The organism is Streptomyces sp. MJM8645, assembly GCF_001625365.1.
In the GTDB taxonomy this organism is placed as follows: Bacteria; Actinomycetota; Actinomycetes; order Streptomycetales; family Streptomycetaceae; genus Kitasatospora.
In genome coordinates, this window is the sequence record NZ_LJJF01000001.1 from 2,900,858 (window position 1) to 3,016,200 (window position 115,343).

Annotated in this window: 98 protein-coding genes, 1 tRNA gene, 1 pseudogene and 2 riboswitches (2 of these 102 running past the window's edge); of the genes and pseudogenes, 47 read left to right on the forward strand and 53 right to left on the reverse strand. The window is 72.5% G+C overall.

The genetic code is table 11. The features are described 5' to 3' along the window. Both A6F73_RS12275 and A6F73_RS12280 read left to right on the forward strand, forming a co-directional pair. Positions 1-149, forward strand: the final stretch of a protein-coding gene (locus A6F73_RS12275) for an inorganic phosphate transporter (RefSeq protein ID WP_063347834.1). The gene continues 1,036 nt to the left of window position 1, outside the view; the window shows 149 of its 1,185 coding nt (coding positions 1,037-1,185); its start codon lies off the left edge, out of view; its stop codon occupies positions 147-149. 26 nt (positions 150-175) lie between these two features. After that, a complete protein-coding gene (locus A6F73_RS12280) occupies positions 176-424 on the forward strand; it encodes a hypothetical protein (protein WP_063347835.1) in 249 nt (82 codons plus the stop codon). Between the two features lie 128 nt (positions 425-552). Here A6F73_RS12280 and A6F73_RS12285 read toward each other — a convergent pair whose 3' ends face one another. Together A6F73_RS12285 and A6F73_RS12290 are read right to left on the reverse strand one after the other, a co-directional pair. Next, positions 553-2,100 carry an MDR family MFS transporter gene (locus A6F73_RS12285; RefSeq protein ID WP_063347836.1) on the reverse strand — a complete coding sequence of 516 codons (1,548 nt, stop codon included), beginning with the start codon at positions 2,098-2,100 and terminating at the stop codon, positions 553-555. Between the two features lie 188 nt (positions 2,101-2,288). Then, a complete protein-coding gene (locus A6F73_RS12290; RefSeq protein ID WP_244293367.1) occupies positions 2,289-2,738 on the reverse strand; it encodes a MarR family transcriptional regulator in 450 nt (149 codons plus the stop codon). A gap of 112 nt (positions 2,739-2,850) precedes the next feature. Here A6F73_RS12290 and A6F73_RS12295 point away from each other — a divergent pair, with 112 nt between their 5' ends. Then, positions 2,851-3,903 carry an ABC transporter permease gene (locus A6F73_RS12295; protein WP_063347837.1) on the forward strand — a complete coding sequence of 351 codons (1,053 nt, stop codon included), beginning with the start codon at positions 2,851-2,853 and terminating at the stop codon, positions 3,901-3,903. Between the two features lie 70 nt (positions 3,904-3,973). Here the strand turns inward: A6F73_RS12295 and A6F73_RS12300 are convergent, their stop codons facing one another. From A6F73_RS12300 to A6F73_RS12315, 4 genes are all read right to left on the reverse strand, one after another. Then, entirely contained in the window at positions 3,974-5,194 is a 1,221-nt protein-coding gene (locus tag A6F73_RS12300; RefSeq protein ID WP_063347838.1) for an ROK family transcriptional regulator, read from the reverse strand. Positions 5,195-5,212: 18 nt separating this feature from the next. Continuing rightward, positions 5,213-5,755, reverse strand: coding sequence for a GtrA family protein (locus A6F73_RS12305; RefSeq protein ID WP_063347839.1), 543 nt, complete (start codon positions 5,753-5,755; stop codon positions 5,213-5,215). A 67-nt stretch (positions 5,756-5,822) separates the two neighbouring features. Next, the gene (lon, locus tag A6F73_RS12310) at positions 5,823-8,219 is read right to left on the reverse strand and encodes an endopeptidase La (RefSeq protein WP_063347840.1); all 2,397 of its coding nucleotides are present in this window, start codon (positions 8,217-8,219) and stop codon (positions 5,823-5,825) included. A gap of 168 nt (positions 8,220-8,387) precedes the next feature. Next, positions 8,388-9,185, reverse strand: coding sequence for a rhomboid-like protein (locus A6F73_RS12315; RefSeq protein WP_063347841.1), 798 nt, complete (start codon positions 9,183-9,185; stop codon positions 8,388-8,390). A gap of 562 nt (positions 9,186-9,747) precedes the next feature. Between A6F73_RS12315 and A6F73_RS12320 the strand changes: the two genes are divergently transcribed. The 6 genes from A6F73_RS12320 to A6F73_RS12345 all read left to right on the forward strand — a co-directional run bounded on the left by A6F73_RS12320 (position 9,748) and on the right by A6F73_RS12345 (position 18,240). Continuing rightward, positions 9,748-10,485 carry a response regulator transcription factor gene (locus A6F73_RS12320; RefSeq protein WP_063351140.1) on the forward strand — a complete coding sequence of 246 codons (738 nt, stop codon included), beginning with the start codon at positions 9,748-9,750 and terminating at the stop codon, positions 10,483-10,485. A gap of 92 nt (positions 10,486-10,577) precedes the next feature. Then, positions 10,578-11,708 carry a HAMP domain-containing sensor histidine kinase gene (locus A6F73_RS12325; protein WP_063347842.1) on the forward strand — a complete coding sequence of 377 codons (1,131 nt, stop codon included), beginning with the start codon at positions 10,578-10,580 and terminating at the stop codon, positions 11,706-11,708. Positions 11,709-11,989: 281 nt separating this feature from the next. After that, complete coding sequence (locus A6F73_RS12330) at positions 11,990-15,766, forward strand: multifunctional oxoglutarate decarboxylase/oxoglutarate dehydrogenase thiamine pyrophosphate-binding subunit/dihydrolipoyllysine-residue succinyltransferase subunit (protein ID WP_063347843.1); 3,777 nt, start codon at positions 11,990-11,992, stop codon at positions 15,764-15,766. A gap of 127 nt (positions 15,767-15,893) precedes the next feature. Beyond that, positions 15,894-16,073 (forward strand): DUF6104 family protein, encoded by a 180-nt coding sequence (locus A6F73_RS12335; protein ID WP_063347844.1) that lies wholly within the window; start codon positions 15,894-15,896, stop codon positions 16,071-16,073. 225 nt (positions 16,074-16,298) lie between these two features. Then, positions 16,299-17,207, forward strand: a complete 909-nt coding sequence (locus A6F73_RS12340; RefSeq protein ID WP_063347845.1) for a DUF4097 family beta strand repeat-containing protein — start codon at positions 16,299-16,301, stop codon at positions 17,205-17,207. A gap of 1 nt (position 17,208) precedes the next feature. Beyond that, positions 17,209-18,240, forward strand: coding sequence for a PadR family transcriptional regulator (locus tag A6F73_RS12345; protein ID WP_063347846.1), 1,032 nt, complete (start codon positions 17,209-17,211; stop codon positions 18,238-18,240). A gap of 240 nt (positions 18,241-18,480) precedes the next feature. Here A6F73_RS12345 and A6F73_RS12350 read toward each other — a convergent pair whose 3' ends face one another. Continuing rightward, complete coding sequence (locus A6F73_RS12350; RefSeq protein WP_063347847.1) at positions 18,481-19,443, reverse strand: zinc-binding dehydrogenase; 963 nt, start codon at positions 19,441-19,443, stop codon at positions 18,481-18,483. Positions 19,444-19,567: 124 nt separating this feature from the next. Further along, positions 19,568-20,761 carry an NADP-dependent malic enzyme gene (locus tag A6F73_RS12355; protein ID WP_063347848.1) on the reverse strand — a complete coding sequence of 398 codons (1,194 nt, stop codon included), beginning with the start codon at positions 20,759-20,761 and terminating at the stop codon, positions 19,568-19,570. A gap of 1,008 nt (positions 20,762-21,769) precedes the next feature. Between A6F73_RS12355 and A6F73_RS12360 the strand changes: the two genes are divergently transcribed. From A6F73_RS12360 to A6F73_RS12375, 4 genes are all read left to right on the forward strand, one after another. After that, on the forward strand, positions 21,770-22,699 hold the full coding sequence (locus A6F73_RS12360; protein WP_063347849.1) for an ABC transporter substrate-binding protein: 930 nt from the start codon (positions 21,770-21,772) through the stop codon (positions 22,697-22,699). Between the two features lie 37 nt (positions 22,700-22,736). Further along, entirely contained in the window at positions 22,737-23,711 is a 975-nt protein-coding gene (locus tag A6F73_RS12365; protein ID WP_063347850.1) for an amino acid ABC transporter permease, read from the forward strand. Continuing rightward, the gene (locus tag A6F73_RS12370; protein ID WP_063347851.1) at positions 23,708-24,505 is read left to right on the forward strand and encodes an amino acid ABC transporter ATP-binding protein; all 798 of its coding nucleotides are present in this window, start codon (positions 23,708-23,710) and stop codon (positions 24,503-24,505) included. The genes A6F73_RS12365 and A6F73_RS12370 overlap by 4 nt, the downstream gene beginning before the upstream one ends. 113 nt (positions 24,506-24,618) lie before the next feature. Then, positions 24,619-25,209, forward strand: a complete 591-nt coding sequence (locus tag A6F73_RS12375) for a CGNR zinc finger domain-containing protein (RefSeq protein ID WP_063347852.1) — start codon at positions 24,619-24,621, stop codon at positions 25,207-25,209. 32 nt (positions 25,210-25,241) lie between these two features. On the opposite strand, the gene sodX is transcribed toward A6F73_RS12375, so the two are convergent. Beyond that, positions 25,242-25,604, reverse strand: a complete 363-nt coding sequence (sodX, locus tag A6F73_RS12380) for a nickel-type superoxide dismutase maturation protease (RefSeq protein ID WP_079136256.1) — start codon at positions 25,602-25,604, stop codon at positions 25,242-25,244. A gap of 310 nt (positions 25,605-25,914) precedes the next feature. Between sodX and sodN the strand changes: the two genes are divergently transcribed. The 7 genes from sodN (at position 25,915) to A6F73_RS12420 (ending at position 32,038) form a co-directional block, all read left to right on the forward strand. Next, the gene (gene sodN, locus A6F73_RS12385; protein ID WP_063347853.1) at positions 25,915-26,310 is read left to right on the forward strand and encodes a superoxide dismutase, Ni; all 396 of its coding nucleotides are present in this window, start codon (positions 25,915-25,917) and stop codon (positions 26,308-26,310) included. A gap of 88 nt (positions 26,311-26,398) precedes the next feature. After that, a riboswitch (cobalamin riboswitch) is annotated at positions 26,399-26,538 on the forward strand. An 89-nt stretch (positions 26,539-26,627) separates the two neighbouring features. After that, on the forward strand, positions 26,628-27,710 hold the full coding sequence (locus A6F73_RS12390) for an iron ABC transporter permease (protein ID WP_063347854.1): 1,083 nt from the start codon (positions 26,628-26,630) through the stop codon (positions 27,708-27,710). Next, positions 27,710-28,639, forward strand: coding sequence for an ABC transporter ATP-binding protein (locus A6F73_RS39285; RefSeq protein ID WP_079135628.1), 930 nt, complete (start codon positions 27,710-27,712; stop codon positions 28,637-28,639). Before A6F73_RS12390 ends, A6F73_RS39285 begins: the two co-directional genes overlap by 1 nt. Before the next feature lie 22 nt (positions 28,640-28,661). After that, the gene (locus tag A6F73_RS12405) at positions 28,662-29,657 is read left to right on the forward strand and encodes an ABC transporter substrate-binding protein (protein ID WP_063347855.1); all 996 of its coding nucleotides are present in this window, start codon (positions 28,662-28,664) and stop codon (positions 29,655-29,657) included. A gap of 71 nt (positions 29,658-29,728) precedes the next feature. Next, positions 29,729-30,208 carry a GNAT family N-acetyltransferase gene (locus tag A6F73_RS12410; RefSeq protein ID WP_063347856.1) on the forward strand — a complete coding sequence of 160 codons (480 nt, stop codon included), beginning with the start codon at positions 29,729-29,731 and terminating at the stop codon, positions 30,206-30,208. 249 nt (positions 30,209-30,457) lie between these two features. Then, on the forward strand, positions 30,458-30,868 hold the full coding sequence (locus tag A6F73_RS12415; protein WP_063347857.1) for a hypothetical protein: 411 nt from the start codon (positions 30,458-30,460) through the stop codon (positions 30,866-30,868). A 159-nt stretch (positions 30,869-31,027) separates the two neighbouring features. Beyond that, positions 31,028-32,038 (forward strand): RNA polymerase sigma factor SigF, encoded by a 1,011-nt coding sequence (locus A6F73_RS12420; protein ID WP_244293368.1) that lies wholly within the window; start codon positions 31,028-31,030, stop codon positions 32,036-32,038. Between the two features lie 48 nt (positions 32,039-32,086). Here A6F73_RS12420 and A6F73_RS12425 read toward each other — a convergent pair whose 3' ends face one another. Beyond that, positions 32,087-32,515 carry a hypothetical protein gene (locus tag A6F73_RS12425; RefSeq protein WP_159398434.1) on the reverse strand — a complete coding sequence of 143 codons (429 nt, stop codon included), beginning with the start codon at positions 32,513-32,515 and terminating at the stop codon, positions 32,087-32,089. Positions 32,516-32,565: 50 nt separating this feature from the next. Here A6F73_RS12425 and A6F73_RS12430 point away from each other — a divergent pair, with 50 nt between their 5' ends. Both A6F73_RS12430 and A6F73_RS12435 read left to right on the forward strand, forming a co-directional pair. Continuing rightward, entirely contained in the window at positions 32,566-33,537 is a 972-nt protein-coding gene (locus A6F73_RS12430) for a diacylglycerol kinase family protein (protein ID WP_063347858.1), read from the forward strand. Between the two features lie 383 nt (positions 33,538-33,920). Then, the gene (locus tag A6F73_RS12435) at positions 33,921-34,172 is read left to right on the forward strand and encodes a WhiB family transcriptional regulator (RefSeq protein WP_014138019.1); all 252 of its coding nucleotides are present in this window, start codon (positions 33,921-33,923) and stop codon (positions 34,170-34,172) included. 519 nt (positions 34,173-34,691) lie between these two features. Here A6F73_RS12435 and A6F73_RS12440 read toward each other — a convergent pair. The 7 genes from A6F73_RS12440 to A6F73_RS12470 all read right to left on the reverse strand — a co-directional run bounded on the left by A6F73_RS12440 (position 34,692) and on the right by A6F73_RS12470 (position 44,470). Further along, positions 34,692-36,212: a PAS domain-containing sensor histidine kinase gene (locus A6F73_RS12440; protein WP_244293369.1), complete on the reverse strand. Its 1,521-nt coding sequence runs from the start codon at positions 36,210-36,212 to the stop codon at positions 34,692-34,694. A gap of 482 nt (positions 36,213-36,694) precedes the next feature. Beyond that, positions 36,695-37,753: an SIS domain-containing protein gene (locus A6F73_RS12445; RefSeq protein ID WP_063347859.1), complete on the reverse strand. Its 1,059-nt coding sequence runs from the start codon at positions 37,751-37,753 to the stop codon at positions 36,695-36,697. Between the two features lie 194 nt (positions 37,754-37,947). Further along, positions 37,948-39,243 carry an extracellular solute-binding protein gene (locus A6F73_RS12450; RefSeq protein ID WP_063347860.1) on the reverse strand — a complete coding sequence of 432 codons (1,296 nt, stop codon included), beginning with the start codon at positions 39,241-39,243 and terminating at the stop codon, positions 37,948-37,950. Positions 39,244-39,675: 432 nt separating this feature from the next. Continuing rightward, positions 39,676-41,229 (reverse strand): glycoside hydrolase family 3 protein, encoded by a 1,554-nt coding sequence (locus A6F73_RS12455; RefSeq protein WP_063347861.1) that lies wholly within the window; start codon positions 41,227-41,229, stop codon positions 39,676-39,678. 5 nt (positions 41,230-41,234) lie between these two features. Continuing rightward, on the reverse strand, positions 41,235-42,062 hold the full coding sequence (locus tag A6F73_RS12460) for a carbohydrate ABC transporter permease (protein WP_063347862.1): 828 nt from the start codon (positions 42,060-42,062) through the stop codon (positions 41,235-41,237). After that, the gene (locus A6F73_RS12465; RefSeq protein WP_063347863.1) at positions 42,059-43,087 is read right to left on the reverse strand and encodes a sugar ABC transporter permease; all 1,029 of its coding nucleotides are present in this window, start codon (positions 43,085-43,087) and stop codon (positions 42,059-42,061) included. The genes A6F73_RS12460 and A6F73_RS12465 overlap by 4 nt, the downstream gene beginning before the upstream one ends. 90 nt (positions 43,088-43,177) lie before the next feature. Then, entirely contained in the window at positions 43,178-44,470 is a 1,293-nt protein-coding gene (locus tag A6F73_RS12470) for an extracellular solute-binding protein (protein ID WP_063347864.1), read from the reverse strand. Between the two features lie 337 nt (positions 44,471-44,807). On the opposite strand from A6F73_RS12470, the gene A6F73_RS12475 reads away from it, so the two are divergent. The 4 genes from A6F73_RS12475 to A6F73_RS12490 all read left to right on the forward strand — a co-directional run bounded on the left by A6F73_RS12475 (position 44,808) and on the right by A6F73_RS12490 (position 48,787). After that, positions 44,808-45,599 (forward strand): GntR family transcriptional regulator, encoded by a 792-nt coding sequence (locus tag A6F73_RS12475; protein WP_244293370.1) that lies wholly within the window; start codon positions 44,808-44,810, stop codon positions 45,597-45,599. A gap of 367 nt (positions 45,600-45,966) precedes the next feature. Continuing rightward, the gene (locus A6F73_RS12480; protein WP_063347865.1) at positions 45,967-46,233 is read left to right on the forward strand and encodes a DUF3311 domain-containing protein; all 267 of its coding nucleotides are present in this window, start codon (positions 45,967-45,969) and stop codon (positions 46,231-46,233) included. Then, positions 46,230-47,843, forward strand: a complete 1,614-nt coding sequence (locus A6F73_RS12485) for a sodium:solute symporter family protein (RefSeq protein WP_063347866.1) — start codon at positions 46,230-46,232, stop codon at positions 47,841-47,843. Before A6F73_RS12480 ends, A6F73_RS12485 begins: the two co-directional genes overlap by 4 nt. 155 nt (positions 47,844-47,998) lie before the next feature. Further along, positions 47,999-48,787 (forward strand): histidine phosphatase family protein, encoded by a 789-nt coding sequence (locus tag A6F73_RS12490; RefSeq protein WP_079135631.1) that lies wholly within the window; start codon positions 47,999-48,001, stop codon positions 48,785-48,787. A 43-nt stretch (positions 48,788-48,830) separates the two neighbouring features. Here the strand turns inward: A6F73_RS12490 and A6F73_RS12495 are convergent, their stop codons facing one another. Next, a complete protein-coding gene (locus A6F73_RS12495; RefSeq protein ID WP_063347867.1) occupies positions 48,831-49,790 on the reverse strand; it encodes a helix-turn-helix domain-containing protein in 960 nt (319 codons plus the stop codon). Between the two features lie 408 nt (positions 49,791-50,198). Here A6F73_RS12495 and A6F73_RS12500 point away from each other — a divergent pair, with 408 nt between their 5' ends. Then, positions 50,199-50,693 carry a GNAT family N-acetyltransferase gene (locus A6F73_RS12500; RefSeq protein WP_063347868.1) on the forward strand — a complete coding sequence of 165 codons (495 nt, stop codon included), beginning with the start codon at positions 50,199-50,201 and terminating at the stop codon, positions 50,691-50,693. Positions 50,694-50,828: 135 nt separating this feature from the next. Then, the gene (locus A6F73_RS12505; RefSeq protein WP_063347869.1) at positions 50,829-53,027 is read left to right on the forward strand and encodes an acyltransferase family protein; all 2,199 of its coding nucleotides are present in this window, start codon (positions 50,829-50,831) and stop codon (positions 53,025-53,027) included. A 7-nt stretch (positions 53,028-53,034) separates the two neighbouring features. Here A6F73_RS12505 and A6F73_RS12510 read toward each other — a convergent pair whose 3' ends face one another. The 5 genes from A6F73_RS12510 to A6F73_RS12530 all read right to left on the reverse strand — a co-directional run bounded on the left by A6F73_RS12510 (position 53,035) and on the right by A6F73_RS12530 (position 59,509). Next, positions 53,035-54,231, reverse strand: a complete 1,197-nt coding sequence (locus tag A6F73_RS12510) for a hypothetical protein (RefSeq protein WP_063347870.1) — start codon at positions 54,229-54,231, stop codon at positions 53,035-53,037. A gap of 15 nt (positions 54,232-54,246) precedes the next feature. Next, positions 54,247-55,698, reverse strand: a complete 1,452-nt coding sequence (locus A6F73_RS12515) for a glycosyltransferase family 2 protein (RefSeq protein ID WP_063347871.1) — start codon at positions 55,696-55,698, stop codon at positions 54,247-54,249. Between the two features lie 147 nt (positions 55,699-55,845). Then, positions 55,846-56,739, reverse strand: a complete 894-nt coding sequence (locus tag A6F73_RS12520; RefSeq protein ID WP_159398435.1) for a hypothetical protein — start codon at positions 56,737-56,739, stop codon at positions 55,846-55,848. Positions 56,740-56,900: 161 nt separating this feature from the next. Next, complete coding sequence (locus A6F73_RS12525; RefSeq protein WP_159398436.1) at positions 56,901-58,355, reverse strand: glycosyl hydrolase; 1,455 nt, start codon at positions 58,353-58,355, stop codon at positions 56,901-56,903. 140 nt (positions 58,356-58,495) lie between these two features. Then, positions 58,496-59,509: a hypothetical protein gene (locus A6F73_RS12530; protein WP_063347874.1), complete on the reverse strand. Its 1,014-nt coding sequence runs from the start codon at positions 59,507-59,509 to the stop codon at positions 58,496-58,498. Between the two features lie 421 nt (positions 59,510-59,930). Beyond that, positions 59,931-60,073: riboswitch (cobalamin riboswitch) on the forward strand. Positions 60,074-60,264: 191 nt separating this feature from the next. Here A6F73_RS12530 and A6F73_RS12535 point away from each other — a divergent pair. The 6 genes and pseudogenes from A6F73_RS12535 (at position 60,265) to A6F73_RS12550 (ending at position 65,672) form a co-directional block, all read left to right on the forward strand. Then, positions 60,265-62,688 (forward strand): ribonucleoside-diphosphate reductase subunit alpha, encoded by a 2,424-nt coding sequence (locus A6F73_RS12535; protein WP_063351146.1) that lies wholly within the window; start codon positions 60,265-60,267, stop codon positions 62,686-62,688. Positions 62,689-62,708: 20 nt separating this feature from the next. Continuing rightward, positions 62,709-63,704 (forward strand): ribonucleotide-diphosphate reductase subunit beta, encoded by a 996-nt coding sequence (locus tag A6F73_RS12540; protein ID WP_079136257.1) that lies wholly within the window; start codon positions 62,709-62,711, stop codon positions 63,702-63,704. 522 nt (positions 63,705-64,226) lie between these two features. Next, positions 64,227-64,403, forward strand: a pseudogene (locus A6F73_RS43065) (XRE family transcriptional regulator); the annotation flags it as partial. A gap of 230 nt (positions 64,404-64,633) precedes the next feature. Further along, positions 64,634-64,864: a hypothetical protein gene (locus tag A6F73_RS41410; protein ID WP_159398437.1), complete on the forward strand. Its 231-nt coding sequence runs from the start codon at positions 64,634-64,636 to the stop codon at positions 64,862-64,864. A gap of 99 nt (positions 64,865-64,963) precedes the next feature. Next, positions 64,964-65,200 carry a DUF397 domain-containing protein gene (locus A6F73_RS12545; protein ID WP_063347876.1) on the forward strand — a complete coding sequence of 79 codons (237 nt, stop codon included), beginning with the start codon at positions 64,964-64,966 and terminating at the stop codon, positions 65,198-65,200. 76 nt (positions 65,201-65,276) lie between these two features. After that, positions 65,277-65,672, forward strand: a complete 396-nt coding sequence (locus A6F73_RS12550) for a hypothetical protein (RefSeq protein WP_063347877.1) — start codon at positions 65,277-65,279, stop codon at positions 65,670-65,672. A gap of 53 nt (positions 65,673-65,725) precedes the next feature. On the opposite strand, the gene A6F73_RS12555 is transcribed toward A6F73_RS12550, so the two are convergent. From A6F73_RS12555 to A6F73_RS12610, 12 genes are all read right to left on the reverse strand, one after another. Then, the gene (locus A6F73_RS12555) at positions 65,726-68,293 is read right to left on the reverse strand and encodes an ABC transporter permease (protein ID WP_063347878.1); all 2,568 of its coding nucleotides are present in this window, start codon (positions 68,291-68,293) and stop codon (positions 65,726-65,728) included. Positions 68,294-68,323: 30 nt separating this feature from the next. After that, entirely contained in the window at positions 68,324-69,079 is a 756-nt protein-coding gene (locus A6F73_RS12560) for an ABC transporter ATP-binding protein (protein ID WP_063351147.1), read from the reverse strand. Between the two features lie 157 nt (positions 69,080-69,236). Then, on the reverse strand, positions 69,237-70,475 hold the full coding sequence (locus tag A6F73_RS12565) for a HAMP domain-containing sensor histidine kinase (protein WP_063347879.1): 1,239 nt from the start codon (positions 70,473-70,475) through the stop codon (positions 69,237-69,239). Between the two features lie 5 nt (positions 70,476-70,480). Beyond that, positions 70,481-71,185 (reverse strand): two-component system response regulator CseB, encoded by a 705-nt coding sequence (gene cseB, locus A6F73_RS12570; protein WP_063347880.1) that lies wholly within the window; start codon positions 71,183-71,185, stop codon positions 70,481-70,483. Between the two features lie 329 nt (positions 71,186-71,514). Then, complete coding sequence (def, locus tag A6F73_RS12575) at positions 71,515-72,159, reverse strand: peptide deformylase (RefSeq protein WP_079135633.1); 645 nt, start codon at positions 72,157-72,159, stop codon at positions 71,515-71,517. An 83-nt stretch (positions 72,160-72,242) separates the two neighbouring features. After that, positions 72,243-73,235 carry a hypothetical protein gene (locus A6F73_RS12580; RefSeq protein ID WP_063347881.1) on the reverse strand — a complete coding sequence of 331 codons (993 nt, stop codon included), beginning with the start codon at positions 73,233-73,235 and terminating at the stop codon, positions 72,243-72,245. 304 nt (positions 73,236-73,539) lie between these two features. Then, the gene (locus tag A6F73_RS12585; RefSeq protein ID WP_244293371.1) at positions 73,540-74,871 is read right to left on the reverse strand and encodes an HD domain-containing protein; all 1,332 of its coding nucleotides are present in this window, start codon (positions 74,869-74,871) and stop codon (positions 73,540-73,542) included. A gap of 23 nt (positions 74,872-74,894) precedes the next feature. After that, complete coding sequence (locus A6F73_RS12590) at positions 74,895-76,343, reverse strand: HD-GYP domain-containing protein (protein ID WP_063347883.1); 1,449 nt, start codon at positions 76,341-76,343, stop codon at positions 74,895-74,897. Positions 76,344-76,737: 394 nt separating this feature from the next. Continuing rightward, entirely contained in the window at positions 76,738-77,145 is a 408-nt protein-coding gene (gene rsrA / locus A6F73_RS12595; protein ID WP_079135634.1) for a mycothiol system anti-sigma-R factor, read from the reverse strand. Further along, positions 77,142-77,885 (reverse strand): sigma-70 family RNA polymerase sigma factor, encoded by a 744-nt coding sequence (locus tag A6F73_RS12600; RefSeq protein WP_063351149.1) that lies wholly within the window; start codon positions 77,883-77,885, stop codon positions 77,142-77,144. Before A6F73_RS12600 ends, rsrA begins: the two co-directional genes overlap by 4 nt. 310 nt (positions 77,886-78,195) lie before the next feature. After that, positions 78,196-78,831: an alpha/beta family hydrolase gene (locus A6F73_RS12605; protein WP_063347884.1), complete on the reverse strand. Its 636-nt coding sequence runs from the start codon at positions 78,829-78,831 to the stop codon at positions 78,196-78,198. A 73-nt stretch (positions 78,832-78,904) separates the two neighbouring features. Next, positions 78,905-79,657 (reverse strand): SOS response-associated peptidase, encoded by a 753-nt coding sequence (locus tag A6F73_RS12610; RefSeq protein WP_063347885.1) that lies wholly within the window; start codon positions 79,655-79,657, stop codon positions 78,905-78,907. 138 nt (positions 79,658-79,795) lie between these two features. On the opposite strand from A6F73_RS12610, the gene A6F73_RS12615 reads away from it, so the two are divergent. From A6F73_RS12615 to hisN, 5 genes are all read left to right on the forward strand, one after another. Next, complete coding sequence (locus tag A6F73_RS12615; protein ID WP_063347886.1) at positions 79,796-80,527, forward strand: M50 family metallopeptidase; 732 nt, start codon at positions 79,796-79,798, stop codon at positions 80,525-80,527. Positions 80,528-80,681: 154 nt separating this feature from the next. After that, on the forward strand, positions 80,682-82,013 hold the full coding sequence (gene aroA / locus A6F73_RS12620) for a 3-phosphoshikimate 1-carboxyvinyltransferase (RefSeq protein WP_063347887.1): 1,332 nt from the start codon (positions 80,682-80,684) through the stop codon (positions 82,011-82,013). 15 nt (positions 82,014-82,028) lie between these two features. After that, entirely contained in the window at positions 82,029-83,084 is a 1,056-nt protein-coding gene (gene rsgA / locus A6F73_RS12625; protein WP_063347888.1) for a ribosome small subunit-dependent GTPase A, read from the forward strand. A 130-nt stretch (positions 83,085-83,214) separates the two neighbouring features. Next, positions 83,215-83,538 carry a multidrug efflux SMR transporter gene (locus A6F73_RS12630; protein ID WP_063347889.1) on the forward strand — a complete coding sequence of 108 codons (324 nt, stop codon included), beginning with the start codon at positions 83,215-83,217 and terminating at the stop codon, positions 83,536-83,538. A gap of 122 nt (positions 83,539-83,660) precedes the next feature. Next, positions 83,661-84,458, forward strand: coding sequence for a histidinol-phosphatase (gene hisN / locus A6F73_RS12635; protein WP_063347890.1), 798 nt, complete (start codon positions 83,661-83,663; stop codon positions 84,456-84,458). An 89-nt stretch (positions 84,459-84,547) separates the two neighbouring features. Here the strand turns inward: hisN and A6F73_RS12640 are convergent, their stop codons facing one another. After that, the gene (locus A6F73_RS12640) at positions 84,548-86,023 is read right to left on the reverse strand and encodes a catalase (RefSeq protein ID WP_063347891.1); all 1,476 of its coding nucleotides are present in this window, start codon (positions 86,021-86,023) and stop codon (positions 84,548-84,550) included. 103 nt (positions 86,024-86,126) lie between these two features. Here A6F73_RS12640 and A6F73_RS12645 point away from each other — a divergent pair, with 103 nt between their 5' ends. Then, the gene (locus A6F73_RS12645; RefSeq protein ID WP_063347892.1) at positions 86,127-86,546 is read left to right on the forward strand and encodes a Fur family transcriptional regulator; all 420 of its coding nucleotides are present in this window, start codon (positions 86,127-86,129) and stop codon (positions 86,544-86,546) included. A gap of 39 nt (positions 86,547-86,585) precedes the next feature. Here A6F73_RS12645 and A6F73_RS43995 read toward each other — a convergent pair whose 3' ends face one another. The 3 genes from A6F73_RS43995 to A6F73_RS12660 form a co-directional block, all read right to left on the reverse strand. Next, entirely contained in the window at positions 86,586-88,562 is a 1,977-nt protein-coding gene (locus A6F73_RS43995; RefSeq protein WP_159398438.1) for a tetratricopeptide repeat protein, read from the reverse strand. 356 nt (positions 88,563-88,918) lie between these two features. Next, positions 88,919-88,992: transfer RNA gene (locus A6F73_RS12655), tRNA-Met, on the reverse strand. A 76-nt stretch (positions 88,993-89,068) separates the two neighbouring features. Beyond that, on the reverse strand, positions 89,069-92,020 hold the full coding sequence (locus A6F73_RS12660) for a UPF0182 family protein (RefSeq protein WP_079135637.1): 2,952 nt from the start codon (positions 92,018-92,020) through the stop codon (positions 89,069-89,071). Positions 92,021-92,219: 199 nt separating this feature from the next. Here A6F73_RS12660 and A6F73_RS12665 point away from each other — a divergent pair, with 199 nt between their 5' ends. Next, on the forward strand, positions 92,220-92,801 hold the full coding sequence (locus A6F73_RS12665) for a PPA1309 family protein (protein ID WP_063347893.1): 582 nt from the start codon (positions 92,220-92,222) through the stop codon (positions 92,799-92,801). Positions 92,802-92,880: 79 nt separating this feature from the next. Here A6F73_RS12665 and A6F73_RS12670 read toward each other — a convergent pair whose 3' ends face one another. The 4 genes from A6F73_RS12670 to A6F73_RS12685 form a co-directional block, all read right to left on the reverse strand. After that, positions 92,881-93,996, reverse strand: a complete 1,116-nt coding sequence (locus A6F73_RS12670; protein WP_063347894.1) for a PDZ domain-containing protein — start codon at positions 93,994-93,996, stop codon at positions 92,881-92,883. A 42-nt stretch (positions 93,997-94,038) separates the two neighbouring features. Next, positions 94,039-94,230 carry a hypothetical protein gene (locus A6F73_RS12675; protein ID WP_063347895.1) on the reverse strand — a complete coding sequence of 64 codons (192 nt, stop codon included), beginning with the start codon at positions 94,228-94,230 and terminating at the stop codon, positions 94,039-94,041. A gap of 264 nt (positions 94,231-94,494) precedes the next feature. Beyond that, entirely contained in the window at positions 94,495-94,935 is a 441-nt protein-coding gene (locus tag A6F73_RS12680) for a molybdenum cofactor biosynthesis protein MoaE (RefSeq protein ID WP_244293372.1), read from the reverse strand. Positions 94,936-95,044: 109 nt separating this feature from the next. Next, positions 95,045-96,133, reverse strand: a complete 1,089-nt coding sequence (locus A6F73_RS12685; protein ID WP_063351152.1) for an NAD-dependent epimerase/dehydratase family protein — start codon at positions 96,131-96,133, stop codon at positions 95,045-95,047. Positions 96,134-96,393: 260 nt separating this feature from the next. On the opposite strand from A6F73_RS12685, the gene A6F73_RS12690 reads away from it, so the two are divergent. Continuing rightward, on the forward strand, positions 96,394-97,959 hold the full coding sequence (locus A6F73_RS12690) for a zinc-dependent metalloprotease (protein WP_063351153.1): 1,566 nt from the start codon (positions 96,394-96,396) through the stop codon (positions 97,957-97,959). Beyond that, positions 97,956-98,543 carry an NUDIX domain-containing protein gene (locus tag A6F73_RS12695; RefSeq protein WP_063347897.1) on the forward strand — a complete coding sequence of 196 codons (588 nt, stop codon included), beginning with the start codon at positions 97,956-97,958 and terminating at the stop codon, positions 98,541-98,543. The genes A6F73_RS12690 and A6F73_RS12695 overlap by 4 nt, the downstream gene beginning before the upstream one ends. Before the next feature lie 128 nt (positions 98,544-98,671). On the opposite strand, the gene A6F73_RS12700 is transcribed toward A6F73_RS12695, so the two are convergent. Then, positions 98,672-99,217, reverse strand: a complete 546-nt coding sequence (locus tag A6F73_RS12700) for a M48 family metallopeptidase (protein ID WP_244293373.1) — start codon at positions 99,215-99,217, stop codon at positions 98,672-98,674. A gap of 435 nt (positions 99,218-99,652) precedes the next feature. On the opposite strand from A6F73_RS12700, the gene A6F73_RS12705 reads away from it, so the two are divergent. Continuing rightward, on the forward strand, positions 99,653-100,741 hold the full coding sequence (locus A6F73_RS12705; protein WP_063347899.1) for a ThiF family adenylyltransferase: 1,089 nt from the start codon (positions 99,653-99,655) through the stop codon (positions 100,739-100,741). Positions 100,742-101,185: 444 nt separating this feature from the next. Here the strand turns inward: A6F73_RS12705 and A6F73_RS12710 are convergent, their stop codons facing one another. Then, the gene (locus tag A6F73_RS12710; RefSeq protein ID WP_063351154.1) at positions 101,186-102,721 is read right to left on the reverse strand and encodes an MFS transporter; all 1,536 of its coding nucleotides are present in this window, start codon (positions 102,719-102,721) and stop codon (positions 101,186-101,188) included. Positions 102,722-102,886: 165 nt separating this feature from the next. Here A6F73_RS12710 and A6F73_RS12715 point away from each other — a divergent pair, with 165 nt between their 5' ends. Together A6F73_RS12715 and A6F73_RS12720 are read left to right on the forward strand one after the other, a co-directional pair. Then, complete coding sequence (locus tag A6F73_RS12715; protein ID WP_063347900.1) at positions 102,887-103,609, forward strand: TetR/AcrR family transcriptional regulator C-terminal domain-containing protein; 723 nt, start codon at positions 102,887-102,889, stop codon at positions 103,607-103,609. A 240-nt stretch (positions 103,610-103,849) separates the two neighbouring features. After that, positions 103,850-105,301 (forward strand): AarF/ABC1/UbiB kinase family protein, encoded by a 1,452-nt coding sequence (locus A6F73_RS12720; RefSeq protein WP_079135639.1) that lies wholly within the window; start codon positions 103,850-103,852, stop codon positions 105,299-105,301. 118 nt (positions 105,302-105,419) lie between these two features. Here the strand turns inward: A6F73_RS12720 and A6F73_RS40405 are convergent, their stop codons facing one another. From A6F73_RS40405 to A6F73_RS12740, 4 genes are all read right to left on the reverse strand, one after another. Beyond that, on the reverse strand, positions 105,420-105,818 hold the full coding sequence (locus A6F73_RS40405; protein ID WP_063347901.1) for a hypothetical protein: 399 nt from the start codon (positions 105,816-105,818) through the stop codon (positions 105,420-105,422). Further along, positions 105,815-106,132, reverse strand: coding sequence for a WhiB family transcriptional regulator (locus tag A6F73_RS12730; RefSeq protein ID WP_279634952.1), 318 nt, complete (start codon positions 106,130-106,132; stop codon positions 105,815-105,817). Before A6F73_RS12730 ends, A6F73_RS40405 begins: the two co-directional genes overlap by 4 nt. Positions 106,133-106,350: 218 nt before the next feature. After that, a complete protein-coding gene (locus tag A6F73_RS12735; RefSeq protein WP_159398439.1) occupies positions 106,351-106,809 on the reverse strand; it encodes a hypothetical protein in 459 nt (152 codons plus the stop codon). A 249-nt stretch (positions 106,810-107,058) separates the two neighbouring features. Continuing rightward, entirely contained in the window at positions 107,059-109,227 is a 2,169-nt protein-coding gene (locus A6F73_RS12740; protein ID WP_063351156.1) for an ATP-dependent DNA helicase UvrD2, read from the reverse strand. A 299-nt stretch (positions 109,228-109,526) separates the two neighbouring features. On the opposite strand from A6F73_RS12740, the gene A6F73_RS12745 reads away from it, so the two are divergent. Then, positions 109,527-109,784, forward strand: a complete 258-nt coding sequence (locus tag A6F73_RS12745) for a mycoredoxin (RefSeq protein WP_063347903.1) — start codon at positions 109,527-109,529, stop codon at positions 109,782-109,784. A gap of 46 nt (positions 109,785-109,830) precedes the next feature. On the opposite strand, the gene A6F73_RS12750 is transcribed toward A6F73_RS12745, so the two are convergent. The 4 genes from A6F73_RS12750 to A6F73_RS12765 form a co-directional block, all read right to left on the reverse strand. Then, complete coding sequence (locus A6F73_RS12750) at positions 109,831-110,670, reverse strand: GntR family transcriptional regulator (protein WP_063347904.1); 840 nt, start codon at positions 110,668-110,670, stop codon at positions 109,831-109,833. Between the two features lie 210 nt (positions 110,671-110,880). After that, entirely contained in the window at positions 110,881-111,822 is a 942-nt protein-coding gene (gene nudC / locus A6F73_RS12755) for an NAD(+) diphosphatase (RefSeq protein WP_208869073.1), read from the reverse strand. 69 nt (positions 111,823-111,891) lie between these two features. Further along, positions 111,892-113,295 carry a dipeptidase gene (locus A6F73_RS12760; protein WP_063347906.1) on the reverse strand — a complete coding sequence of 468 codons (1,404 nt, stop codon included), beginning with the start codon at positions 113,293-113,295 and terminating at the stop codon, positions 111,892-111,894. 145 nt (positions 113,296-113,440) lie between these two features. Next, positions 113,441-115,343, reverse strand: partial view of an ABC transporter permease gene (locus A6F73_RS12765; protein WP_063347907.1) — the 3' portion only. Its footprint extends 977 nt past the window's final position; 1,903 of the gene's 2,880 nt are visible here — the last part of the coding sequence; its start codon lies off the right edge, out of view; it ends in the stop codon at positions 113,441-113,443.

Sequence of the window (115,343 nt, forward strand, 5' to 3'; positions counted from 1 at the left end):
GCTCCGGCGCGATGTGGCTGATCTCCCGCCGCCAGCCGATCAGCGCGGACAACGTCAACGACGTCAACGACGTCACCCCGGTGGAGGTCCCCGCCACCGCCGCCCCCGCGAACGCCCCCACCCCCGCCTCGACCACGGTCGCGGCCTGAGCGCCGCAGGCTGAGGAGCACCCGCCATGCACATCAAGTGGAACGCCCTGGCCCAGACCGCCGGTGCCAGCTTCGGCATCACCGTCGCCGTGGTCTCCGTCTTCGCACTCGGCATCCTGGCCCTGTCCCGCCGCGAGGCCGCGCTGAGCGCCCGCGAGGGCGAGGCCGCCCAGGAGCCGGGCGGCGGCCGGCTGGCCCTGGCCGGCGCCTACGCCTGCTTCGGCCTCTGCGCCGCGGCCGTCGTCTACGGCCTGGTCCTGATCGCCGCGCCGTAGCGCGTGGCCCTGATCGCCGCGCCGTAGCGCGTGGCCGACGGTTCCCGCCGTCCGCGCGCGGGACGAACCGAACGGGCCGGGGAGTGTGATCCACACTCCCCGGCCCGTTCGCGCATCCCCGCCCGGAGTCAGCCCTGCTGGCTGGTCTTCAGCGCGGTCTCCCGGATGAACAGCACCGTGACGAAGGCCAGCGCCGCGAACGGCGCGGCCCACAGGAAGACGGTGCCGACGCCGTGCCCGAACGCGTCCGTCACCAGCGGGACGATCGGGGCGGGCAGCTTGTGCAGGTCCGGGATGCCCCCGCCGCCGGCCGCGCTCGCGGCCGGGATGTGCGCGGCGGCCAGGTTCTCCGCGAGGTAGTGGGTCACCTTGCTGTTCATCAGCGCGCCGAGCGCGGAGACGCCCATCGCGCCGCCCATGGTGCGGAAGAACGTCACCACGGAGCTGGCCGCGCCGAGCTCGTGGCGCGGCACCGTGTTCTGCACCGCGAGCACCAGGTTCTGGCTGGTCAGGCCGAGGCCGATGCCGGTGATCGCCATGTAGACGCAGAGCAGCTTGTAGTCGGTGTCGGCGCGGGCGGTGGCGAGCAGGCCGAAGCCGATCGCGAGCAGCGCCGTGCCGGCGACCAGGTAGGCCTTCCACTTGCCGTACTTGGTGATCAGCCGGCCGGCGACGGTGGAGGCGAGCGCCAGGCCGAGGATCATCGGCAGGGTCATCAGGCCGGCCATGGTCGGGGACTTGGCGCGGGCCAGCTGGAAGTACTGGCTGAGGAAGGTGGTCGCGCCGTACATCCCGACGCCGACCAGCACGCTGGCCACCGCGGCCAGGGTGACGGTGCGGTACTTGAAGAGGTCCGGCGGGATGATCGGCTCGGCGGCGCGGCGCTCGATCACCACGGCGAGGGCGCCCAGCAGCAGGCCGCCGCCGACCATCGCGGCGGTCTGCCAGGACAGCCAGTCGTAGTTCGTGCCGGCCAGCGTGATCCAGATCATCAGCAGGCTGACGGCGCCGGTGATGACCAGCGCGCCCAGGTAGTCGATCTTCGCCTTGCGCTTGACCACCGGCAGCTTGAGGGTGCGCTGCACCACCAGGATCGCGGCCAGCGCGAACGGGATGCCGACGTAGAAGCACCAGCGCCAGCCCAGCCACGAGGTGTCCACGATGACGCCGCCGATCAGCGGTCCGCCGATGGTGGCCAGCGCGAAGACCGCGCCGAAGTAGCCGCTGTAACGGCCGCGCTCGCGCGGCGGGACCATCGCGGCCAGGCAGATCTGGCCCAGCGCGACCACACCGCCGGCGCCGATGCCCTGGAGGGCGCGGCAGGCGATCAGCTCGGCGGTGTTCTGGGAGAGGCCGGCCAGGGCGGAGGTGGCGATGTAGATCAGCAGGGCTATCTGGAGCAGCAGCTTCTTGCTGACGAGGTCGGAGAGCTTGCCCCAGATCGGGGTGGAGGCGGTCAGGGTCAGCAGGGCCGCGGTGATCACCCAGGTGTAGGCGGACTGGCCGCCGTGCAGGTCGGTGAGGATGTGCGGCAGGGCGTTGGAGACGACGGTCGAGGAGAGCACGGCCACGAAGAGGCCGAGCAGCAGGCCGGACAGCGCCTCCATCACCTGCCGGTGGGTCATCGGTTGATCGTCGACGGCGGCTCCGACGGTCGCCTCGGCTGTGACGGTCATCTGGGTCCTTCGGCGGGAGGAGTGAGCGGGGGCGGGGGGTGCGCAGGCAGGGAAAATTGTTGCCTTACGCAACCATAGGCCCGATGGTTGACTAAGGCAACTTTCTTCAAGCCCAAGTAAAGGCCGCGCCCCCAGGCCTGGATCCAGCCACCGCGGACCCGACCCCCGCCCCGGGCCCCGACCCCCGGTCACTCCGCCGGCGGCTCCCCGATCACGTCGTTGAAGCGGTGCAGCAGCACCGCGAAGCGGTCCACGTCCTCCGGCGACCAGCTGCCCAGCAGCTCCCGCACCCGCCGCATCCGGACGTCCCGGGCCGCCAGGTAGCGCCGCCGCCCGTCCTCGGTCAGCGAGACCAGCGCGGCCCGGCGGTCCAGCGGATCCGTCTCCCTGGCCACCAGGCCCAGCTCCTCCAGCGCCCGGATCTGCCGGCTCACCGTGGCCTTGCCGACCGCGAAGTGCACGCCGACGTCCGTCACCCGCACCCGCCCGGTCTGCTCGATGTAGCCGAGCATGCTGTACGCCATCCCCTCCAGCTCGGGGTGCACCCGGCGTGAGAGCTCCGCCACTCGGGCCCGGCCCCGCCGGAACATCAGCGCGACCTCGCGCTCCACCGCCAGCAGGGATTCCTCGTCACTCACCGCGCCAGTATCCCGCAGCCGCACTGGCTGGAAGGCGGCGCGTGGGGTGCGACAAGCTAACTAGTTCATGGTATGAAGTATCCGTTTTCCCCCAATACACAAGGAGATGTGGATGGCCGCCCCGGGGCAGGGTTTCGTCGCTGAACTGAAGGGCGCGGTCACACCGCGTGCGGCACTGCTCGTGATCGGCGTGCTGCTGCTGCAGCTCGGCTTCATCACCTCGTACGTCGGGGCGCTGCACCACCCGGCCCCGCACGAGCTGTCGATCGCGGTGGTCGCCCCGCCGCAGGTCGCCCCCAAGCTGGTCCAGGCGCTGGAATCCGTGCCGGACGACGCCGTCAAGGCCGTCACCGCCCCGGACGCCGAGACGGCCACCCAGCAGATCAAGGACCAGAAGATCTACGCCGCGCTGGTCGTGAACCCGACCGGCACCGAGGACACCCTGCTGGTCGGCGGCGCCCGCGGCACCTCCGCCGCCAAGGCCGCCGAGTCCATCACCACCGCGCTGGACAAGGCCCAGGGCCGCACCGTCAAGGTCGAGGACGTCGTGCCGCTCGCCAAGGGCGACACCAACGGCCTCTCCGCGTTCTACCTGGTCATCGGCTGGTGCGTCGGCGGCTACCTGGTCGCCTCGATCCTCGGCATCAGCGCCGGCTCCAAGCCCGCCAACGTCCACCGCCTGCTGATCCGCCTCGGTGTGCTGGCGCTGTACTCGGTCGGCGCCGGCCTCGGCGGCACGATCATCGCCGGACCGGTGCTGGACGCGCTGCCCGGCTCGATCCTGGCCCTGACCGGCATCGGCGCCCTGGTGGTGTTCACGGTCGGCGCGTTCACCATGGCGCTGCAGTGCCTGTTCGACGTCATCGGCATCGGCGTCGCGGTGCTGATCTTCGTGGTGCTGGGCAACCCGAGCGCCGGCGGCGTCTACCCGGCACCGATGATGCCGCCGTTCTGGCGGGCCATCGGCTCGCTGATCCCGAACGGCGCCGGGACCAGTGCCACCAAGTCGATCGCCTACTTCGGCTCCACCAACCTGGGCATGCCGATCGTGGTCCTGGTGGTCTGGGCGCTGATCGGCATCGGCGTCGCATACCTGGCCGTGCTGCGCGGCCCGCGCTCCGGCGGCCGCGAGATCGTCGCCGCCGAGGCGTCCTCCGAGGCCTGATCCCCCGCGTTCCTCCGCCCGAGCCCCCGGCCGCCCGGCCGGGGGCTCGGGTGCGTCCCGGGCCGGGAGGTCAGCCGCCGGCGAGCCGGCCCGGGTCCGCGACGACGGCCCGCACCACGCCCACCGCGGCGCCCAGCAGCGGCCCGCGCCGGCCCAGCCGGGACACCGTCAGCCGCTCGTCCGACCAGGGCCGCACCGTCACCCGGGCGGCCAGCTCGGCCCGCATCGCCGGCAGCAGCCAGGGCGCCAGCCGGGCGTAGCCGCCGCCCAGCACCACCTCGGCCGGGTCCAGCAGGTTGACCGCCCCGGCGGCCGCGATGCCCAGCGCCGAACCGGCCCCGGCCAGCACCGCGAGGGCCGGCTCGTCCCCGGCCCCGGCCCGCCCGGCGAGCAGCGTCACCCAGTCGCCCCGCGCGCCCGCCGGCCCGGCCGCCCGCAGCACGGCCGCCTCCCCCGCGTACTGCTCCAGGCAGCCGTGCGCGCCGCAGGCGCAGCGGTGGCCGTCCGGGTGGACCGGTACGTGGCCGAACTCGCCCGCGTAGCCGCGCGCCCCGCGCAGCAGCCGCCCGCCGACCACGATCGCCGCGCCGACGCCGGCCTCGGCCGACACGTACAGGAAGTCCTCCGGCCCGCCGCCCAGCCACCGTTCGGCCAGCCCGCCCAGGTTGGCCTCGTTGTCCGCCTCGACCGGCAGCTCGGCCAGTTCGGCCGCGCCGGCCGCGCGCAGCGCCGGGCGCAGTTCGGCCGCCAGCGGGACGTCCCGCCAGCCCAGGTTGGCGGCCCGCTGGAGCACCCCGCCGGAGGTGCCGACCAGCCCGGGGACGGCCAGGGTCAGCCCGGCCGGGCGCAGGCCCGCCTCGGCGACGGCCGCGTGCAGCAGTTCGGCGAGGTCGGCCATCACCGCGGCGGGCCGGCGGCCCCGGTTGCGGACCTCGCGGCGGCGCCAGGTCCGGACCTCCCCGCTCAGGTCGACCACGCAGGCACCGAGGTGCTCCACCCCGATCTCGGCGCCGAGGCCGCCGGGCCCGAGCGGGTTGAGCCCGAGCGCGGTGCCGGGGCGGCCGACCTTGCCGCTGGGCGCGGCCGGGCCCTCCTCGACGACCAGGCCGCCGGCGATCAGCTGTTCGGCGAGCGAGGAGACGGCGGCCCTGGTCAGCCCGGTCTCGGCGGCCACCTCGGCCCGGGAGCGCGGGGCGCGCGCGATCACCCCGAGCACCAGGGCCAGGTTGGCCCGGCGCATCCCCTGCTGGCTGGCGGGCCCGCTCCGAACCGCGTCCGGTTCCCCGCGCATAACCCTCACCTCACGGCCTTATGGGGCATCCCGTGGCATCTCGGGTGCAGCGTAACCGGGTTCGTACCTCGGGTGCGCCCGTTCGGCGGGCCGGGTGAAGACCCACCGCTGCATCGCCCAGAAGCGGAACAGCATCGCGGCGAAGGTGCCGACGACCATCCCGCTGAGGAAGTCCGCGGTCTCCTGGACGAACGGGCCGACGTACGGCTCGCGCAGGTCCAGGGCGTAGCGGGAGAGTGCCAGCGGCAGGTCGTTGACGGCGATCGCCATGGCACTGACCAGGAAGAACAGCAGTGCCTCGCGCGGGTGCCCGGCCGTCCGGAAGGCCCAGCGACGATTGAGCACGTAGGAGACGACGGTCGAGATCACGGTCGCGACCGTCAGCGCGACCACCGGCTTGTGCTCCAGCACGGTGAACTTCAGCTCGAAGTCGGTCACCGTGGTGAGCACGAAGCAGGCGCCGCCGACCAGCAGGAACTTCACCAGCCTGCGGTGCCGCACCAGGAACGGACGCAGCCGGGCCGGCACCCGGGCCAGGGCGCGCTGCGTGGGGGACGGCATCTCCGCAGTGTGGCACGCGCAGACGCCGTCCTCCCGTCGATCCTCCCGCCGACCCGGCGCGGCCGGGTCAGGCCGCCGCGGCCAGGACCTTGGCCGGCTCCAGGGCCAGCTCCAGCACCTCCCGCACGTCCGCCACCGGGTGCACGGTGAGCCGCTCCAGCACCTCGGCCGGGACGTCGTCCAGGTCGGCCTCGTTGCGCTTGGGGATGATCACCGTGGTGACGCCGGCCCGGTCGGCGGCGAGCAGCTTCTGCTTCACCCCGCCGATCGGCAGCACTCGCCCGGTCAGCGACACCTCGCCGGTCATCGCCAGGTCGGTGCGGACCTTGCGGCCGGACAGCAGCGAGGCGAGCGCCGTGGTCATGGTGATGCCGGCGCTCGGCCCGTCCTTGGGGACGGCCCCGGCGGGGACGTGCAGGTGCACGCCGCGGTCGCGCAGCGAGGTGACCGGCAGCTCCAGTTCGGCGCCGCGCGAGCGCAGGTAGGAGAGCGCGATGTGCGCGGACTCCTTCATCACGTCGCCCAGCTGCCCGGTGAGGGTGAGCCCGGTGCCGCCGGTCTCGGCGTCGGCGAGCGAGGCCTCGATGTAGAGGACGTCACCGCCGGCGCCGGTCACGGCGAGGCCGGTGGCCACGCCGGGGACGGCGGTGCGCCGCTCGGCCGGCGCCTGGGCGGCCTCCGGCACGTGGTGGGGCCGGCCGATCAGGGCGCGCAGCTCGTCCGGGCCGATCGCGGCGGGCAGTTCGCGCTCGCCGAGCTCGGCCTGGGCGGCGATCCTGCGCAGCACCCGGGCGATCGAGCGCTCCAGGTTCCGCACGCCGGCCTCCCGGGTGTACTCCCCGGCCAACCGGCGCAGCGCCGCCTCGTCGACGCTGACCTGCTCGCCGCCCAGTCCGGCCTTCTCGCGCTGGCGCGGGAGCAGGTGGTCGCGGGCGATGACGACCTTCTCGTCCTCGGTGTAGCCGTCGAGGCGGACGAGCTCCATCCGGTCGAGCAGCGCCTCGGGGATGGCCTCCAGCACGTTGGCGGTGGCGAGGAAGACGACGTCCGAGAGGTCGAGCTCGACCTCCAGGTAGTGGTCCCGGAAGGTGTGGTTCTGCGCCGGGTCCAGCACCTCCAGGAGGGCGGCGGCCGGGTCGCCCCGGTAGTCGGAGCCGACCTTGTCGATCTCGTCGAGCAGGACGACCGGGTTCATCGAGCCGGCCTCCTTGATCGCCCGCACGAGCCGGCCGGGCTGCGCGCCGACGTAGGTGCGCCGGTGGCCGCGGATCTCGGCCTCGTCCCGGACGCCGCCGAGCGCGACCCGGACGAAGGTGCGGCCCATGGCGCGGGCCACGCTCTCGCCGAGCGAGGTCTTGCCGACGCCGGGCGGGCCGACGAGTGCCAGCACCGCGCCTCCGCGCCGGCCGCCGACCAGCCCGAGCCCCTGGTCGGCCCGGCGCTTGCGCACCGCGAGGTACTCGACGATGCGGTCCTTCACGTCGGCGAGGCCGGCGTGGTCGGCGTCCAGCACGGCGCGGGCGCCGGCGATGTCGTACGCGTCCTCGGTGCGCTCGCTCCAGGGCAGCTCCAGGACGGTGTCCAGCCAGGTGCGGATCCAGGGGCCCTCGGGGGACTGCTCGGAGGCCCGCTCCAGCTTGTCGACCTCCTTGAGGGCCGCGTCGCGGACCTTCTCGGGCAGGTCGGCGGCCTCGACCCGGGCGCGGTAGTCGCCCTCCTCGTCGGCCGGGTCGCCGTTGAGCTCGGCCAGTTCCTTGCGGACGGCCTCCAGCTGGCGGCGGAGCAGGAACTCCTTCTGCTGCTTGGCGACGCCCTCCTCGACGTCCTTGCGGATGGTGTCGTTGACCTCCTCCTCGGCGAGGTGGTCGCGCAGCAGGGTCAGCGCGTACTCCAGGCGGGCGACCTGGTCGGCCTCCAGCAGCACCTTGAGCTTCTGCTCGGCGGTGGCGAAGGGCGCGTAGCCGATGTTGTCGGCGAGCTCGCCGACGCCCTCGATCTGGGCCACCCGGTCGACGATCTGCCAGGCGCCGCGCCTGCGCAGCCACTGGGTGGACAGCGCCTTGTACTCCTTGACCAGCTCGGCGGCCCGGCCGGCCGCCGGGGTGTCCACCGAGGACTCCCGGAAGGGCGTGGTCTCCACCCAGAGGGCGGCGCCGGGGCCGGTGGTGCCGGCCCCGATGCGGACCCGGCGCACGGCGCGCACCAGCGCGGCCGGCTCCCCGTCGGCCAGCCGGCCGACCTGCTCGACGGTGGCCAGGGTGCCGACCGCCGCGTACGAGCCGTCCACCCGCGGGACCAGCAGGACCTGCGGCTTGCCGGTGCCGGTGGCCGCCGCGCGGGCGGCCTCGACCGCGGCGCGCACCTCGGTGTCCTTCAGGTCCAGCGGGACGACCATGCCCGGCAGGACGACCTCGTCGTCGAGCGGCAGCACGGGCAGGGTGAGCGGTGTGGACGTCGATGCCATGATCTCTCCCCAGTCAGTGAAGTTGAGTCGACCTGACTAAGGCCTGGCGTGCGCCGGATGTTCCCGGGGCGGTGTTCGCCATGAGCGAACAGGAGGAGGGTGTGGAGCGAACGGGGGGAGGGTGCGGGAAGCGCCGTCAAAAGCACGCGGGAGCGGCACCCGGAAGGGTCAGCGCACGTCCAGGACCGGAGCGCCGCCCGGCGCGGGCGAGGAGCCCGCGGCCGGCGCCTCGACCCGGCGCATCCGCGGCTTCGGCCGCGGCCGGCGGGCCTGGACCCGGCGCAGCCAGCGCCACAGCGCCACCCCGGTGAGCACCGCGGCGGGGTGCCCCACGGCGGTGACCAGGTCCCGCTCGGTGAGGATCTGCTCGGCGATCAGCAGCCCGGCGCCGCCGAGCGCGACCAGCCGCCCGCGCCACGGCAGCAGCCCGGCCACCGCACCCAGGCAGGTGAGCACGCCGTAGCTGACGCCGATGTCCAGGTAGTCCAGCGCCGCGGTCTCCATCCGCCCGGTCTCCACCGCGGTGATCACCACGCCCTGGGACAGCAGCGTGGCCGTGACGTGCCCGATCGCGAAGACCGCCGCCGCCCGGGCGGGGCCGATCCGGCGCTCCAGCGGCGCGAGGGTGACGGCGAATCCCCACAGGTAGGGCATCCACACCTCGCCGGCCACCCAGAAACCGCTGAGCAGCAGCGCACGCAGGGGGTGCTGCAGGAGGTTGTGGCCGTCGGAACTGGAGGCCTCCTGCAGCCGCTGCACGAGTTCCGGATCGGCGAGTTTGGCAAAGGTCGTGGTGGCGCCCACCACGGCGAGATAGCCGAGGGTGAAGGGGTTTCGCCGGGGTGTCGGCACCCGCGCCAGCAGCCACTCGACGACGCCGGTGCGCAGACCGTGCCGGAGCATGCCGTACGGCGGGCCGGCGGGCGACGCCCCGACCCGTCCGGCACCTCGCCGCAGTCCAGCCATGCCGCCCTCCGCTCCACGCCGGCAGCCACCGGCCCCTCACCAGGTGCCCAACGTACCGGCGCGCGCCGCGGATCCCGCCCTGCGGGGCGTTGTCGTGGCCACGTTACGTCGAGGTTCTGAGAGGCATCTGAGAAAAGCCGGTGAAGACCGTCAGGAAACCGGTCGACCGGATTCCCGATATTGGTCCAGACCTTCTTCCGGCGGGCGCGCCGGCAGGGGCTCTGACCGGCGACTTGGCGTCAACTCGACTGCATACGTACCGTTACGCAGAGAAAAATCGCCGGGTAAGGTATCGGCCCGTGCCCACTCGTGCAGTGGGCTCCGAGGGCGGCCCGACAGCCGGCCCACGGGCCGGAAACGTCCGGTCCACCTGCCGGGAGGCATCCGCTGTCCGTACGCTGCGAAGTGCGCGGGAGAAGTGGGCGGGCGACAATCCGCCCGCCGACCCGCACGCACGACGGGACGGCGGACCCGGCACAGTCCACGACGGAACAAGACTACGAGCGGAGCCCGCCATCCCCACAGGTGGCCGGCCCGCAGCCCTGGGGGCGGTGGCGTGACCGTGACAGAACTTCAGCAGGACAACAACCACAGCGGCGGCACGGTGAGCAGCCAACGCAGAGTGCTGGTGGTGGAGGACGAGCCGACGATCGCGGAGTCGATCGCGGCCCGGCTGGGCGCGGAGGGCTTCAAGGTCGCCGTGGCCCACGACGGGCCGGGCGCGGTCGACGGCTTCCACACCTGGCAGCCGGACCTGGTGGTCCTCGACATCATGCTGCCCGGCTTCGACGGCCTTGAGGTGTGCCGCCGGATCCAGGCGCAGCGCCCGGTGCCGGTGCTGATGCTGACCGCGCGCGACGACGAGACGGACCTGCTGGTCGGCCTCGGCGTGGGCGCCGACGACTACATGACCAAACCGTTCTCGATGCGCGAACTGGCCGCCCGGGTCAACGTGCTGCTGCGCCGCGTCGAGCGCGCCCAGCAGGCGGCCCGCACGCCCGCGCTCGGCTCGCTGCGCTTCGGCGAGCTGGAGATCGACCACGTGCAGCGCCGGGTCCGGCTCGCCTCGGGCGACGTCCACCTGACGCCCACCGAGTTCGACCTGCTCGCCTGCCTGGCCGCGCAGCCGCGCGCCGTGCTGACCCGCGAGCAGCTGCTGGCCGAGGTCTGGGACTGGACGGACGCGTCCGGCACCCGCACCGTGGACAGCCACGTCAAGGCGCTGCGCCGCAAGATCGGCGCGAGCTGGATCCGTACCGTCCACGGCGTCGGGTACGCGCTGGAGGCCCCGCTCTCCTAGCGGCGAGCCTCGGGCGACGGGCCTCCGGGGGGCCCGTGTCCCGAACTGCCGCGCACCACGCGGGGGACGTACGCGGGGATCACAGGGGACCAATGACCTTTCCACAGCAACGCAACGGGGACACCGGCGGCACGCGGTCGCAGACGCTGGCCGCCCGCGCCGCCCGCCGGGTCTGGGCCGACATCCGGCCGCTCGACCCGGTCCGCTCGATCAAGGGCAAGCTCGCCCTGCTGGTGATCGTCTCCGTCTTCCTGGCCACCGGCATGGTGGTCGTGGCGATCCGGTCCGAGACCCAGATCCGGATCATCATGGTCTTCTCCATGATCGCCTCGCTGCTCTTCATGCAGTTCCTCGCGCACGGGCTGACCGCCCCCCTGCGCGAGATGACGGCCGCCGCCCGCGCGATGGCCTCCGGCGACTACAGCCGCCGGGTCGAGGTGAACTCGCGCGACGAGATCGGCGAGCTGGCGACCACCTTCAACCAGATGGCCGCCGACCTGGGGGCCGCCGACCGGCACCGCCGCGAGCTGGTCGCCAACGTCTCGCACGAGCTGCGCACGCCCATCGCCGCACTGCGCGCCGTGCTGGAGAACGTGGTGGACGGCGTCGTCCAGCCCAATCCGGCGACCCTGGGGGCCGCCCTGGAGCAGACCGAGCGGCTCGGCCGCCTGGTCACCCACCTGCTGGACCTCTCCAAGATCGACGACGGCGTGGTCGACCTGGACGCCCGCCCCTTCGAGGTGCGCGAGTTCCTGGACGGCGTGCTGCGCGGGGTCACCGTGGACGGCGCGACGGCCGGCGGGGCGTTCTCCCGGCGCGGCGACGTCCGGCTGGCGCTGGAGGTCAGCCCGACCGGCCTGACCGGCGTGGCGGACCCGGAACGGCTCCACCAGGTGGTCGCCAACCTGGTCGACAACGCCTGCAAGCACTCCCCGCCCGGCGGCACCGTGACGGTGCGCGCGCGGCCCGACGGCGGGCCCGGCGGCCTGCTGCTGGAGGTCGAGGACGAGGGTCCGGGCATCCCGCCGGCCGACCGCGGCCGGGTGTTCGAGCGGTTCAGCCGCAGCGGCACCGCGACCGCCCAGGGGCCCGGCTCGGACGGCGGCACCGGCCTCGGCCTGGCCATCGCCCGCTGGGCGGTGGACCTGCACGGCGGTCGGATCGCGGTCGCCGAGTCGCCGCGCGGCTGCCGGATCGAGGTCCGGCTGCCGGGGCAGCGCTGAGGGTCGGATGTGTCACAGAAGCGACACAGACGTACACGAAGTCATTGGATGATCTACATGCGCCTTTGTCCGGTTTTGCCCGGATATGCCCTATGAGTGGGCGCGATCGCTTCCCCTCAGATACGGCTTTCTAACGCACATTTTCAGCCAAACTGCAGGTCAGGACTGTGATCTGGGCGACGCCTGGGGCCCGGGGACTGCGCGATCACTGGTCAGGGGCGTAGCCTTAATCCCCGCTGTCCAAACATCCCAAAAGGAAGCGGAAGAGGGCGGTTGCCGCCGTGTCGCCACAGTCCCCTGAAACCCCCAATAGCTCGGCTAGCTCCACTGGCTTCGGTCCCAATGAGTGGCTCGTCGATGAGATCTACCAGCAGTACCTCCAGGACCCGAACTCGGTCGACCGAGCCTGGTGGGACTTTTTCGCCGACTACAAGCCCGGTACCGAGGTGACCCCAGTGACCCAGGCCGCGACCCAGGCCGGCCCCACGCCGACCCCTGCCGCTGCCCCCGCGCCCGCTGCTGCTGCTCCGGCCGCGACCGCCCCCGCCGCACCGGCCGCCCCGGCCGCTCCGGCGCCGGCCCCCGCGCCGCTCGCCGCAGCTCCCGTCGCGCCCCCGGCTCCGGCCCCGGCCCCCAAGGCCGCCGCCCCGGCCCCTGCGGCCGCTCCGGCCGCCGCCGCGGCGGACGCGCCCGCCGGCCCCGAGCTGATCCAGCTGCGCGGCCCGGCCAAGGCCGTCGCCACCAACATGGACGCCTCGCTGGAGGTGCCGACCGCGACCTCGGTCCGCGCGGTGCCCGCGAAGCTGTTGATCGACAACCGCATCGTCATCAACAACCACCTGCAGCGCGCCCGCGGCGGCAAGGTCTCCTTCACCCACCTGATCGGCTACGCCCTGGTCCAGGCCATCAAGGCCGCCCCGGGCATGAACTACAGCTACAAGGTGGAGAACGGCAAGGCCTTCCTGGTCAAGCCCGAGCACGTCAACCTCGGCCTGGCCATCGACCTGGTCAAGCCGAACGGCGACCGCCAGCTCGTCGTCGCGGCCATCAAGAAGGCCGAGACCCTCGACTTCTTCGGCTTCTGGCAGGCCTACGAGGACATCGTCCGCCGGGCCCGCGCCAACAAGCTGACCATGGACGACTTCACCGGCGTCACGGTCTCGCTGACCAACCCCGGCGGCATCGGCACCGTGCACTCCGTGCCGCGCCTGATGCAGAACCAGGGCACCATCGTCGGTGTCGGCGCCATGGAGTACCCGGCCGAGTTCCAGGGCTCCGCCCCGGAGACCCTGTCCCGGCTGGGCGTCTCCAAGATCATGACGCTGACCTCGACCTACGACCACCGCGTCATCCAGGGCGCGGCGTCCGGCGAGTTCCTGCGCGAGATCCACCGCCTCCTCCTCGGGGAGAAGGGCTTCTACGACGAGATCTTCGAGTCGCTGCGGATCCCGTACGAGCCGGTCCGCTGGGCCACCGACGTCGCCACCACCCACGACGACGAGGTCAACAAGACCGCCCGCGTCATGGAGCTGATCCACGCGTACCGTGTGCGCGGCCACCTGATGGCCGACACGGACCCGCTGGAGTACAAGCAGCGCAAGCACCCCGACCTGGACGTCACCACCCACGGCCTCACCCTGTGGGACCTGGAGCGCGAGTTCGCGGTCGGCGGCTTCGGCGGCCAGAAGATGATGAAGCTCCGCGACATCCTCGGCCTGCTGCGCAACACGTACTGCCGCACCGTCGGCGTCGAGTACATGCACATCCAGGACCCGAAGCAGCGCAAGTGGCTGCAGGAGCGCCTGGAGAAGCCGTACTCCAAGCCCGAGCGCGAGGAGCAGCTGCGCATCCTGCGCCGGCTGAACTCGGCCGAGGCCTTCGAGACCTTCCTGCAGACCAAGTACGTCGGGCAGAAGCGCTTCTCGCTGGAGGGCGGCGAGTCGCTCATCCCGCTGCTGGACGCCACCATCGACGCCGCCGCCGAGCACCGCCTCGACGAGGCCGTCATCGGCATGGCCCACCGCGGCCGCCTGAACGTGCTGGCCAACATCGTCGGCAAGCCGTACGGCAAGATCTTCGGCGAGTTCGAGGGCAACCTCGACCCGAAGTCGATGCACGGCTCCGGCGACGTGAAGTACCACCTCGGCTCCGAGGGCACCTTCACCGGCCTGGACGGCGAGACCATCAAGGTCTCGCTCGCCGCGAACCCCTCCCACCTGGAGACGGTCGACCCGGTCGTCGAGGGCATCGCCCGCGCCAAGCAGGACATCCTGGACCAGGGCGGCACCACCTTCCCGGTGCTGCCGATCCAGATCCACGGCGACGCGGCCTTCGCCGGCCAGGGCGTCGTCGCGGAGACCCTGAACATGTCGCAGCTGCGCGGCTACCGCACCGGCGGCACGATCCACCTGGTGGTCAACAACCAGGTCGGCTTCACCGCCGCCCCGGCGTCCTCGCGCTCCTCGATGTACTGCACCGACGTGGCCCGGATGATCGAGGCCCCGATCTTCCACGTCAACGGCGACGACCCGGAGGCCGTGGTCCGCGTCGCGCGGCTCGCCTTCGAGTTCCGCCAGGCGTTCCACAAGGACGTCGTGATCGACCTCATCTGCTACCGCCGCCGCGGTCACAACGAGGCCGACAACCCGTCGTTCACCCAGCCGCTGATGTACGACCTGATCGACAAGAAGCGCTCGGTGCGCAAGCTGTACACCGAGGGCCTGATCGGTCGCGGCGACATCACCATGGAAGAGGCGGAGCAGGCGCTCCAGGACTTCCAGGGCCAGCTGGAGAAGGTCTTCGCCGAGGTCCGCGACGCCGCCCAGACCCCCGCCCCGGCCATCGCCGGCAAGCCGGTCGCCGACTTCCCGGTCAACATCCAGACCGGCATCTCCCAGGAGATGGTCAAGCGGATCGCCGCCTCGCAGGTCAACCTGCCGGACTGGCTGACCGTCCACCCGCGTCTGCTGCCGCAGCTCCAGCGCCGCGCCGCCTCCGTCGAGGACAACACCATCGACTGGGCGACGGGCGAGACCCTCGCCATCGGCTCGCTGCTCATGGAGGGCCACCCGGTCCGCCTGGCCGGCCAGGACAGCCGCCGCGGCACCTTCGGCCAGCGGCACGCCGTCCTGATCGACCGCAACACCGGCGAGGACTACACCCCGCTGCAGTACCTCACCGAGGACCAGGCCCGCTACACCGTCTACGACAGCCTGCTGTCGGAGTACGCGGCGATGGGCTTCGAGTACGGCTACTCGCTGACCCGCCCGAACTCGCTGGTCATGTGGGAGGCGCAGTTCGGCGACTTCGTCAACGGCGCGCAGACCGTGGTGGACGAGTACATCGCCTCCGCCGAGCAGAAGTGGGGCCAGCACTCGGGCGTCACCCTGCTGCTGCCGCACGGCTACGAGGGCCAGGGCCCGGACCACTCGTCCGCCCGCCCGGAGCGCTTCCTGCAGCTGTGCGCGCAGAACAACATGACGGTCGCCATGCCGACCCTGCCGTCGAACTACTTCCACCTGCTGCGCTGGCAGGCGCACAACCCGCACCACAAGCCGCTGGTCGTCTTCACCCCGAAGTCGATGCTGCGTCTCAAGGCCGCGGCGAGTGCGACCGAGGAGTTCCTGTCCGGCTCCTTCCGCCCGGTCATCGGTGACAACACCGTCGACCCGGCGCAGGTGCGCAAGGTCGTCATCACCGCCGGCAAGTTCTACTACGACCTGGCGGCGGCCCGCACCGAGCGCGGCGTCACCGACACCGCGATCGTCCGGGTCGAGCGGCTCTACCCGCTGCCGGTGGCCGAGCTCCAGGAGGAGCTCGCCCGCTACGGCGACGACGTCCAGTTCGTCTGGGCGCAGGAGGAGCCGGACAACCAGGGCGCCTGGCCGTTCATCGCGATGAACCTGGTCGACCACCTCCAGGTCGTCGTCGGCCGCAGCGCCAACGGCTCGCGGCTGCGCCGCGTCGCCCGCACGACGGCCTCGTCCCCGGCGGTCGGCTCGGCCAAGCGGCACGCCGCCGAGCAGCAGGCGCTGATCGAAGAGGTCTACTCGCTCTGAGGCCCTGACGGCCCCGAAGCGCTGGAGCACCGACGCCCGCGGCCCCCGTCCTCCCCTGGGAGACGGGGGCCGCGGGCGTCCCCGACTATCCTGACCAGGTCAATCCCCATCGGACCGGAGTGAACCCGTGTACTTCACCGACCGCGGCATCGAGGAGCTGCAGAACCGGCGCGGCGACGAGGAGGTCACCTTCGAGTGGCTGGCCGAGCGACTGCGCGAGTTCGTCGACCTCAACCCGGACTTCGAGATCCCCGTCGAGCGGCTGGCCACCTGGCTGGCCCGGCTCGACGACGAGGACGACGAGTGACCGGTGCGGTGCCGTTGCACTGAACCGCTGATGAGGGGCCCGGGAGGCGATCGCCTGCCGGGCCCCTCACGTATCCGCGCCCGCCCGTAGGGGGCGCCTCGGGGGCCGCTCCGGGGCGGCTCAGGGGCGGGATCCGGGACGGCACGCTTGACTTGCGCGTCACGCGATATATCGTCTTTAAAAGAGAACGCGATACATCGCGATCGGCAACGGGAGGCGGCAGAGATGAGCCAGTGGACGGTCGAGGGGCCCGAGAGGATCACCATCGACGAGACGGTCCGGGCGCTGCACGTGCGGATCATCGAGGGCACGGTGAACGTGGTGGCGGCCGAGGGCCCGGCCCGCCTGGAGGTCACCGAGCTCCAGGGCGAGCCGCTGCACGTGACCCTGGTGGACGGCGTCCTGACGGTCACCTACAAGGACATCAACAGCTGGGGCGAGTTCGGCGACCGGCTCAAGTCGGTCGACGCGGTCAAGGGCTTCTTCAGCTCCTTCAAGCGCAAGCGGGTCGCCGGCGTCACCCTGACCGTCCCGGCCGACGCCGAGGTCAAGGTCGGCACCGTCTCGGCCGACGCCACCGTCTCCGGGATCACCGGGCACGTCTCGGTGCAGAGCGCCAGCGGCGACGCCACCCTGGTCGGCCTGACCGGCCGCACCGAGGCCAACACCGTCACCGGCGACGTCGACGCCCAGTCGGTGGCCGGCCAGCTCAAGGTCAACACCGTCTCCGGCCAGCTCACCGTCGTCGCCGGCACCGCCGACCGGGTCCAGGCCAACGCCGTCACCGGCGCCGTCACCCTGGACCTCGACGTCGCCAGCCCGGCCGACGTCAAGGTCACCACCGTCAGCGGCCCGGTCGTCATCCGGATCCCCTCGCTGGCCGACGCCAAGGTCGAGGCCGGCTCCACCAGCGGCGACATCTCCAGCACCTTCGACGGCCTCAAGCTCAGCGGCAGCTGGGGCGCCAAGCGCCTGTCCGGCCAGCTCGGCGACGGCCGGGGCAGCCTCGCCGTGACCACCGTCTCCGGCGGCGTCACCGTGCTGCGCCGCCCCGACCCCGAGGACGAGTCGCCGGTGGTCGTCAAGGAGCTCCCGGCCGGACTCGGCAAGCCCGACCTCACCAAGGAGGCGTGAGATGACGCCCGTGTTCGGCCACGGCCGGCTCCGGCTCTACCTGCTGAAGCTGCTCGACGAGGCCCCGCGGCACGGCTACGAGGTGATCCGCCTGCTGGAGGAGCGCTTCCAGGGCCTGTACGCGCCCTCCGCCGGGACGGTCTACCCCCGGCTCGCCAAGCTGGAGCAGGAGGGCCTGGTCGCCCACAACACCGAGGGCGGCCGCAAGGTCTACCGGCTGACCGACGCCGGGCGTGCCGAACTGGAAGCCCGCCAGGGCGAGTTGGACGACCTGGAAGTGGAGATCCACGACTCCGTTGCGCAGTTGGCCGGGGCGATCCGCGAGGACGTCCGGGACAGCGCCAAGGACCTGCGCGAGGAGCTGTGGCAGGCCGCCCGGCAGGCCCCCCGGCCGGACCGCGCCGAGGGCGGGGACCCGTGGTCCGGCCCGTGGGGCGACAACGAGTCCTGGCAGCGCGCCAAGGAGGAGTTCGCCCAGTTCAAGCGGCAGGCCAAGGACCAGGCCAAGCGCGCCCGGGAGCAGGAGAAGGCCGCCAAGGCCAAGGCGAAGGCCGCCGAGGAGGAGGCCCGCAGGCTGCGCGAGCAGGCCAAGGCCTCGCGGACGGCCGCGCAGCAGGAGGCGCTGCGGATCAAGCGCCGGGTCGAGCAGCAGGTGCGCGAGCACGCCGCGAAGGGCGACTGGCCGACCGGCCTGGCCGAGGGCCTGGCCGAGCTGACCAAGGGCCTGTCCGGGCTGGCCGACGCGGCCCGCTGGGGCCATCCGGCCGACGGGTCGGCCGAGGAGGTCACCGTCACCCGGATCGACCTGGACAAGGACGAGCCGACCACCCCGACCGCCCCGGCCGACCTGCCGCCGTGGGCGCGGACCGACCCGGCCGGCGACCCGGCCCGCGAACTGGAGCGGCTGCTCGACCGCTTCCGCGACCAGGTCCGCGACGCGGCCCGGGACGGCGGCGTGAGCACCGACAAGCTGGCCGAGGCCCGCTCGGTGCTGGGCGCGGCCGGCGAGCGGCTGAAGCGTCTGCTCGGCTGACCGGCAGGCCGCCGGACCACCGGACCACCACCGGCCCGACACGCTCGGCGGAGCGTGCCGGGCCGGTCCGCGTCAGGGCCGCACGGCGCCAGGATCACAAGACGTCACGGCGTCACGGCGTCACGGCGTCACGGCGTCACGGCGTCACGGCGTCACGGCGTCACGGCGTCACGGCGTCACGGCGTCACGGCGTCACGGCGTCACGGCGTCACGGCGTCACGGCGTCACGGCGTCACGGCGTCACGGCGTCAGCACGATCTTGCCGAAGACGTCGCCCTTGGCGAGCCGCGCGAAGCCGTCCCGGGCCTCGGCCAGCGGCAGCACCGAGTCGATCACCGGTCGGACGCCGGTGGTCGCGCACAGCGAGAGCAGCCCGGCCAGTTCCTCCTTGGTGCCCATGGTCGAGCCGACCACCTTGAGCTCCAGGAAGAAGATCCGGTTCAGCTCGGTGGTGCTCGGGTTGGGGCCGGAGGTGGCACCGGAGATGACGACGGTGCCGCCCGGGCGCAGCGCCTTCACCGAGTGCGCCCAGGTCGCGGCGCCGACCGTCTCCATCACCGCGTCCACCCGGGCGGGCAGCCGGGCGCCGCTCTCGAAGGCGGCGTCGGCGCCGAGTTCGACCGCCCGGCGGCGCTTGGCCTCGTCCCGGCCGGTGACCCAGACCCGCAGCCCGGCGGCCTTGCCGAGGACGATCAGCGCGGTCGCCACGCCGCCGCCCGCGCCCTGCACCAGGACGGTGTCGCCGGGCTTGACCCCGGCGTTGGTGAACAGCATCCGGTAGGCCGTCAGCCAGGCCGTGGGCAGGCAGGCGGCCTCTTCGAAGCTGAGTTCGGCGGGCTTGGGCAGCAGGTTCCAGGTGGGCACGGCCACCTGCTGGGCGAAGGTGCCCTGGTAACGCTCGGTCAGGATGGACCGGGGCTCGTCCGGGCCGACCCCGTGGCCGCTCTGGCCGATCACCGAGTGGAGGACGACCTCGTTGCCGTGCTCGTCGACACCGGCGGCGTCGCAGCCGAGGATCATCGGCAGTCGGCCGGCGGGCAGGCCGACCCCGCGCAGCGACCACAGGTCGTGGTGGTTGAGGCTGGCGGCCCTGACCGTGACCACGCTCCATCCGGGGCGGGCCTGCGGCTCGGGGAGTTCGCCCAACTCCAGTCCGCTGAGCGGGTCATCGGCGTCGATACGTGCGGCGTAGGCAGCAAACATGCTGCGGACGATAGCCGCGCCGGCCGGGGCCGGGAACCACGCGCGGGTGTGACGCGTGTCCCGGACCCGGCCGTGTCGGCGGCGCCGCTCACGCCGGGCCTGCCCGGCAGCAGCGCCCGGATCGTCAGATCCGGGCCACGCCCTCGGCCCGGGCGGCCTCGGCGACGGCCTTGGTGACCGCCGGGGCGACCCGCTCGTCGAACGGCGAGGGGATGACCTTCTGCGGCGTCAGCTCGTCGGCGACGACACCGGCCAGCGCCTTGGCGGCGGCCAGCTTCATGCCCTCGGTGATCCGGCTGGCCCGCACCTGGAGGGCGCCGGCGAAGATGCCGGGGAAGGCCAGCACGTTGTTGATCTGGTTCGGGAAGTCGCTGCGCCCGGTGGCGACGACCGCCGCGTACTTGTGTGCGACCTCGGGGTGGATCTCCGGGGTGGGGTTGGCCATCGCGAAGATGAACGCGCCCGCGGCCATGGTCGCGACGACCTCCTCCGGCACGGTGCCGCCGGAGACGCCGATGAACACGTCGGCGCCGGCCATCGCGTCGGCCAGGGTGCCCTTGAGGCCGGTGCGGTTGGTCAGTTCGGCGATCTCGGCCTTGACGTCGGTGAGGTCGCCGCGGCCGTCGTACACCACGCCCTTGCGGTCGCAGACCGCGACGTCGCCGATGCCCGCCGCCACCAGCATCTTGGCGATGGCGATGCCGGCCGCGCCGGCGCCGGAGATGACGGCCCGCAGCGAGCCGATCTCACGGCCGGTCACCTTGGCCGCGTTCCACAGGGCGGCGGTGGTGACGATCGCGGTGCCGTGCTGGTCGTCGTGGAAGACCGGGATGTCCACGGCCTCCTGGAGCCGGCGCTCGATCTCGAAGCAGCGGGGGGCGGAGATGTCCTCCAGGTTGACGCCGCCGAAGGAGGGCGCCAGCCGCACCACGGTCTCGACGATCTCGTCGACCTCGGTGCAGGCGAGCGCGATCGGCACCGCGTCCACGCCGCCGAACTGCTTGAACAGGATGGCCTTGCCCTCCATCACGGGCAGGGAGGCCTCCGGGCCGATGTCGCCGAGGCCCAGCACGGCGGTGCCGTCGGTGACCACGGCGACGGTGTTGGACTTCCAGGTGTAGTCGTTGACCAGCTCCGGCTGCTCGGCGATGGCCGTGCAGACGCGGGCGACACCGGGCGTGTAGGCGAGGGACAGGTCGTCCGCGTCGCGCACCGGGACGGTCGCCCTGATCTCCATCTTGCCGCCGCGGTGGAGCGCGAAAACGGCGTCGACCGGATCGACGGTGTCCTGGGTGCTGCTGATGATCTCCGCTGCCACGATGACCTCTTCGTCATTGATCTGGCGAGGGTGCGCGACCGACGGACAGGACGACCCGTCCGGAAACCGGAAACCGGGTACGCCGAAGCGGACCCGGGGGCTGGGTCGGGGCGCTGCCGTCGGGCGGCGCCCTCGGATGAGGGTTTTATGGGTCTTGTTGGTCCGCGTTGTGCTTCCGGGCCGAGCGTAGGTCGGACCAAGGCATCGCACCTATGCCTTTTCGTCCTCGTCACGTGCAGTTCATCGCCGAGCTGTCGCGTCACTGGGGCCCGGCGTCGGAAGCGCCGGGCTCCGGCGGCGGCAACGGTGATGGCGGCACGCGCACCCGCAGGAGTGAACGCAGACGCGCTGGGGAGTCGGCGTCCCGGATACGGAGCCACGTGATGACTTCCGTTCCCGGACACCCCGAGCCTGTCGGGGCTCGTCGGTCTGGTTCGAGCGTTCGGGGGTCACCCGGTACCGAATTCTGACACACCCGCTGCCGGGCCCGGGAGTGCGGGATGGCCGGATCGCATGTCCGCCATTTCGCGTACACCCACGCGTCACCGTGGCGGCCGCACGTCCCTGCGCCGTGGTCGACGGCGGCATCCGAGCCGGGGGCGGCGGGCCTCCGGGCACCGGGCAGAGGGATCTGCATACTTATGCACGGAGTGACAGGAACACGGAATAAGTCCGAATAGCGGACAGCCCGGGCCCTCGTTATCCGATTTTGATCTGGATGAGGGCCATCTGACCGTTCACAGATGGCAGGATTCCCCCCATCTCGGATCGAGCCGGCCACTGGTCGAGGCGGTTCGCTTGACGTCCACCTCGGCGGAGGGTGGCGGAAGCAGTACCCCGTAGCAACCTGGGCGGCCCGTCCGCACAGGCACCGCACCACCCGGCCCTGCACGTACGACGACGTACAGCGAAATACACCCGTACAGCGCCGTACGAACCTGCCGCCCCGGTGTGCCGCCCCCCGCGGCGCGCTCCGCCCGCCCTCTCCCTCAGGAGGAGATCCCCCTCATGACCGCCCGTACCCAGCGCACCCGGCTTCTCGCGGCCGGCGCGGTTGCCGCCTCCGTCACCCTCGTCCTGACCGGCTGCAGCAGCAGCAAGAGCGACGGCGGCAGCGGCGCGCCCAACGCCTCCGCGACCGTCAACGCGGTCAAGGCCGACGACAAGCTCGCCGCCCTCGTCCCCGCCGACGTCAAGTCCTCCGGCAAGCTCCTGGTCGGCGCGGACGCCTCGTACGCGCCGGACGAGTTCAAGGACGACAGCGGCAAGGTCATCGGCATGGACGTGGACCTGGCCAACGCCATCGCGGCCAAGCTCGGGCTGAAGGCCGACGTCCAGGACTCCGGCTTCACCGCGATCATCCCCGGCATCCAGTCGAACAAGTTCCAGCTCGGCATGTCGTCCTTCACGGACAACAAGGAGCGCGAGCAGGTCGTCGACATGGTGACCTACTTCAACTCCGGCAGCGCCATCGCGGTCAAGAAGGGCAACCCCGACAAGGTCGACCCCAACGACCTGTGCGGCAAGAAGGTCGCCGTCCAGACCGGCACCACCCAGGCCGACGAGATCAAGGACACCCGCAACCCGGACTGCGCCAAGAACGGGAAGCCGGGCATCCAGAACGACGGCGACAAGTTCGACCTCCAGACGGACGTCACCAACGCCGTCGTCTCCGGCCGCGACCAGGCCATGATGGCCGACTCCCAGGTCGTCGACTACGCGATCAAGCAGGCTGGCGGCCAGCTGGAGAAGCTCGGCTCCACCTACGGCGTGGCCCCCTACGGCGTCGCCGTCGCCAAGGGCTCCAAGCTCACCCCCGCGATCCAGGGCGCCGTCCAGTCGCTGATCGACGACGGCACCTACAAGCAGATCCTCACCAAGTGGGGCGTCGAGTCCGGCGCCCTCGACAAGTCGACCGTCAACGGCGCCGTGAACTGACCGTCCGCCTGCTCCATCTCTCCCCCGAGGCCACACCGTGAACTCTCTGGACAAGGGGAAGGCGGAGGAGGGACGGCCTGAGACCATCAAGGCCGTCCCGGTCCGCCACCCCGGACGCTGGGTGGGCGCCGTCGTCATCGCCCTGCTTGCGGCGATGCTGCTGAGCGCCCTCTTCACCAACCCCGCTTTCAAGTGGGACATCGTCGGGCAGTACCTGTTCCACGACAGCATCGTGCACGGCATGGTCGTCACACTGGAACTGACCGTCCTCTCCATGCTGATGGGCGTGATCGGCGGCATCGTCCTCGCCGTGATGCGCCTGTCCCCGAACCCCCTGCTCTCCGGCACCGCCTGGATGTACATCTGGGTCTTCCGCGGCACCCCGGTGCTGGTGCAGCTGGTGTTCTGGAACTTCCTCGGCCTGATCTGGGCCAAGCTGTCGATCGGCGTCCCGTGGGGGCCGGAGTTCTGGTCCGCGGACACCAACGTCCTGATCCCGACCTTCGTCGCCGCCCTGCTGGGCCTCGGCCTCAACGAGGCCGCCTACATGGCGGAGATCGTCCGCGGCGGCATCCAGTCGGTGGACGAGGGCCAGACCGAGGCCGCCCACGCGCTCGGCATGAGCCGGTTCCAGACCATGCGCCGGATCGTCCTGCCCCAGGCCATGCGGGTGATCATCCCGCCGACCGGCAACGAGACCATCTCGATGCTCAAGACCACCTCGCTGGTCAGCGTGATCTCCCTGGAGGAGATCTTCCGGGCCGGTCAGGTCATCTACTCCCGGAACTACCAGAACATCCCGCTGCTGATCGTGGTCAGCCTCTGGTACCTGTTCTTCACCTCGCTGCTGACCATCGGCCAGTACTACATCGAGCGCTACTACGCCCGCGGCTCCAACCGGACCCTCCCGCCCACCCCGGTGCAGCGGCTGCGGGGCCTGTTCGCCGGGAAGCCCGCCCCGAAGACCGGCGCCGACGTCGTCCCGGGGCTTGAGGGAGGTGGTCACGTATGACCGGCCTGAGCAAGACCCCGGCCGCCGCCACCGGGCAGCCGATGGTGCGCGCCGAGAGCGTCCACAAGTCCTACGGCTCCGTGCACGTGCTCAAGGGCATCGACCTGGAGGTCAAGCAGGGCGAGGTGTTCTGCCTGATCGGCCCCTCCGGCTCCGGCAAGTCGACCTTCCTGCGGTGCATCAACCACCTGGAGAAGATCAACGGCGGACGCCTCTGGGTGGACGGCGAACTGGTCGGCTACCAGCAGAAGGGCGACAAGCTCTACGAGCTCAAGGACCGCGAGGTCGCCGTCAAGCGGCGCGACATCGGCATGGTCTTCCAGCGCTTCAACCTGTTCCCGCACATGACGGCCGTCGAGAACGTCATGGAGGCCCCGGTCCAGGTCAAGGGCGAGAGCAAGGCCGCCGCCCGGGAGCGGGCGATGGTCCTGCTGGAGCGGGTCGGCCTCGCCGACAAGGCGAAGAACTACCCCTCCCAGCTCTCCGGCGGCCAGCAGCAGCGCGTCGCGATCGCCCGCGCGCTGGCCATGAAGCCCAAGCTGATGCTGTTCGACGAGCCCACCTCGGCGCTCGACCCCGAACTGGTCGGCGACGTCCTCGACGTCATGCGCGGCCTCGCCGAGGAGGGCATGACCATGGTGGTCGTCACCCACGAGATGGGCTTCGCCCGCGAGGTCGGCGACGCGCTGGTGTTCATGGACGGCGGTGTGGTGGTCGAGTCCGGCAACCCCCGCGAGGTGCTCACCGACCCCCGGCACGAGCGCACCCGCGCCTTCCTCTCCAAGGTGCTGTAGAACCGTACCGACCGGCGCCCGGCAGGCTGCTCCTGCCGGGCGCCGACGTTTTCCCCACCCAGGTAATAGGCTGGACGCAATCAGCCCGTTACCGACCTTTTGGAAGGACCTCCGTGGAGCTCGCCTCGTACGCCGATCTCGCCGTTCGGCTGGTGAACACCGAGGAGCCCGAACGCGGCACCGACACGCTGACGTCCGTGGACGCGGTGCGCGGCCTGTTCTCCGACTCCTCGCGGGCCGCCGCACAGGCCGACGAGTCCGACCTGCCCCGGCTGCGGGCGGTGCGGACCAGGCTGCGCGGGGTCTTCGAGGCCGCCGCCGAGGGCGACGAGATCCGGGGCGTCGACCTGCTGAACAGCCTGCTGATGGAGTACCCGGTCAGCCCGCTGGTCTCCGGGCACGACTACCTGGACGACGCCGGCCGGCCGCGCTGGCACCTGCACCTGGCCGACAACTCGCCGACCGCCACCGCGCACTTCAGCGCGGTCGCCTGCATGGGCCTGGCCGTCCACCTGACCGAGCTGGGCGCCGACCGGCTCGGCATCTGCCAGGCCGCGCCCTGCCGCAACGCCTACCTGGACACCTCGACCAACCGCTCCCGCCGCTACTGCTCGGACCGCTGCGCGACCCGCGCCAACGTCGCCGCGTACCGGGCCCGCAAGCGCCAGGAGGCCGAGGCCGCGGCACTCGGCGCCGCCGGCTAGGCCCGGCCAGGTCCCCGGCAGGGCCCAGGGGGTCAGAGCTGCTCCGCCCAGACGCCCAGGCGGCGGGCCAGGCCCGGCACCCGGGCCAGCCGGGTGCTCAGCAGCAGCCGCTCCAGCCGCCGCCCCGGCGCCAGCCAGGCCGGGCGCGGGCGCAGCCGCAGCAGCACCCGGCCGAGCACCAGTTCGTCCGGGACCGGGCCGTAGCTGCGGCTGTCGCTGTCCACCGGCCGGTTGTCGGACAGCAGCCACCAGCCCCTCGGACGCCGCTCGGCGGCCCGCTTCACCACCAGCAGGTCCTGCTGGAAGGGGTGCCGGAAGAGCACCACCGCGCCGGGCCGGATCGGCGCGCCGTAGCGCACCAGCAACTGGTCGCCCTCGCGCAGGGTCGGGACCATCGACGGGCCCGCCACGTCGACCAGCCCGAACGGCACCGCGCCGCCGCCCCGCCCCCGGGGTTCCGTGCCCGCTGGTTCCGTGCCCGCTGGTTCCGTGCCCGCTGGTTCCGTGCTCCGCGCCACGACTCCTCCTCCCGGACCGCCCGGTCCCAGTCTGCCGTACGGACCGTCACCCCGTTCGATCCGTTCGATGTCCGGATTACCCCGGTTCCGGGTCCGCCTTTTGCCCTAGGCCCACCGCCCGATCGCGAAACCCCGGGGGCGGAAGGGTAATCTCGGGCGCGGGAAGACGATCTAAGGAAGGACTCCCATGTTCTCTCGTCTGTTTGCACCGCGCGCCACCGCCCACGCCCACTGTGACCTGCCCTGCGGCGTGTACGACCCGGCGCAGGCCCGGATCGAGGCCGAGTCGGTCAAGGGCACCCAGGAGAAGTACCAGGCCAACGAGGACCCGGCTTTCCGCACCCGCGCCCTGATCATCAAGGAGCAGCGTGCCGAGGCCGTCAAGCACCACATCTCGGTGCTGTGGAGCGACTACTTCAAGGCCCCGCACTTCGAGAAGTACCCGCAGCTGCACCAGCTGATCAACGACACCCTGAAGGCCGCCTCGGCCGCCAAGGCGTCCACCGACCCCGCCACCGGCCAGGCCCTGCTGGACCTGATCGCCGAGGTCGACAAGATCTTCTGGGAGACCAAGCAGGCCTGAGCCTGACGCGTCGCCACCCGACCGCCCCCGTCCGCGAGCCCGGACGGGGGCGGTCGTGCGTTCACGCCCCATCCGAGCCCGGTAAGGGTTGCCTAGCCTGAGTGGCTGTTATGCTGCCAGGGCGTCCGAGGGGGAAGTCCGGTGTGAATCCGGCGCTGACCCGCAACGGTGAGCACGGCCTTCGGGGCCGCGCCAGCCCGATCGCCCCCGGCCGCTGAACTCCCGACAACTCGCCGTGGACTGCGAGGGGATGGCGCCCGGGCCCGCGCCCGACCGGTGCCGCCCCCGCGCACCCGCGGCCCGAGGCAAGGCGCACCGTGAGCAGCACCGCAGCCGCGGGCAGTGGCGCAACGAGCCCGCCCGCCCGCCGAATACCCGCCCTCCCGCTCGCCGTCGGCCTGGCCGCCGCCCTGCTGCTCTCGCTGCTCTGCGGCGTGGCGCTGGGCGCCTCCGGGATCGGCCTGCCCCGCGTCCTGCGGCTGCTGGCCGCCGGGCTGACGGGCGGACGGCTGGAGGCGGAGGAGGCCGCCGCCTACGCGATCGTCTGGGAGATCCGGCTGCCGCGCGCCGTGCTGGCCGCCGTGGTCGGCGCCGGGCTGGCCGCCACCGGGGTCGCCGTCCAGGCCCTGGTGCGCAACGCGCTGGCCGACCCGTTCGTGCTCGGCATCTCCTCCGGCGCGGCCGTCGGCGCCAACGCGGTGCTGCTGCTCGGCGCCTTCGCCTCGCTCGGGGTGTGGGCGATCTCGGCCTCCGCGTTCGGCTCCGCGCTGGTCGCCATGGTGCTGGTCTACCTCGCGGCGCGGACGGCCTACGGGCTCACCCCGCTGCGGCTGGTGCTCACCGGCACCGCGCTCTCCTACGGCTTCTCCGCCGTCACCGCGCTGATGGTCTTCGCGGCCGCCCGCGGCGAGGCCGCCCGGGACGCCATGATGTGGCTGCTCGGCAGCCTCGGCGGCGCCACCTGGGGCTCGGTGCCGATCGCCGCCGCCACCGTGCTGGCCGGCCTGGCGTACCTGGCCTGCGCCGCCGGCCGGCTGGACGCGCTCGCCATGGGCGACGAGACGGCCGCCTCGCTGGGCGTGGACCCGGACCGGCTGCGCCGCGAGCTGTTCGTGGTGACCGCCGCCGTCACCGGCACGGTGGTGGCCGTCAGCGGGGCGATCGGCTTCGTCGGGCTGATGGTGCCGCACCTGGCCCGGATGCTGGTCGGCGCCGGGCACCGCCGGGTGCTGCTGGTCGCGCCGCTCGCCGGGGCGCTGCTGCTGGTCTGGGTGGACATCGTCTCGCGCACCCTGCTGGCGCCCGCCGAACTGCCGGTCGGGGTGGTCACCGCGGTGCTCGGGGTGCCCTGTTTCCTGCTGCTGATGCGCCGTCGCGGCTATTCCTTCGGAGGCCGCTGATGGATCTCGCCCTGGACTCCGTCTCGGTCGAGCTGGCCGGTGCCCGGCTGGTCCACGACGTCGCCCTGGACGCCGCCGCCGGGCAGGTGGTCGGACTGATCGGACCGAACGGCAGCGGCAAGTCGACGCTGCTGCGCTGCGTCTACCGGGCGCTGCGGCCGGCAGCCGGGGCCGTCCTGCTGGACGGCACGGACCTGCACGCGCTGACCGCGCGCGAGGCCGCCCGGCGGGTGGCCGCGCTCCCCCAGGAGCACTCCGCCGAGTTCGACTTCACGGTGGCCGAGGTGGTCGCCATGGGCCGGCTGCCGCACCGGCGCGGCCTGGGTCCTGTCCGGCCGATCTTGCCGGGCCCGCGACGCCGGGCATCCCGCCTGACCGCACCCCCGGATCACCCAAGTACGGCCCAGTACGAGGACGATCCGGGCGCACGCTCAGCCGGGCGCCCAACGCCGCGGGCTGATCCGCCAAGATCGACCGGACAGGACCTGGGCGGCCCGGGCGCGGACGACCACGCGCGCTGCACCGAGGCGCTGCGCAAGGTCGGCGTCGAGCAGTTGGCCGGGCGGGGCTTCCTGAGCCTGTCCGGCGGCGAGAAGCAGCGGGTGCTGATCGCCCGCGCGCTGGTCCAGGAGCCCCGGCTGCTGGTGCTGGACGAGCCCACCAACCACCTGGACATCGCCCACCAGTTGGACGTGCTGGCGCTGGTCCGGGAGGCCGGGCCGACGGTGCTCACCGCGCTGCACGACCTCAACCTGGCGGCCGGCCACTGCGACCTGCTGTACGTGCTGCAAGCCGGCCGGATCGTCGCCTCGGGGTCGCCCGCCGAGGTGCTCCGACCCGCCCTGCTGGCCGAGGTGTTCGGCGTCCGGGCCACCCCCGTCCGGCACCCGGTGACCGGCGCCGTCCAACTGCTCTTCGACCGGATCTGACCCACCCCCCGAAGGAACCCCCGTGCGCACCAAGGCCGTTGCCATCACCGCCCTGCTCACCCTCGGGCTCACCGCCTGCGGCGCCGAGATCGCCCCGAGCGGCGACGCCACCGCCGCCTCCGCCCACTACCCGGTGACCGTGGAGAACTGCGGCACCAAGCTCACCTTCCCGCAGAAGCCCGTCCGGACGGTGACCAACGACGTCGGCATCACCGAGCTGATGCTCGCCCTCGGCCTGGCCGACCGGATGGCCGGCTACGTGATGCCCGACGACAAGGGCCGGGTCGACCAGGTCGCCTGGAAGGACGGCTACCAGCAGACCGCGTGGCTCTCCAAGAAGGAGATCACCAAGGAGATCGTGCTGGGCGCCAAGGCCGACCTGGTCTTCGCCGGCTGGCACTACGGCTTCGACGAGGGCCGCGGCTTCACCCCGAAGGCGCTGGGGGACCTCGGCATCCCCTCGTACGTGCTCAGCGAGTCCTGCCGCAGCGGCAAGGGCACCGAGCGCGGCGTGATGTCCCCGTTGGACGCGCTCTACACCGACCTGGCCAACCTCGGCGAGATCTTCGACGTCCGCGACCGGGCGGACAAGCTGGTCGCCGGTTTCAAGGCGCAGGTCGCCGCCGCCCCACAGCCCGAGCGCCGGCCGTCCGTGTTCCTGTACGACAGCGGGCAGGACAAGCCGTACACCGCCGGGAAGTTCGCCGCGGCCGACGAGATCATCGCCAAGGCCGGCGGGGCCAACGTGATGGGCGACCTCGCGGACACCTGGGTCACCGTCGGCTGGGAGAGCGTGGTCCAGCGCGACCCCGAGGTGATCCTGATCAACAACTACGGCGAGACCGGCGCCGACGCCAAGCGCGCCTTCCTGAAGTCCTTCCCGCCGCTGGCCGGCGTCTCGGCGGTCAGGAACGACCGGATCTTCGTCCTGGACTACGTCGACCTGGTGGAGAGCCCGCGCAACCCGGCCGCGATCACCGCGCTGGCCGACTACCTGCGCACCGTCCCGGCCCGCTGACCCGCCCGCCCCCGGCCCGGGCCCCGATCAGGGCCTGGGCCGCAGGCGGGGGCGCGCAGTAGGCTCGCGGCATGATCCGCACCGCCGTCGTGACCGACGTTCCCGTCATCCTCGCCCTGATCCGCGAGCTCGCGGAGTACGAGAAGGCCCCGCAGGAGGCCGTGGCCACCGAGGAGCAGCTGCGCGACGCCCTGTTCGGCGCCAACCCGGCGCTGTTCGGCCTGATCGCCGAGGACGACGCCACCGGCGAGCCGGTCGGCTTCGCGGTCTGGTTCCTCAACTTCTCGACCTGGCGCGGCACCCACGGGATCTACCTGGAGGACCTGTACGTCCGCCCGCAGTCCCGCGGCGGCGGCCACGGCAAGGCGCTGCTGCTGGAACTGGCGCGGATCGCCGTCGAGCGCGGCTACGCGCGGGTGGAGTGGTCGGTGCTCGACTGGAACACGCCCTCGATCGACTTCTACAAGTCCCTCGGCGCGGTGCCGATGGACGGCTGGACCGTCTACCGGCTCACCGGCGAGGCGCTCGCCGCCGCCGGCGGCGGTCACTGAACGGACCGTCCGAACCCCTGCCACCCTGCGTCGCGATGGCTTACCATGAGTGACTCCCGAGCCCCGGCCGGCGTGCGGAAGGCGGTAAGGTCTCAGGCGGATACGCGGCGTCCGGTCGCCCCGCGAAGGGTATGACCGGTACGTACCGCACCACCCCTCTGGACAGTTGGGGCGAAGCAGTTGAGCCAAGCAACAGACAGTGCCGCGGCCACCGGCCCGGAAGCACAGCGCGTCACCCAGGAGGTGAGGGTGTCCCAGATCGACGGCGAGCCCGGAGTGCAGGACTTCGTGGAGGTCCGGCTGCCCGCGGCGGGTGCCTACCTCTCGGTCCTGCGAACAGCGACGGCCGGCCTGGCGGCACGGCTCGACTTCACCCTCGACGAGATCGAGGACCTGCGGATCGCGGTCGACGAGGCCTGCGCCATCCTGCTCCAGCAGGCGGTGCCAGGCTCCGTCCTGACCTGCGAGTTCCGGCTGGTCGGCGACTCGCTGAAGGTGACCGTCACCGCCCCCACCACCGACGGGAAGGCGCCCGAACGGGACACCTTCGCCTGGACGGTGCTCTCCGCCCTGGCCGGCGAGGTCGACTCCTCGGTCGGCGAGGACAAGACCGTGTCGATCAGCCTGCACAAGAAGCGCGGCGGCCCCGTCGCCCACTAGCCGGGGCGTCGACCAGCACCGCACAAGGGCCGTCCGCCCGGTCCCCGATCAGGGGCCGGGCGGGCGGCGCCCGGTACCGCCCCCCACGCGGTACGACCAACGAGACGATGCCGGGGCCCGAGGGCCCCGGTGCTCCCGGAACGGAACGGGGGAATGGCCGTGAGTGATCTGGACCGTACCGGCCTCGCGACGGCGGGACCTGCCGTACCGACCCAGGCGAGCGTTCCTGGCCTCGCCGCCAACGACGATGCGCACCCGAAGGACGCCCACCGGATGAGCCACCCGACCGAGCCGACGTCTGAACCGTCGCCCGCATCCCCGCCCCCGTCCGATCCGGCGGACGAGGCCGCGGACCTGCGCACCGCGGTGCCCGTCCAGGCGCCGGCCCCGGCCCCGGCCCCGCACCGCTCGGGCGCACCGGACCGGGAGGCGGCCCGCGCGCTGTTCGTCCGGCTGTCCGCGCTGCCCGACGGCTCCCCGGAGCGCGTCGAGCTGCGCAACCAGCTGGTGCGGATGCACATCCCGCTGGTCGAGCACCTGGCCCGGCGGTTCCGCAACCGGGGCGAGCCGCTGGACGACCTGACCCAGGTCGCCACCATCGGCCTGATCAAGTCGGTGGACCGCTTCGACCACGAGCGCGGGGTCGAGTTCTCCACCTACGCCACGCCGACCATCGTCGGCGAGATCAAACGGCACTTCCGCGACAAGGGCTGGGCGGTCCGGGTGCCGCGCCGCCTCCAGGAGCTGCGGCTGTCGCTCACCACGGCGACCAGCGAGCTCTCCCAGCGGCACGGGCGCTCCCCCACGGTGCACGAGCTCGCCGAGCACCTGGGGATCTCCGAGGAGGACGTCCTGGAGGGCCTGGAGTCCGCCAACGCGTACTCCACGCTGTCCCTGGACGTCCCGGACAGCGACGACGAGTCGCCGGCCGTGGCGGACACCCTCGGCGCCACCGACGAGGCGCTGGAGGGCGTCGAGTACCGCGAGTCGCTCAAGCCGCTGCTGGCCCAACTGCCGCCCCGGGAGCAGAAGATCCTGGTGCTGCGGTTCTTCCGGAACATGACACAGTCGCAGATCGCCGCCGAGGTGGGGATCTCCCAGATGCACGTGTCCCGCCTGCTGGCCCGGACCTTGACCCAGCTGCGGGAGAAGCTCCTGGTGGAGGAGTAGGACTGACGGCCGCTCAACCGGCGGCCGACCCCCGGCGGCCCTGTGCGCTCAGCCCTCGTGCGACGCGTACAGGGCCGCCGTCGACTTCGGGTTCAGCAGCGCGCCGATGCCGACCAGTCCGAGCAGGCCGACCAGCACGCCGACGCCGATCATCGCGCCGCCGCTCTCCAGCATGTAGTACCCGATCGGCAGGCAGATCGAGTTGGTGAGCACGGCCGGGCTGCGGCCCCAGCGGCGCTCCTTGAGCAGCGCGCGGGCGGCCAGCACCGGCAGCACGCCGAGCAGCACGATGACCAGGCCGCCGAACTCGTTCAGGGCGAGCTGCTTGGACTGGCCGGACAGCGCGGACACCATGTCCCAGACGCCGACGACGGCCAGCGCGGCGCCCTCCAGGGCGGTGATGGCGGCGCCCACGGTCAGCGCCAAGGGGCGGGCCGGGCCCGCCGTGGGTACGGGTGCGGAGGATTCTGCGGTCACTCCAGCAGGGTAGCCGCCGGTTGGTCCGTACCGACCCGTAGGCTTTCCCCATGCGCGCTCTCCTGGTCGTGAACCACAAGGCCACCACCACCAGTGGCCGCACCAGGGACGTACTGATCCACGCGCTGCGCAGCGACCTCAAGCTGGAGGTGGCCGAGACGCAGTACCGGGGCCACGCCCGCGACCTGGCCCGCGAGGCCTCGGAGGACGGCACGGTCGACCTGGTGGTGGCGCTCGGCGGCGACGGCACCGTGAACGAGGTGGTGAACGGGCTGCTCACGCACGGCCCGGGCGAGAAGGTCCCGCGACTGGCCGTGGTGCCGGGCGGTTCGACCAATGTGTTCGCCCGCGCGCTGGGTCTGCCCAACGACCCGGTGGAGGCCACCGGCGCCCTGCTGTACGCGCTGGAGCACGGGAGCGAGCGGCCGGTCGGTCTGGGCAAGGCGATGACCGACGGGCTGCCGGACCGCTGGTTCACCTTCACCGCCGGCCTGGGCTTCGACGCCGGGGTGGTCGGCCGGGTCGAGGAGCAGCGCCGGTTGGGGCGCAAGTCCACCCACGCGCTCTATGTGGGGCAGGCGCTGCGGCACTACGTCACCCAGCGTGAGCAGCGTCGTTCCGGGCCTGTGGCCCTGGAACTACCGGGCCGAGAAGGCGTGCCGGGCCTGGCCCTGGCCATAGTCAGCAACACCTCGCCGTGGACGTTCCTCGGCAACCGCCCGGTGTACCCCTCACCGCTCGCCTCCTTCGACACTGATCTCGACGTCTTCGGGATCACCCGGATGACGGCGTTCGGCACCGTTCGAACGATCCGTCAGATCCTGCGGTCGTACGCCTCTTCGAGCGAAGGCGCCCCGCCGGCCGGCCCGTCCGGCAAGCACGTCGTCTCCTATCACGACGTCAGACACTTCACCTTGGTTTCAGAGGAACCGGCCCCGTTCCAGGTTGACGGGGACCACCTTGGAGACAGGAGTCGCGTCAGTTTCACAGGCGTACGGCGGGCACTGCGTGTGATTGTGTGACCGGAAGGGGGTTTCGCCCTTCTTCTCGAACGCACAAGCCCCCTTCACTCCATAGAAGTACTGGCTGTGAGCTAGGCGACACCGAAGAATCAAAAATTCCTCCCTGAAGGGGGTTGTATCCGGGCCCGAGGTTTGCGAACCTCTACATGGCGATCGGGACGCATCGCAGCGACGGCAACCTCAGAACCTGGCGGGTGTCGACCGCGGAACGTCCCTCGAATCGCCGAATCCCTCCCTAGCACAGACCACCCGGGCCCCGGCGGGCCTTTGGTCTCTTTTGCTGTTGCGGGATTCGTGAAAGCGTTCACATTCACAAGCCACATTCACAAGCCATCGATTATGCCGACCGGGTGCCCCCCGCCGGCAGGAGGAGTTGGACGACCATGGACTGGCGCCACCGCGCTGTCTGCCGCGAAGAGGACCCGGAGCTGTTCTTCCCGATCGGGAACACCGGTCCTGCTCTGCTGCAGATCGAGGAAGCCAAGGCCGTGTGCCGCCGCTGTCCGGTCATGGAGCAGTGCCTGCAGTGGGCTCTTGAGACCGGCCAGGATGCCGGCGTCTGGGGCGGTATGAGCGAGGACGAGCGTCGCGCGATGAAGCGCCGTGCCGCCCGCAACCGCGCCCGCACCGCCTGATCACACGCCGTAACACCAGCAGTAACCGAAACACCGATCAACACATGATCAAAGGCTTCCCTGCACCTCCTGGTGAAGCCTTCCGCACAAAGGGCCTTGCCTGGCGAGGTCCCGCGACACCGGACCGTCCAGCCACTTGATACTGTTCACTTAGAGCAATATCGTGGAGCTGTGGCGCTCACCGTGTGCAACGCACGGGCGAGGTGTCGCACCACCCAGAGCCCCCGTTCCGGCCGACTCCCCCCGACGGCCGGAACGGGTTGAGAGGCCCTGTCGACCCACCCCCCCCCCGGTCGACAGGGCCTCGTTTCTGTTTTCGCGCCCCGGTTTGTGTGCGCGCCCCGGCGCGCCCGCACCCTGGCACGCCCCCGCGCGGGCCGACCCGCGCCGGGCTCGTGGGGTGGACACCCGGCGCTTTCGCCGAGTGCACGCCCCCACCACGCGCCTCGCTGCACCTTTCCGCGGACCGCGGTGCGGACCGGACCGCGGACCGCACCGCACCGCAGACCGGTCGGCGGATCAGCGGACCGGGATCTCCAGGATCACCTTGGTGCCGCCGTCCGGACCGGCCACCATGTCGAAGGTGCCGCCCAACTCGCCGGTGGCCAGCGTGCGGACGATCTGCAGGCCGAGGTTGCCGGCCGTCTGTGGGTCGAACCCCTCGGGCATGCCGCGGCCGTCGTCCTGCACCGTGATCAGCAGGAACTCCTCCGGCCGGGCGCCGCCGTTCCAGCTGTCCGACCAGCCCGCCCCGGTCGCCGGGGCCCGCCCGCGCAGCGCGCTGACCTCCAGGTTCCCGGAGGCGGACGGGCCGAAGGCGTGCTCCAGCGCGTTCTGCAGCAGTTCGTTCAGCACCATCGACAGCGGGGTGGCCACCTCGGCGGACAGGATGCCGAAGCTGCCGCTGCGGCGGGTCGCCACCCGGCCGTCCTGGGACAGCTCCATCACCATCGCCAGCACCCGGTCGGCGATCTCGTCGAAGGCCACCTGCTCGTCCAGCGCCTGGGACAGCGTCTCGTGCACGATCGCGATCGAGCCGACCCGGCGCACCGCCTCGTCCAGCGCGGCCCGGCCGGCCTCCGACTCCATCCGGCGGGACTGCAGCCGCAGCAGGGCGGCGACGGTCTGCAGGTTGTTCTTCACCCGGTGGTGGATCTCCCGGATGGTGGCGTCCTTGGTCATCAGCTCGCGGTCGCGGCGGCGCAGTTCGGTGACGTCCCGGCAGAGCACCAGCGAACCGGTCAGCGTGCCCTTGGGCTTGAGCGGGATGGCCCGCAGGGTCACCACCCCGCCCTGCACCTCGACCTCGGTCTGCCGCGGCGCCCAGCCGCTCGCCAGCTTCACCAGCGCCTCGTGCACGGCCGCCCTGGAGGGCGGGACCAGTTCGGCGGTGGCCCGGCCCAGGTGGCTGCCGACCAGGTCGGTGGTGAGGCCGAGCCGGTGGTAGGCGGACAGGGCGTTGGGGCTGGCGTAGGTGACGATGCCGTCCGCGTCGAGCCGGATCAGGCCGTCGCCGACCCGGGGGGCGGCGTCCATGTCGATCTGCTCGACGCCGTGGAAGGGGAAGCTGCCGGCGGCGATCATCTGGGCCAGGTCTGAGGCGCTCTGCAGGTAGGTGAGCTCCAGCCGGCTGGGGGTGCGGACGGTCAGCAGGTTGGTGTTGCGGGCGATCACCCCGAGCACCTTGCCCTCGCGCCGGACCGGGATGGACTCGACCCGGACCGGCACCTCCTCGCGCCACTCCGGGTCGCCCTCGCGCACGATCCGGCCCTCGTCGAAGGCGGCGTCCAGCAGTGGGCGGCGCCCGCGCGGGACGAGGTGGCCGACCATGTCGTCCTGGTAGGAGGTGGGGCCGGTGTTGGGCCGCATCTGCGCCACCGAGACGTAGCGGATGCCGTCCCAGGTGGGGATCCACAGGACCAGGTCGGCGAAGGAGAGGTCGGAGAGGAGCTGCCACTCCGAGACCAGCATGTGGAGCCATTCCACATCGGCCCCGGTCAGGGTGGTGTGGCGGCGGACGAGTTCGTTCAGCGAGGGCACATGGCGAGGGTAGCGCCGCCGGTCGGGGCGCGGCGCGGCGGACCGGGGAACGGATCATGCGCCGGGCCTGCGGCGGAGCCCGCTTCCCGAAGTTGTCCAGACCAATTTCCGGAGCGGCCTGGACAACCCAGATTGGTCTAGTCCACAATGAAAGGGCACCAAGGAGAGGCCCACCGCGCAACTGCCCTGACCGCGCGAGGCCTTTCCTCGGTCGGACGCCGCCGAACGAGGACCCCGCACAGTTCTCGATCGACTCCGGCGACCGACGACAGCTCCGGGCTGCGGTGCCGCATGGGTTGAGGGTCCCGTGTCGGCGCCGTGGCCCGTAGTGCTTTCCGGGTACGCCGAGCGCCAGGCGCGACGCGTTCCGGGGGTGCGACGCGTTCCGGGCGCTCCCCCGCCGAAGCCATGTTCCGCCGCTCAACGAGTCGGGCCCCCGTCCACAGCCTGTGGACGGGGGCCCGATCGCGTGGCGCCGTGCCTCAGTGCGTCTCGGTGACCTTGGCCAGGGCGCGCGGGGCGTCCGGGTCCTGGCCGCGGGCGATGGTGACCTCGTAGGCCAGCAGCTGCAGCGGGAGGATCTCCAGGATCGGCTGGACCTCCTCCGGCACGCCGGCCGGCAGGGCGAAGCCGGCCGAGGCGGCGTCCACCTGCGCCTGCTGGCCGACCACGACCAGGTCCGCGCCGCGGCCGCGCAGGCGGTCCAGCACCGGCTGCAGGGCCTCGCCGCCCTTGCCGTCCGGAACGATCGCGATGACCGGCGAGACGTTGTCCACCATGGCCAGCGGGCCGTGCAGCAGATCGGCGCCGGAGAACGGGGAGGCCGGGATGTAGGTGGTCTCCATCAGCTTCAGCGCCGCCTCGCGGGCGGTCGGGTAGCCGTAGCCGCGCGAGGTGATGACCAGGCGCTGGGCGAAGCGGTACCGCTCGGCCAGCGCCTTCACCTCGGCGTGGCGGGCCAGGACGCCGGCGGCCAGGCCGGGCAGCTCCTTGGCCGCCGCACCGTCGCCGCCGCGCAGGCCCTCGACCAGCAGGTAGAGCGCCAGCAGTTCGGCGGTGTAGGTCTTGGTGGCGGGCAGCGCCTTCTCCGGGCCGGCCAGCACGTCGATGTGGAACTCGGAGACCTCGGCCAGCGGCGAGGACGCGTTGTTGGTGACGGCGAGGGTGATGGCGCCGGCCTCGCGGGCGGCCTTGGTGGAGGCCACCAGGTCGGGCGAGCCGCCGGACTGGCTGACGGTGACGACCAGGACGTCGGTGAGGTCCGGCTTGGCGCCGTACGCGGTGGTGGTGGACATCGAGGTCAGGCCGGCCGGCTTGCCGAGCAGGATCTCGATCAGGTACTTGGCGTACAGCGCCGCGTTGTCGGACGTGCCGCGCGCGGTCAGCAGGACGAAGCGAGGGTTGCGGGCGGCGATCTCGGCCGCGATCTGGCGGATCTTCGGGGCACCCTCGTCGAGGATGCGCTGGAGGACGGCCGGCTGCTCGGCCATCTCCGCCGCCATGATCCGGCCAGGAACGGAAACAGTCTGCGGGTCGGACATCAGGATGTGCCTCCGATGAGATGGTTCGACCCCTCCGGGCAGGTTGCCCGACGGGGACCTCTACGGCGGCGAGTCCGCACACTCGCTGCGGTGGTTTCCTGCCGCAATCCTACGGGGGCCGCCCCGGGCGGGCACACCCGAAGGCCCGCCCCGGACGGGACGGGCCTTCGGCCTGTGCGGCTGGCGGCGCCGGGTCAGGACGCCTTGTTGATCAGCTGGTCGATCGCGGCGTCGGCGTCCTTGGTGGCCTGGTCCACCGACTTGCCCTTGAGGATGCCGGTCAGCATGTCGGGCAGGATCTTCTGCTTCTCGATCGCGCCCCAGCCGGGGGCCAGCGGGGTGAACCAGGCGTCCGGCACCGCGTTGGCCGCCGCGGCGGTGGTCGGCTTGTTCTTCAGCGGGTTCAGCTGGGTGAGGTTGTTCGGCAGGATGTCCTTGTCGGCCAGCGTCTGCTGGGACTTGGTGCTGGTGAACATCCGCACCCAGTCGGTGGCCAGCTCGACCTGCGCGGACTTGGCGGTGACCGCGAGGTCGGAGCCGCCGATGAAGGTGGGCAGCGGCTTGCCGTCCGGGCCGGGCATGGTGGCCATCTTGACGGTGTCCTTGAGGCTCGGGTCGCCGGTGCCCGGCGCGACGACGCTGGCCGCCTCGTAGCCGTTGCCGTAGAAGGACGCGGCGCGCCCGCGGGCCATCGACTCGAACTGGTTCTGCTCGTTCACCGTCAGGTCGCCCTTGGTGTACTTGCGGACCAGGTCGACGAAGTGGCTGATGCCCTGCTGGGACTTGGCGTCGTGCAGGGTGCCGTGCCAGTTGCCGGAGCTGTCGAACTTGGCGATGCTGCCGCCGTACGCGGCCACGTAGCTCATCGCGGCGTACCAGTACGGGCCGGGCAGGTAGAGCGAGGAGTAGCTCTTGTCGGCCTTGTTCTTGTCGGCGACCTTGTCCAGGGCCGCCGTCAGGTCGGCCTCGGTCTTGGGGAACTCGGCGCTGCCGGTGGCCTGCTGGAAGGTGGCGGCGTTGTAGATGGCGACCCGGGCGCCGGCGTAGTAGGGCACGCACAAGAGCTTGTCCTGGTACGTACAGGTGTTGGCGAGCGCCTTGATCCAGCTGTCGGAGTTGTCGAAGGTGGTCCGGTCGACCGGGGCCAGCGCGCCGGAGAGCACGTACTTCATGGTCTCGGTGTTGCCGAGCTCGACCACGTCGGGCGCGGAGCCGTCGGCGATCGCCTTGTCGAGCTTGGTCACCTTGTCGGCCCAGCCCTGGTAGGCGAGCTTGAGGGTGACGTTCGGGTACTTCGCCGCGAACTGGTCGTTGACCTGCTGCACCAGGTCGGGCCAGTTCTTCTGGGCGTCGTCCATCAGCCAGACGGTGACGGTGCCGCTCGCGGCCTTCGGGTCGGCGCCGGGGCTCTTGCCGTCCTTCGACGCCGTACCGGCCGATGAACAGGCCGTCAGCCCGATCGCCAGGGCAGTGATTCCGAACGTCGACATGAGCTGACGCTTCTTCACGCCATCCTCCGAGGGTGCTAGAGCCGTGTTGCCCGCCGGCAGCGTGATGGCGCCCGCAACGGAGGGTCCGGGCAGGGGCGAAGAGCTTCGGGGAGGGCCGATACCACATCCGGTGAGGTTGAATTTCGAACCGGATGACTGGACTCTGGCCTAGACCATAGGTGGTGTCAACGGCCAAATGGCCTCGTCGCCACGGCCGTTGCAGAGCTGTTGTACCCCGTGGCGATCAGTCGCCGTACCGTCACCCTAAGTGGGACTTAAGGTGGATTTAAGGCCTACTTGAGGGAGCACGGTCACCTGGCGAATCCGCAGGTCGAACGGTGGGGAAACGAAACGGGCCCGCCATGCGACATGCGCATGACGGGCCCGTCGGCCGACGCCTCCCGGACACTCCCGGTGACGCCCCCCTCGGTCTCAGCCGATGGCTCCCGGCTGCCCGGTGAGCACCTCCACGGCCGCCAGCCCGCAGACCCGGGCGGCGCCGTGGGTGGCGATGTAGAGCGCGCCGACCGGCTCGGACTGCGGCAGCCCCATCTCGACCACCGCGGCGTCCGGCCGGGCCGCCACCAGGCGGCCCAGCGCGGCGGACATCCAGGCGTGCCGGTGCGCGTCCCGGACCACCAGCACCAGGCGGCGGCCCTCGGCGCCGGCCACCAGCTCGGCGACCAGGGCGTCCAGCAGCTCGGGGGCGGCCTGCGCCGCCGAGACCGCGCGGGTGCGGGTGCCGGGGAAGCGGTCGGCCAGCATGCCGGCCACGCCCCACGGGGTGACGTCGCCGACGGCGATGTTCGGCTCGTCCGAGAACGAGGCCACGAACGGGCGCTCGGACACCGGCTGCGGCTCGTGGCCCGGCGCCCGGACCACCTTCAGCGCCCGGCGGGCGGCCCGCAGGCCGACCGCGAGGTCCGGCTCCGGCCGCTCGCCCTGGGCCGAGATCCGGCCCCAGCTGCCGAGCGAGCGGACCCGGTCGGCGGCGTCCGCCAGCCGCTCCTCGGAGAGCACGCCGGCCCGCACGCCCGCCACGATGGCGTCGCGCAGCATCAGCACGGTGTCCTCGTCGGCCAGCCCGCCGCCGACGCAGATCGCGTCCGCGCCAGCCGCCAGGGCCAGCACGGTGCCGTCGCCCATCCCGAAGGTGTCGGCGATGGCGCCCATCTCGATCGCGTCGCTGACGATCAGGCCCTGGTAGCCGAGGCCGCCGTCGGCCGGGGCGGCGCGCAGCAGGTCGCGCAGCACGAGCGGGCTGAGGGTGGCCGGCAGCTTCGGGTCGAGCGCCGGGATCATGATGTGGGCGGTCATCACGGCCTTGGTGCCCGCCGCGATCGCCGCCTGGAACGGGATCAGGTCGCGCGAGCGCAGCACGTCCAGGTCGACGTCGATGACCGGCAGCCCGTGGTGCGAGTCGACGGCGGTGTCGCCGTGGCCGGGGAAGTGCTTGGAGCAGGCGGCCACGCCGGCCGACTGGAGGCCCTCCACCCAGGCGGCGGTGTGCCGGGCGCACAGCTCCGGGTCGGCGCCGAAGGAGCGGACGCCGATGACCGGGTTGCGCGGGTTGGAGTTGACGTCCGCGGTGGGCGCCCAGTTGTAGTTGACGCCGGCCGCGGCCAGCGCCCGGCCCAGCTCGCGGGCGACGTCCCGGGTCAGCGCCGGGTCGTCGATCGCGCCGAGTGCGAGGTTGCCGGGCCAGGACGAGCCGGAGCCCGCCTCCAGCCGGGTGACGTCGCCGCTCTCCTCGTCGATGGCGATCAGGAGGTCGGGGTTCTCCTCGCGCAGCGCCTTGGTGAGCTTGGCGAGCTGGTCGAGGTCGACCACGTTGCGGTCGAACAGCGCGACCGAGCCGAGCCCGGCGGCGAGGTGGCGGCGCAGCCACTGCGGCGGCTCGGTGCCGACGAAGCCGGGCTGCAGGACGGTCAGGGCGTCACGGTGCAGCTGGTCGCTGACCGGAGCGGTGGGGACGAGGATGCTCACGTTTCTCAGCCCTTCACGGCGCCGTCGGTCAGTCCGCCGACCGCCTTGCGCTGCAGGAAGACGAACAGGATCAGCACGGGGATGGCGAACATCGTGGACGCCGCCATGGTGGCGCCCCAGTCGTTGCCGAAGGCGGTCTTGAAGGACGACAGCCACAGCGGGAGGGTCTTGCCCTCCTCCTTGTTGAGGATCAGGACGAGCGGGAACTCGTTCCACGCGGTGATGAAGCCGAACAGCGAGGTCGACATCAGACCGGGGGCCAGCAGCGGGAAGATCACCTTCACGAAGGCCTGGGAGCGGGTGCAGCCGTCCACCATGGCCGACTCCTCCAGCTCCTTCGGCACCGCGGCGATGAAGCTGCGCAGCGTCCAGATGGTGAAGGGCAGCACCATCATCATGTAGAAGAACGTCAGCGGCACGAGGCTGTTCAGCATCTCGTTGTCGCGCGAGATCATGTAGACCGCGATGGTCATGACCTCCCACGGCGCCATCTGCGCGACCATGACGACCAGGACGAAGGCCTTGCGGCCGCGGAACTTCATCCGGGCGATGGCGAAGGCCGCGAGGGTCGCGATCACCAGCGAGATCAGCACCGCACCGACGGTGGCGATGAGGCTGTTGGTGACGTACGTCCAGAAGTTGGGCGCGTTGATCGCGGTGGTGAAGTGGTCGAGGGTCCCGTTGAACGGGATGAAGACCGGCGTCTTGCTGATGATGTCGTTGTCCTGCTTGAAGGCAGTCGCGATCATCCAGTAGACGGGGAAGATGAAGAAGACGAAGAGGACGACCGCGATCACGTTCGGCCAGGTACGTCCGATGAGCGAGCGCCTCACAGCTCGTCCTCCTGCTTGATCATGATGCGGAAGTAGTACGCCATCATCGCGCCCAGCATCAGGATGGTGAGCACCGCGATCGCGGAGCCGATGCCGTAGTGCTGCCCGGACGAACCCTCCAGGAAGGCGTGCACGGGCAGGGTGCGGGTCAGGTTCTCGGGGCCGCCGCCGTTGATCGCGTACACCTGGGTGAAGGCCTTGAAGACCCAGATGATCTCCAGGAACGTCGTGGCCAGGAAGAACGGCTTCAGGTTCGGGAAGATCACCGAGCCGAAGATCTTGGACGCGCCGGCGCCGTCCATCCGGGCGGCCTCGTAGAGCTCCTTGGGGATGGTGGTCAGTCCGGCGTACATGTTGAACGCCACGAAGGGGACCGACTGCCAGACGATCAGCAGGATCACCACGAAGAAGGTCGAGTACTGGTCGCTCATCCAGTTGTAGTCGGCCATCGCGTGCCAACCCAGCTTGTCCAGGAACCAGTTGACGACGCCCCACTGCTGGTCGAACAGCCAGGTGTAGACGGTGGTCGCGGCGACCACGGGCATCGCCCAGGCCATCAGCAGGCCGACCGAGAGGAGCAGCCGCATCCGCTTGCCGAGGCGGTTGAGCAGCAGGCCGATCAGGGTGCCGCCGACCATGATCAGCACGACGTTGACCAGGGTGAAGACGACGGTGCGCCCGGTGACCGCCCAGAAGTCCGGGTCGGTCAGCTGCTCCTTGTAGTTGTCGAAGCCGTTCCACTCGGTCAGGTGCTGGACGAACTGGCGCTTGTTGAGGTTCTGGAACGACAGCAGGACCGTCTTCACCAGCGGCCAGCCGAGCAGGGCGAGGGTCGCCACGGTGGCGGGCAGCAGCAGCAGGTACGGTGCCAGGCGTGCGCCGAGGCTCGGCCCGCCTGCGGGTCTGGCGCCCTTGCGGGGGGTGCCGTTGGCGCCACCACCGGCGGCACTCGTCTCAATTCCGGCCACGGCAGCCTTCCCTGAATCCGGGGACTGCGTCTGCACCCGCTCCGAATGCACAGCCATCGTTCTCACTTCCTCACAACCCGAACCACGACGGACAGGCGTCGCTCACCGACCCCCCGCCGGGGGTCGGTGAGCGACGCCGCTCGGTGCCTACTGCTTCTGGTTGAGCCGCTTCGCGATCTCGTCGTCGTACTTCTTCGCGGTGGCCGCGTAGTCGCCGCCCTGGAGGGCCGCGGTCAGGAACTCCTTGATCGGGTTCGGCTTGTCCTCGACGCTCGCCCAGTTCGGGGTGATCGGGGTGACCGCGCCGACCGCCGAGGCGGACTGGGCGGCCTTCGCGAAGTCGCCGGTGAGCTGGCTGTTCAGCGCGGCCTTGTTCGGGATGTTGCCGGCGGCGGCGACCGCGCCCTCGTTCTTGTCGTTGAGGGCGATCTTCAGGAAGTCCTTGGCCATGTCGGTGTTCTTGCTCTGCGCACCGATCGCCAGGTTCGAGCCGCCGAGGAAGACGCCGGAGGGCTTGTCAGCGGTCTTGCCCGGGAGCGGGAAGAAGCCGATCTTGTCCTTCGCCATGTCCTTCTCCGCCGGGAGCTCCCAGCCGAGGGCGATCATGGTGCCGACGTTGCCCTTGCCGAAGACGTCCTTCTGCTGCGGGGTGGCCTCGTCCTTGTCCTTCGGACCGGTGGCCGAGTAGCCCTGCAGCTTCTTGTAGGTCTCGAAGGCCTTCTGCGCCTCGGGCGAGGACAGGCCGCCGACCCACTTGTCGCCGTCCTTCTTGGCGATCTTGCCGCCCTCACCGGTGAGCAGACCGAAGTAGGTGTACCACTCCTGACCCGGCAGGTAGATCGGGTCGGCGACGCCCTCGGTGGCCTTCAGCTTGTCCAGGTCGGCGTAGAACTCGTCCAGGGTCTTCGGCGCGTCGGTCAGCTGGGCCTTGGCCCAGAGGTCCTTGTTGTAGGCGACGACGCGGTTGGAGACCCACCACGGGGCGGCGAACTGCTTGCCGTCCAGCTGGGCGGCCTCGTTCTGGTTGGCGTTCCAACCGTCACCGCCCAGGGCGGACTTGTCCTTGGTGATGTCGAGCAGGCCGCCCGAGGCCGCGTAGCCGGAGGTCTGGGTGTTGCCGAGCTCGACGACGTCGACCGAGCCCTCGGACAGCGCGGCGGTCACCTTCTGACCGATGCCGTCCCACTCCTGGATCTGGAAGTCGACCTTGGAGCCCGGGTAGGTGGTCTCGAACTCGCTCTTGACCGCGTCGGTCCAGCCCTTCGGGGCGGAGCCGGTCATCAGCCACACCTTCAGCGTCTTGCCGCTGTAGTTCTTGGCGCCCGCCGCGGACGACGAGTTCGAACCGGCGTTGTCCTTGCTCTTGCCGTCCGAGCCACAGGCCGCCAGGCCGACGACCATTGCTGCGACGCCGACCGCCGCGATGAGCTGACGCTTCACGCCATCCTCCTGAGGGATGCCTGGGTTACCCCCGTCGGGCGGCAGCGGCAGACCCACGTAAAGCGGGGGGAAAGGTGCCGCGGACCCCTTCGAGCGGGTGGGGGGATTCATAGTGACCGGCCTAGTGGTGTAGACCAGATGCCTGGAGCTTGGCCTAGACCAATGGGCCTGTCAACGGCTGTTCGACCGATCCGGACCACCCGTTATCAAGCCGACACCGCACATCGTTCATCGCGTGATGAGGTATTCGTTCCGTAGCCATACATGCAACGATGTCACCCGTTAACTATGTGGCGGGGCCCGTAAAGGCCCCGCGAGAAGCGGGAGAACAGGTCCGATGAGCAGCGACGGGGGAACCACCGCCCAGGTCAACGACCCCGAGGTGAAAAACCTCCCGACGCAGGCCGGCGCCGACCCGACCGCGCGCGTCCCCAAGTACTACGGTCTCAAGCGCCACCTGCTCCAGCTGACCGAGACCCAGCCCGCCGGCACCCCGGTCCCGCCCGAGCGCGCGCTGGCCGCCCAGTTCGACACCTCCCGCACCACCGTGCGCCAGGCGCTGCAGGAACTGGTCGTCGAGGGCCGGCTGGAGCGCATCCAGGGCAAGGGCACCTTCGTCGCCAAGCCCAAGGTCGCCCAGGCCCTCCAGCTCACCTCCTACACCGAGGACATGCGGGCCCAGGGCCTGGAGCCCGCCTCGCGGCTGATCGAGATCGGCTACATCACCGCCGACGACCGGCTCGCCCCGCTGCTCGACATCAAGCCCGGCGGCCGGGTGCTGCGGATCGAGCGCCTGCGGCTGGCCAACGGCGACCCGATGGCCATCGAGGTCGCCCACCTGTCCGCCAAGCGCTTCCCCGCGCTGCGGCGCAACCTCGCCAAGCACAACTCGCTGTACGCGGCGCTGCGCGAGGTGTACGGGGTCACCGTGGCCGAGGCCGAGGAGACCATCGAGACCACCCTCGCCAACCCGCGCGAGGCCGGCCTGCTCGGCTCCGACCTCGGGCTGCCGATGCTCCAGCTCTCCCGGCACTCCTTCGACGCCGACGGCGACCCGGTGGAGTGGGTCCGCTCGATCTACCGCGGCGACCGCTACAAGTTCATCACCCGGCTCAAGCGCCCGGAGTAGTCCGGGCGGAGCAGTCCGGGCGAGGCAGTTCGGGGCGGAGTAGTTCAGGGCAGAGCACTCCCCCCTCGCACCACGGGCACCGGCGCGCGCGACCCGCGCGCGCCGGTGCCCGTTCGCGTCACGGGAGGGGCAGTACCGGTCGAATACGACCGGTAGCCGTCCGGATGGCGGGAAGTTGCGCCGACCCCGGTGACATGGATCACTCCATGCCCTAGATTGCGCAGCCGTACTGACTGTCGATCACCGATGGTGCTGCTCGGCGGGTTCGCGGGGGCGTGCGGTGCCCCGCGGGCTGCGGCGCCGACGGGGAGAACCCTCCGGAGCGGAGCCGAAGATGCCGTCTGATCCCGATACCGTCGAACCTGTCATGCCCGAGCCACCCGGGGACCGGGTGCCCGCGGTGACCCCCGCACGGGTGCTGGCCGGGCTCGCCCTGCTCGTGCCGATCGTCGCGATGCTGTGGGTGTCCTCGTACGACAAGACCGACCCGGGCGTCGGCGGGGTGCCGTTCTTCTACTGGTACCAGCTGCTCTGGGTGCCGGTGTCCGCGGTGTTCACCGTGGCCGCGTACCTGCTGATCAACCGGGACGAGAAGGCCCGCAAGGCGGCGCGGAAGGCGGGTGGCGCGCGATGAGCCACGTCAACGTCACGGCCCTCACCGTCTTCGTGCTGTTCTTCGCCCTGGTCACCGTGATGGGATTCCTCGCCTCCCGCTGGCGGCGCGCGGACGACGCGGCGCACCTGGACGAATGGGGCCTGGGCGGCCGCAGCTTCGGGACCTGGGTCACCTGGTTCCTGCTCGGCGGCGACCTCTACACCGCGTACACCTTCGTCGCCGTCCCGGCGGCGGTCTACGCGACCGGTGCGGCGGGCTTCTTCGCGGTGCCGTACACGATCGTCGCCTACCCGCTGGTCTTCCTCTTCCTGCCCCGGCTCTGGTCGGTCTCCCGGGTGCACGGGTACGTCACCCCGGCCGACTTCGTCCGCGGCCGGTACGGCTCGCGGCCGCTCTCCCTGGTCGTCGCGCTGACCGGGATCCTGGCCACCATGCCGTACATCGCGCTCCAACTCGTCGGCATCCAGGCGGTGCTGGACGTGCTGGGCGTCGGCGGCGGCGAGAACGCCAACTGGTTCGTCAAGGACCTGCCCCTGTTCCTCGCCTTCGGCGTGCTGGCCGCGTACACCTACTCCTCCGGGCTGCGCGCCCCGGCGCTGATCGCCTTCGTCAAGGACGCCCTGATCTACATCGTGATCATCGTCGCGGTGATCTACATCCCGATCCGGCTCGGCGGCTACGGGCACATCTTCGACGCGGCCGCGCACAAGTTCAGCGCCCCCAAGTCCCCCGGCTCGCTGACCCTCCCGGGCGACAAGCAGTGGACGTACGCGACGCTGGCGCTGGGCTCGGCGATGGCGCTGTTCATGTACCCGCACTCGGTGACCGGCGTGCTGGCCTCCAAGTCCCGCGGCACGGTGCGCCGCAACATGGCGATCATGCCCGCGTACTCGCTGATGCTGGGCCTGCTGGCGCTGCTCGGCTTCATGGCCATCGCGGCGGGCGTCGGCAAGGGCGACAAGAAGTTCAACGCCCAGCTGTCCGTGCCGCAGCTGTTCGCCGACATGTTCCCGGACTGGTTCACCGGCGTGGCCTTCGCGGCGATCGGGATCGGCGCGCTGGTGCCGGCCGCCATCATGTCGATCGCGGCGGCCAACCTGTTCACCCGCAACGTCTACAAGGAGTGGCTGAAGCCCGCCGCCACCCCGGCGGACGAGACCCGGATCGCCAAGCTGGTCTCGCTGCTGGTGAAGGTCGGCGCGCTGGTCTTCGTACTCGGCATGGACAAGCAGGCCGCGATCAACCTCCAGCTGCTCGGCGGCCTGTGGATCCTGCAGACCTTCGTGGCGATCGTCGGCGGCCTGTTCACCCGCTGGTTCCACCACTGGGCGCTGTTCGCCGGCTGGGCGGCCGGCATGGCCTACGGCACCTGGAAGGCCTACGGCATCGCGAGCCCCGCCACCAAGCACTTCGGCGGCAACGCGGCCGCGATCCCCGGCATCGGCGAGATCGGCTACATCGGCCTGACCGCCTTCGCGCTCAACCTGATCGTCGCGGTGGCGCTCACCCTGGTGCTGCGCGCCGTCAAGGCGCCCGACGGCCCGGACGAGACCAGGCCCGCCGACTACAGCGCCGAGGCCGGCGACGAGGAGCCGAAGAACGCGCCGGAGCCCGTAGCGGCGCACTGATTCGCGCCGCACGCGCCCTGTGATCGCGCCGCCCTCTCCGTGAACACTGGAGAAGGCGGCGCGATCATATGTATGAACAGCCGCCTTCGCAGGGCACCACCAGACCGGACCGGCGACCGGCCGGCAACTGATCGACCCACGGGGAGCACGCGGCCATGGCAGAACTCGGCACCACCCTCAACGGCCAGCACCAGTCCACCCAGAGCCCGCACCACCTCACCACCCACCGCCCGGCGTCGGCCACCCGGCTGCCGTCCGTGCTGATCGCCACCCGGCACGGCGAGTCCACCGCCAACGTCGAGTTCCAGCTGGCCGAGGCCGCCGGCGCGCTCAGCGTCCCGATCAGCTGCCGGGACGCCGACATCCCGCTGTCGCTGCACGGCCAGCAGCAGGCCCAGGCGCTCGGCCGCTGGTGGGCCGCCCTGCCCAGCGCCGACCGCCCGCGCAGCGTCTGGTGCTCGCCGTACGTGCGCACCACCGAGACCGCCCGGATCGCGCTCGCCCAGGCCGCCGGGCTCGGCGCCGTCCCGGTCACCCTCGCCGTACGCCACGACGAGCGGCTGCGCGACCGCGAGCTGGGCGTCCTGGAGATGCTGACCCGGGCCGCGATCGAGGCCAAGCACCCGGAGGAGTCCGCCCGGCGGCGCAAGATGGGCGAGCTGTACTACCGGCCGCCCGGCGGCGAGTCCTGGGCCGACGTCGCACTGCGGGTGCGCAGCCTGCTGCGGGACCTCTGCGAGGAGGAGGCCGGGCGGCCCGTCCTGCTGGTCGCGCACGACTGCACGGTGCTGATGCTGCGCTACGTGCTGGAGCGGCTCACCGAGGAACGGCTCACCGCGCTCGCGCCCGTGCGCAACTGTTCCACCAGCCTGTGGCGCGCCCAGGACGGGCGGCTGCACCCGGACCGCTGGAACAGCGTCGAACACCTCGCCCTGGAGAACTGACCGCCGGTCACGAGCCCTCGTCCGGTCGCGCCTCCTCGTCCGGTCACGCCTCGTCGTCCGGGCCGGCGAAGCAGCGCCGGTAGGCCAGCGGCGTGGTCCCCAGCCGGCGCCCGAAGTGGTGCCGCAGCGCGGCCGCGTTGCCGAAGCCGCAGCGGGCGGCGATCGCGTCCACCGGTTCGGCGGTGGACTCCAGCAGCCGCTGGGCGAGCAGCACCCGCTGCCCGGTCAGCCAGCGGTGCGGTGTGGTGCCGGTCTCCTGCTGGAAGCGGCGGGCGAAGGTGCGCGGGGACATGTGGACCCTGGCGGCCAACTGCTCGACGGTGCAGTCCCGGTCCAGGTGGTGGCGCATCCAGTCGAGCAGCGGCGCCAGCGAGTCGCCGTCGCCGCCGGGCAGCGGGCGGCTCACGAACTGGGCCTGCCCGCCCTCCCGGTGCGGCGCCACCACCATCCGGCGGGCGATCCCCCGGGCCACCTCGGCGCCCTGCGCCTTGCGCACCAGGTGCAGGCAGGCGTCGATGCCGGCGGCCGTCCCGGCCGAGGTGATCACCGGGTCGTCGTCCACGTACAGCACGTCCGGCTCGACGGCGGTCCGCGGGAAGCGCCGGGCCAGGTCCTCGCTGTGCCGCCAGTGGGTGGTGGAGCGGCGGTCGTCCAGCAGCCCGGCGGCGCCGAGCACGAAGGCGCCGCTGCAGATGGACAGCACCCTGCCGCCGTCCGCCACCACCGAGCGCAGCGCCGCCAGCAGCGGCTCCGGGTACTCCGGGCGGATCGTCGTCGCGGTGACCACCACCAGGTCGGCCCCGGCCAGCCGCTCGGGGCCGTGCGGGACGTCCACCGCGAACCCGGAGTGCGTCGTGTGCGGCCCGGGGCGGGCGCCGGCGATCGCGAAGTCGTATCCGGGCAGGCCGTCGGCCGTGCGGTCGAGGCCGAAGACCTCACAGGCGACACCGAGCTCGAAGGGGTGGATCTCCTCCAGCACCACCGCGACCACGTTCTTCAGCATGCCGCCCAGGATGCCCCGGCGGGCACCGGCGACGGAAGGGCCGGGGCAGGCCCGGGTGGCAGTTTTTCGATGAGATCAGTCATTCCTGCCACTCGTGGCCGCCACCCCACCCGACCAGAGTGGAGCCATGGACACCGGCACTCTCGCAAGCGCAATCGCCCTGGTCGGGGCCGTCGGAAGCTTCGGCCTGCTCGGCACCCTGATCGGCCGGGAGGTCGCCCGCGGCGCCGCCACCGGCCGCGACAACTGGCACCGCCCGGGCGGCTACCCGGCCGGCCCGGAACGCCTGGACCGGCTGTACGGCACCATGCCCGCCGCCTCGCTGCGCCCCTCCGCCGACCCGGCCACCCTCCCGGTCCGGGCCACCCCGGAGATCATCACCCCGGACGGCTCCGGCACACTGACGGGATGGACATCCTCATCCGCCAGGCCCTTCCGGAGGACCTCGACGACGCCGGCCGCATCACCGTCGAGGCCTTCGTCGGCGACGGCCACACCTCGCCCGAGAGCAGCTACGTCGAGCTCCTGCGCGACGCCGCCCGCCGGGCCCGGGAGGCCGAACTCCTGGTCGCGGTCGACCAGGCCGAAGGACGGGTCCTCGGCTGCGTGACCTACGCCGTCGGCGGCACCGAGTGGGCCGACATCGCCAGCCCCCGAGAAGGCGAGATCCGGATGCTCGCCACCGCCGCGGCCGCCCGCGGCCGGGGCGTCGGCGAGGCCCTGGTCCGCGCCACCATCGCCCGCAGCCGCGCACTCGGCCTGGACGGCATGGCGTTCTCCACCCGCCCGCAGATGACCGCCGCCCACCGCGTCTACGAGCGGACCGGCTTCCGCCGCACCCCCGAGCGCGACTGGTCCCCGTACCCGGGCATGGACCTGATGGTCTACAGCCTGGCGTTCTGAGCCCGGCCGGGGCGTCGTCGGCCCTCCTCCTCCCCGGTGACCGACAGACGATCAACGGACGTCTTTTGATATAAACCACAGATCACGTCTGATGCCACGTCGCGGCAGCCGACCGATCCCGGGGGGACGCACCACATGGACGACGGGCCCGGCCTCGGCACGCCCGCGAGCGGCCCCACGCTCCAGGACATGCGCACGTCCCGGGGCATCGAGCCCCCGGCCACCAGCCGCTACGCGCTCCCCGCACCGACGCCCCGGCCGCGCGGGCCGCTGCCGCCCTCCGTCCGCTTCCCGGCGGTCGACGGGCTGCGCGGCCTCGCCATCGCCTCCGTCCTGCTCTACCACACCAACTGGTTCCAGAACGGCCTGTTCGGCGTGGACGTCTTCTTCGTCCTCTCCGGCTTCCTGGTGACCCTGGTGCTGATCCGCGAACTGGACCGCACCGACGGCATCCGGCTCGGCGTCTTCTACCGCCGCCGGGCCAAGCGGCTGCTGCCCGGACTGCTCGCCACCGTCCTCCTCGTCGTCGCGCTGTCCGCACTGGTCAGCCCGCTACGGGACGTCAAGGACCTCCGCCCGCAGGCGCTCGCCGCGCTCGGCCAGGTCGCCAACTGGGCCCAACTGGCCCGCGGCGACGCCTACTGGCAGCACTTCGCCTCCATCGACCCGCTCGCGGCCATGTGGTCGCTCAGCATCACCGAGCAGTTCTACGCGCTCTGGCCGCTGCTGCTGCTCGCGGTCTTCGGCCTCTGCCGCCGCTCGCTGCGCGCGACCGGCGTCGTCACCGCCGGGCTGTTCGTCGCCGCCGCGCTCGTCGCCCCGCTGATGTGGAACGGCGACAACAGCGACCGCCTCTACCTCGGCACCGAGACCCGCGCGGTCGGCTTCGCGGCCGGCGCCACCGCCGCCTTCGCGGTCTACCTGCGGCTGCGCCGCCAGGTCCGCGCGGCGGCCCCCGACGACGACGGCGCCACCCGCTCCCGGCGGCGCCTGCTCGACCGCTCCGCAGCGGCCGGCACCCTAGGTCCTGTCCTGGCGCCCGCCCTGCTCGGGACCGCGGCCCTCGGCGGCCTGGTCTGGGCCAGCCTGTCCGTCAGCGGCTACCACGAACCATTGCTCTACCAGGGCGGGCTGGCCGTGGTCGCGACGCTGGCCGCCGTCCTGGCCGCCTCGCTCTGCCACGACCGGGGCCCGCTGGTCCGGCTGCTGTCGCTGCCCCCGCTGCGGCTCACCGGCACCATCTCCTACAGCCTCTACCTGCTCCACCTGCCGGTGTACTGGCTGCTCCAGCACTACGTCGACGACATCTCGCCGCAACTGCTGCTCGCCATCGGCGCACCGCTCTCCTGGGTGCTGGCCTGGCTGATGCACACCGGCACCGAGAAGCTGCGGGTACTGCGCTGGCGGGCCTTCCCGGCCGTCCCGCTGCTGGCCGTCGCCACGGCGGTGGCCACCACCGGCGCCTGGTACCTGCCCGCCTGGGTCCAGTACGACATGCGGTCCGGGCCGAGCGGCAAGCCCGCGGTCCTCGTCCTCGGCGACTCCTTCGCCCAGGACCTCGCCACCGGCCTCTACCGGCACGGCGACCGCTACCGGGTGGTCGACGGCGGGATCAGCGGCTGCGGCGTGTTCGACCCGGACAAGGTGCGCACCACCTCCGGCGAGGAGTTCGACACCAGCCGGGAGTGCCGCGACCGGGCCGCCGCGTGGGACCGGCAGCTCGCCGGCTCCGCCCCGCAGGCCGTCGTGATCCACCTCGGCTGGGACGCCGCCGAGCAGTACCTCGACGGCAGCTGGCTCAGCCCCTGCGAGGAGGACTACAAGAGCCGCTACACCGCCCAGCTCACCCAGGCCGTGGACCAGGTCCGTCGCCGCGCGCCCGGCGCCCGGGTGCTGCTGATGAACGAACGGGTCGAGAACGGCGCCATCAACAAGGGCTGGGGCACCTGCTACGACCAGCAGGTCGCCGCCTACGTGAAGGCCACCGCCGGCGCCGTCCGGCTGGTCGACCTCAACACCTTCTTCTGCCCGTACGAGACCTGCGCGTGGAAGGACCGCGACGGCCACTGGGTCACCCCCGCCAACGACGGGGTGCACCTCACTCCGGCCGGCATGCGGTTCGTGACGCCGTGGCTGGAGCAGCAGATCGCGGACGGACTGACCGGACCACCGTCGGGGCCGCCCCCGGCCGCCCCGACGCCGACCTCGACACCGACGCCGACGGCCGCGCCGACCCCTGCGCCGACGACCCCTGCGCCGACGACCCCTGCGCCGACGACCACCAAGCCCACGGGCCGGCCGAGTTCGCCCCAGCCCGGCCGGGCCACGCCCTAGCCGGAGCCTAGGACGGCGGCAGTTCGTAGGTCTGCGCGAAGCAGTCGCGGATCGCCTGCTCGGAGGCCGGGCGCCCGGCGTAGTCCATCCGCGGGGTGTCCTTGTTGGTCGGCAGGTTCGGGTCGATGCCGAAGTACAGCGACCAGAAGTACAGCCCGCGCAGCTTGCGCTCCTGCGCCACCTGGCAGACCGCGGTGAACCAGGTCGCCTGGACGGCCTCGTTCAGCTCGGTCTTCTTGTAGTACTCGCCGGGCGTCTTGTAGGCACCCTTCTGCGCCGGGATACCCACCTCGGTGAGCTTGGTGGTCGGCTGCGGCCCGCTGCCGCGCTTGTCGAGCCAGGCGTTCCAGCTGGCCTTCAGGTCGGCGACCGGGGCATCGTCACCGGACGACTTGGCCGGCGGGTAGGCGTCCACGCCCGTGCCGTCCGCCGGGACCGCTATCGGGCCCTTGGACCAGTTGTCGAAGTTCGCGTCGTACACCAGCTCGCCGTGGAAGGTCTTCCGCGCCTGGTCGATGAGACCGGGCCACCGCGGGTCGCCCTCCAGCGAGTTGAACTCGGTGCCGATGGTGACCTCGGCCGCGGAGTGCTCCTGGGCGGTCTTCAGGTAGGGCGTCAGGAAGGCGGCGTAGCTGGCGAACCAGGCGTCCCGGTCGGTCGGCGCGATGTTGCCGCGCCACTTGAGGGTGTTGAGGTAGTCGAAGACGTCCTCGTCCATGATCGGACGGATGGTGGTGCGCAGGCCCGCCCGGTGGGCGGCGTCCAGCAGCAGGGCCAGCCGCTCCGGGGTGGGGGTGGTCGGCCGGGCGGCGACGGCGTTCGACCTGGTGCCCGTCGTGTAGTACGGGAAGGTCACCGACAGGGAGTTGGCGTTCAGCCCGACCACGTACTTGACGATGCGGTCGACCTTGCCCTGGACGAAGTTGTCCGGGTCCGCCGGATCGTCCAGCCAGTACACCTGCACGCCCCACTCGGGGCTGCCCTCGGCCCACGGGCGGGCCACCTTGGGGCCGGTGTCCTCGGCCGGCGGCGCGTCCTTGCCGAAGCCCCAGACCCGGCCCTGCTCGGTCTCGGAGCCGGCCCAGTGCACGGCGGTCGGGCGCTGGTGGACGAACTTGAGCGGGTGGTCCCCCCAGACCACCGGGACGCCGACGGTGATGGCGACCACCACGGTCGGCAGGATGAAGATGACGGGGCGCTTCACAGCGGTGACCTCCGATCAGGCCGGCTTGGCGATGACGACGAACTTGTTCTCCTCGCCCTTGAGGAACTTGATCAGCCCGCGCAGGCCGCCCCAGCCCTCCAGGAACGAGAACAGCGGGATGGCCGCCACCACGACGATCGGCTCCCACCACTTGCGCCGGTGGTTCGCCGAGGCGACGACGTTCAGGCGCAGGCCCTCCCAGTACGTCCAGATGACGTAGGCGAAGTTGATCGACCAGACCAGCACCACGGACTGGGTGACCGGGGAGGTGTTCCAGGTGCCGGTGAACCAGGCGACCAGCAGCACCAGGCCGACGTGCTGGAGCGGGCCGAGCACCCAGCTGACCATGCCCATCCCGATGAACAGCCGGTACCGCAGCGGGATCGTCCTGTTGAAGCAGAGCGCGACCAGGCCCCAGGCCCAGCGCTCGCGCTGCTTGAGGAAGTCCTTGACCCCGGCCGGCGAGGCGCCGTAGCAGCGCCCGTTGAACCAGTCGCTGCGGCCCGGGTAGCGCTGGCAGAAGTTCAGCGCCATCTGGGCGTCCTCGACGATGGTCTTCGGGCCGAAGTCCCAGCCGATGGTGGCCTCCACCGAGGAGCGCATCAGGAGCAGTTCGCCGTGCACGCCGGCGATCGGGGTGCCGGTGCCGGTCATCGCGCGGAAGCGGGCGATGTCGTCGGCCGGGCGGATCGCGTCGGCGAGCCAGGTGAAGGTGGAGACGGCGTTCTCCCGCGGGTACGTCAGGATGCCCTGCGCCATGTGCTTGGCGTCGTCCCCGGCCCGGCGCTGCCGGTTGACGAACTGCGCGACGGCGGCGGCGGTGTCCGGGCCGACGCCGGTGTCGTCGTCCATGTGCAGCACCCAGACGTCGTCCTCGGCCTCGCCCTCCTCGATCCGCAGCTCGTGCGAGTAGTGGTTGGCACGGGCCTTGAACTTGGTGCCGTTGGCCGTCTCGTAGGCCTTCGGCACGGTCACCACCCGGATCAGCGGGTTGCGGGCGGCCAGCCCGTCGATCTTCTCGGCGGCCGCGCAGCCCTCCTCGGTGAGGACGTCCACCCGCATCCACGGGAAGTAGGCCGGCAGGTGCTCGACGTACGAGAGCACCGAGCGCTCCAGCGCCGGATAGGTGTCGTGACGGCCGATGGTCGGCACCAGCACGATCAGGAAGTCGTCCTCGACCGGCACGGCCGGCGTCATCCGGCTCACCTGGCGCAGCCGGCGGCGGACCATCAGCACACCCTGGAAGCCGATCAGGACGCCGAACACCGGCATCCCCCACAGGATGGTGATCGTCCAGCCGAGCGGGGTGGGGTTGGGCACGTAGGCCCAGACCGAGAAGGCGAAGATGACCGTGAAGGAGAAGTAGAACGGGAGGACCCGGGGCTTCCACGACATCTGTCGCTCGGCGAGCCGGGCGGCCTCGCGGGACGTGGTGAGCACCGTCCGTGCGGGGGCTGTCGATGGCATGGCGAAAGTCGCTCCTCGTCTGCTGTCGGGCCGATCCCCTGCGGGAGCCGGGTCGTTCGTGGGCGGTCCGGGGTTGCGGCGGTCCAGGCCCGCGGAGGTTCAGGGCTGCGGAGGTTCAGGGCTGCGGAGGTTCAGGGCTGCGGAGGTTCAGGCCTGCGGCGGGCGGTCCGTCGGCGGGCGGTCGGCGGGGGGCGCGACCGGGCCGGGGGCGACCGGACCGGGCGTCACCGGCGGCGCGGCGGGCCACGGCTGCTGGGCGAGCGTCGACGGGTGCGGGGCCGGCTGGGTGGGCTGCTGCGCGTACGGCACCGGCTGCGACGGCTGGGCCGGCGCCGGCTGCGGCCAGGCGGCGGGCTGCGACTGCGGCGCCGGGGGCTGCTGCGGCCACGCGGGCTGCGGCTGCTGCTGGAACGGCGGCTGCGGTGGCCAGGCGGCCTGCGGCTGCGGCTGCGGCGGCTGTTGCTGCTGTTGCTGCGGCCAGGCGGGCTGGTGCTGGAACGGCTGCTGCTGCTGGAACGGCTGCGGGCCCGGGGCCGGCTCGGCCGGGATCGTCTGCAGCAGCGACCAGTGCAGCTGTCCGCCTGACGCCGCGGCGGCTTCCGGCGCCCCCCGCTCCCGCCACTTCAGCCGGGCCAGCAGCAGGATCAGCGCCGCGGTGACGACCACGCCGAGCGCGAAGGTCGCGAGCTTGAGCCCGCCCTCGGTGGTGCTGGTGAACCACTCCCGCTGCGGCTTGTCCAGGAGCGCGCCGGTCAGGCTGCGCACCCGGTTGTACCCCTCGACCAGTGCGACGCCGGCCGCCACCCCGAGCGCCCAGGTGCGCCCGCGCAGCAGCAGGATTCCCGAAACCAGGTAGATCAGGCCGTAGTTGAGGCTGCCGGTCTCGGCGTCCACCGAGGTGCCGCCGTAGTAGAAGATGCCTTTGACGTAGGTCGCGAACCCGACCTGACCGAAGCAGTTGTACGCCGCCCAGCCGAGCAGCACCACGCCCCAGCCGACGGCGATGCCGCCGGCCGCGCGCATCGCACGCGCCTGTCCCATCCCGCACCCCCGCCCCGCCGGGCCCGTCCCGGCGTCAGCCCCTCGGCTTCGCCGCCACAGGATGCCACACGGCACAACGGACACGGTATTCCGGCCGTTCAACGGAATTCAGTGGTGTAGCGCACCTCACGGCGACCGGCTCGGCGGACGTACGGGGCGGCTCAACGGACGTGCAGGCCACCCCAGTCGACGTTCGCGCCGAACGGGCCGGCGCCGCCGGTGAGCGCCAGCGGGCTGTGGTAGGTGGCGTTGACGTCGGCGCCGGAGTTGCGCGGCTGGTCCGGCGTCAGGTTGTCCGAGGTGAGCGACTGCCCCCAGACCGTCCAGATCGTCCAGGGCGTGCGCCGCAGCGTGTCCGGCTGGCGGGAGTTGACCGGGACGGCGAAGGACTCGGCCAGGATCCGCGGCTTGCCGTAGGCGGCGAGCCCGTCGTAGTACCGCTTGGTCCACACCTCGCCGGTGCCTATCGGGTGCGCGGGGCTGCCGCTGTAGTCGTCCACCCCGACCACGTCGACGTACTGGGAGCCCGGGTAGTAGTCCCACGGGTCCGCGCCGGGGGCTCCGTCCCAGGACACCGGCGTCCAGACGAACAGCAGGTTGTGCAGGCCCCTGGTCTCCACCAGGTAGCGGTAGGTGATCCGCCACAGCGCCTGGTAGTCGGCCGGCTTCTGGCCCGACCACCAGAACCTGCGGGCGCAGTCCTGCACGTTCATCTCGTGGTACGGGCGCAGCAGCACCGGCACGTCGTGGGCGGCCAGGTACTCCAGGTGGTCGGCCAGGTAGGACAGGTCGGTCATCAGCGCGCGGTACTCGGGGGTGTCGTGCGCACTGTCGACGACCCGGCCGAACCAGCCCTTGTCCTTGGCGGCCGGGGAGTTCGAACAGAGCACCTGCTCGAAGGACTTGACGTCCGAACCGGGGTAGGGCTGGTGGAAGGACATGCCGACGATCCCGGCCGGCCCCCCGCCGTTGTCGGGCAGTTCGGTGGTGGTGCCGTCGCAGTTGTGCTGGACGCCGGCCGTGCCGTAGCTGCCGTCGTCGGCGCGCGGGTGGCCGGACCAGACGGCGGAGAGCAGGTCGACGGCGTCGTCGGTGTACTGCCAGCCGGCCCGGCAGGTGGGCCACCGGCCGGCCGAGTAGGAGCGCGGGTCGCCGACGCCCCAGCCCGTCTGGCCGTAGCCGGGGCCGAGGTCGGTCTCGACGAAGCCGGGCAGCTTGCCGGTGAGGTCGGCGGCCTTCTTGTAGTAGTAGCCGACCTGCTTGGTGCCGCGGTAGTCGCCGTACTCGGGGTTGTTGCGCTCGTTGTGCGCCTCGACGTGCTGGCCGATCACCGTCCCGCCGCTCTGCCCGGTGCGGGCCTGCCCCTCCAGGTCGGCGAGCAGCTGCTGGACGGCCCGGGCGTTCGGCGAGGCCTGCGGGTCCCGGGCGAGCAGGTCCCGGCCGACCTCCGGCGGCAGGGTACGGCCGGAGAAACCGACCGCCACCGGGACGCGGGCGGGCTGTTCGCCGTCGGCCCGGCCGTCACGCTGCAACAGCGCCACGGCGCCCGCGGCCACCACGACCCCGGCCGCGGCCAGGACGGCGGGCTTGCCGCGCAGGGCTCTGGGCAGGGCCACGGACCGCTCCTCCGGTTGCTCGCCGGCACCGGCCCAGGCGGACACAACCGGAACACTCGTGCGAATGACTGCCCCGAGAGCCTGCCACACTCCCCCGGCCCCGGCGAGCGAACCCGCCGGGGCCGGAGTGTCACGGCGGATCAGCCGGCCGCGGCGGCCCCCGGCGCACCCGGCGCGGCCGCGGACGCGGCCTTGGCGCGCTGGAGCAGCTGGCCCTTCACGTGCTCGCCGAAGCCGGCGGCCGCCGCGGTGGCGGCGGCGTCAGCGGTGTCGCCGCCCTTCGCCGAGCCCTCGACCGTGAAGTAGGCGTACCGGCCCAGGGTGTTGTGCGTGTTGGTGCAGCCCGGCGTGGCGCAGAAGGCCGGCGCGCCCGGCGCGACGGCGCCCTTGAGGTGGCCGGTGTAACTCTTCATCGAGGTCTCGGCCTGGATCTTGTGGTCGAAGACCGCGACGCCGACGGTCACCGCGCTGTCGCCGGAGACGTAGGTCGCCCGGAGCACCTTCTGGCAGCCCTGGTCACCGAGGACCTTGCCGAGCCCGCCGGTCGTCGAGTTCCCGTCCCAGCAGGGCGAGTCCAGCGAGACGAAGGTCCGGTTCCAGGTGGCGCCGTTGACCGTCACCTGGAGTGCGGAGAACAGCGCCCCCGCGTCCTGCGGCGCCGGGTCGGTGGCGGCCTCCCAGATCGGCTTCGACGGGTCGTCCGGCGCGCCGCCCGGGGTGCCGGCGGCACTTGGCGCGGCACTCTGGGCGGCACTCGGTGCGGCGGAGGACGGCCGGTTGGAGGCCGAGGCGGTCGGCCCGGCGGTCGGCTTGTCGCCGTCGCCCTTCGTCAGCAGCACCGTCCCGCCCGCGACCAGGCCGCCGACCAGGACGACCGCGACCGCCACGCCGAGGGCCCGCAGCCGGCGACGGCGCTTGTCGTCCGCCGCGTTGCGGTCCGCCAGCGCCTGCCAGTTCGGCTCGGCGCGCTGCGGCGCCTGGGGCTGCGGGTACGGCTGCGGGTGCGCCTGCGGGTGCCCTTGGGGATGCGCCTGGGGATGCGGCTGGGGGTTCGGCTGCCACTGCGGCGGCAGCTGCTGCCCCGGTTGGCCCGGCTGCGGCAGCGAAGGCTGCCCCGGCGGACCGGGCTGCGCCACCGGCTGCGCGGGCGGCACCGGAGGCCCGTACGAGGCCGGCGGCGGCCCGAAGCCCCCGCTCGGCGGCAACACCGGACCGGGCACCACCGGCGGCTGCTGACCATGCGCGTCCCCCGGCCCGGTGGGAGGCGTTCCCTGCGGACCCTGCCCGGGTGCGCCAGTTCCGTCGCTCACGCGCCCCCTCGCTTCGCTCGATGATCGCTTCGCGAAACGCGCCCCTCGGCGCTTCGCTCGCTCATGCGCCCAGATCGTAGGGCATGCCCCCGCCAGCCGGTCCGCCCGGTGACCGTTCCGTATCGAAACCAGGACGCCGGAGCCCGGAACCAGGGCCCCGGGAGCCCGGATCCGAGGCGCCCCAAGGCCACGACCCGCCCCCTCCCAGCACCCCCGGTTATCGCGCCGACACACCGCGCCGTACTACATGTGGGGTCGCATCAGAGAGACACCACAAGATGTATGCTCAATCCTGCTGTCGATGCAGGGGAACCCGGTGCGAATCCGGGACTGCCCCGCAGCGGTGAGCGGGCGGCTCCAGCAGCCGCACCGCGAGTCCGAGTACCTGCCGACGGTGTGCGCACGGGCCCTCCCGCAGAGGCCGCGCCAGCACGAGAACTACCTTCCGGGCCTCGCGGGCGGGCCGGGGACGCCACTGTCGCGCGACGCTTTCTGCGTACGTGCCGTGCTCCCCTGCCCCGAACGGCCCGGTACCCCCCGATCACCGCCGCCGATCGCCGCCAGGAGAGAGCGCCTTGACCACCGCTGCCTCAGCCACCCTGCCCGCCCAGGGCACCGGCCCCGCCCCCACCGACCCGACGGTCTCCGACCCCGGCGGCGCGCTCCTTCGGCTGCTCACCGACCGCAGCGTCGATCTCCCCCAGGTGGACCCCGGCCATGTCGCCGCCGCCGCGCTGCGCGGCCGCCACGCCGGCTCGGACTTCGCCGAGCTGCGCGGGCTGGCCGTGGACGCCGCCGCGTCGATGATCGCCGAGGACCCCCAGTACTCGAAGCTGGCCGCCCGGCTGCTCGCCCTGGAGATCGTCGACGAGGCGAACAGCCAGGGCTCGCGCTCCTTCGCCGCCTCGATCGCCGTCGGCCACGACGAGGGCCTGATCGGTGACACCACCGCCGCCTTCGTCGCCAAGCACGCCGCCGCCCTGGACGCGCTGATCGACGTACACGGCGACGACCGCTTCGAGTACTTCGGCCTGCGCACCGTGCAGTCCCGCTACCTGCTGCGCCACCCGATCACCCGCAAGGTCATCGAGACCCCGCAGCACTTCCTGCTCCGCGTCGCCTGCGGCCTGGCGGTCGGCGACAGCGAGCAGTCCGTGCGCGAGGTCGCCGAGCTGTACGGCCTGATGAGCCGGCTGGAGTACCTGACCTCCTCGCCGACCCTGTTCAACTCCGGCACCCGGCACCCGCAGATGTCGAGCTGCTACCTGCTCGACTCCCCGCTGGACAACCTGGACTCGATCTACAACCGCTACGCGCAGATCGCCCGGCTGTCCAAGCACGCCGGCGGCATCGGCCTGTCCTACTCGCGCATCCGCTCGCGCGGCAGCCTGATCCGCGGCACCAACGGCAAGTCCAACGGCATCGTCCCGTTCCTGCGCACCCTCGACTCCTCGGTCGCCGCCGTCAACCAGGGCGGCCGCCGCAAGGGCGCGGCCTGCGTCTACCTGGAGACCTGGCACGCCGACATCGAGGAGTTCCTGGAGCTCCGCGACAACACCGGCGAGGAGGCGCGGCGCACCCACAACCTCAACCTGGCGCACTGGATCCCGGACGAGTTCATGCGCCGGGTCAACGCCAACGAGGACTGGTCGCTGTTCTCCCCCGCCGACGTGCCCGAGCTCGTCGACCTGTGGGGCTCCGACTTCGACGAGGCCTACCGCAAGGCCGAGCTGGCCGGCAAGGCCGTGCGCACCATCCCCGCGCAGACCCTGTACGCCCGGATGATGCGCACCCTGGCGCAGACCGGCAACGGCTGGATGACCTTCAAGGACGCCTCCAACCGCGCCGCCAACCAGACCGCGCTGCCCGGCCGCACGGTGCACTCCTCGAACCTGTGCACCGAGATCCTGGAGGTCACGGACGACTCCGAGACCGCCGTCTGCAACCTCGGCTCGGTCAACCTCGGCGCCCACGTCGCCCCCGGGGCCTCCGTCGACGACCTGCTCGGCGCCATGGACTGGGAGCGCCTCGACGCCACCGTCCGCACCGCCGTGACGTTCCTCGACCGCGTGGTGGACATCAACTTCTACCCGACCACCGAGGCCGGCACCTCCAACTCCCGCTGGCGCCCGGTCGGCCTCGGCGTGATGGGCCTCCAGGACGTCTTCTTCAAGCTGCGGATCGACTTCGACTCCGCCGAGGCCGCGCGGCTGTCCACCCTCATCGCCGAGCGCATCATGCTCACCGCGTACGAGCGCTCCGCCGACCTGGCCGAGCAGCTGGGCCGCCACGAGGCCTACGGCGAGACCCGCGCCGCCCGCGGCGAACTGCACATCGACCACTTCCCGACGGCCGCCCCGCAGTGGGCCGACCGCTGGACCGCGCTGCGCGCCCGCATCGCCGAGACCGGCCTGCGCAACTCGCTGCTGCTGGCCATCGCGCCGACCGCGACCATCGCGTCCATCGCCGGCGTCTACGAGTGCATCGAGCCGCAGGTCTCCAACCTGTTCAAGCGCGAGACGCTGTCCGGCGAGTTCCTCCAGGTCAACCCGTACCTGGTGCGCGAGCTCAAGGAGCTCGGCGTCTGGGACCAGCAGACCCGCGACGCCCTGCGTGAGGCCAACGGCTCCGTCCAGGAGCTGGGCTGGCTGCCCGCCGAGGTCCGCTCGCTCTACCGCACCGCCTGGGAGCTGCCCCAGCGCGCGCTGATCGACCTGGCCGCGGCCCGCATGCCGTACCTCGACCAGAGCCAGTCGCTGAACCTGTTCATGGCGGCGCCGACCATCGGCAAGCTCAGCTCGATGTACGCCTACGCGTGGAAGGTCGGTCTCAAGACCACCTACTACCTGCGCTCGCGCCCGGCGACCCGGATCGCCCAGGCCGCCTCCGGTGCCGCCCGCGCCGCCGCGCCCGCGTCCGCGTCCGCGCCCGTGCCGGTGAACACCCCGACCCTCACCCCGGAGGAGGAGGCCGCGCTGGCCTGCTCCCTGGAGAACCCCGAGTCCTGCGAGGCCTGCCAGTGAGCACCCCCGACCGCGAGAAGATGCTGCTCGACCCCGGCTTCGAGCTGACCCTGCGCCCGATGCGCTACCCGTCGTTCTACGACCGGTACCGGGACGCGATCAAGAACACCTGGACCGTCGAGGAGGTGGACCTGCACTCCGACGTCGCCGACCTGGCCAAGCTCAGCGAGGGCGAGCGCCACCTCATCGGCCGCCTGGTCGCCTTCTTCGCCACCGGGGACTCGATCGTCTCCAACAACGTGGTGCTGAGCCTCTACAAGCACATCAACTCCCCGGAGGCGCGGCTGTACCTGTCGCGCCAGCTGTTCGAGGAGGCCGTGCACGTCCAGTTCTACCTGACGCTGCTCGACACCTACCTGCCCGACCCCGAGGACCGCAACGCGGCCTTCGCCGCGGTGGAGAACATCCCCTCCATCCGCCAGAAGGCGCAGTTCTGCTTCAAGTACATGAACGCCGTCGACCACATCGACTCGCTGCAGACCAAGGAGGACCGCCGCGCGTTCCTCCTGAACCTGATCTGCTTCGCGGCGTGCGTCGAGGGCCTGTTCTTCTACGGCGCGTTCGCGTACGTGTACTGGTTCCGCTCGCGCGGCCTGCTGCACGGCCTGGCCACCGGCACCAACTGGGTGTTCCGCGACGAGTCCATGCACATGGACTTCGCGATGTCGGTCGTCGACACGGTCCGCGAGGAGGAGCCCGACCTCTTCGACGACGAGATGGCCAAGCAGGTCACGGAGATGCTGGAAGAGGCCGTCGAGGCCGAGCTCCAGTTCGCCCAGGACCTGTGCGGCGACGGCCTCGCCGGCATGAACACCGACTCCATGCGCCAGTACCTGGAGGCCGTGGCCGACCAGCGCCTCGCCCGCCTCGGCCTGCCGATCCGCTACGGGTCGACGAACCCGTTCGGCTTCATGGAGCTCCAGAACGTCCAGGAGCTGACCAACTTCTTCGAGCGCCGCGTCTCCGCGTACCAGGTCGCCGTCGAAGGCTCCGTCGCCTTCGACGACGACTTCTAAAGCACTCAGACACACCAGAGGTGCCCCGCCCGGCTCACCGCCGCGCGGGGCACCTCTGTCTGTACCGACCCGACCGCCTCATCACCTCTGAACTCCCCCGCCCCCGCCCGGCATTCACGCCGAACGGGGGCGGCCCAACCACTTTCCCGTTCTGGAAAGATCGGTTTCTTGACCCTGCGCCCACGGGGACTACGCAGACGCAGGACAGTTCATCGGCGCAGAGTTGCTGCCCGAGGACCGCCTCGACGAGTACCGCCAGTACCGGGAGATTGCTCTGGCTCACGCCCTGCCCTTCAGGGAGTACAACTCGCGATCCGAGGGATGTCGCTCTCTACATATCAACATTCCTCAGATTAGACGCCGCGGCACTACATGGAGATGACGTGCGGGACCTGATCGAAGGAATCCGGGACGAGTTCTTTCAGGAATAAAACGCCAAGGGAGCCGCAATGGAAAGCAGGTCGGATTCAGCACGGATCGTAGGCCCAGGGCGGCAGGACGCCAGAACCCTCTGCCGAAAACGGCGCGGACAAGAAGCAGGTTGAGCTGGCAACCCTTGAGCGGACCTCGACGGAACTCCGCTACTTCCTGCCGGCCATGATCACCGGACTGATCTCGGCGCCGGAGTACGTCAACGCCAGTCTGGCCCACATCCCCGGTGATCACTCGAAGGTCATCGCCAAGAAACTTGAGCGGCAGACACCGCAGGGCCTCTGCCAATAGCCGAGCCACCCGGCAGGAATGACCCCAGCGGACCTTCGCGGCGCAGGAAGTCAGCCAGTCCGACTTCCTGCGCACGCATCCGGAGCGGCCACCTGAAATGGGCCGTGGAGAGTTCTTTCGGGAACAGGAAAGCGTGCAGGAATAACCCCAACGCCCCGGTAATTTGGTGACTCGCCGAAATGATTCGAGAGCCACAGGAGCGCTCCATGCCCACTGACGATTTCGCACAGCCGCCCGGCACCACACACCGCCGTACGCACGCGGAACTCATGGAGCGGATCGACAACAACCCGGTCCGGAAGGACCTGACGACCGGGCGCCTGGTCGAGATCGTGGGGGCACAGGACGGCCGGACGCTGGTCCGGCCGTTGTTCGAGCCGGACGCCCCGTCGCGCCAGGTGCCGGCCGACCAGCTCACCATGCGCATCAGCAAGTGACGGTGACGGGCCTCCCCTCCCCTTGAGTCTTCCGCCCAAGTCCTGGGCGGGGCGGGGCCGTTCCGTACTGACCCGAAGCGATACCGGAAGGTGCAGGCGATGACTGAGCGCAACCTGTACGAACTCGACCTCTCCCGGGTCGAGTTCAACCGTGCATGCGGCGGCAACCAGGGCGGGGGCGACGACGGCGAGTCGTGCGTGACCCTCGGCCTGGTCGAGCGGGGCGTCTACGCCCTGGGCGACAGCAAGCGCCCCGACCGCGAGCCGTTGCTGTTCACCGCCGAGGAGTTGACCAACGCCGGGATCGGCCCGGCCCGGTTCGGCCTGTCCGTCTGAGCCCCCCGAACAGCCCCGACCGCCCGCAGTCCCGTGCGGGCGGCCGGGGCTTCAACGTCTAAGAGGAGAAGCACAGTTGCACTTCCACGGCTACGAGTGGGCCGGTGACGGCCGACTGCTGGCGAAGGAGCTGGAGCGTCGCCCGATCGAGGCCGCACGGTTCGGCCTCTCGGAACTCCCGCCGATGATGACCGGCTGGTGGCTGCTGCGCCCGGCCCCCCAAATCCGGGGCACCTGGGAGACGGCGGCCGACGCAGCCGACTGGCTTGCGGCACGGCAGGAGGAGCACACACCGGGCGGCGATCCGTGGCTCCCCACCGAGGCACGGCGGCTCCGCACGATCGAACAACTGGCGGATGCCACGGACGTGGTGTGGTCCCGCTGGGTGTCCGACAGCCGCTGGTCGGGCCACTACGTGATCGCGTGCCCCCACAGGATCCAACCGGACATCCCGTGCCCGACCCGGCGCTGACGGTCCCCGCCCGGCGTTCGCGCCGGGCGGGGACCGTCGGGCAGGCGGGGCGCTCACGCCTCCGCGACCGCCTCCAGGGGGCTGAGGGTGGCTGCCCGGCGGGCGGGGAGGGTGGCGGCGAGGGCTCCGATGGTGAGGGAGGCGAGGCAGAGGAGGGCCAGGGTCCCCCAGGGCACGGCCAGCGTGTACTGCTTGACCGCGCCGCCGGCCAGCGCGCCGACGGCCCAGGCGCCGAACAGGCCGCCGGCCAGGCCGAGCAGGGTGCCGAAGGCCGCGACCGTCACGGCTTCCAGGCGGATCATCCGACGGATGCTCCCGCGGTCCATGCCGATGGCGCGCAGGACGCCGATCTCGCGCGTCCGTTCGGTGACGGACATGGCCAGGGTGTTGACGATGCCGAGGGCGGAGATCACGACGCCGATGCCGAGGAGCCCGTACATCAGCGTCAGCAGGTCGCCCATCGTCCCTGCCGCTTCGCGCACCAGTTCGGCCCGGTTCTGCACCTTCAGGAGCGGGTTGTTGCCGACCGCCGCCCGCAGCCCCTCTCCGGACGCGCTGTCGCCCCGGACGAGGATCCGCTGGACGGAGCCGGGCTTGAAGCTGTGCTTCTGCACGTCGGCCCGGGCGCCGACCGCGTCGTGGGCGGTGGGGTTGTCCTGGTAGACGCCGACGACGGTGTACCGCGTGAACTCCTCGCTCCGGCCGAGGCGGGCGTTGACCTGGCCTCCCGTGCTCACCCCGGTCTCCCGGGCGACGCTGCTGGAGACGGCGATCCGGCCGGGCCCGAGGTCCTGCGCGGAGCCGCTCACGAAGTCGAGCTTCAGCACCTGGCCGACGCCGTCCGGCTCTACGTCGGCCGGCTCCACATCGGCCGGGTCGATGCCGGAGATCTCGCGCACCTTGCCGCCGATGACCGCCGTGGAGTCGGCGACCGCGCTCGCGCCGCGCACCCCGGGGGCGCCGGCCACCCGCTGGACGGCGGCCGGGTCGATGCCGGTCATGGTGTCGCCGGTGCTGATCACGTAGTCGGCCGCGAGCCCGTCCGCCGTCTGCCGGTCGAGGGCCTGCCCGGTGGAGTGGCCGATGGTGGCGAGCCCGCTGACCAGTGCCGTGCTGATCAGCAGCGTGGCGGCGGTCGCCGCCGTGCGCCGGGGGTCGCGCAGCGCGTTCTGCCGGGCCAGGAGGCCGGCGACGCCGAACCGCCGGGTGAGGCGGCCCGTCAGCCGGATCACCGGGACGGCGAGGGTCGGCGCCAGCACGATCAGGGCGACGACCAGGACCCCGCAGCCGAGCATCGCGTTGCGCAGGTTCTCCTCGGAGGCGTCCTCGGCCGAACGCGCGAGCGCGGTCAGCAGGCCGGCGCCGAGCACGAGCAGCCCCACCCCGGCGATCGGACGCAGCCGTGAGCGCCCGCCGGGCGGCGCGGCCGCCGCCCGCAGCGCCTCGATCGGCGCGATCCGCGCCGCCCTGCGCGACGGCAGCCAGGCGGCCGGCACCGTCACGCCGATCCCGACGAACAGGGCCGCCGCCACCGGCCGGGGCCCGATGACGAGCGGGCCCTTCGGCACCTGGTTCCCGTCACCGCTCAGCAGTCCGGGCAGCACGGCCGCGATGCCGAGCCCGAGGACGAACCCCGCCATCGACGCGACGACCCCGACCAGCGCCGCTTCGGCCAGCAGTGAGCGCACCACCTGGCGCCGTGTCGCGCCCACCGCCCGCAGCAGGGCGATTTCCCGGGCGCGCCGGGCGACGAGCATGGTGAAGGTGTTGACCACAAGGAACGAGCCGATGAACAGCGACACCCCGGCGAAGACCATCGGCAGCTTCTGGTAGCCCCGGGTCAACGTGCCGACGTAGAGGGCCTGTTGGGCCGCCTGCGCCTGTCGGGTTGTGACCTCGGCCGTGCCGGGCGGCAGGGTGGCGGCGATCCGCTCCGCCAGCTCGTACTGGCCGGTGCCCGGTCCGGCGGAGACTTCAAGACTGGTGTAGTTCCCGGGAGTTGCGAACAGCCGCTGTGCGGTGGCCCGGTCGAACAGGGTGAGCGTGCCGCCGGCCGTGATCCGGGTGTCCCCGGTGGTGACGGTGCCGACCAGGCGCGCGGTGAGGGCCGGGCCGTCCGTGGCGAGCGTGATCGTGTCGCCCACCCGGTACCGGCCGGCGGCCGCGGTGCCCCGGTCGACGGCGATCTCGTCGGCACCGGCGGGGGCCCGCCCCTCGACCACGGGGTAGCGGACGTCCTTGCCGTCGCGCCCCGGGACGTAGGCGGCCGCGAGGTTCGTGCCCCGCTTGACCCGCAGCGGCCTGCCGTCGGCCGCGTTCAAGGTGGCGCTCCCGTCGACCGACGGCCGTACCGCCGCGACGCCGGGCACGTCCGCGAGCCTGCGCGCCAGCGCGTCGGTCAACACGCCCGGCTGGTCAGGAGTGGCGACGGGCTCCTTCGCGGTGACGCTGACCGCGACGTCGGCGAAGGTGCGGGACGCGGCCGCCCGCTGGACGGCGGCGGTCGAGTCCGCGAAGACGAGGGTGCCGGAGACGAAGGCGACGCCGAGGCAGACCGCGAGGACGGTCATGAGCAGCCGGGCCTTGTGCGCCAGGACGTTGCGCAGGGCTGTGGTCAGCATGATCAGCTTTCGGAAGTGGCGGGTGCGGGGTCAGCCGGCGAAGGACTTCATGACGTCCAGCACCCGGTCCGGCGTCGGGTGCGCCATCTCGTCGACCAGCCGCCCGTCGGCCAGGAACACCACCCGGTCCGCGTACCCGGCGGCCACCGGGTCGTGGGTCACCATGACCACCGTCTGCCCCAACTCCCTGACGGAGCCGCGCAGGAAGCCGAGCACCTCGCCCCCGGCCCGGGAGTCGAGGTTGCCGGTCGGCTCGTCGCCGAACACGATCGAGGGCCGCGCGACCAGCGCCCGGGCGACCGCGACGCGCTGCTGCTGCCCGCCGGACAGTTCGGCCGGCCGGTGGTCGAGGCGCGGGGAGAGCCCGACCATCGACACCACCCGGTCCAGCCACTGCCGGTCCGGCGTGCGCCCGGCCAGCGACAGCGGGAGCGTGATGTTCTCCAGCGCGGTCAGGGTGGGCAGCAGGTTGAACGCCTGGAAGATGAAGCCGACCCGGTCCCGCCGCAGCCGGGTGAGCTGCCGGTCGCCCAGGCCGCCCAGTTCCGTCGTGCCGATCCGCACCGACCCCGACGTGGGGGTGTCGAGCCCGGCCGCGCAGTGCATCAGGGTGGATTTGCCGCAGCCGGACGGGCCCATGATCGCGGTGAACTCGCCCTCCCGGAAGGCCACGCTGACCCGGTCCAGGGCGGTGACCCGGGTGTCGCCGCCGCCGTAGGTCTTCGTCAAGTCGACGACGGCGGCCGCGACCCCGGGGGTCGCTTGCAGGGCAAGGGGGTTGGCGATCACGGGAGGGGCTCCTGTCCGAAGGCGCGAGTCGAGGTGCGAGTCAAGGTGCGAGTCGGTGCACTTCGAAGGGTGTCCGGGGCACGTATCAGGCCCCTGCGCCGCCGTGTATCAGTCCCCGCGCCGCTTCGCAGCAGTCCCGTAGCAACTGCCGCGGTCAGCCCGGCAGTCGCAGCGTCGCCACCGCGCCGCCGTCCTCCGCGTTGTCGAAGCGCAGCTCCGCCCCGAGCAGCCGGGCCTGCCCCAGCGCGATGGTGAGCCCCAGCCCGTGGCCCGTGCCGCGCTCGGCGGCGCCGGTGTGGAAGCGGCGCGGGCCGTGGCGCAGCAGGTCCGGCGGGAAGCCGGGGCCGTGGTCACGCACGACGACCGTACGGTCCTGGACGGTGACCAGGACGGGGGCGGCCCCGTGCCGGTGCGCGTTGACGACGAGGTTGCCGACGATCCGTTCCAGCCGCCGCGGGTCGGTCTCCACCGTCCGCTCCGCCGCCACGGCGAACTCGGCCTCGAACCCGGTGCGCAGCACGGCCTCCCGGACGACGGCCGCGAGCGGCACCCGGGCCCGCGCCACCTCCTCCGCCCCGGCGTCCAGCTGTGAGATCTCCAGCAGGTCCTCGACCAGCCCGCGCAGGTCCCGCACCCGCGCCCGGATCAGGTCCTCGGTCTCGCCGGCCGGCAGCAGGTCGACGGCGGCCAGCAGTCCGCCGACCGGTGTGCGCAGCTCGTGCGCCACGTCCGCGGTGAACTGCCGTTCGGAGCGCAGCCGTTGGCCGAGGCTGTCGGCCATCAGATCCACCGTCGCCGCGATGTCGGCGACTTCGTCGCCGCCCTTGGTGGGCCCGGTCCGGGCGTCGAGGTCCCCGGCGGAGATCCGGCCCGCCGTCTCGGCGACCCGCCGCAGCCGGCGGGCGAGCAGTCCGGCCCCGTAGACCGCGGCCGGTGTGGCCGCCGCGAGCGCGACCAGCGAGGCCACCGCCATCGCCGCGTCCAGCCGGGGCAGGTCGGAGAGCTGCGGTGCCAGGTTGACCCGGAGGGCGAGGACGGGGCTGCCGGGCCCGCCGGTGCGCTGGGCGGCCCAGTAGCTCGGGCCCGAGTTCCCTTCGGCGTGCCCGTCGTAGGCCGTGTGCCGTTCGCCGTCGGCCGGGTGGCGCAGGGCGGCGGGCAGGTCGACGGGGTCGAGTTCGGCGCCGTCCGCCAGCGATCCGGTGCGCCGGTAGACGTCCATGGCCGAGTAGACGGCGTTGAAGGCCTGCGCCTCGGCCCGGCTGCGGATGTCGTGCGCGGTCCACAGGTGCACCAGCACCCCGACCGCCGCCGCGACGAGGCAGGCGGTGGCGGCGGCCAGCGCGGCGATCTTCCAGCGCAGGGGGGCGCGGGCGGGCCGGGGAGTCGTGTGCACCGCTCTCAGCGCCTGAGCTTGTAGCCGAAGCCGCGGACCGTCTCGATCCGCTCCCGGCCGAGCTTGCGGCGCAGCCGCTGCACGCACAGGTCCACGACCCGGCTGTCGCCGTCCCAGCCGTACTCCCAGACGTTGCGCAGCAGGGTGTGCCGCTCCAGCACGACGCCGGGGTGGGCGGCGAACTCCAGCAGCAGCTTCAGCTCGGTCGGGGTCAGCGCCACCGGCGCCCCGCCGACGGACACCTCCATTCCGGCGGTGTCGACGGTGAGGTCCCCGAACACCAGGACGTCCCCGTCGGCGGCTCCGGGCGAGGGCGCCGGGACGGGTGGCGCGTACGTCGCCCGCCGCAGCAGCGAGCGGATGCGCGCCACCAGCACGTACGTGTCCACGGGCTTGACCACGTAGTCGTCCGCCCCGGCCTCCAGGCCGGCGACGACGTCGAGGCCGTCGCCGCGCGCGGACATCATCAGGACGGGCACCAGGCTGGCCTCCCGGACCTTGCGGCACAGGCCGATCCCGTCCAGGCCGGGCAGCATCACGTCCAGGATCAGCAGGTCGAACTGCTCGTCCCGGAACAGCTCCAGCGCCGTGAGGCCGTCCGCCGCGGCGCGCATCCCGTAGCCGTAGCGTTCCAGCGCGACGGTGAAGGAGCGGCGCATCAGCTCGTCGTCCTCGACCAGCAGCACGCGGACGGGGGGCGGGGGCGGCATGGGCGAGGACACGGGCGGACAGCTCCTGCTCGGACAGCGACGGACGGCTGCGGGCGGCGACGGGCGGCGGCGGACAAGGGCACGATACGGCAGATATCGGACGCCCCGGCCTCCTCGCCCACATCGACGTCAGGCCGCGCGCTCCCTGATACCCGGCGGATACAAACCCACCGACGAACCCCCCGCCGCACCCGCCACCGATCGCCCCTTGACCGACCCGGCGGTCAGGCCCTGGGCCAGGTAGCGCTGGAGGCGCCAAGAGCGGGAACGCCAAGTGCGGAAACGCAAAGGGCCGGGACGCCCGTCGCGCCCCGGCCCTTGACGGTTCGTCAGTCGTTCGCCACGGTCGCGTACCGCGCGGTGCCCTCGGCCATCTGCTTCAGCGCGTCCTTGCGGTCCCGCTTCGACAGCTTGTCGATGTAGAGGGTGCCGAACAGGTGGTCGGTCTCGTGCTGCAGGCAGCGGGCGAAGAAGCCGGTGCCCTCGACCCGGATCGGCCGGCCGTCCTTGTCCACGCCGGTCACCGCCGCGTACTCCGGGCGGGGCAGCTCGGCGTACGCGCCCGGCACCGACAGGCAGCCCTCGTTGCTGTCGTCCAGCACCCGCCGGCGGTCCGCCGGGTACTCCTCCAGCTTCGGGTTGATCACGTGGCCGATGTGGCGCACGCCCTCGTCGTCCGGGCAGTCGTAGACGAAGACCTTCAGGTCCACGCCGATCTGATTGGCCGCCAGGCCCACGCCCTCGGCCGCGTACATCGACTGGAACATGTCGTCGATCAACGCGGACAGCTCACCGTCGAACGCGGTGACGTCCTTGACCTCGCGGTGCAGGACCGGGTTGCCCACCACGGTGATCGGACGCGCGGTGCCCTTGGAGAGGTCCGGCTGCTCGCCGACCACCTTCAGCGGGGCCTCGTCGGCCGCCGACTCCTGGTCGTGGTCGTGGTCGTGCTGGTGGTCGTGCTGCTCCGCCATCGCTGCTTATCCGCTTCCGCTTCCGAGAATGGTCCAGGTATTCGGCTCTCGCCGGGTACACCGCTCAAGGGTAAGCGGCGCGCTCAACAGACTTCCTCCAGATCGCGGTACGCCCGTGTGCCGGGCGAGGCCGCGGCCCAGCGGTCCAGCAGCGAGCGGACCAGCAGGGCGGGCGCGGCGATCCCGCACTCGCGCTCCACCAGCCAGGACATTCCGGCCTCCCCGCCCTGGCTGAGGTGGCTGAGGTGTCCGGGGTGCGCGGCGTCGCCGTCGTCGTGCGGGTCGTGGTGGGCGGTGTGCCCGTCGTCCGTGGCCATCCGGCTCTCCGAGCAGGCCCGGCAGAGCAGCCGCACCGAGGACGTCCAGTCCTCCGCCGCGTAGCCGGCGTCCGCGACGACCCGCTCCAGCGCGTCCCGGTCCCCCGCCGTGGCGGCCTGGAGCAGCACCACGTAGGTCGGCACCGGGGACGGCGCCCACAGCTCGATCTCGTCGAACACCGGGTAGGCGACCCCGTCGGTGACCCGCTCGCCGTGCGGGGCGCCGTCGTGCAGCACCACCTCGCCCCAGCGGCGGCCGGAGGACGGCAGCGGGATGGACAGCACCTCGATCCGGGCCGGGTCCAGCCGGCGGCCCCACACCACCTCGGACTCGCCGTCCGGGGAGAGCCGCACCGGGGTGGTGCCGAGGTCCAGGCTGACCGGGCCGTCCGGCTGCCCGCCCGGGCCGCCGGGCAGCTTCAGCCCGTACGCCTGCCAGGCGCGGCGGGCCAGCGGCCAGTCCTGCAAGGCGGTCGCGGTGATGCCGAGGTTCCACCAGTCGGGGGCGCCGTGCTCGCGGTCCAGCAGGGCGACGGCCCGCAGCCCGGCCGAGCGGGCCTGCTCCCAGTCCCGGCGGAACTTGTGCAGCAGGGCGAGGTTGAACCAGGAGTCGGACAGCCAGGGCTCCAGGTCGGCGGCCATCACCAGCAGCGCGCCGGCGTCCTCGTAGCGGCCGTCGCCGATCAGCGTGAAGGCCCGGTCGGTCGTCTGCCGCCAGGTGGCGGACGGCCGGTGCCGTGCCCGGTGGAAGATCCTCACGTTCGTCCCTGCCGTCGTCGTCCGCTCAAGTCCCGTACCGCCGCGTCCGGATCCACTTCCGCGGGGGTCCGGGGCACGGTGCCCCGGGTCGGTGTTCCACGCTACGACCGCATCCAACCACGCCCGCCCCCGCCCGCGCTCCCCACCGGCGAGGTTGGGGCCGCCCCTACCCAGCCTGCCCGCCCGACCGCCCCGCCTCAACCCCGGCGCAGGCCCGCCGGTCCGCGGCGCTCCGCCGGTCCGCCCCGCGGCACTCGACGGGACCCGGGCCGACCGTCGGACTTCGGGCCCGCCTGGACAGGCCTTAGCCGCCCACCCGGGCCAGCGCGTCCACCACCCGGGCGTCGTACACCCGGCCGCGCCCCAGCCGCAGCACCTCCAGCGCCTCCAGCCGGCCCACCGCCTCGCCGACCCCGCGGCCGCGGGCCGCCGTCAGCAGGTCGTCGTGGGCGTTGGCCACCCGGATGATCCGGGCCGCCAGCGGCACCGCGCCGTCCCCGCCGGCCGTGCCGAGCACCGGATCGGCCAGCCGGGCGACCTGCTCGGCGACCTGCCGGGGCACCCCGGTGCGGCGGATCACCTCGCTGCCCAGCCGGGCGATCCGCTGCTGCTCGGCGCAGGGCAGCAGCGCGGTCGCGCCGTCCGGCACCGGCTCGACCAGCGACAGCTGGCCCACGTCGTGCATCAGCGCCGCGTACTCCAGCAGGGCGAGTTCCCGGGTGCCCAGCCCCAGCTCGCGCCCCAGCGCGCACGCCGTGTCCGCGACCCGGCGGGCGTGCCCGTGCGGGGTGTAGCCGGCCACTTCGGTGGCCCGGGCCAGGCTGGCGATGGTCTGCCCGGTGGTGGCCCGCACGGCCGCGGCCCGCCGGAAGGACACCTGGGCGAGCAGCAGCGGGGTGCAGAACAGCGGCAGCGCCCACAGCCCGACCTCGCCGGCCGCCAGGCTGACCAGCATCCCCGTCGCGACGATCGCCGAGCCGATCCCGAACAGCGAGCGCAGTTCGTCCTCCAGCGCCGCCGGGAACCGCAGCCCGCCCTCCAGGCCGGCCGCCGACCGGCGCAGCAGCGCCGCCAGGGTCGCGTCGCAGAGCGCGGCCAGCGCGGCGACGGCGGTCAGGAACACCCCGTACGCCGGGCCCTCGGGCGAGAAGCGGTCGACCAGTCCGCCGTTGTAGAGCGGCTGGAAGACGGCGGCGGCGAAGCCGACCCCGAGCAGCCGGCGGGCGGCGCTGTCCCGCCGGGCCGGGTCGGCCCAGGGCGGGCGCCGGTGCGGGCGGCCGGGGCGGGCCCGCTGGGTCAGGCCCGGCCGGCCCCGGCCCGGGCGGCACGCCCTGAGCCAGGGCAGTGCGAGGCCGGGCAGCCAGGCCAGCAGCAGGCCGACGCCGGTCACCGCGACCACCTGGAGCATCCCGTGCGCGGTGGGCACCCCGCGCAGCGGCCCGAGCAGGGCGTACGCCAGCGCGCCGGCCGCGCCGATCGGCGCCTGCTCGCGGTCGCCCGGAAGGGTGATCCGGACGCACTCGCCGAGCGCGATCAGCGCCGTGAACGCCAGCGCGACCCGCGCTCCGGCCACCCCGCGCACCGCGACCGCGCCCACCGCGAACACCAGCAGCGCGGCCGCCGCCGCGTGCACCACGCGGGCCTCCCGGCCGGCCGCGGTCACGGCTGCCCGGCCGTGGGGACGCTCCCGCCCTGCGCGGGCACCCGGCCCGGCGCCGCCCGCGCCGGCTCGGGCACCCCGAGCGGAATGTCGGGGACGGCCCGGATGCCGTCCCCGGGCGGCGGCAGCACCGGCTGCCAGTCGTGTCCGGCCAGCGCGTCGATCAGCGCCCGGACCATCACCGGGTCGAACTGGCTGCCCGAGCAGCGCTCCAGTTCCGCCACGGCCTCGGCGACCGGGCGGCCGCGCCGGTAGGAGCGGGTGGAGGTCATCGAGTCGAAGGCGTCGGCGACCGAGATGATCCGGGCGAACTCGGGGATCTGCTCGCCGACCAGCCCGCTCGGGTAGCCCCGGCCGTCCATCCGTTCGTGGTGGTGCAGGATCCCGGCGTGCGCCTCGCCGAGGAAGGCGATCCCGCGCACCAGCTCGTACCCGTACACCGGGTGGATCTCGACGGCCCGCCGCTCCGCCTCGCTGAGGGGACCGTTTCTGCGCAGCAACTCGGTGGCCACGCCCAGCTTGCCGACGTCGTGCAGGATCCCCGCGAAGCGCAGGGTGCGCAGCCGCTCGGCCTCCATGCCGAGCTGACCGGCGATCAGCACCGAGGCCCGGCCGACCCGTTCGCTGTGCCCGCGGGTGTACGAGTCCTTGATCTCCACGGCCTGCACCAGCGACTGCACGGTGGCCTGGTGGGCGTCCCGCTCGCGCTGGCCCTGGGCGAACACCCAGGCCGAGATCGACAGTGGCAGCAGCGCCAGCAGTGCCGCGAACGCCCCGTACGGGCCCTGCCAGAGCACGGCCACCATCAGGCCGCCGGCCGCGTGCACGAGCACCGGCAGCCCGCACACCGCGACCGCCCCGCGCAGCAGCACGACGGGCCGGCGGTCCTCCGCGAGCATCAGCATCGCGCCCACCAGCACCCCGTTGACCAGGCAGAACGTGACGACGGCGGCGAAGCCGGGCAGCAGCGCGGCCGGGAAGCGGGAGCCGAGCAGCAGTTGCGGCCCGTGCAGCAGGTGGAAGGCGGCCGCGGAGGCGAAGGCGCACAGCGCGAGCTGGGAGCCGTTCCACAGCTGGCGGGTCCGGCAGCCGCGCCCGGCCGGGCCGCCGAGCACCGCGGCGGGCACCGCGACCAGTGCGGCGGCGGCCGGCGGCAGCATCAGCACGCCGGCGAACAGCACCGGGAAGAAGGCGTTGACCCCGGGGCGGGAGAGCGCCCGCTCGGGCGGCGGCGGGCGGCGCAGCAGTCGGCGGACCAGCCGCAGGCAGGGCGTCGGCAGGCCCTGGGCCAGCGACTCCCAGCAGCCGTGCAGGAAGGCCAGCAGCCCGACCTTGGGCCAGTCCACCGGGGCGCCGAGCCAGCGCGGGAGCCCGGGCGGCACGCCGGTCGGCAGCAGTGGCAGCAGGCAGCACAGCGCCGCCACCGGGACGGCCACCAGGTAGCGCATCGCCCCCTCCGGCAGGGCCGCGTCTTCGCCGTCGATAGCGATCTCGACCTCCCCGACGTCCGGGCCCGCGTTGCCTCAGCTCGCCGGGCGGACCGGCGGTGAGCGTCCGTCAGGAGGATAGGCCGCCACCCGGGCGCAAGGACGCATGATGGCGCGACGACGCTGCTGGCGCACCGCCAACTCACCCGAACGAGTGAGGGGCGCACGCAAGCACAACGGGAGCGGCCCCGGGAGCGCACGCTCCCGGGGCCGTCTGACTCCGTGTCCGGACCGCTCGGCCCGCCCTCGCCGGCGGGCCCGTCCGCTTGCTCCGCCCGGCCGTTGAACGACCGCCCAGCCGTTGAACGACCGCCCAGCCGTTGAACGGCCGCCCAGCCGTTGAACGGCCGCCCGGCTACTCCGCCGGGGCGCCCGCCTCGACGGTGGCACCGGGCCGGACCGTCGGCTCCTCCGGGGCCTCGCCGGCGGCCGGCGCCGGCCGGTCCGTCTCGACGTGCAGCTCGACCGTGGTGTCGACGGCGACCACCACCTGCTCGCCCGAACGCTGCCCCGCCCGGATCGAGTCGATCCTGGCCAGCACCTTGCTGCGCAGGTCAGCCGGGGTGTCGTCGCAGCCGCAGGAACGCTTGATCAGCGCCTTGATCGCCTGCTCCAGCCCGTACTGCTTCAGGCAGGGCGAGCACTCCTCGAAGTGCACCCGCAGCTTGGCGCAGTCGCCCTCGGCCATCTCGTTGTCGAGGAATTCGTAGAGGTGGTCGAGGACCTCGCCACACTCCGTGTCGTGCGGATCGCCGCAGCTCATGAGCCCGAGCCCTTCGCTTCCTGCCCTGCCCCGCTGCCGGCCGGGACGAGCCCGCGCTCACGGGCGTAATCCTCCAGCATGCCGCGCAGCTGACGGCGGCCGCGGTGCAGCCGGGACATCACCGTGCCGATGGGAGTACCCATGATGTCCGCGATCTCCTTGTACGCAAAGCCTTCTACGTCCGCGAGGTACACGGCGATCCGGAATTCCTCCGGAATGGCCTGGAGCGCGTCCTTCACATCGCTGTCGGGGAGGTGGTCGAGCGCCTGGGTCTCGGCCGAGCGCAGACCGGTCGACATGTGCGACTCGGCGCGGGCCAGCTGCCAGTCCTCGATCTCCTCCGCCGCCGTGCGCTGGGGCTCGCGCTGCTTCTTGCGGTACGAGTTGATGAACGTGTTGGTGAGGATGCGGTACAGCCAGGCCTTGAGGTTCGTGCCCTCGCGGAACTGGTGGAAGGACGCGTACGCCTTGGCGAACGCCTCCTGGAGCAGGTCCTCCGCGTCCGCGGGGTTGCGCGTCATGCGCAGCGCCGCCGAGTACATCGGATCCAGGTAGCCCAGGGCGTCGCGCTCGAAGCGCTCCCGCCGGGCCTCCTCGCTCTCCTGTGCCGACACCCGGAAGGTGTCCTCACCGATCGCCTCGGCCAGCTCCTCACCGGTGAGCGCCTCGCCCGTGGGCTGGCCCTCCTCCGGGCCCCGGCCCGGCTCGGCCTCGTGCTCGGTCCCGACGACCGGACCCACCTCCTCGGCATGGCGGGCACGACCCACGGCGGGCCGCCCCGAAATGGAGGATATCGGGCTGACGGGCTTCTCGCCCGCGACAATCCAGTCGGACCAGGCGGGGCCGAACGCCGCGGCGGCCTCGCGCTGCTCTGACCGCTCGGGGCACGCGATCGAACCCATCTGCCCTGCCTCTCAACCGGGAATCGTACTGACGAGAGTGCCAACCACCCCGACCCCGCCCGCATTCCCGCGCCCGCCCCGAAATCGCTCGTACGGGTGATCGAGCGGAAACCCCCCGTTCACGGCCGCCCCCGCCGCCCCCGCCGCCTCAGACGACCCGCAGCACCCAGTCCCCGACCGCCCGGCAGATCGCCTCCAGCACCTCGTCCTGCCCCACCGGCGCCCGCTTGGGCACGTCGAAACCGTGCCCGCCGTACGGCACCGCCACCAGCTCGTGCCCGGGAGGCAGCTCCGGGAACTCCTGCGGCCCGCCGAACGGATCCGCCGTACCCTGCACCACCAGCGTCGCCGCCCCCGACTCCAACAGCTCCTGCGCCCGGCTCTTCTCCGGCCGGCCCGGCGGGTGCAGCGGGAACGCCAGCGCCACCACCCCCACCGCCCCGCTCGCCGCCCCGGTCCGGCAGGCCACCCGCGCCCCGGCGCTGCGCCCGCCCACCACCAGCGGCAGCCCCTGACCGGCCAGCCGCCCGGCGACCGGGGTCCAGCCGCGGTCCAGCGTGCGCGGCGCCGGGGCGAGCCGCTTGCCCGCCACCCGCCAGGGCTGCTCCACCAGCGCCACGGTGATCCCGCGCGCCGGCAGCGCCGCGGCCAGCGCCACCAGGTCCCGGGCCTCGATCCCGCCGCCCGCGCCGTGACCGAGCGCCAGCAGCGCCTTCGGCGCACCGGCCCGGTGGTAGCTGATCCGGGCGTCCCCCACCTCGGTGGGGACGAGTTCGGTGGTCATCGTCGGTCGCTCCAACCGGCTCAGGCTCCCTCAGCTGTCAGGACTCAATCGTCGAACTTCAAACATTCAGACATCAGAACAGGGTGGTCTCGTACTCCGCCTCGGCCCACGGCTCCTTCAGCTCCGGGCCGTTGTTGCGGATGCTGCCGACCGCCGGCGAGACCGGGGTGGCCAGCAGCGCACCGGGCGGCGGCGGTATCAGCAGCCGGCGCAGCTCGTCCGGGTCGTCCAGCCCCGGGTCCAGCCACTCGCCGTAGGAGGCCGGGTCGAGGAACAGCGGCATCCGCTCGTGGATCGGCGCCAGCGACTCCTCGGCGTCGGTGGTGACGATGGTGAAGGTCACCAGCCAGGCCGCCGGATGGTCGGCCGGCACCGTCCGGTCGCGCCAGAACTCGTACAGCCCGGCCAGCGCCAGCGGGGTGCCGTCCGTCCGGGACACGAAGAACGGCTTCTTGCGCGCCTTGCCGCGCTCGCCCGGCACCGTCTGCCACTCGTAGTAGCCGTCCACCGGCAGGATGCACCGCCGCGAGGCGAACGCCTGCCGGTACGAGGGCTTCTCGTGCACCGTGTCCGAACGGGCGTTGATCATCTTCACCGCCGTCTCGGCCGACCGCGACCACTGAGGCACCAGGCCCCAGCGCAGCACCCTCAGCTGGCGCACCGGCCGCGCCCGGCCCTTCGGCACCCGCTCCAGCACCACGAAGGCGCTGGTGGTCGGGGCGACGTTCCAGTTGGGGGCCAGCGTCTCAGCCGGATCCCACTGCTCGACGCCGAACAGCTCGACGATGTCCTCGGGCTTGCCACTGGCTGCGAAGCGACCGCACATGCGGGCCAGCTTGCCATGCCCGCCCCGCTCACCACTTCTTCATCCCGCCAGGAGAACCGTCCGCTCCCGCCCGCCCGTCCCCGCATGGGAGGCTGCCCCGAACGGCCCAACGCAGCGGACGGAGGCGGAGACCAGACGATGAGCGCACAACCCACCGACCAGAACCTCGGCGAACTGTGGAACCAGGTCACCGGCACCCAGCCCGCGCCGCCCGGCTGGCTGGTGCTGGCCACCGCCGGCGCCGCCCTGCTCGCCGTCCTCGCCCGCCCGCTCTGGCACGTCACCCGCAACGCCGTGACCATCGCCCACGAAGGCGGCCACGGCCTGATCGCCCTCGTCACCGGCCGCCGGCTCGCCGGCATCCGGCTGCACTCCGACACCTCCGGCCTCACCCTCTCCTACGGCCGCCCCACCGGCCCCGGCATGATCCTCACCGCCGCCGCCGGCTACACCGCCCCCGCCCTGCTCGGCCTCGGCTGCGCCGCCCTGCTCTCCACCGGCCGGATCACCCTGCTGCTCTGGCTGGCCGTCGTCCTGCTGCTCGCCCTCCTGGTGCGCATCCGCAACGCCTTCGGCCTGTTCACCGTGCTGGTCGCCGGCGGCGCCTTCTTCCTGGTCTCGTGGTTCGGCAGCGCCGAGGTCCAGGCCGGCTTCGCCTACCTCGGCTGCTGGTTCCTGCTGTTCGGCGCCGTCCGCCCGGTCCTCGAACTCCAGCACCAGCGCCGCATCGGCTGGGCCCGCGACTCCGACGCCGACCAGCTGGCCCGCCTCACCCACATCCCCGGCCTCGCCTGGATCACCGTCTTCCTGCTCACCGCCCTCGCCTGCCTCGCCCTGAGCGCGACCTGGCTGCTCCAGCCCCTGCACTGAACCCCACCCTCGGCGCGAACCTGCTGCTCCGGCCCCTGCGCCGGGCCGCCCCCGCGGCACGGGCCTGCTGCCACAACCCCTGCACCGGGCCTCCCCCGTCCCGCCATGCGGTTGGCGCAGGGGCCGTTCCGGTACGGCCCCTAAACTTGCCCCCATGACCGAGACCCTGTGGCCCGCCCCCGTCGCGACCACCCCCGTTGACGCCACCGTCACCATCCCCGGCTCCAAGTCGGTCACCAACCGAGCCCTGGTGCTGGCGGCGCTCGCCGACGAGCCCGGCTGGGTGCGCCGGCCGCTGCGCAGCCGCGACTCCCAGCTGATGGCCGACGGCCTGCGCGCCCTCGGCGTCGGCATCGAGGAGAAGGTCAACAACGACTCCGGCGGCACCGGCGGCGGCGAGGCCTGGCGGGTCATCCCGACCCCCGCGCTGCGCGGCCCCGCCTCGATCGACGTCGGCAACGCCGGCACCGTGATGCGCTTCCTGCCCCCGCTCGCCGTCCTCGCCGACGGCCCGGTGCACTTCGACGGCGACCCGCGCAGCTACGAGCGCCCCCAGCACGGCGTGATCAATGCCCTGCGCGCGCTCGGCGCCCGGATCGACGACGGCGGCCGCGGCGCCTTCCCGCTGACCGTGCACGGCACCGGCGCGCTCGACGGCGGCCCGGTCGAGCTGGACGCCTCCTCCTCGTCCCAGTTCGTCTCCGCCCTGCTGCTCTCCGGCGCCCGCTACAACCAGGGCGTCGAGGTCCGGCACGTCGGCGGCCCGGTGCCGTCGCTGCCGCACATCCGGATGACCGTCGAGATGCTGCGCCTGGCCGGCGTCCAGGTCGACGCCCCCGAGGACGGCGGCGAGAAGGACGTCTGGCGGGTCACCCCCGGCGCCCTGATCGGCCGCGACCTGGTGGTCGAGCCGGACCTCTCCAACGCCGCGCCGTTCTTCGCCGCCGCCCTGGTCACCGGCGGCCGGGTGACGGTCCGCGACTGGCCCAAGCACACCAGCCAGCCCGGCGACCAGCTGCGCGAGATCTACACCCGGATGGGCGGCGCCTGCGAGTTCACCGACGAGGGCCTGCAGTTCACCGGCACCGGCCGGATCCACGGCATCGAGGCGGACCTGCACGACGTCGGCGAGCTCACCCCGGTGATCGCCGCCGTCGCCGCACTGGCCGACTCCGAGTCCCACCTGTACGGCATCGCCCACCTGCGGCTGCACGAGACCGACCGGCTCGCCGCGCTCGCCAAGGAGATCAACGACCTCGGCGGCGACGTCACCGAGACCGAGGACGGCCTGCGCATCCGCCCGCGCCCGCTGCACGGCGGCGTCTTCCACACCTACGAGGACCACCGCCTGGCCACCGCCGCCGCCGTGGTCGGCCTGGCCGTGCCCGGCGTCGAGGTGGAGAACGTGGCCACCACCGCCAAGACCCTGCCGGACTTCCCGAAGATGTGGGCGGAACTGCTCGGCGAAGCGGTGGCGGACGCCTGAGCGGAGACTGAGCACATGCGCCGCTACGGCAAGGACGCCGACGAGGACGACATCCGCAACCGCCCCGCCCGCCGGGGATCCCGGCCGCGGACCCGGATCCGGCCCAAACACGATGACGCCGCCGAGGCGATGGTGCTGACCGTCGACCGCGGCCGGCTGACCTGCCTGATCGACCCGGGCACCAAGCAGGAACGCGAGATCGTCGCCATGAAGGCCCGCGAGCTGGGCCGCAAGGGCGTCGTCGTGGGCGACGTGGTCAACATCGTCGGCGACCTCTCCGGGGACACCGACACGCTCGCCCGGATCGTCCGGGTCGAGGAGCGCAGCTCGGTGCTGCGGCGCACCGCGGACGACGACGACCCGTACGAGCGGATCGTCGTCGCCAACGCCCAGCAGCTGGCCATCGTCACCGCGCTGGCCGACCCGGAGCCCCGGCCCCGGCTGATCGACCGCTGCCTGGTGGCCGCCTACGACGCGGGCATGGAGCCGCTGCTCGTGCTCACCAAGGCCGACCTCGCCCCGGCCGGGCCGCTGCTGGAGTCGTACGCGCCGCTCGGCATCGACTACGTGGTCACCCGTCGGGACGAACTGGAGACGGAGGGCGCCGAGGCCGTCCGCGCGCACCTGCGCGGCCTCTCCACGGTGTTCATCGGCCACTCCGGCGTCGGCAAGACCACCCTGGTCAACGCCCTCGTCCCGGACCACCAGCGGCAGACCGGCCGGGTCAACGCGGTCACCGGGCGCGGCCGGCACACCACCGTGTCCGCCCTGGCACTGCGGCTGCCCCCGCCGCCGGGCGCGAAGCCGGGCTCCAAGAAGGCGCTGGACCCGGGCTGGGTGATCGACACCCCGGGCTTCCGCTCCTTCGGCCTCTCGCACATCGACCCGTCCCGGGTCATCCACGCCTTCCCCGACCTGGAGCCCGGCACCGCCGACTGCCCGCGCGCCTGCAGCCACGACGAACCGGACTGCGCGCTGGACGCCTGGGTCGCCGACGGCCACGCCGAGGGCGCCCGGCTCTACTCGCTGCGCCGGCTGCTGGCCAGCAAGGAGGCCCGCGAGGGCGACTGACCCGGGCGGCGGTTTTACCGTCCCATGGGTTTCCCGACCGTTCGAGGTGTCGGACCGCGCCGGCCTGGCGATCATAGGAAGGTCGGGCCACCGCGCGGTCCGACCCGTCGATCGACAGGGAGGGCACGCGATGGCATGGGCCTTGGTGGTCCTGGCCGGCCTGCTGGAGACCGGCTTCGCGATCAACCTCAAGCTCAGCGAGGGCTTCACCAAGCTCTGGCCCACCATCAGCTTCTGCGTGTTCGCCCTGGGCAGCTTCGGCCTGCTCACGCTGTCCCTGAAGAGCCTGCCGGTCGGCCCCGCCTACGCGGTGTGGACGGGCATCGGCGCGGCCGGCACCGCCATCTACGGCATGGTCTTCCTGGACGAGACCACCTCGGTGCTGAAGCTGGTCTCGATCTCCCTGGTGATCGCCGGCGTGATCGGCCTCCAGCTCAGCGGATCGGCGCACTGACCGTCACCGGCCCACCCCTGCCACCGGCCCGCTCCTGCTGCTCGCCCGCTCGCCGCCGGCAGGCCGTCCCGGTCCGCGAGCCCGGCTGTCCCGATCCGGGCGGGATCGCTAGGGTTTCGGACATGGCCGATTACCACGACGATCTCCGACTCGCCCACGTCCTCGCCGACTCGGCCGACTCGGTCACCCTGGAGCGCTTCCGCGCCCTCGACCTGAAGGTCGAGACCAAGCCCGACCTCACCCCCGTGAGCGACGCCGACAAGGCCGCCGAGGAGCTCGTCCGCAGCGTGCTGCAGCGCGCCCGCCCGCGCGACGCGGTGCTCGGCGAGGAGTTCGGCCTCCAGGGCTCCGGCCCGCGCCGCTGGGTGATCGACCCGATCGACGGCACCAAGAACTACATCCGCGGCGTCCCGGTCTGGGCCACCCTGATCGCCCTGCTGGAGGACGGCCCGGACGGCGTCGAGCGCCCGGTGGTCGGCATCGTCTCCGCCCCTGCGCTGCAGCGCCGCTGGTGGGCGGCCAAGGACCTCGGCGCCTACGCCGGACGCAGCCTCACCAAGGCCTCCCGGATCCACGTCTCCGGCGTCTCCCGGATCGAGGACGCCTCCTTCTCCTACTCCTCGCTCTCCGGCTGGGAGGAGCGCGGCCGCCTCGACCCCTTCCTGGACCTCACCCGCGCCTGCTGGCGCACCCGCGCCTACGGCGACTTCTGGTCCTACATGATGGTGGCCGAGGGCGCGGTCGACATCGCCGCCGAACCCGAGCTGTCGCTCTGGGACATGGCCGCCAACTGCGTCATCGTCGAGGAGGCCGGCGGCCGCTTCACCGGCCTGGACGGCGTGCCCGGCCCCGGCGGCGCCGACGCCGTCGCCAGCAACGGCATCCTCCACGAGGAGACCCTGCGCCGCCTGAGCGTCTAAGGGCTCTCCTGCGCGGCCGAACGTGGTGCGGGCCCGGTCGACCAGTCCTCTGGTCGACCGGGCCCGCCGCTCATCGGGGCGCGTCCCGGCTACTGCTTGCGCAGCTCCCGGACGGCCGCCTCCAGCCGCTGCCCGTAGTCGGCGTCGGCCTTGCGGAAGTTGTCGACCGCCCGCTCGACGATGTCCTCGCGGTCGGCGGAGACCTTAGCGATGAAGCCGGCCAGGTTGGCGATCAGTCGCTGCTTCTCGTCCTCCGAGAACAGCCGGTACAGGTTGCCGGCCTGCACGAAGTCATCGTCCTCTGCGTGCGAGGGCGCCTCGTGGTTGCCGGTGGCGCCGGTGACCGCGGTGGCGGCCCACAGCGGGCGGCCGGTCTGCACCGGGCCGCCGAAGCTGTTCGGCTCGTAGTTCTTCTGGCGGCCGTGGCGGCCGTCGTACAGGTGGCCGTCGCGGCTGTTGGTGCGCGCCTCGGTGGCGTGCGGGCGGTTCACCGGCAGGTGGTCGGCGTTGATGCCGACGCGGTAGCGGTGGGCGTCCGCGTACGCGAACAGGCGGCCCTGCAGCATCTTGTCGGGGGACGGGCCGATGCCGGGCACGAAGTGCGACGGGGAGAAGATCGACTGCTCGACCTCGGCGAAGACGTTGTCGGGGTTGCGGTTGAGCTCCAGCCGCCCGATCTCGACCGGCGGGTAGTCGGCGTGCGGCCAGACCTTGGTGAGGTCGAAGGGGTTGAAGCGGTACTGCGCCGCGTCGGCCGCCGGCATGATCTGGACCTGCACGGTCCAGCTGGGGAACTCACCGCGCTCGATCGACTCGCGCAGGTCGCGCTGGTGGCTGTCCGGGTCCTCGCCGGCCAGCCGGTTGGCCTCGTCCTGGGTGAGGTTCCTGATGCCCTGGTCGGTCTTGAAGTGGTACTTGACCCAGAAGTGCTCGCCGGCCTCGTTCTGCCACTGGAAGGTGTGCGAGCCGTAGCCGTTGAGGTGGCGGTAGCTGGCCGGGATGCCGCGGTCGCCGAACAGCCAGGTCACCTGGTGGGTGGCCTCGGGCGACAGGCCCCAGAAGTCCCAGACGTTGTCCGCCTCCTGGGAGCCGGTGTACGGGTCGCGCTTCTGGGTGTGGATGAAGTCGGGGAACTTCACGGCGTCCTTGATGAAGAACACCGGGGTGTTGTTGCCGACGAGGTCGTAGTTGCCCTCCTCGGTGTAGAACTTCAGCGCGAAGCCGCGTGGGTCGCGCACCGCGTCGGCCGAGCCGAGGTTGCCGGCCACGGTGGAGAACCGCAGGAAGACCTCGGTCTGCTTGCCGACCTCGGACAGGAACGAGGCCCGGGTGTAGGGCGCCAGGTCGGCGGTCACCGTGAAGGTGCCGTAGGCCGCCGCGCCGCGGGCGTGCACCACGCGCTCCGGGATCCGCTCGCGGTTGAAGTGCGCGAGCTTCTCGAAGAGCTGCTGGTCCTGGATGAGCGCCGGGCCGCCGGGGCCCGCGGTCTCGGTGTTCTGGTTGTCGGCGACGGGGGCACCCGCCTCCGTGGTGAGGGTGGGGCGCAGCTCGTCCTGGGTCGTCATAAGAGGGCCTCCGCGTTATCCGGTCGTGACGACTCGATCCTAACTTGGACTTTGTCCAAGTCAACACTGGAACCAATCTAAGAGCGTGACTTACCCTGTTCCCATGAGCGACCTGCTGGAACGACTTCGCGGACGCGGCTGGCGGCTGACCTCACAGCGCCGGGTCGTGGCCGAGGTCCTCGACGGCGACCACGTCCACCTCACCGCGGACGAGGTGCACGCCCGCGCCGTCGCCCGCCTGCCCGAGATCAGCCGCGCGACCGTCTACAACACCCTCGGCGAACTGGTCGGCCTCGGCGAGGTCCTGGAGGTCGCCACCAACGGGCGCGCCAAGCGCTACGACCCCAACGCCCACCGCGCCCACCAGCACCTGGTCTGCTCCGGCTGCGGCGCCATCCGCGACGTCCACCCGCACGGCGACCCGCTCGCCGCCCTCCCGGCCGGCGAACGCTTCGGCTTCACCGTCACCACCGCCGAGGTCACCTACCGCGGCCTGTGCCCGGACTGCACGGGCACGCCGTAACGCGGCCCCGCCCGCCCGGCGGGAACCGCCGCACCCGCCCTACGCGCTCAGCTCCGCGTGCAGCGCGCCCAGCAGGCGCCCGGCCCGCTCCGCCACCTCGGCCGGCCCGTAGTCGGCCGCCCGGCGGCACCAGTTCTCCGCCTGCACCGGCTCCCCCCGGCGCAGCGCCAGCAGCGCCAGGCGCAGCGCCGCCCGCCCGTGCCCGGCGTCGGCCGCCCTGGTGTACCAGAGCATCGCCTGCGCCTCGCGGTCCTGCCGGGCCAGCAGCAGCCCCAGGTTGAAGGCGGCGCTGCGGCTGCCGGCCTCGGCCGCCCGCCGGTACCAGCTCTCGGCGATCTCCAGCGCGCCGCGCTCGGCCGCCCGCACCCCCATCCGCACCTGTGCCCGCCGGTGCCCGGCATCGGCCGCCAGCGCGTACCAGTGCTCGGCCTCGGTGTCCGCGTCACCGCGCCGGTCCAGCACCGAGGCCAGCCGGAACGCGCCCTCCGCCGACCCGCCGGACGCCGCCTGCCGGTAGCGCTCCAGCGCGCCGGCCAGGTTGCCCCGCTGCTCCTGGGCGACGGCCAGTTGCAGCGCGGCCTCGCCGTGGCCCTCGGCGGCGGCCCGCGCGTACCACTCCTGGGCCTGCCGCTGCTCGCCGCGCCCGGCGTGCAGCACGCCCAGGTTGAACGCGCCGTCCACGCTGCCGGCCTCGGCCGCCTTGGAGAACCACGGCTCGGCGCCGGTCTCCTCGCCGCGTTGCAACAGCACCACGGCCAGCGCGTTGCAGGCCTCTCGGTGCCCGGCGTACGCGGCCCGGCGGTACCACTGCTCGGCCTGCTGGTCGCGGCCGGTGGCGACGCAGAGCAGGCCGAGGTTGAAGGCGCCGTTCTGGTCGCCCGCGTCCAGGGCGGTGCGGTACCAGCGCTCGGCCTCCTTGGCCTCGCCGCGGCCGGCGTGCAGGGCGCCCAGCGCGTTGGCGGCGTTGCCGTCGCCGGCCTCGGCGGCCTCCCGCCACCACTCGGCGGCGGCGGCCAGGTCCCCGGAGTCGCGCAGCAGGAAGCCCAGCGCGCAGGCGGCGCGCGGCTCGCCGTTCTGCGCGGACTGCCGGTACCAGCGGGCGGCCTCCTCCAGCAGCGACTGGTCGGTGGCGGCGCGCTCCTCCAGCAGCACGCCCAGGCGCAGCGCGGCGCGGGCGTGGCCGCGGGCGGCGGCGGTGCGGTACCAGGCCTCGGCGGTCTCCTTGTCCCCGGCGGCCTCGCGCATCCGGGCCAGCCGGTAGGCGGCCTCCCGGTGCCCGGCGTCGGCGGAGACCTTGAACCAGCGCTCGGCGCGCACGTCGCGCCGGTGCTCCATCAGGTCGCCCAGCGCGTAGGCGCCGAGCGGGTGGCCGTGGTCGGCGGCGAAGTGCAGCCAGTACTCGGCGGCCTCCTCCTCGCCCTGGTCGCGCAGTTGGAGCCCGAGCGCGTGCGCGGCGGGGGCGCTGCCGGCCACCGCGGCATGGCGCCACCACTGGGCGGCCTCGGCCCGGTGGCCCTGCTGGTGCAGCAGCACGCCGAGGTTGTTGGCGGCGGCGCGCGTCCCGGCGGCCGCGGCGGCGCGCAGGTAGGGCTCGGCGTCCTCCAGGTCGCCGCGGCGCAGCAGCAGGGTACCGAGCCGGCTGGCGGCGTCCGGGTCGCCGTCGTCGGCGGCCTGCCGGTGGCGGGCCTCCAGCGCGGCGCTCTCGCGGGCGGCCAGCGCGGTCTCGAAGCTGGTGGTGTCCAGGCCGGCCGGGTCGAGCGCGGCGGCGTTCGGGCCGTCGGCGGCGGCGCCGTCGGGCCCGTACGGGCGGACGGCGTCGACGAACTGACGGGTGGACACGTGGACCAGGCTGTCGGGGCCGTAGCCGGCGACCGGGGGGCGCTCGGACAGGCCGCTGGTGCGCTGGGCGGGCAGGGCTCCGGGGCGGCTCTCGGGGCTCTCCGCCCAGGCGTCGGTATCCGCCTCGGTGGCCGCCGCGGACTTGGTGCCTGACCCGTTCTTGCCGATCAGCCTCATGCCGACTCCCGCTCCCCCAGAGTGTCGCGGCATCGTGCCCCGGCCCGCGGCCGGGGGGACCCCCAGGGGAGGCGCCGGAACCGACGGCCGGTCAGCAGCCGCGCACCGTCCCCCATGTGTCCCATCGTCGCACCACCCGCAACCCGCGTACACCTGCCCCGGCCGAATTCGGGCGGGGCCGACCCGAAGCCGACGAAATTGCTTCGGCGCTTTGTCGATTTCCCGACACTCGGACCCCACAAACCCCTTGCCGTCGTCGTTGGCGACGGTTGATGGTACCGGAGCGGTTCCCGCCGCTTCGGGGGGAAAACGCCAGAGGCCCGGAGGAAGAATCCTCCGGGCCTCTGTCCACTGAGTAGCGGGGACAGGATTTGAACCTGCGACCTCTGGGTTATGAGCCCAGCGAGCTACCGAGCTGCTCCACCCCGCGTCGGTAGTTGAACCATAGCACGGGTGCGGGGTGGAACAGGAATCGGTTGCCGCAGCTCAGCGGGCCGCGACTACGGCTACGGCTGTCCGGACGGCGATCCGGACGGCGTCGCGCCCGGGGTCGCACCCGGCGTCGGGGCCTGCACCGGGCTCCCGCCGCGGGCCGCCTCGGCCGCCTTCAGTGCGTCGCCCAGCGCCTTCTGGGCGTTGCCGTAGGCCACCCAGTCGCCGTTCTTGAACGCGGTCTGGCTGTCGTTGTACGCCTTCTCCGCGTCCCCGAGCGCCTTCTGCAGCTCCGGCGAGATCATCCCGCCCGGCGCCGCCGTCCCCGGGTTGGTGGGCGTCCCCGGGTTGTTCGGCGTGGACGGCGCGGTCGGCGTGGTCCCCGGGGCCGCCCCGGCGAACACCTTCTTCAGCGCGTCCTCCAGGGTGTTCTCGAACGCCACGTTGTCGTTCCCGTACACCGCCAGCACCTTCTGCAGCGTCGGGTACTTGGCGCCGCGTCCGCGCACGTACACCGGCTCGACGTTGAGCAGCCCGCCGCCGACCGGCAGGGTCAGCAGGTTGCCGTACTCCAGCTCGGTGTCACCGCCGCTCTTCAGCGCGAAGATCTGCGAGGCCACCTCCTGCCGGGAGTTGAACGTCGACTGCACCAGGCCCGGGCCGGGGGCGCTGTTGTCCCCCGAGATCTTCAGGATGCGGATCTTCCCGTAGTCCGGCCCCGGATCGGCGTTGACGGCCATGAACGCGGCCAGGTTCGGGCGGCCGTTGGGCACGAAGGTCGTGGTCAGCGAGAAGCTCGCCGAGGTGACCTGCGGGTCCGGCATCCGCACCGTCACGTAGTACGGCGGCTGGACCTGCTTGGTGTCGCTGGTCGGGTCGACCGGGATCTGCCAGATGTCGCTGCCGTTGAAGAAGGAGTTGGCGTCGGTCACGTGGTACTGGCCGAGCAGGTCGCGCTGCACCTTGAACATGTCCTGCGGGTAGCGCAGGTGCGGCAGCAGCGTGCCCGGGATGTCCGCCTTCGGCTCGACGGTGCCGGGGAACGCCTTCATCCAGGTCTTCAGCACCGGGTCCTGCTCGTCCCACTGGTAGAGCTTCACCTCGCCGGTGTAGGCGTCCACCGTGGCCTTGACCGAGTTGCGGATGTAGTTGACCTGGTTGGCGACGGTCAGCAGCTCACCGCGCTGGTTGGTCAGCGAGTCCTTGGTCGCGGTGCCCAGCGTCGTCTTCGACGAGAACGGGTAGCCGTCCGAGGTGGTGTAGCCGTCCAGCACCCAGACCACCCGGCCGTCCTGCACCACCGGGTACGCGTCGGCGTCGATCGACAGCCACGGGGCGACCTTCTCCACCCGCTCCTTCGGCGTCCGGTTGTAGATCACCTTCGCGCCGTCGGTGATCGCCCCCGCGTACAGGATCTGCGGCTCGGCGAAGCGCACCGCGTACGCGGCCCGGGTGATCGGGTTGTCCAGCGAGACACCGCTGTTGCCGGTGTAGGTGTACTCCTTGTTCTCGCCGGTCTTGGTGGTGTAGTCGATCTCCTTGTTCGAGCCGCCGACGATCGAGTACGACGTCGTCTTCTCGCCGTAGTAGATCCGCTGCTGGTAGTCGCCCAGCGCACCGGTGGCCGGCAAGCCGGACTCGGTGAACACCGGCTCGCCCTTGTCGCTGACCTGGTTGCCCTTGGCGACGACCGCGCCGTAGCCGTGGGTGTACTTGAAGTGGTCGTTGATCCAGTTGCGCTGCACGCCGTTGAGGTCCAGCTCGCGCAGACCGATCACGGTGTCCTGCTTGTCCGTGCCGGAGCCGTAGCGGTCCACGTCCAGGGTGTTCGGGAAGGCGTAGTAGTTGCGCTGCTGCTCGATCGACTGGAAGGTCGGCGAGACGACGTTCGGGTCCAGCAGCCGGATGTCGGAGATGGTCTGCGCGTCCGGCTTGAGCGCCTCGGCCGTCGTCGACCCCTGCGGGCTGTACTGGGTGGTCTGCGCGTCCGCGATCCCGTACGCCTGCCGCGTCGCGTCGATGTTCTTCTGGATGTACGGCGTTTCCTTAGCCTGCTCGTTCGGCTTGACCTGGAACTGCTGCACGATCGCCGGGTACAGCCCGCCGATCAGCACCGCCGACAGCACCATCAGCCCCAGCCCGATCAGGGCCGGCGCCCAGGTGCGGCGCACCGGGGTCAGGAAGAACAGCAGCGCGCAGATGATCGCCACGAAGAACAGGATCGTCTTGGCCGGCAGGAACGCGTTGGCGTCCACGTAGCGCAGGCCCGTCCAGCCGGAGACCCCCTTGTAGGAGCCGGTCTTCACCGCCAGCGCGTACCGGTCCAGCCAGTACGCCACCGCCTTCAGCAGCACGAACACGCCCAGCAGCACCGCCAGGTGCCCCTGCGCGCCCGCGCTCGCCCGACGGCCCGGGCCCTGCAGCCGCAGCCCCCCGTACAGGTAGTGCACCAGCGCCGAGGTCAGCAGCGAGACGATCACCGCGCTGAACGCGAAGCCCAGCACGAACTCGTAGAACGGCAGGTCGAAGGCGTAGAACGAGACGTCCATGCCGAACTGGGCGTCCTTCTCGCCGAAGGGCGTCGCGTTCGTCCACATCAGCCAGGTCCGCCACTGGCCGGACGCCGCGGCGCCCGCCACCAGGCCGATCACCAGCGAGACGCCGATCAGCGCCCAGCGCTTGAACGGCGCCAGGCCCGAGCGGTAGCGGTCCAGGCTCTGCTGCTCGACCGACATCGCCGACAGCGGCGGCCGCAGCCGGTGCGCCAGCCAGACGTTGAAGCCGACGATCACCGCCATCAGCAGGCCGAACACCGCGAACAAGCCGATCTTCGTCCACAGCTGCGTGGTGAACACCGAGGAGTAACGGACGGATCTGAACCACAGCCAGTCCGTCCAGAACCCGGCGAACATGACGAACAGCAGGAACAGCACCGCGAGCACGCCCAGGGTCAGCAGGGCCACCCGCGCCCGCCGGGAGGGCGGCCCTACCCTGCGCCGGAAACCCGGCCCTGAGCGTTCCGGCATCTGGAATACCACGGTGGCACCTCAGCTGTGTCGTCTGGAGTCACTGGAGTCAGTCGGTCTTCAGGGAAACTTAACCAGGCTTTGGCCGAGTTCCCACCGTTAGCAGACGGTTACGACGACGTTCCCCGTCCCGGCCGTTCCCCGGCCCACTCGCGGCGCCCGGCGCCCGGGCCCCCGCCCGGCGTGTGAGGATTGAGGCATGTCCGACGCGTCCAATGCACTCAACTCCCCCGGCTCCCCCGACGACGTCTCCAAGCTCCCCGCCGCCACCCCGCTCACCCGGGCCGCGCTGGAGATCGACGAGTACGCCGCCACGCTCGGCTGGGACCTCCCGGCCCGGCTGTTCGCCCTGGTGGACAGCACCGCCCTGCGCAAGGCCGACCCGAAGATCGCCGCCCAGCTCGGCCTCGGCGACGACGACACGGCCGGCCTCACCCCGGTCGAGCAGGACGAGCTGCCGGCCGGCATGGAGCTGGACAAGTTCCTCGGCACCATCGCCTGGCCCGACGCGGTGGTCGGCTGCGCCCTGGTCGTCGAGCGCCTGATGCTGCCGCCGGGCTCCGAGCAGACCCGCCCGCGCAACGCCAGCGACGCCCAGCTCGCCGAGTGGGTGGCCAACCACCCCAAGCGCGAGGAGGTGCGGATCACCGCCGCCGTGCTGCGCAACGGCAAGAAGGAGATCGCGCTGCGGCTGCGCTCCAAGGACGTCGCCCGCGAGGTGCTGACCGGCCCGGACCTGGTGCCCGGCCTGACCGCGGCGCTGCTGGCGACCTTCTCGTAGCCCCCGGCCGCCCCGGCCGCACCACTCCACGTTCACGGCACTACGCCACGGCACTACGCCGCGGCATTAGTTCACGGCACTACTTCACGGCGCAGGACGGCAGCGCGGAGGTCTGCCCGGAGCGGATCTGCTCCAGCGACTTCAGCGCGCCGTCCAGCGTGTCCGTCTTGATCAGGTTCAGTCCGGACGGGACGTTCTTGGTCGCCTCGGCGCAGTTCGAGGACGGGGTGAAGAAGTACTCGGCGCCGGCGTCCCTGGCGGCGATCAGCTTCATCGATATCCCGCCGATCGGGCCGACCTTGCCGTCGTCGTCGATGGTGCCGGTGCCCGCCACGAACCGGCCGCCGGTGAGGTCGCCGCCGGGGGTGAGCTTGTCGATGATGCCGAGCGAGAACATCAGCCCGGCGCTCGGCCCGCCGACGTCCTGGAGGCCGATGTCGATCTGGAACGGGTAGGTGTGCCGGATCGTGGTGCCGATGCCGACCACCGCGAGTTCCGCCCGCTCGGCCGGGGCCTTCGGGTCGAGGTCCTTGGCCCGCACGGTGGGGACGGTGACGTCGGTCCGGTCCCCCGGGTTGGCGCCGCCGTTGCCGGTCGCGTCCTTGACCCGCGGGACGACGGTGAAGACCGCCGACTCGCCCGGCTTGTGCTTGGTGACCGCGGCCACCACCTGCTCGACCGTGCTGACCGGCGTGCCGTCGACGGCCACGATCTGGTCGCCCGCGTGCAGCCGGCCCTCCGCCGGGGCCCCCGCCGTGACCGATTTGATGATCAGCTCGGTGCCGACCGGGATGCCCAGCTGGTTGAGCGCGGCGGTGCGGGCACTGTCCTCGGAGGAGGCGAACTCCTCGGCGTTCTGCTTCTTGGCGTCGGCGTCCGTCTGCCCCTTCGGGTAGACGTTGTCGTGCGGCACGACCATCACGTCGTCGCGCAGCCACCCGACCACCGCGTTGACCAGGCTGGGCTCGTACTTGGCCCCGGTGACCTGGACGGTGGTCATGTTGAGGTGCCCGGTGGTCGGGTACGAGTCGCGCCCGGTGATGGTGATCACCGACTTGCCCCCCTGGTTGCCGAGCGTGTTGTACGTCGGCCCCGGGCTCATCTCCGTGTACGGCACCTTCATCAGCACCGAGACGCAGAGCAGCGCTATGAGCAGCAGGGTGGCAGCGAGCATCGTCGCGGAGCGGCGTGGCATGCCTCGACAGTACGGGACGCGGATGAGCGGACGCCCCCCGGGCTACCGGCCGGAACCGTCCTCGGAGGCGGTGCTCCCGGCGGTGGTGCGTTCCATCGCGGCCATGAAGCGCCGGTGCTCGGCGAGCGAGGCCGGGTCCCCCGTGGCCCTCGGGGCGCGTTGGGCCCAGCCCGCCCACAAGGCGGCGAGCAGGACGGCGATGACCGGAATGATCAACCAGGCGAGCGCACCCATATCAGTACTCCCAGCTCGTCGTGTCTATGAGCAGATTAACCACTCCGGCGGACAACGCGGGCGGCGCCGTCCGGGTTACGGGACGGCCGATCGGCTCACTGCCAGGGAGTATTCGGCCCACTGACCCGGACCCGTTCGAGTGAGAGCCCGGCCCGTCCGGCATGCCCGTCGCATTCCGTGCACATGCGGCGACTCTCCGCAGCCAATCGACCCCGTCCGGTCCCGTCCGGTCCGATCCGGTCCGGCCCACAGGGGGCGCCCGGGTCAGCAGTTGCCGGCGCCGACCCACTCCTCCTCGCCGTCGGCGAAGACCTGGTGCTTCCAGATCGGCACCTCGTGCTTGAGGTCGTCGATCAGCCGCCGGGCGGCCGCGAAGGCCTCGCCCCGGTGGGCGCAGGACACGGCGACGATCACCGCCTTGTCGGTGATCTCCAGCCGGCCGACCCGGTGCACCGCGGCCAGCGCCCGCACCGGGAAGTCGGCGACCACCTTCTCCGCGATCCGGCGCATCTCCTGCTCGGCGGTGGGGTGGCAGCTGTATTCCAGCGCGGTGACCGACTTGCCGCCGTCGTGGTCGCGGACCGTCCCGACGAAGACGGTCGTCCCGCCGGCCGCGTCGTCGCCGACCGCCTCGTACACCTCGTCCAACGAGAGCGGGGTGTCGCGGACGGCGAGCAGGCGGATGGGGTCCTGGTTCTCGGGCATGCCCCCATGATTCCCCATCCCGGGTGGTTTGAGGCAAGCGGGTTCCGCATCACGATGGCGGGATTCCGCATCGTGAGAAAACCTGCTCCAGCCCTCGGGGCCACCGGCCTCAGAAGCGGCGCCGCTTGCGGGCCCGGCGCACCAGCGCGGCCGTACCGACCAGCGCCACCGTCGCCCCGGCCGCCCCCAGGCTGGTCGCGGCCTCCTTGCCGCCCAGCCGGCGCCCGGCCACCGCGTGCTTCCCCGCGACCTGGCCCAGCAGCTCGGCCAGCACCTGCTCGTTGCTGTGCTCCGGACGCCAGCCCGCCTCGTGCAGCCGGCTGCCGGACACCACCCACGGGTACATCGTGTAGGCCAGGTCCCCCGCCGGGGCCGGGGTCAGGCCCAGCCGGTGCAGCCGGGCCGCGGTGCCCAGCGCCAGCGAGGCCGGCAGCTCCATCCGCCGGATCCCCGACAGCCGCTCCACGTCCTCCTGCTCCAGCCAGCCGTCGCAGCCGACCGTCACCTCGCCCTCCACCAGGCCCAGCGCCGCGTACTCCAGCGCCGCCGCCAGGTCGTCCACGTGGCAGAACTGCCAGCACGGGCGGGAACCGGCCACCACCAGCAGCCGCGGCGCCTCGAAGTGCCGGGTCAGCACGGTGTCCACGCCGGGGCCGACCACCACCGCCGGACGCAGCACCGTCACCTGCAGCCCCGGGTGGGCGCGCGGCGCCCGGCGGGCCAGGCGCTCGATCTCCAGCAGGTCCCCGACCAGCGAGGCCTCCTCGGTCGCCCGCAGCTCGGAGTCCTCGGCCAGCGGCACCTCGTTGTCGGCCAGCGCGCCGTAGACCATCGCGGAGGTGCAGAGCACCACCCGGTGCACCCCGGCGGCCGCGGCCGCCGTCAGCACGGTCTGCGCGCCGCGCACGTTGTAGGCGCTGCGGGCGCGCGGATCCGACTCCATGCCGAAGTCCATCGCCAGGTGCACCACCACGTCCACCCCGGACAACCGCTCGGCCACCGCGGGGTCCCGCACGTCCAGCACCCGCCACTGCACACCCGGCACCTCACCGCGCCGGTCGTCCACCGCCAGCACCCTGCGCACGTGCGGCGAGGCGACCAGACGGGCCGCGACCCGCTCGCCGATCACGCCGGCGGCACCGGTGACGGCCACGGTCAGCGGCCGTCCGCCGTAGGCTGGAGGCGGCGACGCCGTGATGTCCGGGGCGTCCTCGTCTCCGGTCAGCCCAGAGCGAACGTCCGAAGGCGGGGAACTCACCGACCATCCTCCACGGTTAGCTTATGTGCGTACGGACGTGTGTCACGTACGTCCATCCTGCCCGAGGCGAAGGCCCGGCGGTGCACCCGGCGCGGGCCTGCCGCACTGGAGCCGCCCACGAGTCCCCCACTCCGCTGGTGCCCCGGGCGGGCAGCACTTCCCGCCACACCCGTATGACGGCCGACCGGATCGAGGACCCCGTGAGCGACCTTCCCTTCGGATTCGGCGTTCCGCCCGAGGAGCCCGAGGACGGCAAGGCCAAGCCCGACAACGAGCAGCAGAAGAAGGACCAGGGCCCCGCAGGCTCCGACCAGAGCGGCGCGCAGCCGTTCGGCTTCGGCGCCGGCAACCCGTTCGGCGCCCTGTTCGGCATGCCCGGCATGCCCGGCGGCGGAGCCCCGGGCGGCCCCGGCGGGGCCGAAAACCCGTTCGCCGCGATGTTCGGCGGCCTCAACCCCAACGACCTCGGCAGCGCGTTCCAGCAGCTCGGGCAGATGCTCTCGTTCGAGGGCGGCCCGGTGAACTGGGACCTCGCCAAGAACATCGCCCGCCAGAGCGTCGTCGCCGAACCCGCCGAGGGCAAGAGCAAGGACCGCTCGGTCAGCGCCGCCGAGCACTCCGCCGTCGCCGAGGCCGTCCGGCTCGCCGACCTGTGGCTCGACGGCGTCACCGAGTTCCCCTCCGGCGCCGCCTCCGCCGTCGCCTGGAGCCGCGCCGAGTGGATCGAGGCCACCCTCCCGGTCTGGAAGGACCTCGTCGACCCGGTCGCCGAGCGGGTCGGCAACGCCATGGGCGGCGTCCTGCCCGAGGAGATGCAGGCCATGGCCGGCCCGCTGATGGGCATGATGCGCTCCATGGGCGGTGCCATGTTCGGCACCCAGATCGGCCAGGCGCTCGGCGCCCTCGCCGGCGAGGTGGTCGGCTCCGCCGACGTCGGCCTGCCGCTCGCCCCGGCCGGCAAGGCCGCACTGCTGCCGCAGAACGTCGCCGAGTTCGGCGAGGGCCTGAACGTGCCCGCCGACGAAGTCCGGCTCTACCTCGCCCTGCGCGAGGCCGCCCACCAGCGGCTCTTCGCCCACGTGCCGTGGCTGCGGGCCCACCTGCTCGGCGCCGTCGAGGCCTACGCCCGCGGCATCAAGGTCGACACCTCCCGGATGGAGGAGCTCGTCGGCCAGCTCGACCCGAACAACCCGGAGGCGCTCCAGGAGGCGCTGGCCGGCGGGCTGCTCCAGCCCGAGGACACCCCCGAGCAGAAGGCCGCGCTCGCCCGCCTGGAGACCGCGCTCGCCCTGCTCGAAGGCTGGGTCGACGCGGTCGTGCACGCCGCCGCCGAACCGCACCTGCCGCAGGCCGGCGCGCTGCGCGAGACCGTCCGCCGCCGCCGCGCCGCCGGCGGGCCCGCCGAGCAGACCTTCGCCACCCTGGTCGGCCTGGAGCTGCGCCCGCGCCGGCTGCGCGACGCCGCCCGGCTGTGGGCGCTGCTCGCCGACGCGCGCGGCATCGAGGGCCGCGACGCGCTCTGGCAGCACCCGGACATGCTGCCCACCGCCGCCGACCTGGACGACCCGGACGCCTTCGTGCACCGGGGCACCGGCGACCTGGAGGGCGGCCTCGACTTCGACGCGATCGACAAGCTGCTCGGCGAGGCCGCCGCGGGCGGCACCGCCGCCAAGCCGGACCTCACCAAGAACGACGGGCCGGCGAAGAGCGACGAGCCGAAGCAGGACGGCGACGGCACCGACGGAAAGGGCGAGCCCACCGCATGACGGCCACCGACACCGGGGCGACGTCCCTGCACGCGGACGCCGTGCGCACCCTGACCGGGTGGCGCCCCGCCCACGAGGAGCAGGACCGGCTGCGGCTCGACTACCTGGCGCACCTGGCCGAGCAGCCCGAGGGCCTGTACCGGTCCTGCCTGCCCGCGCACATCACCGCGAGCGCGGCGGTCGTCGACCCGGCGGCCGGGCGGGTGCTGCTGACCCTGCACCCCAAGGTCGGCATCTGGCTGCAGATGGGCGGGCACTGCGAGCCCGACGACCGGGACCTCGCGTCGGCGGCGCTGCGGGAGGCCGTCGAGGAGTCCGGCATCCCCGACCTGTCCCTGCTGGAGGTGGACGGCGTCCCGGTGCCGGCCAAGCTGGACCGGCACCTGGTCCGCTGCACCGGCAAGGACCGGCCGGAGAACACCCACCTGGACGTCCAGTACATCGCGGTGGCCCCGGCCGGTGCGCAGGCGCTGATCAGCGAGGAGTCGCTGGACCTGCGCTGGTTCGACTACGACCGGATGCCGGAGCTGACCGACCACTCGGTGCGGGACCTGGTGGCACGGGCACGCCGGCTGACCAGCTGAGGTGAAACCCGAAGAGGGGGCGCGGGCCGATACGGCCCGCGCCCCCTCTTTTCGTTCCCCGCGTCGTTCTCCGCGTCTTTCTCCTCGCCGCCCTCTTCACCGCCACCTCCCGGCCGGGCGTCAAGCCGTCAGCCGCAGGAACAGGCCGGATCGGCATCCCGGTCGGCGTGCCGGGCGCCGGGGATGTGCGGCAGCCGGGCCGCCGAGACCACGCCCTCCAGGTAGCCGCGGGCCCGCTCGGTCCGGGGGTAGGCCTCCAGCAGGGCCCAGAACGCCGGGCCGTGGTCCGGCACCAGCAGGTGGGCGAGCTCGTGCAGCAGCACGTAGTCGAGGACGTACTCCGGCATGCCCTGCAGACGGTGGGAGAGGCGGATCGTCCCCTCGCTGGGGGTACACGAGCCCCAGCGCGAGTTCTGGTTGGTGACCCAGCGGACCTGGGCGGGCCGGGCACGATCGCCCAGGTAGGCGGCCGACAGCCCACGGGCCCGGTCCATCAGCGCGTCGTCGCCGAGGATCCGGCGGCTCTCCTGGGCGGCGAGCTTCTCCAGCATCTGCGCGACCCAGCGCTGCTCCTCGGCGTGCGACATCCGGGCCGGGATCAGCACGATCGTGCGGTCGCCCTCGCGGTAGGCCGAGACGGTGCGGCTGCGGCGGGCGCTGCGGCGCACTTCCACCCGGCCGCGGTCGTGCGGCTCCGGTGGCGCGGCGGCGGGTGGGTGCTGCGGCGACGCGGGCCTCGCCTGCTGATCCTGGTCCCGACGCCCACGCGTGCCGGGCGCCGCCACTTGCGACCCGGACGCTGCACGGGCACGCCGACGCGACGCCGGTGGATGGGAGTCCCGCTCGGCTGCCATGGCACACGACGTTACCCGGTACCACGGACAGAAGTCCGGTGCCGTGGCCGAAATCTTTCGTGGAGTGATCGGGAACGAAAAGTCGACGGCGGGTGTCCGGAAACTGGCGCCGGAGCGGATGGGCAGTTATCCACAGGGTCTGCGAACAGATGATGTGATCATGAGCCCGAGCCTGTGGATAACTTTGCGCACGGCGTCGGCGCGATGGGGCATGCTGCGGTCAGCCGTCCGGAAACGATCGGAAGGGAGATCGCCGTGCGCCTCGTACTGAAGCCCGCCCTGTCCCGCAGCTGGCGGGACTCCGACACCCTGCAGTTCGGGACCATCACCCGCTACGCCGGGGTGCTCGGCCAGGCCGACAAGACCCTCTGCGACTTCCTCGGCCTGGTCGACGGGACCAGGGAGCGCCCCGAACTGCTGGAGGCCGGCGAGCAGCTCGGCCTGGGCCGGGAGCCCGCCGACGCACTGCTGACCGACCTGGAGGAGACCGGGTTACTGGACGACGCGGAGGCGACCGGCACCGCGCTGGCCCGCTTCCCCCAGCCCCACCGGGACCTGCTCGGGCCGGACCTCGCCTCACTGTCCCTGGTCCACTCCGGCCCCGGCGCCGCACCGGCGGTCCTGGCCCGGCGGGCCGGCGCCCGGATCGAGGTCCGCGGCGCGGGCCGGGTGGGCGCCGCCGTGGCGGCCGTGCTCTCGGCCGGCGGGGCGGGCACGGTCACCGTGGTGGACGGCGGCCGGGTGCGCCCCGGGGACTGCTCTCCGGCAGGACTGCCGCCGGGGGACGTCGGGCGGCTGCGGTTGACGGCCGCCCGGGAGGCCGTGCAACGGGCGTCGGGCCGACCAATGGTGCCCGTGCCCCGGCGAAAGCCCGACGGGCCGCCGCCCGACCTCGTGGTGCTCGCGCCCCGGGACGGGAGCGGGGCGTTCGCCGGCGGGACGTACGAGGCCCGGCTGCTGCTCCGGGCCGGGGTGCCGCACCTGTACGTCGGAGTGGTCGAGGAGTTCGGGGTGGTCGGGCCCCTGGTGCTGCCAGGGGTGTCGGCCTGCGGACACTGCCTGGTCCTGCGCCGGGAGGACGAGGACGCCGCTTGGCCCCGGATCCTGGCCCAGCTGGCGGACGGCGGGCCCGGCCGGGCGCGCACCCCGGCCTGCGACACGGCCCTGGCCACGATGGTGGCCGGCCTGGCGGCACTGCACGTCCAGATCCACCTGGACGGCGGGCGGCCGCCGAGCGTGGACGGGTGGTGCGAGGTATCGGCCGGCGAAGGGATGCCACGACGTCTGCGACTGCGCGGACATCCGGACTGCGGGTGCCTCTGGCAGCCGCAGCCACCGAGGTAAGGAGGAGAGGAACCCGCCGGGCACGGGCCCGGCCGAGGAGAGGAACCTGCCGGGCGCAGGCCCGGCGGCTGCGAGGCTCGGCAGCCGCCCGACCCCACGCCACGGCGGCCCGGGCCGGCGCCCGGCCAGGTGAGCCCATGGCCAGGTGAGCCCATGGCCAGGTGAGCCCATGGCCAGGTGAGCCCATGGCCCGCGCCCTGCCTGGGGCAGGGCGCGGGCCATGCAAGGCGGGGATCCGCCGTTGCCAGCGGGAGGTGGTGGGCGGGAGGAGGGGAGGGTGGGGGGCGGGGGGGAGGGGCCCCAGAGATCAGACGAAGAACCATGCGCAGGAAGTCGGCCCGCCCGACTTCCTGCGCACCACCGCCCCACCCCACCGCACCGAAGGCCGGTGCCCCCAGGGGCACCGGCCTTCGCAGCGAGGTGGACCAGCCAGGTCCAACGGAGTCAGGCGGCGATCCCGGTGTCCTCCACCGACGCCCCGGCCACCGGCTCCCCCGCCGCCGTCCCGGCCTTCCGGTCGCGCATCACCAGCGTGGCCACCACCGCCGCCGCCAGCACCCCGATCGCGCTGATCGTGAAGGTCGTCGACATCGCCGAGGTGAAGGCCTCCCGGACGGTCCGGACGAGCCCGGCGTCCCCGTTGGCCAGTGCCAGCGCCCCGCCGACGGAGTGCTTCGCCTCCTCCGGCATCCCGGCGGGCATCTCGGCGGCGAAACCGCTCGACAGCAGCGAGCCCAGGATGGCGATGCCGAGCGCGGTACCGGCCTGCTGGATGGTGTCGTTCAGTGCCGAGCCGACGCCCGCCTGCTCCGGCGGGATGGTGCCCATCAGCGCGCCCACCGCCGCCGGCATCGCCAGGCCCGCGCCGAGGCCGAGCAGCCCGAGGGCGACCGCCGGGACGGTGAAGCCGGTGCCGGCGGTGACGGTGGTCAGCAGGGCGAAGGAGGCGGCCATGACGAGCATCCCGGTGAGGATGAGCAGGCGGTTGCCGATCGTGGCGGCGAACTTGGCGCCGACCCCGTTGCCGATCAGGGCGGCGATGGCCAGCGGCACGAACGCGAGGCCCGCCTTGACCGGCGAGTAGCCGAGCACGAACTGCAGGTACTGGGTGAGCACGAGCAGCAGGCCGCCGTTGCCGATCTGCACCAGGGTCAGCGACAGCGAGCCCCCGCTGAAGTTGCGGTGTTTGAAGAGCGCCAGCGGAACCATGGGCGCGGAGGTGATGTTCTCCCACGCCACGAACCCGCCGAGCGCGAGCACCGCGATGGCCAGGGTGACCAGGGACTGGCCGCCGAAGGCGCCGTACTGAGGGATCTCGATGATCCACCAGACCAGGGCGGTCATGCCGGCCGCGGAGAGCACCGCGCCGAGCGGGTCGGGCTTCTGCCACGGGCCCTTGGACTCCGGCATCAGCAGCAGGCCGGCCAGGATCGCCAGGGCGACGACCGGGACGTTGATGAAGAAGATCGAGTGCCAGGAGAAGTGGTTGATCAGCACGCCGCCGAGGACCGGGCTGCCGACCAGCCCCAGCATCGCCACCGAGCTCCAGGCGGCCATCGCCTTGTTGCGCTCGTCCTCGTCGAAGACGGTGATGAGGATCGACAGCGTCGAGGGCATGATCAGCGATCCGCCGACGCCCATGGCGACCCGGGCCGCGATCACCTCGCCGGGGTTGGTGCAGAAGGTGGCCGCCAGGGAGGCCGCCCCGAAGAGCAGCAGCCCGATGATCATGATCTTCCGGCGGCCGAAGCGGTCCCCGAGGCTGCCGGCGGTGAGCAGCAGCCCGGCGAAGACCAGGACGTAGGAGTCGAGGATCCACTGGGTGTCCTGGGCGCTGGCGCCGAGGTCCGCCGTCATCGAGGGCACGGCGACCGTGAGCGCCATGCTGTCGACCACCAGGACGAGCGAGCTCAGGCACAGCACGATCAGGATCCACCAGCGGTGCGGATTGCGGCCCTCGGTCGCGTTGAGCGCTGTCATCAGCCACCCCTCCATTCTGCGCACACCGTTCCCCCGGTGCGCACCCCGTTCCTTCGTTGCGCACACTGTACGCATGGCGGAACAGCGTGCGCAATATCCGAATCCTGTACGCTCAATGCGAACGGTGTACGCAGCGAAGCAGGAGCAGAGGGAAGGGGAGCCGCCATGGCCGCCGAAACGAACCCGATCCCGTCCGTATGGGCCCGTCGGCAGCGCGAGCCCGACCAGCCCGCACTCAGCCGGGCCGCGATCGTCCGCGAGGCGATCACCATGCTGGACGCCGAGGGCATCGAGGCCCTGAGCATGCGCAAGCTCGCCACCCGGCTGAACGCGGGCGCCACCTCCCTGTACCGGCACGTGGCGACCAAGGACGAGCTGATGGAGCTCGCGGTGGACGAGGTCTTCGGCGAGATCACCCTCCCGCCCGCCGACAGCCCCGACTGGCGCGCCGCCGCCACCGAGGCCGCCGGCGCCTTCCGGGCGACGGCCCTGCGCCACCCCTGGCTGTCGTCCGTCCTCGGCCAGGCCGGCCTCGCCCACCTCGGCCCCAACCTGCTGTCCTACGGCGAGCGGCTGACCGCCTTCTTCACCTCGGCCGGCTTCCCCGAGCCGGTCCGGGCGATCGACACGGTCATCTCCTACGTCGTCGGCATGAGCACCACGGAGGCGGCCTGGCTCACCACCGTCGCCCGGGCCGGTGAGAGCGAGGCCGCGTTCGTCGCCCGGCTGATGCCCGCCGCCCGGGAGGCCACCGCGGGCTTTGCCCACCTCGCCGCCGCCTACTCGGCCGCTTCCGCGGACCCGGACCCGGCCGCCACGCGCGACGCCAAGTTCGCCTACGGCCTCGCCGTGGTCCTGGACGGCCTGGCCCTCCGTCTGCCCCGCTGACCCGCCGGCCGGACAACCCGCGGGCACTCCACTCGGCGCGCAGCCACCGCCCGCCCACCACGCCGGGCCGACCGGACCAAGCCGTCCAACTCCCCCGCAAAGGGACAGCGGTCGCGGCCCACGTACGGGCGCCCCCTCCCCGCCTGGCGAAATACCGGCGGTCGCGGGGCGGGGAGCGGGCACAATGGCCTAGTGATGGTGGGCCGTCCGGTGTCGGGGGGCCAGGGAATGGAGGCCCGGGTGAGCGATCTTCCGCGCAAGGCAGTGACCCGCACGGCACGGCTCGCCGCCCTGCCGCTGGGGATAGCCGGACGCGCCACACTCGGTCTGGGCAAGCGCATCGGCGGGCGCTCCGCCGAGGTGGTGACGGCCGAGCTCCAGCAGGCCACCGCCGACCAGCTGTTCAAAGTCCTGGGTGAACTCAAGGGCGGGGCCATGAAGTTCGGGCAGGTGCTGTCCGTCTTCGAGGCCGCGCTGCCCGAGGAGGTCGCCGGGCCGTACCGGGCCGCGCTCACCAAGCTGCAGGACGCCGCTCCCCCGATGCCCGCCGCCAAGGTGCACACCGCGCTCGCCCAGCGGCTCGGGGACGGCTGGCGCGAGCTGTTCCGGGAGTTCGACGACCGGCCGGCGGCGGCCGCCTCGATCGGGCAGGTGCACCGGGCCGTCTGGCACGACGGGCGCCGGGTCGCGGTCAAGGTGCAGTACCCGGGCGCGGGCGACGCGCTGCTCGCCGACCTGACGCAACTGAGCCGGGTGGCCTGGCTGTTGGGCCCGCTGATCCCGGGGCTGGACATCAAGCCGCTGATCGCCGAGCTGCGCGAACGGGTGTCGGAGGAACTGGACTACGAGCTGGAGGCGCAGGCTCAGCGCCGCCACGCCGAGGAGTTCGCCGGCGACCCGGACATCGTGGTGCCCGGCGTGGTGGCGCAGGCCGACCAGGTGCTGGTCACCGAGTGGATGGACGGCACCCCGCTGGCCGAGGTGATCACGGGCGGCACCCAGGAGGAGCGCGACCGTGCCGGGCAGTTGCTGGCCCGGTTCCTGTTCGCGGGCCCCTCCCGGACCGGCCTGCTGCACGCGGACCCGCACCCGGGCAACTTCCGGCTGCTGAAGGACGACGGCCCGGCGTCGGGCTGGCGGCTGGGGGTGCTGGACTTCGGCACGGTGGACCGGCTGCCGGGCGGGCTGCCCGCGCCGATCGGGGCGTCGCTGCGGATGGCCCTGGACGGCGACGCGGCGGGCGTGCTGAAGATGCTGCGCGAGGAGGGCTTCGTCAAGCCCTCGATCGAGCTGGACCCGGACGCGGTGCTGGACTACCTGCGGCCGATCATCGAGCCGGCCGCCGTGGACAGCTTCCACTTCACCCGGGCCTGGATGCGCGCGCAGGCGGCCCGGATCGCCGATCCGCGCTCGCCCGCCTACAACCTGGGCAAGCAACTGAACCTGCCGCCCGCGTACCTGCTGATCCATCGGGTGACGCTGAGCACCATCGGGGTGCTCTGCCAGTTGGGCGCCCAGGCGCCGTTCCGGGCGGAGATGCTGGCGTGGCTGCCCCAGTTCGCCGGTCGGGAACCGGCGGCGACGGCGAAGCCGGCCAACCCGGTGGGGACGGCGAGATCGGCGGGGACGGCGAAGCCGGCCGGTCGCAAGCCGGCAGGCGGCGAGCCCGCCAACCGCACCCGCAAGAGCTGACCACAACGCCCCCGACGACCGCAGGCCGCTCCCCGTGACGGGGGGCGGCCTGCGGCACGACGGGGGTGGAACGCGGGGAGGCCTCGCGCCGCGACGAAAGCCGCGACGACAGCCGTGGCTACATCAGGGCGACGGCGATCGCCTTGCGGGCCCGCAGCGAGGCGCGCTCGGCCCGCTGCTTGAGCCGGCGGGCCCGGGCGACCCGGGTGACGAGGCGTTGGTGCTCGGCCTCGTGCAGGCGCTCTTGCATATGGGCCCGGGCCAGGGATTCGTGGAGGAGTTGCATTTCGAGGGTCCTGTTCTGGATCTGAAGTTCGGTGGTCTGCTCAGCGCGGACGGTCGGATCGATGGCGGCGGCGGTCATGTGGTGGTCCTGCTCGTGGTGCGTGCTCGGGAAGGGGGCTGGCCGGGCTGCGTCGGCCTTGGCGGCGGCGATCCGGACGGAACGGCGGAGGGAGCTGTCCAGCAGGGGCTGCTCTCCCCGGCGGACGGCCCTGGCGCCGTGGGCGGGGTTCACGCCATGACCTCGGTCTTGCGCGGACGGCCACGCGGCCGCTTGCGGGCCACGACGACACCCTGGACGAAGAGCTCGCCACCCCAGACGCCCCACGGCTCGCGCCGCTCCAGCGCACCGGTCAGACAGGCGTCCTTGACCGGGCAGGTGCCGCAGAGGGACTTCGCGTACTCGACGTCGGCGGGCGTCTCGGCGAAGAAGACCTCGGGGTCGAAGGCGCGGCAGGGGATGGGGAGCCCGAGCGCCTCGGCCTGCTCGATGGAGCTGATCTGCATGGAAAGAACCTCCGGGGGGTCGGCCTGGTCGGCCTTGGTGATCTGGCTTGTCGGCGGTACGGACGGGATGGGCGGCGTGATGACCGTGGACACTGTGGCGTCTTCCTCGTCTTTTCAGTGGTTCCGGCCCAGATGGCTGGTGGGTCTGGGCCGGAGGCCCCGGGGGGCCTGGGTGGTCTTGCGTACCGGACAAAACAGAAGGGCCGCGGATCCCGGTGTGACGGGTTCCGCGGCCCTGGAGGTGCCGACCTGAGGCTTACTCAGGTTCGTTCTCTCCAGGGTTCAGGCCCGCGGAAGGCCCGCATCCGGATGGCCGTGGCGCCCGCAAAGGCGGCCATGGCCTGGTTAATCTGCTGCTCGTTCTGCTTCTGGGCGTTTCCGGCACCGACGACCTGCGCATAGTCGCCATGCATGGCGGCTGCTACGACTGCCTTCGGTGCCTGGGTCGGTCGCTCATCACGCAGGGAGCGCGACGTGCCGAACGACGCCCAGTCGCCGGACAGACCGGCCTCGACGGAGGTGCCTTCGACGTTCCTGCCGCCCGCGGCGCAGACATCAGTGTGTCCAAGGCCACTGACAGCGGGGACGACGGAGACACCGGTGGTGTCGAGACCCAGACCGGTTCCACCGAGCTCGGCGAGCGCCCGCAGACGGGCGGCACGCAGGGAGGCAGCAACAACGGTCTGGCCAGTCATTTTGGTGATCATGATGTTTCCCACTGTCATCGCCTCCTCTCGGCGTCTCGCGGAGCCAGGTCGCCCCGGCTCCGAATGTTCGGATGTCTGTCTCGGTGAAGCTGTTGGGTGCAGGGGATTCGGCACAGGTGTCACCCCGTGCGATCTCGTCCCCTTGACCGCTCCGGCAGGCTATTGCGCTCCCGGTATGCCGCGCAAACTATTTTTCACGGCGGGTTCGAATGTCCCCCGAGCGGCCCCCGGGAGACTCCCCTGGACCGCGCCCGGACCGGCTCACGCCGGATCGACCGGCTCGCCGTCCTCGACGCCGTCCGGATCCTCCTCGGGCTCCTCCCCCGCACACAACGAGAGCACGGCCGCCCCGTACTTGTCCAGCTTCATCGCGCCGACCCCGGAGATCACGGCCAGCTCCTGGCGGCTGGCCGGCACGTCCTCGGCGATGGCCATGAGCGTGGCGTCGGTGAACACCACGTAGGCCGGCGCCCCCTGCTTCTTGGCCTGCCGGGCCCGCCACTCGCGCAGCCGCTCGTACAGCGCCTCGTCCATGGTGGACGGGCAGCTCTCGCAGCGGCGCAGCTTGCGCTCGACCGCCTCGGTGAGCACCTTCTCGCAGACCCGGCACTTGACCGGGCCGCGGACCCGCCGTCCGGCGGAGCGCTCGCCGGGCTCCACGCCCCCGCGCCCGCCCCGCCCGCCGGTGCGTGCGCCGGGGGCGCTGGAGCCGGGACGCAGCCCGTCCAGGAAGCGGCTGGGCTTGCGGCTGGCCCGGCCGCCCGGGGAGCGGCTGAGCGCCCAGGAGAGGGAGAGGTGCCTGCGGGCGCGGGTGACGCCGACGTAGAGGAGTCGGCGCTCCTCCTCGATCTGCTCGTCGGTCTTGGCGTAGATGATCGGCAGGGTGCCCTCGGTGAGGCCGACGAGGAAGACGGCGTCCCATTCGAGGCCCTTGGCGGCGTGCAGCGAGGCGAGGGTGACGCCTTCGACGGCGGGGGCGTGCTGGGCGGCGGCGCGGGCGTCGAGTTCGGCGACGTAGGCGGCGAGGTCGGCGCTGTGGCCGGCGGCGGTGCGGGTGCGCTCGAACTCCTCGGCGAGCCGGACGAGGGCGGCGAGGGACTCCCAGCGGTCGCGGACGGCGCCGGAGCCGGCGGGCGGTTCGGCGGTGAAGCCGCGGGCGGCGAGGACGGCGCGGACCTGGCCGGCGAGGTCGGGGGCGTCGGCGGTGAGCGGGTCGGCGCCGGCCCGGGCAGCGCCGCGCAGCAGGACGCCGGCGTCGCGGACCTCGGGGCGTTCGAAGAACCGCTCGGCGCCCTTGAGCTGGTAGGGGACGCCGAGGTCGGCGAGGGCCTGCTCGTAGACCTCGGACTGGCCGTTGGTGCGGAACAGGACGGCGACCTCGCTGGCGCGCACGCCGGTGGCGAGCAGGTCCTTGATCCGGCGGGCGGTGGTCTCGGCCTCGGTGGGCTCGTCCTCGTACTCGGTGTAGACGGGTTCGGGGCCGGCCTCGCGCTGGGAGACGAGTTCGAGGCGGTGGCGGGCGGCCTCGCCGCGGGCCTGGCTGAGCAGTCCGTTGGCGAGGTGGACGACCTGCGGGGTGGAGCGGTAGTCGCGGACCAGCTTGACGACCGTGGCCTCGGGGTGGTGGGTGCGGAAGTTGAGCAGGTAGTCGGGGGTGGCGCCGGTGAAGGAGTAGATGGTCTGGCTGGCGTCGCCGACGACGCAGAGGCTGGCGCCGCCGCCGGGGCCGGTCCACTGGTCGAGCAGCCGCTGCTGGAGCGGCGAGACGTCCTGGTACTCGTCGACGGTGAAGTGCCGGTACTGGGAGCGGACCTGGTCCGCGATGTCGGGGCGGTCCTCCAGGATGGCGGCGGTGAGCAGCAGGACGTCCTCGAAGTCGATGACGCCGCGGCGGCTCTTGGTCTCCTCGTAGACGCGGTAGACCTGGGCGGTCTCGGCCGGGTCGCGGGGGGCTTCGCGGCCGGACTTCTGGACGGCGGCGGGGTAGTCGTCGGGGCCGAGCTGGGTGACCTTGGCCCATTCGATCTCGGCGGTGAGGTCGCGCAGTTCGGTGCGCTGGACGCGCAGGCCGCAGCGGCCGGCGGATTCGGCGACGAGCTGGACCTTGCGTTCGAGCAGCTGGGGCACGGGGCCGCCGACGGCGCGCGGCCAGAAGTACTGGAGCTGGCGCAGGGCGGCGGCGTGGAAGGTGCGGGCCTGGACGCCGTCGGCGCCGAGTTGGCGCAGTCGGCCGCGCATCTCGCCGGCGGCGCGGGCGGTGAAGGTGACGGCGAGGACCTGCTGGGGCTGGTACACGCCGCTGCGCACGCCGTAGGCGATCCGGTGGGTGATGGCGCGGGTCTTGCCGGTGCCGGCGCCGGCGAGGACGCAGACGGGCCCGTGCAGGGCGGTGGCGACGGCGCGCTGTTCGGGGTCGAGCCCGGCGAGCACGGCGTCGGGGCCCGTGGCGGCGGTGGGGTCGGCCCAGAGGGAGCCGTGGGGGCCGTCGGACGGGCTGCCGCTCAAGAGGTCTTCCTGCATGCTTTCCATCCTCTCAGCCCGCTGGGACAACGGGGGCGGGGTTGTCCACAGGCACGGTGTGATCGCAGGATGATCGCTGCGCACCGGGGCGCGCGGGGCCGTTCGGGCGCCGTCGTGGTGCGACGGAGCGTGGCCGCGCGGAATGACCGTCGCGCGGTGGGCGTTCCTGCCCTGAGACCGTACGCCCTCTTCCTGAAGGAGCCTCCTCGATGTCCGGCAGCGTGACGATGTACAGCACGACCTGGTGCGGGTACTGCAACCGACTCAAGAGCCAGATGGACCGGGAGGGGATCGGCTACACGGAGGTCAACATCGAGGAGGACCCGGCGTCGGCGTCGTTCGTCGAGTCGGTCAACGGCGGCAACCAGACCGTGCCGACGGTGCTGGTGACGCCGAACGCCGGCGGCGAGCGGGTCGTGATGACCAACCCGAGCCTGCTGCAGGTGAAGAAGGCCCTCGGGGTCTGAGTGGTCCGAGCGGCCTGAGCCGGCCCGGGGTCCGGGCCGGCGCGCGTCACTGCGCGTCGGCCCTGGCGGGGTCGACGGGTGCGGCGGGCGCGGGCAGGGTGGCGCGCGCGCCGAGGTCGCCGATGCCGTAGACGAGCCGGCTGCGGTCGGCCGAGTAGCGGGTCTCGATGACGCGGACGGGCCCGCGCCGGTCGTAGGTGACGCGGGTCTGGACCATCAGCGGCACGCCGGGGCCGCCCTGGAACCACTGGGCCTCCTCGGGGCCGGGCATCCGGGCGATCAGGTGGTCGACGGCGCCGATCTCGGTGCGGCCGAGTTCGTTGAGGACGGCCTCGTCGCCGCCCTCGACCGGGTCGGGTTCCATCAGCGGGGTGCCGGCGGCGAGTCCGGCCCGGTAGTGGCTCTCCTCGATGGAGTACGGCTCGCGGTCGAGCAGGCGCAGTTGGCGGCGGACCACGATGGCCTCGCCGGGGCGCAGTCCGAGCCGTTCGGCGATGTCGACCCGGGCCCGGACGATCATCATCTCGAAGTCGGTGGTGAGTTCGCGGCCGGCCTCGGCGGCCTCGCCGAGGTAGACGGCGGAGGGCACGGCCAGGCAGTCCCGGGGGGCGGGGGCCAGGGTGGGGCCGTAGGCGCGGTGGTCCAGGACGGGGTGTTCCCGCAGGTAAGTGCCCTTGCCCTGGAGGCGGACCAGGCGGCCTTCGTTGACCAGGACGTCGACGGCGAGCCGGACGGTGTTGCGGGCGACTCCGTACTGGCGTTCCAGTTCGCTCTCGACCGGGAGTGCGGCGTCGGCGGTGAACTCGCCCTCGGCGATCCGGCGGCGCAGGTCGGCGGCGAGACGCTGGTATTTGGGGGATTGGGCGGTGCCCCGGGGGATTGTCACCCGAGTGAATGTAGCGAGCGCGATGGCGGGGTTTCAGCCGTTTCCGGCAATGTCGTCCGCGCGGGTTGACGACGGCTGCGGGGTGGCGGGCGGCGGTAGCAGAACTGGCCCGTCCGGCCACGAACATCTGATCGTGGCGGATTAGGGAAGGAAGGGAAAAGAAAAACGGGGGCGCGCGGGATAACCCGCACGCCCCCCGTTCGTCGGGGATTACCAGCGCGCCGCCGACGGCAGCGGTCCGCCGTACCAGAGCTCGACCAGGTGGCGTGCGATCGAGATCCCGGAGGGCGGCAGGATCTCCCCCGCCTCCATCCCGGCCCGCAGCTCGTCACGGGAGAACCAGCGCGCCTCGGCCAGCTCCTCGCCGTCCACGGTGATCGCCGTGCCGCCCGGCAGCGCCCGGCCCGTGAAGCCGAGCATCAGGCTCGACGGGAAGGGCCAGGGCTGGCTGGCGACGTAGCGCACCTCGCCGACCCGCACGCCGGCCTCCTCGTGCACCTCGCGCACCACCGCCTGCTCGATCGACTCCCCCGGCTCGACGAAGCCGGCCAGGGTGGACCAGCGGCCCTCCGGCCACAGCGCCTGGCGGCCGAGCAGGCAGCGGTCCTGCTCGTCGGTGATCACCATGATCACCGCCGGGTCGGTGCGCGGGTAGTGCTCGGCCGCGCAGGAGGTGCAGCGCCGCACGTGCCCGGCACCGGCCTTCTCGGTCGGGTGCCCGCAGCGCGAGCAGAAGCTGTGCAGCCGGTGCCAGTGCTCCAGCGCGACGGCGTGCACCAGCAGTCCGGCGTCCCGGTCCGACAGCAGCGCGCCGACCTCGCGCAACCCGGCCGGGCGGGCGTCGCCGTCCAGCCGCCCGGGCAGGCTCTCACCGGCCAGCGCGAAGTACGAGACGCCGTCCTCGTCGGTGCCGAGGAAGTACCGGTCCCCGGTCTGCGGCGCCTCGAAGGAGGGCATCAGCACGAGTTCGGTGCCCTGCGCGGTGTCGACGACGAACGCCTCGCCGCCGGCGATCGGCAGCACCCGGGTGGCCGGGTGGCTCCAGGCCGCGGCCAGCCAGGGCTCGTCGAGCCGGTGCTCGGCCGCCCGGTCCACCCCGGCCCGGGCCAGTGCCAGGTTCAGTGGGCGTTCGGTCTCAGGCACGGTGCTCACTTCGTTCCATCCCCACGTGATGAATCATCCGGATGAGTGATCTGACTGCCATGGTGTGCCCGCGCGGGATCACGCGCCGGGCCGGAAGTTCTCGGCCAGGTCCCCCCACAGGTACGCGGCCGTCTCCACGCCCTTGGCCAGCAGGTCCAGTTCGACCTTCTCGTTGACCGAGTGCCAGCCGTCCGAGGGCACCGAGATGCCGAGGAACAGCACCGGCGCGCCGAGCACGTCCTGGAGGTCGGCGGCCGGGCCGGAGCCGCCCTCGCGGGTGAAGAGGATCTTCTGCCCGAAGGCCCGGCCCATGGCGCGGACGGTGGACTGCAGCGCCGGGTGGTCCAGCGGGGTCAGGCAGGGCCGGGTCGCGCCCGGGAAGGTCAGCTCGTGGCGGACGCCCTCGGGCACCCGCGCGGCCACCCACTCCCGGACGGCCTCGCGCACCTTCTCCACCTCCTGCCCGGCGACCAGCCGGAAGGACAGCTTGAGGTGCGCCGAGGACGGCACGATGGTCTTGCCGCCGGGGCCGGTGTAGCCGCCCCAGACGCCGTTGACCTCGGCGGTCGGGCGGGCCCAGACCCGCTCCAGGGTGGAATAGCCGGCCTCGCCCCGGGTGCCGTACGACTTGGCGACCCTGAGCCACTGCGCCTCGTCGAAGGGCAGTTCGGCGAACAGCTCGCGCTCGCGGTCGGTCAGCTCGATCACGCCGTCGTAGAAGCCCGGGATGTCCACCCGGCGGTCGGCGTCGTGCAGGCCGGCCGCCAGCTCGGCGGCGACCTGCGCCGGGTTGGGGACGGCGCCGCCGAAGGAGCCGGAGTGGATGTCGGTGTCCGGGCCGTACAGGTCGATCTGGGCGTCGGCCAGGCCCCGCATGCCGGTGCACACGGTCGGCGTGGTCTCGGACCACATGCCGGTGTCCGAGATGACCACCACGTCGGCGGCCAGCCGCCCGGCCTCGCGCCGGACCAGGTCGGCGAAGTGCGGCGATCCGGACTCCTCCTCGCCCTCGATCAGCAGCTTGAGGTTGACGGCCGGCGCGGTGCGGCCGGTCGCGGCCAGGTGGGCGCGCACGCCCAGGGTGTGGAAGAACACCTGGCCCTTGTCGTCGGCCGCGCCGCGGGCGAACAGCCGCCCGCCGACCACGGTCGGGGTGAACGGCTCCGTCTCCCAGCCGTCCTCCTTCGCGGCGGGCTGCACGTCGTGGTGCCCGTAGACCAGGACGGTCGGCGCGGACGAGTCCCCGGAGGGCCACTCGGCGAACACCGCCGGCAGGCCGTCGGTCTCCCACACCTCGGCCACCGGGAAGCCGGTGTCGCGCAGCTTGGCGGCCAGCCACTCGGCGGAGCGCCGCACGTCGCCGGCGCGGGCCGGGTCGGCGGAGACCGAGGGAATGGCCAGCCACTCGGAGAGGTCGGCGAGGAAGCCGGCCTGGTGCTGGTCGATGAAGGAGCGGACGACGCTGTCCGGAGTTCTCGTCATACCGACGACTTTAGTTCGCCCGTGCGGGTGCCCGCCCCGGCCGTCCGGCTGCCGGGCGCCGTTGGGGCTGTAACCTCCGTCACCCCCGCCCGCGCCCCCGGATTGGAGGGGGCGCGGACGGGGGTGACGGGAGGGTGCACGGACCTCAGCCGGAGCGGCGCAGCAGGGAGATCCGCGAGCGGGTGAGCAGCGCGGCCAGGCCCGCCGCCAGCAGCGGCAGCGCCACCACGGTGAACCCGATGGTGAGCCACGGGAGGACCACGACCGACTTGTTGGCGATCATCTCGGCGGGCATCCCGGGGACGGTGGCCGCCGCGCCCTGGACCTTGCGCAGGGCCACCGCCGGCACGATCCCGCAGACGGTGCCGAGCAGGGTGCCCATGGCGGCGATCACCCCGCACTGGAAGCCGGACAGCGTGCGCCGGATCCGGGGCTCGGCGCCGACCGCCGCGAGGGTGGTCAGGTCGCGCTGGGAGTCGGCGGCGGCGAGTCCGGTGGCGATTCCGGCCGCGCCGAGGGCGACGATGCCGGCGAAGATCGACAGCCCGAGGCCGATCAGGTCGGCCCTGGACTGGTAGCCGCGCTCGATCGAGAGGACCTCCTGGTCGGTGAGCTTGGCCAGCGCCCCGTTGGCCTTCTGCTGGGAGCCGTCGGAGGGGGAGCTGTCGGGCAGCCAGACCGACCCGGTCGGGGCGGTGGTGAGGCCGAGCCGGGTGGCGGTGTCGGGGCTGATCACGGCCTGGCCGCTGGCCGGCACCGCCGCGGACGCGAGGACGGCGTCGACGGAGATCTCGGTGTGGCCGCGCTTCCGGGGGGACGGCCCGTGGGACGACCCGACGGTCTCCTCCATCGGATCGTTCAGCTCGACCGCGATCTTGCCGTCCTTGAGGTAGCGCGCGTCGAAGACCACGGCCTTGCCGGCGGCGAGGGCCTGCCCGGCGGCCGGGTCGGTGACGCCGTAGAGGTTGTGCAGCAGGGTGGCGTCGCCCGCGGAGAGGTTGCTGAACTGGTTGCCGCGGTGGCCCGAGACCTGGCAGCGCGGGTCGGTGCCGAGGATGCGCTCCGTCTCGCTGGTGCTGCGCTCGGTGTCGTCGAGGACGGGGCAGCGCAGTTCCTCGGGCAGCGCGACCTGGATGTAGCCGCAGCGGCTGCCGCCGTCGGCGCAGTCGCCCTTGTAGTTGACGCGCTGGACGTCGGCGCGCGGCCCGAGGGCGGGGATGTTGCGTTCCACCGCGTCGCGCATCTGCGGCAGCAGATTGCCCTCGGAGGCGGGCAGCCAGCCGCTGCCGAGCAGGACGGCGCCGGAGGGGGCGGCGGCGGTGTACTCGCGGCGGTTCCCCTCGTCGTAGCTGGCGAGGTAGACGCTGACCGCGACGGTGCCGGCGACGGCGGCCATCACGGCGGCGACGGCGGGCGCGGTGCGGCCGCGGTGGCGCACCGAGTCGCGCAGGGCGAGCCGGGGGCCGAGCGAGAGCCAGCGGCCGAGCCGGCCGAACAGGCCGACCAGGTAGGGCGTCAGGGCGACCATGCCGAGTTCGGCGACGGCCGAGCCGCCGAGGACGGACAGGCTGCGGTTGGCGAAGCCGCTGGTGGCGCCGAGCAGGGCGAGCGCGGAGCCGCCGCCGAGCATCAGCAGGCCGACCACGGCGAGCCTGCGGCTCGGGGGCTTGAGCGAGTCGCGGCCGGTGAGCGCGGCGACGACGTCCTGGCGGGAGGCCTGGACGGCGGGCACGACGGCGGCGAGCAGGCCGGTGACCAGGCCGACCAGGAGCACGCCGAGCAGGTCGAGCGGCTGGAGGTTGAAGTGGCCGAAGCGCTGGCCGGCGTACTCCTCGGCCCGGGTGCGCAGCAGGGCGACCAGGCCGATGCCGAGTCCGAGGCCGACGACGGCGCCGGTGACGCCGAGGACGATGCCGCCGCCGAGGACGACGGCGCGGATGTTGGCGCGCTCACCGCCGCCGGCGGCGAGCAGGCCGAGCTGCCGCCGGGAGCGCCTGGCCCCGACGGCGAAGGCGGGGCCCGCGAGGAGGACGATCTCCAGCAGGGCC

Excerpts from the sequence above, each read along its gene's own strand:
- A6F73_RS12280 (WP_063347835.1), top strand. The coding sequence starts at position 176 with ATGCACATCAAGTGGAACGCCCTGGCCCAGACCGCCGGTGCCAGCTTC.
- A6F73_RS12285 (WP_063347836.1), bottom strand. The coding sequence starts at position 2,100 with ATGACCGTCACAGCCGAGGCGACCGTCGGAGCCGCCGTCGACGATCAA.
- A6F73_RS12295 (WP_063347837.1), top strand. The coding sequence starts at position 2,851 with ATGGCCGCCCCGGGGCAGGGTTTCGTCGCTGAACTGAAGGGCGCGGTC.
- A6F73_RS12300 (WP_063347838.1), bottom strand. The coding sequence starts at position 5,194 with ATGCGCGGGGAACCGGACGCGGTTCGGAGCGGGCCCGCCAGCCAGCAG.
- A6F73_RS12305 (WP_063347839.1), bottom strand. The coding sequence starts at position 5,755 with ATGCCGTCCCCCACGCAGCGCGCCCTGGCCCGGGTGCCGGCCCGGCTG.
- lon (WP_063347840.1), bottom strand. The coding sequence starts at position 8,219 with ATGGCATCGACGTCCACACCGCTCACCCTGCCCGTGCTGCCGCTCGAC.
- A6F73_RS12315 (WP_063347841.1), bottom strand. The coding sequence starts at position 9,185 with ATGGCTGGACTGCGGCGAGGTGCCGGACGGGTCGGGGCGTCGCCCGCC.
- A6F73_RS12325 (WP_063347842.1), top strand. The coding sequence starts at position 10,578 with ATGACCTTTCCACAGCAACGCAACGGGGACACCGGCGGCACGCGGTCG.
- A6F73_RS12340 (WP_063347845.1), top strand. The coding sequence starts at position 16,299 with ATGAGCCAGTGGACGGTCGAGGGGCCCGAGAGGATCACCATCGACGAG.
- A6F73_RS12345 (WP_063347846.1), top strand. The coding sequence starts at position 17,209 with ATGACGCCCGTGTTCGGCCACGGCCGGCTCCGGCTCTACCTGCTGAAG.
- A6F73_RS12350 (WP_063347847.1), bottom strand. The coding sequence starts at position 19,443 with ATGTTTGCTGCCTACGCCGCACGTATCGACGCCGATGACCCGCTCAGC.
- A6F73_RS12360 (WP_063347849.1), top strand. The coding sequence starts at position 21,770 with ATGACCGCCCGTACCCAGCGCACCCGGCTTCTCGCGGCCGGCGCGGTT.
- A6F73_RS12370 (WP_063347851.1), top strand. The coding sequence starts at position 23,708 with ATGACCGGCCTGAGCAAGACCCCGGCCGCCGCCACCGGGCAGCCGATG.
- sodX (WP_079136256.1), bottom strand. The coding sequence starts at position 25,604 with ATGGTCCCGACCCTGCGCGAGGGCGACCAGTTGCTGGTGCGCTACGGC.
- sodN (WP_063347853.1), top strand. The coding sequence starts at position 25,915 with ATGTTCTCTCGTCTGTTTGCACCGCGCGCCACCGCCCACGCCCACTGT.
- A6F73_RS39285 (WP_079135628.1), top strand. The coding sequence starts at position 27,710 with ATGGATCTCGCCCTGGACTCCGTCTCGGTCGAGCTGGCCGGTGCCCGG.
- A6F73_RS12410 (WP_063347856.1), top strand. The coding sequence starts at position 29,729 with ATGATCCGCACCGCCGTCGTGACCGACGTTCCCGTCATCCTCGCCCTG.
- A6F73_RS12430 (WP_063347858.1), top strand. The coding sequence starts at position 32,566 with ATGCGCGCTCTCCTGGTCGTGAACCACAAGGCCACCACCACCAGTGGC.
- A6F73_RS12435 (WP_014138019.1), top strand. The coding sequence starts at position 33,921 with ATGGACTGGCGCCACCGCGCTGTCTGCCGCGAAGAGGACCCGGAGCTG.
- A6F73_RS12445 (WP_063347859.1), bottom strand. The coding sequence starts at position 37,753 with ATGTCCGACCCGCAGACTGTTTCCGTTCCTGGCCGGATCATGGCGGCG.
- A6F73_RS12450 (WP_063347860.1), bottom strand. The coding sequence starts at position 39,243 with ATGTCGACGTTCGGAATCACTGCCCTGGCGATCGGGCTGACGGCCTGT.
- A6F73_RS12465 (WP_063347863.1), bottom strand. The coding sequence starts at position 43,087 with ATGGCTGTGCATTCGGAGCGGGTGCAGACGCAGTCCCCGGATTCAGGG.
- A6F73_RS12475 (WP_244293370.1), top strand. The coding sequence starts at position 44,808 with ATGAGCAGCGACGGGGGAACCACCGCCCAGGTCAACGACCCCGAGGTG.
- A6F73_RS12480 (WP_063347865.1), top strand. The coding sequence starts at position 45,967 with ATGCCCGAGCCACCCGGGGACCGGGTGCCCGCGGTGACCCCCGCACGG.
- A6F73_RS12485 (WP_063347866.1), top strand. The coding sequence starts at position 46,230 with ATGAGCCACGTCAACGTCACGGCCCTCACCGTCTTCGTGCTGTTCTTC.
- A6F73_RS12490 (WP_079135631.1), top strand. The coding sequence starts at position 47,999 with ATGGCAGAACTCGGCACCACCCTCAACGGCCAGCACCAGTCCACCCAG.
- A6F73_RS12495 (WP_063347867.1), bottom strand. The coding sequence starts at position 49,790 with ATGCTGAAGAACGTGGTCGCGGTGGTGCTGGAGGAGATCCACCCCTTC.
- A6F73_RS12500 (WP_063347868.1), top strand. The coding sequence starts at position 50,199 with ATGGACATCCTCATCCGCCAGGCCCTTCCGGAGGACCTCGACGACGCC.
- A6F73_RS12505 (WP_063347869.1), top strand. The coding sequence starts at position 50,829 with ATGGACGACGGGCCCGGCCTCGGCACGCCCGCGAGCGGCCCCACGCTC.
- A6F73_RS12515 (WP_063347871.1), bottom strand. The coding sequence starts at position 55,698 with ATGCCATCGACAGCCCCCGCACGGACGGTGCTCACCACGTCCCGCGAG.
- A6F73_RS12520 (WP_159398435.1), bottom strand. The coding sequence starts at position 56,739 with ATGGGACAGGCGCGTGCGATGCGCGCGGCCGGCGGCATCGCCGTCGGC.
- A6F73_RS12540 (WP_079136257.1), top strand. The coding sequence starts at position 62,709 with ATGCTGCTCGACCCCGGCTTCGAGCTGACCCTGCGCCCGATGCGCTAC.
- A6F73_RS41410 (WP_159398437.1), top strand. The coding sequence starts at position 64,634 with ATGCCCACTGACGATTTCGCACAGCCGCCCGGCACCACACACCGCCGT.
- A6F73_RS12545 (WP_063347876.1), top strand. The coding sequence starts at position 64,964 with ATGACTGAGCGCAACCTGTACGAACTCGACCTCTCCCGGGTCGAGTTC.
- A6F73_RS12555 (WP_063347878.1), bottom strand. The coding sequence starts at position 68,293 with ATGCTGACCACAGCCCTGCGCAACGTCCTGGCGCACAAGGCCCGGCTG.
- cseB (WP_063347880.1), bottom strand. The coding sequence starts at position 71,185 with ATGCCGCCCCCGCCCCCCGTCCGCGTGCTGCTGGTCGAGGACGACGAG.
- def (WP_079135633.1), bottom strand. The coding sequence starts at position 72,159 with ATGGCGGAGCAGCACGACCACCAGCACGACCACGACCACGACCAGGAG.
- A6F73_RS12590 (WP_063347883.1), bottom strand. The coding sequence starts at position 76,343 with ATGCGCTACCTGGTGGCCGTCCCGGTGGCGGCGCTGTGCTGCCTGCTG.
- rsrA (WP_079135634.1), bottom strand. The coding sequence starts at position 77,145 with ATGAGCTGCGGCGATCCGCACGACACGGAGTGTGGCGAGGTCCTCGAC.
- A6F73_RS12605 (WP_063347884.1), bottom strand. The coding sequence starts at position 78,831 with ATGACCACCGAACTCGTCCCCACCGAGGTGGGGGACGCCCGGATCAGC.
- A6F73_RS12610 (WP_063347885.1), bottom strand. The coding sequence starts at position 79,657 with ATGTGCGGTCGCTTCGCAGCCAGTGGCAAGCCCGAGGACATCGTCGAG.
- A6F73_RS12615 (WP_063347886.1), top strand. The coding sequence starts at position 79,796 with ATGAGCGCACAACCCACCGACCAGAACCTCGGCGAACTGTGGAACCAG.
- aroA (WP_063347887.1), top strand. The coding sequence starts at position 80,682 with ATGACCGAGACCCTGTGGCCCGCCCCCGTCGCGACCACCCCCGTTGAC.
- rsgA (WP_063347888.1), top strand. The coding sequence starts at position 82,029 with ATGCGCCGCTACGGCAAGGACGCCGACGAGGACGACATCCGCAACCGC.
- A6F73_RS12630 (WP_063347889.1), top strand. The coding sequence starts at position 83,215 with ATGGCATGGGCCTTGGTGGTCCTGGCCGGCCTGCTGGAGACCGGCTTC.
- hisN (WP_063347890.1), top strand. The coding sequence starts at position 83,661 with ATGGCCGATTACCACGACGATCTCCGACTCGCCCACGTCCTCGCCGAC.
- A6F73_RS12640 (WP_063347891.1), bottom strand. The coding sequence starts at position 86,023 with ATGACGACCCAGGACGAGCTGCGCCCCACCCTCACCACGGAGGCGGGT.
- A6F73_RS12645 (WP_063347892.1), top strand. The coding sequence starts at position 86,127 with ATGAGCGACCTGCTGGAACGACTTCGCGGACGCGGCTGGCGGCTGACC.
- A6F73_RS43995 (WP_159398438.1), bottom strand. The coding sequence starts at position 88,562 with ATGAGGCTGATCGGCAAGAACGGGTCAGGCACCAAGTCCGCGGCGGCC.
- A6F73_RS12660 (WP_079135637.1), bottom strand. The coding sequence starts at position 92,020 with ATGCCGGAACGCTCAGGGCCGGGTTTCCGGCGCAGGGTAGGGCCGCCC.
- A6F73_RS12665 (WP_063347893.1), top strand. The coding sequence starts at position 92,220 with ATGTCCGACGCGTCCAATGCACTCAACTCCCCCGGCTCCCCCGACGAC.
- A6F73_RS12670 (WP_063347894.1), bottom strand. The coding sequence starts at position 93,996 with ATGCCACGCCGCTCCGCGACGATGCTCGCTGCCACCCTGCTGCTCATA.
- A6F73_RS12675 (WP_063347895.1), bottom strand. The coding sequence starts at position 94,230 with ATGGGTGCGCTCGCCTGGTTGATCATTCCGGTCATCGCCGTCCTGCTC.
- A6F73_RS12680 (WP_244293372.1), bottom strand. The coding sequence starts at position 94,935 with ATGCCCGAGAACCAGGACCCCATCCGCCTGCTCGCCGTCCGCGACACC.
- A6F73_RS12695 (WP_063347897.1), top strand. The coding sequence starts at position 97,956 with ATGACGGCCACCGACACCGGGGCGACGTCCCTGCACGCGGACGCCGTG.
- A6F73_RS12710 (WP_063351154.1), bottom strand. The coding sequence starts at position 102,721 with ATGACAGCGCTCAACGCGACCGAGGGCCGCAATCCGCACCGCTGGTGG.
- A6F73_RS12715 (WP_063347900.1), top strand. The coding sequence starts at position 102,887 with ATGGCCGCCGAAACGAACCCGATCCCGTCCGTATGGGCCCGTCGGCAG.
- A6F73_RS12745 (WP_063347903.1), top strand. The coding sequence starts at position 109,527 with ATGTCCGGCAGCGTGACGATGTACAGCACGACCTGGTGCGGGTACTGC.
- A6F73_RS12760 (WP_063347906.1), bottom strand. The coding sequence starts at position 113,295 with ATGACGAGAACTCCGGACAGCGTCGTCCGCTCCTTCATCGACCAGCAC.